At 52.9% G+C, this 115,343-nt stretch carries 113 protein-coding genes, 3 tRNA genes, 1 pseudogene and 1 other annotated feature (1 of these 118 running past the window's edge); of the genes and pseudogenes, 50 read left to right on the top strand and 67 right to left on the bottom strand.

All coding sequences use genetic code 11. The annotated features are described in order from the left end of the window. From thrB to yjjY, 5 genes are all read right to left on the bottom strand, one after another. Positions 1-416: the start of a homoserine kinase gene (thrB, locus tag OGY10_RS04830; protein WP_008786144.1), read on the bottom strand. It extends 514 nt beyond the left edge of the window; only the first 416 of its 930 coding nucleotides appear in the window; the start codon lies at positions 414-416; its stop codon lies off the left edge, out of view. Position 417: 1 nt separating this feature from the next. Then, positions 418-2,880, bottom strand: coding sequence for a bifunctional aspartate kinase/homoserine dehydrogenase I (gene thrA, locus OGY10_RS04825; protein WP_286576383.1), 2,463 nt, complete (start codon positions 2,878-2,880; stop codon positions 418-420). A gap of 23 nt (positions 2,881-2,903) precedes the next feature. Next, positions 2,904-3,030, bottom strand: a sequence feature (Thr leader region). After that, complete coding sequence (thrL, locus tag OGY10_RS04820; RefSeq protein WP_032337689.1) at positions 2,960-3,025, bottom strand: thr operon leader peptide; 66 nt, start codon at positions 3,023-3,025, stop codon at positions 2,960-2,962. Its footprint overlaps the feature before it by 66 nt. Positions 3,031-3,236: 206 nt before the next feature. After that, positions 3,237-3,923 carry a tRNA/rRNA methyltransferase gene (locus tag OGY10_RS04815; RefSeq protein ID WP_003829762.1) on the bottom strand — a complete coding sequence of 229 codons (687 nt, stop codon included), beginning with the start codon at positions 3,921-3,923 and terminating at the stop codon, positions 3,237-3,239. A gap of 399 nt (positions 3,924-4,322) precedes the next feature. After that, positions 4,323-4,463 carry a YjjY family protein gene (gene yjjY / locus OGY10_RS04810; RefSeq protein ID WP_042998021.1) on the bottom strand — a complete coding sequence of 47 codons (141 nt, stop codon included), beginning with the start codon at positions 4,461-4,463 and terminating at the stop codon, positions 4,323-4,325. 95 nt (positions 4,464-4,558) lie between these two features. On the opposite strand from yjjY, the gene arcA reads away from it, so the two are divergent. After that, positions 4,559-5,275, top strand: coding sequence for a two-component system response regulator ArcA (arcA, locus tag OGY10_RS04805; RefSeq protein ID WP_001194359.1), 717 nt, complete (start codon positions 4,559-4,561; stop codon positions 5,273-5,275). A gap of 60 nt (positions 5,276-5,335) precedes the next feature. Here arcA and creD read toward each other — a convergent pair whose 3' ends face one another. Genes creD through creA form a run of 4 tightly spaced genes read right to left on the bottom strand, consistent with a single transcriptional unit; the run spans position 5,336 to position 9,354 of the window. Next, positions 5,336-6,697 (bottom strand): cell envelope integrity protein CreD, encoded by a 1,362-nt coding sequence (creD, locus tag OGY10_RS04800; protein WP_213752492.1) that lies wholly within the window; start codon positions 6,695-6,697, stop codon positions 5,336-5,338. Positions 6,698-6,754: 57 nt separating this feature from the next. After that, on the bottom strand, positions 6,755-8,179 hold the full coding sequence (gene creC / locus OGY10_RS04795; protein ID WP_048214983.1) for a two-component system sensor histidine kinase CreC: 1,425 nt from the start codon (positions 8,177-8,179) through the stop codon (positions 6,755-6,757). After that, the gene (gene creB / locus OGY10_RS04790) at positions 8,179-8,868 is read right to left on the bottom strand and encodes a two-component system response regulator CreB (protein WP_286576380.1); all 690 of its coding nucleotides are present in this window, start codon (positions 8,866-8,868) and stop codon (positions 8,179-8,181) included. Before creB ends, creC begins: the two co-directional genes overlap by 1 nt. A 12-nt stretch (positions 8,869-8,880) precedes the next feature. Beyond that, the gene (gene creA / locus OGY10_RS04785) at positions 8,881-9,354 is read right to left on the bottom strand and encodes a protein CreA (RefSeq protein WP_137378063.1); all 474 of its coding nucleotides are present in this window, start codon (positions 9,352-9,354) and stop codon (positions 8,881-8,883) included. Between the two features lie 211 nt (positions 9,355-9,565). Between creA and robA the strand changes: the two genes are divergently transcribed. Continuing rightward, the gene (robA, locus tag OGY10_RS04780) at positions 9,566-10,435 is read left to right on the top strand and encodes an MDR efflux pump AcrAB transcriptional activator RobA (RefSeq protein ID WP_003829933.1); all 870 of its coding nucleotides are present in this window, start codon (positions 9,566-9,568) and stop codon (positions 10,433-10,435) included. Here the strand turns inward: robA and gpmB are convergent. After that, the gene (gene gpmB / locus OGY10_RS04775) at positions 10,432-11,079 is read right to left on the bottom strand and encodes a 2,3-diphosphoglycerate-dependent phosphoglycerate mutase GpmB (protein ID WP_003019006.1); all 648 of its coding nucleotides are present in this window, start codon (positions 11,077-11,079) and stop codon (positions 10,432-10,434) included. The genes robA and gpmB overlap by 4 nt on opposite strands. 71 nt (positions 11,080-11,150) lie before the next feature. Between gpmB and yjjX the strand changes: the two genes are divergently transcribed. After that, positions 11,151-11,666: an inosine/xanthosine triphosphatase gene (yjjX, locus tag OGY10_RS04770; protein WP_008786139.1), complete on the top strand. Its 516-nt coding sequence runs from the start codon at positions 11,151-11,153 to the stop codon at positions 11,664-11,666. A gap of 55 nt (positions 11,667-11,721) precedes the next feature. On the opposite strand, the gene trpR is transcribed toward yjjX, so the two are convergent. Then, complete coding sequence (gene trpR, locus OGY10_RS04765) at positions 11,722-12,048, bottom strand: trp operon repressor (RefSeq protein ID WP_008786138.1); 327 nt, start codon at positions 12,046-12,048, stop codon at positions 11,722-11,724. Positions 12,049-12,137: 89 nt separating this feature from the next. Continuing rightward, positions 12,138-14,075: a murein transglycosylase gene (gene sltY / locus OGY10_RS04760; protein ID WP_057067007.1), complete on the bottom strand. Its 1,938-nt coding sequence runs from the start codon at positions 14,073-14,075 to the stop codon at positions 12,138-12,140. Between the two features lie 207 nt (positions 14,076-14,282). Between sltY and ettA the strand changes: the two genes are divergently transcribed. Continuing rightward, positions 14,283-15,950 carry an energy-dependent translational throttle protein EttA gene (gene ettA / locus OGY10_RS04755; protein ID WP_032942320.1) on the top strand — a complete coding sequence of 556 codons (1,668 nt, stop codon included), beginning with the start codon at positions 14,283-14,285 and terminating at the stop codon, positions 15,948-15,950. A gap of 148 nt (positions 15,951-16,098) precedes the next feature. On the opposite strand, the gene nadR is transcribed toward ettA, so the two are convergent. The 3 genes from nadR to serB form a co-directional block, all read right to left on the bottom strand. Beyond that, positions 16,099-17,328 carry a multifunctional transcriptional regulator/nicotinamide-nucleotide adenylyltransferase/ribosylnicotinamide kinase NadR gene (gene nadR / locus OGY10_RS04750; RefSeq protein WP_003829942.1) on the bottom strand — a complete coding sequence of 410 codons (1,230 nt, stop codon included), beginning with the start codon at positions 17,326-17,328 and terminating at the stop codon, positions 16,099-16,101. Between the two features lie 88 nt (positions 17,329-17,416). After that, positions 17,417-18,799 carry a DNA repair protein RadA gene (gene radA / locus OGY10_RS04745; RefSeq protein ID WP_003829944.1) on the bottom strand — a complete coding sequence of 461 codons (1,383 nt, stop codon included), beginning with the start codon at positions 18,797-18,799 and terminating at the stop codon, positions 17,417-17,419. 83 nt (positions 18,800-18,882) lie between these two features. Next, positions 18,883-19,851 carry a phosphoserine phosphatase gene (gene serB / locus OGY10_RS04740; RefSeq protein WP_003829946.1) on the bottom strand — a complete coding sequence of 323 codons (969 nt, stop codon included), beginning with the start codon at positions 19,849-19,851 and terminating at the stop codon, positions 18,883-18,885. Between the two features lie 115 nt (positions 19,852-19,966). On the opposite strand from serB, the gene OGY10_RS04735 reads away from it, so the two are divergent. Together OGY10_RS04735 and lplA are read left to right on the top strand one after the other, a co-directional pair. Further along, the gene (locus OGY10_RS04735; RefSeq protein WP_003829948.1) at positions 19,967-20,608 is read left to right on the top strand and encodes a YtjB family periplasmic protein; all 642 of its coding nucleotides are present in this window, start codon (positions 19,967-19,969) and stop codon (positions 20,606-20,608) included. 37 nt (positions 20,609-20,645) lie between these two features. Then, entirely contained in the window at positions 20,646-21,662 is a 1,017-nt protein-coding gene (lplA, locus tag OGY10_RS04730; RefSeq protein ID WP_111466146.1) for a lipoate--protein ligase, read from the top strand. A gap of 150 nt (positions 21,663-21,812) precedes the next feature. Here lplA and deoD read toward each other — a convergent pair whose 3' ends face one another. The 4 genes from deoD to deoC all read right to left on the bottom strand — a co-directional run bounded on the left by deoD (position 21,813) and on the right by deoC (position 26,249). Further along, positions 21,813-22,532: a purine-nucleoside phosphorylase gene (gene deoD / locus OGY10_RS04725; protein WP_000224864.1), complete on the bottom strand. Its 720-nt coding sequence runs from the start codon at positions 22,530-22,532 to the stop codon at positions 21,813-21,815. A gap of 204 nt (positions 22,533-22,736) precedes the next feature. Next, a complete protein-coding gene (deoB, locus tag OGY10_RS04720) occupies positions 22,737-23,960 on the bottom strand; it encodes a phosphopentomutase (protein WP_003019037.1) in 1,224 nt (407 codons plus the stop codon). Between the two features lie 51 nt (positions 23,961-24,011). Next, positions 24,012-25,334 (bottom strand): thymidine phosphorylase, encoded by a 1,323-nt coding sequence (gene deoA, locus OGY10_RS04715; protein WP_016151609.1) that lies wholly within the window; start codon positions 25,332-25,334, stop codon positions 24,012-24,014. A 135-nt stretch (positions 25,335-25,469) separates the two neighbouring features. Continuing rightward, on the bottom strand, positions 25,470-26,249 hold the full coding sequence (gene deoC, locus OGY10_RS04710; protein WP_003019042.1) for a deoxyribose-phosphate aldolase: 780 nt from the start codon (positions 26,247-26,249) through the stop codon (positions 25,470-25,472). A gap of 261 nt (positions 26,250-26,510) precedes the next feature. Here deoC and OGY10_RS04705 point away from each other — a divergent pair, with 261 nt between their 5' ends. From OGY10_RS04705 to OGY10_RS04695, 3 genes are all read left to right on the top strand, one after another. Further along, a complete protein-coding gene (locus tag OGY10_RS04705) occupies positions 26,511-28,061 on the top strand; it encodes a YjjI family glycine radical enzyme (protein WP_213752489.1) in 1,551 nt (516 codons plus the stop codon). Beyond that, positions 28,033-28,896 (top strand): YjjW family glycine radical enzyme activase, encoded by an 864-nt coding sequence (locus tag OGY10_RS04700; RefSeq protein ID WP_100271541.1) that lies wholly within the window; start codon positions 28,033-28,035, stop codon positions 28,894-28,896. The genes OGY10_RS04705 and OGY10_RS04700 overlap by 29 nt, the downstream gene beginning before the upstream one ends. A gap of 69 nt (positions 28,897-28,965) precedes the next feature. Continuing rightward, positions 28,966-29,289: a hypothetical protein gene (locus OGY10_RS04695; protein WP_286576373.1), complete on the top strand. Its 324-nt coding sequence runs from the start codon at positions 28,966-28,968 to the stop codon at positions 29,287-29,289. Here OGY10_RS04695 and OGY10_RS04690 read toward each other — a convergent pair. The 8 genes from OGY10_RS04690 to holD form a co-directional block, all read right to left on the bottom strand. Continuing rightward, positions 29,279-30,055: a metal-dependent hydrolase gene (locus OGY10_RS04690; protein WP_286576371.1), complete on the bottom strand. Its 777-nt coding sequence runs from the start codon at positions 30,053-30,055 to the stop codon at positions 29,279-29,281. The two genes, OGY10_RS04695 and OGY10_RS04690, sit on opposite strands and share 11 nt — an antisense overlap. After that, positions 30,052-31,125 carry a patatin-like phospholipase family protein gene (locus OGY10_RS04685; RefSeq protein ID WP_286576369.1) on the bottom strand — a complete coding sequence of 358 codons (1,074 nt, stop codon included), beginning with the start codon at positions 31,123-31,125 and terminating at the stop codon, positions 30,052-30,054. The genes OGY10_RS04690 and OGY10_RS04685 overlap by 4 nt, the downstream gene beginning before the upstream one ends. 120 nt (positions 31,126-31,245) lie before the next feature. Continuing rightward, positions 31,246-31,407: a DUF1328 domain-containing protein gene (locus tag OGY10_RS04680; RefSeq protein WP_003019081.1), complete on the bottom strand. Its 162-nt coding sequence runs from the start codon at positions 31,405-31,407 to the stop codon at positions 31,246-31,248. Between the two features lie 127 nt (positions 31,408-31,534). Continuing rightward, positions 31,535-32,152, bottom strand: a complete 618-nt coding sequence (osmY, locus tag OGY10_RS04675) for a molecular chaperone OsmY (protein ID WP_032942312.1) — start codon at positions 32,150-32,152, stop codon at positions 31,535-31,537. 308 nt (positions 32,153-32,460) lie between these two features. Then, positions 32,461-34,050, bottom strand: coding sequence for a peptide chain release factor 3 (gene prfC / locus OGY10_RS04670; protein ID WP_003829982.1), 1,590 nt, complete (start codon positions 34,048-34,050; stop codon positions 32,461-32,463). Between the two features lie 92 nt (positions 34,051-34,142). Continuing rightward, a complete protein-coding gene (gene yjjG / locus OGY10_RS04665; protein WP_008786125.1) occupies positions 34,143-34,823 on the bottom strand; it encodes a pyrimidine 5'-nucleotidase in 681 nt (226 codons plus the stop codon). 14 nt (positions 34,824-34,837) lie between these two features. Further along, a complete protein-coding gene (rimI, locus tag OGY10_RS04660) occupies positions 34,838-35,284 on the bottom strand; it encodes a ribosomal protein S18-alanine N-acetyltransferase (RefSeq protein ID WP_003829985.1) in 447 nt (148 codons plus the stop codon). Continuing rightward, complete coding sequence (gene holD, locus OGY10_RS04655) at positions 35,253-35,666, bottom strand: DNA polymerase III subunit psi (RefSeq protein WP_003829988.1); 414 nt, start codon at positions 35,664-35,666, stop codon at positions 35,253-35,255. Before holD ends, rimI begins: the two co-directional genes overlap by 32 nt. Positions 35,667-35,769: 103 nt before the next feature. Between holD and rsmC the strand changes: the two genes are divergently transcribed. The 4 genes from rsmC (at position 35,770) to OGY10_RS04635 (ending at position 37,342) form a co-directional block, all read left to right on the top strand. Then, a complete protein-coding gene (gene rsmC, locus OGY10_RS04650; protein WP_286565865.1) occupies positions 35,770-36,801 on the top strand; it encodes a 16S rRNA (guanine(1207)-N(2))-methyltransferase RsmC in 1,032 nt (343 codons plus the stop codon). 222 nt (positions 36,802-37,023) lie between these two features. Further along, positions 37,024-37,110: transfer RNA gene (locus OGY10_RS04645), tRNA-Leu, on the top strand. A 28-nt stretch (positions 37,111-37,138) separates the two neighbouring features. Then, positions 37,139-37,224, top strand: a tRNA-Leu gene (locus OGY10_RS04640). A 32-nt stretch (positions 37,225-37,256) separates the two neighbouring features. Further along, positions 37,257-37,342, top strand: a tRNA-Leu gene (locus OGY10_RS04635). Between the two features lie 39 nt (positions 37,343-37,381). Here the strand turns inward: OGY10_RS04635 and OGY10_RS04630 are convergent. Beyond that, entirely contained in the window at positions 37,382-37,618 is a 237-nt protein-coding gene (locus tag OGY10_RS04630; protein WP_003019100.1) for a DUF1435 domain-containing protein, read from the bottom strand. A gap of 255 nt (positions 37,619-37,873) precedes the next feature. Between OGY10_RS04630 and OGY10_RS04625 the strand changes: the two genes are divergently transcribed. Both OGY10_RS04625 and fhuF read left to right on the top strand, forming a co-directional pair. After that, complete coding sequence (locus tag OGY10_RS04625; RefSeq protein ID WP_003829994.1) at positions 37,874-38,950, top strand: GGDEF domain-containing protein; 1,077 nt, start codon at positions 37,874-37,876, stop codon at positions 38,948-38,950. A gap of 108 nt (positions 38,951-39,058) precedes the next feature. Next, positions 39,059-39,847: a siderophore-iron reductase FhuF gene (gene fhuF / locus OGY10_RS04620; protein WP_128611303.1), complete on the top strand. Its 789-nt coding sequence runs from the start codon at positions 39,059-39,061 to the stop codon at positions 39,845-39,847. Positions 39,848-39,876: 29 nt separating this feature from the next. On the opposite strand, the gene OGY10_RS04615 is transcribed toward fhuF, so the two are convergent. Continuing rightward, on the bottom strand, positions 39,877-41,220 hold the full coding sequence (locus tag OGY10_RS04615) for a PTS cellobiose transporter subunit IIC (RefSeq protein ID WP_003829998.1): 1,344 nt from the start codon (positions 41,218-41,220) through the stop codon (positions 39,877-39,879). Beyond that, on the bottom strand, positions 41,210-41,353 hold the full coding sequence (locus tag OGY10_RS04610; RefSeq protein WP_020996240.1) for a hypothetical protein: 144 nt from the start codon (positions 41,351-41,353) through the stop codon (positions 41,210-41,212). Before OGY10_RS04610 ends, OGY10_RS04615 begins: the two co-directional genes overlap by 11 nt. Positions 41,354-41,588: 235 nt before the next feature. Between OGY10_RS04610 and OGY10_RS04605 the strand changes: the two genes are divergently transcribed. After that, a complete protein-coding gene (locus OGY10_RS04605; RefSeq protein WP_003830001.1) occupies positions 41,589-42,047 on the top strand; it encodes a YbaK/EbsC family protein in 459 nt (152 codons plus the stop codon). 57 nt (positions 42,048-42,104) lie between these two features. Here the strand turns inward: OGY10_RS04605 and bglJ are convergent, their stop codons facing one another. Together bglJ and OGY10_RS04595 are read right to left on the bottom strand one after the other, a co-directional pair. Beyond that, positions 42,105-42,782 (bottom strand): DNA-binding transcriptional activator BglJ, encoded by a 678-nt coding sequence (bglJ, locus tag OGY10_RS04600; protein WP_008786120.1) that lies wholly within the window; start codon positions 42,780-42,782, stop codon positions 42,105-42,107. Next, positions 42,743-43,468, bottom strand: coding sequence for a helix-turn-helix transcriptional regulator (locus tag OGY10_RS04595; protein WP_008786119.1), 726 nt, complete (start codon positions 43,466-43,468; stop codon positions 42,743-42,745). The genes bglJ and OGY10_RS04595 overlap by 40 nt, the downstream gene beginning before the upstream one ends. 458 nt (positions 43,469-43,926) lie before the next feature. Between OGY10_RS04595 and OGY10_RS04590 the strand changes: the two genes are divergently transcribed. The 6 genes from OGY10_RS04590 to opgB all read left to right on the top strand — a co-directional run bounded on the left by OGY10_RS04590 (position 43,927) and on the right by opgB (position 49,655). After that, positions 43,927-44,703, top strand: coding sequence for a threonine/serine exporter family protein (locus tag OGY10_RS04590; RefSeq protein WP_032942309.1), 777 nt, complete (start codon positions 43,927-43,929; stop codon positions 44,701-44,703). Further along, a complete protein-coding gene (locus tag OGY10_RS04585; RefSeq protein WP_057067025.1) occupies positions 44,694-45,167 on the top strand; it encodes a threonine/serine exporter in 474 nt (157 codons plus the stop codon). The genes OGY10_RS04590 and OGY10_RS04585 overlap by 10 nt, the downstream gene beginning before the upstream one ends. Positions 45,168-45,291: 124 nt before the next feature. Then, on the top strand, positions 45,292-45,831 hold the full coding sequence (dnaT, locus tag OGY10_RS04580; protein ID WP_008786116.1) for a primosomal protein DnaT: 540 nt from the start codon (positions 45,292-45,294) through the stop codon (positions 45,829-45,831). A gap of 2 nt (positions 45,832-45,833) precedes the next feature. Next, the gene (gene dnaC / locus OGY10_RS04575; RefSeq protein ID WP_003019133.1) at positions 45,834-46,571 is read left to right on the top strand and encodes a replicative helicase loader DnaC; all 738 of its coding nucleotides are present in this window, start codon (positions 45,834-45,836) and stop codon (positions 46,569-46,571) included. 70 nt (positions 46,572-46,641) lie between these two features. Beyond that, positions 46,642-47,133: a YjjA family protein gene (locus OGY10_RS04570; protein ID WP_008786115.1), complete on the top strand. Its 492-nt coding sequence runs from the start codon at positions 46,642-46,644 to the stop codon at positions 47,131-47,133. 230 nt (positions 47,134-47,363) lie between these two features. Continuing rightward, on the top strand, positions 47,364-49,655 hold the full coding sequence (gene opgB / locus OGY10_RS04565) for a phosphatidylglycerol--membrane-oligosaccharide glycerophosphotransferase (protein WP_008786114.1): 2,292 nt from the start codon (positions 47,364-47,366) through the stop codon (positions 49,653-49,655). Positions 49,656-49,763: 108 nt separating this feature from the next. Here the strand turns inward: opgB and OGY10_RS04560 are convergent, their stop codons facing one another. Both OGY10_RS04560 and OGY10_RS04555 read right to left on the bottom strand, forming a co-directional pair. Next, a complete protein-coding gene (locus OGY10_RS04560) occupies positions 49,764-51,206 on the bottom strand; it encodes a tagaturonate reductase (protein ID WP_286576365.1) in 1,443 nt (480 codons plus the stop codon). A 13-nt stretch (positions 51,207-51,219) separates the two neighbouring features. Further along, a complete protein-coding gene (locus tag OGY10_RS04555) occupies positions 51,220-52,242 on the bottom strand; it encodes a zinc-binding alcohol dehydrogenase family protein (protein ID WP_008786112.1) in 1,023 nt (340 codons plus the stop codon). Positions 52,243-52,379: 137 nt separating this feature from the next. On the opposite strand from OGY10_RS04555, the gene OGY10_RS04550 reads away from it, so the two are divergent. The 3 genes from OGY10_RS04550 to OGY10_RS04540 all read left to right on the top strand — a co-directional run bounded on the left by OGY10_RS04550 (position 52,380) and on the right by OGY10_RS04540 (position 55,437). Continuing rightward, entirely contained in the window at positions 52,380-53,294 is a 915-nt protein-coding gene (locus OGY10_RS04550; protein ID WP_003830023.1) for a GntR family transcriptional regulator, read from the top strand. 213 nt (positions 53,295-53,507) lie between these two features. Beyond that, positions 53,508-54,869, top strand: coding sequence for an MFS transporter (locus OGY10_RS04545; RefSeq protein ID WP_003830025.1), 1,362 nt, complete (start codon positions 53,508-53,510; stop codon positions 54,867-54,869). Between the two features lie 52 nt (positions 54,870-54,921). After that, on the top strand, positions 54,922-55,437 hold the full coding sequence (locus OGY10_RS04540) for a GNAT family N-acetyltransferase (RefSeq protein ID WP_286576363.1): 516 nt from the start codon (positions 54,922-54,924) through the stop codon (positions 55,435-55,437). Between the two features lie 30 nt (positions 55,438-55,467). Here OGY10_RS04540 and OGY10_RS04535 read toward each other — a convergent pair whose 3' ends face one another. Both OGY10_RS04535 and tsr read right to left on the bottom strand, forming a co-directional pair. Then, the gene (locus OGY10_RS04535) at positions 55,468-55,668 is read right to left on the bottom strand and encodes a hypothetical protein (protein ID WP_128316517.1); all 201 of its coding nucleotides are present in this window, start codon (positions 55,666-55,668) and stop codon (positions 55,468-55,470) included. Continuing rightward, the gene (gene tsr, locus OGY10_RS04530; RefSeq protein WP_286576360.1) at positions 55,640-57,301 is read right to left on the bottom strand and encodes a methyl-accepting chemotaxis protein; all 1,662 of its coding nucleotides are present in this window, start codon (positions 57,299-57,301) and stop codon (positions 55,640-55,642) included. The genes OGY10_RS04535 and tsr overlap by 29 nt, the downstream gene beginning before the upstream one ends. A gap of 191 nt (positions 57,302-57,492) precedes the next feature. Here tsr and OGY10_RS04525 point away from each other — a divergent pair, with 191 nt between their 5' ends. The 4 genes from OGY10_RS04525 to yjiA all read left to right on the top strand — a co-directional run bounded on the left by OGY10_RS04525 (position 57,493) and on the right by yjiA (position 61,689). After that, complete coding sequence (locus OGY10_RS04525) at positions 57,493-58,035, top strand: hypothetical protein (protein ID WP_003830032.1); 543 nt, start codon at positions 57,493-57,495, stop codon at positions 58,033-58,035. Between the two features lie 289 nt (positions 58,036-58,324). Beyond that, a complete protein-coding gene (btsT, locus tag OGY10_RS04520) occupies positions 58,325-60,475 on the top strand; it encodes a pyruvate/proton symporter BtsT (protein WP_003830033.1) in 2,151 nt (716 codons plus the stop codon). A gap of 50 nt (positions 60,476-60,525) precedes the next feature. Then, positions 60,526-60,720, top strand: a complete 195-nt coding sequence (locus OGY10_RS04515) for a YbdD/YjiX family protein (protein ID WP_003830038.1) — start codon at positions 60,526-60,528, stop codon at positions 60,718-60,720. Positions 60,721-60,732: 12 nt separating this feature from the next. Then, positions 60,733-61,689, top strand: a complete 957-nt coding sequence (gene yjiA / locus OGY10_RS04510; RefSeq protein WP_071692305.1) for a GTPase — start codon at positions 60,733-60,735, stop codon at positions 61,687-61,689. Between the two features lie 103 nt (positions 61,690-61,792). Here the strand turns inward: yjiA and OGY10_RS04505 are convergent, their stop codons facing one another. The 4 genes from OGY10_RS04505 to OGY10_RS04490 form a co-directional block, all read right to left on the bottom strand. Then, positions 61,793-62,857 carry a DUF2955 domain-containing protein gene (locus OGY10_RS04505; RefSeq protein ID WP_003830044.1) on the bottom strand — a complete coding sequence of 355 codons (1,065 nt, stop codon included), beginning with the start codon at positions 62,855-62,857 and terminating at the stop codon, positions 61,793-61,795. Further along, positions 62,847-63,914 carry an HlyD family secretion protein gene (locus OGY10_RS04500; protein ID WP_286576358.1) on the bottom strand — a complete coding sequence of 356 codons (1,068 nt, stop codon included), beginning with the start codon at positions 63,912-63,914 and terminating at the stop codon, positions 62,847-62,849. The genes OGY10_RS04505 and OGY10_RS04500 overlap by 11 nt, the downstream gene beginning before the upstream one ends. A 6-nt stretch (positions 63,915-63,920) precedes the next feature. Further along, positions 63,921-64,385, bottom strand: a complete 465-nt coding sequence (locus OGY10_RS04495; protein WP_111466167.1) for a MarR family winged helix-turn-helix transcriptional regulator — start codon at positions 64,383-64,385, stop codon at positions 63,921-63,923. Between the two features lie 147 nt (positions 64,386-64,532). Then, a complete protein-coding gene (locus tag OGY10_RS04490; protein WP_008786105.1) occupies positions 64,533-64,697 on the bottom strand; it encodes a DUF1127 domain-containing protein in 165 nt (54 codons plus the stop codon). Between the two features lie 177 nt (positions 64,698-64,874). On the opposite strand from OGY10_RS04490, the gene OGY10_RS04485 reads away from it, so the two are divergent. Further along, positions 64,875-66,287, top strand: coding sequence for an aminotransferase-like domain-containing protein (locus OGY10_RS04485; protein WP_191226448.1), 1,413 nt, complete (start codon positions 64,875-64,877; stop codon positions 66,285-66,287). A gap of 51 nt (positions 66,288-66,338) precedes the next feature. Here the strand turns inward: OGY10_RS04485 and OGY10_RS04480 are convergent, their stop codons facing one another. After that, positions 66,339-67,301 carry an Rpn family recombination-promoting nuclease/putative transposase gene (locus tag OGY10_RS04480; protein WP_191226449.1) on the bottom strand — a complete coding sequence of 321 codons (963 nt, stop codon included), beginning with the start codon at positions 67,299-67,301 and terminating at the stop codon, positions 66,339-66,341. A gap of 230 nt (positions 67,302-67,531) precedes the next feature. On the opposite strand from OGY10_RS04480, the gene OGY10_RS04475 reads away from it, so the two are divergent. From OGY10_RS04475 to mdtM, 3 genes are all read left to right on the top strand, one after another. Further along, on the top strand, positions 67,532-68,347 hold the full coding sequence (locus OGY10_RS04475; protein WP_191226450.1) for a helix-turn-helix transcriptional regulator: 816 nt from the start codon (positions 67,532-67,534) through the stop codon (positions 68,345-68,347). 48 nt (positions 68,348-68,395) lie between these two features. Then, complete coding sequence (locus OGY10_RS04470) at positions 68,396-69,046, top strand: LysE family translocator (RefSeq protein WP_191226451.1); 651 nt, start codon at positions 68,396-68,398, stop codon at positions 69,044-69,046. Between the two features lie 324 nt (positions 69,047-69,370). Further along, positions 69,371-70,612, top strand: coding sequence for a multidrug efflux MFS transporter MdtM (gene mdtM, locus OGY10_RS04465; protein WP_191226452.1), 1,242 nt, complete (start codon positions 69,371-69,373; stop codon positions 70,610-70,612). Positions 70,613-70,692: 80 nt separating this feature from the next. Here mdtM and metC read toward each other — a convergent pair whose 3' ends face one another. Together metC and OGY10_RS04455 are read right to left on the bottom strand one after the other, a co-directional pair. Then, positions 70,693-71,883, bottom strand: coding sequence for a cystathionine beta-lyase (gene metC / locus OGY10_RS04460; protein ID WP_008786099.1), 1,191 nt, complete (start codon positions 71,881-71,883; stop codon positions 70,693-70,695). Between the two features lie 30 nt (positions 71,884-71,913). Further along, a complete protein-coding gene (locus OGY10_RS04455) occupies positions 71,914-73,146 on the bottom strand; it encodes a dicarboxylate/amino acid:cation symporter (RefSeq protein WP_186413771.1) in 1,233 nt (410 codons plus the stop codon). 219 nt (positions 73,147-73,365) lie between these two features. On the opposite strand from OGY10_RS04455, the gene OGY10_RS04450 reads away from it, so the two are divergent. The 8 genes from OGY10_RS04450 (at position 73,366) to OGY10_RS04415 (ending at position 80,273) form a co-directional block, all read left to right on the top strand. Further along, positions 73,366-74,292: a LysR family transcriptional regulator gene (locus OGY10_RS04450; protein ID WP_003845596.1), complete on the top strand. Its 927-nt coding sequence runs from the start codon at positions 73,366-73,368 to the stop codon at positions 74,290-74,292. Between the two features lie 75 nt (positions 74,293-74,367). Beyond that, positions 74,368-75,648: a DUF445 domain-containing protein gene (locus OGY10_RS04445; protein WP_191226453.1), complete on the top strand. Its 1,281-nt coding sequence runs from the start codon at positions 74,368-74,370 to the stop codon at positions 75,646-75,648. Between the two features lie 13 nt (positions 75,649-75,661). Beyond that, complete coding sequence (locus tag OGY10_RS04440) at positions 75,662-76,126, top strand: GNAT family N-acetyltransferase (protein WP_191226454.1); 465 nt, start codon at positions 75,662-75,664, stop codon at positions 76,124-76,126. A gap of 95 nt (positions 76,127-76,221) precedes the next feature. Then, positions 76,222-77,373 (top strand): double-cubane-cluster-containing anaerobic reductase, encoded by a 1,152-nt coding sequence (locus OGY10_RS04435; protein WP_191226455.1) that lies wholly within the window; start codon positions 76,222-76,224, stop codon positions 77,371-77,373. Positions 77,374-77,382: 9 nt separating this feature from the next. Continuing rightward, positions 77,383-78,150 carry a putative 2-hydroxyacyl-CoA dehydratase activator YjiL gene (gene yjiL / locus OGY10_RS04430; RefSeq protein ID WP_008786095.1) on the top strand — a complete coding sequence of 256 codons (768 nt, stop codon included), beginning with the start codon at positions 77,383-77,385 and terminating at the stop codon, positions 78,148-78,150. Further along, entirely contained in the window at positions 78,147-78,398 is a 252-nt protein-coding gene (locus OGY10_RS04425; protein ID WP_057067059.1) for a putative Se/S carrier protein, read from the top strand. Before yjiL ends, OGY10_RS04425 begins: the two co-directional genes overlap by 4 nt. A 94-nt stretch (positions 78,399-78,492) precedes the next feature. Beyond that, positions 78,493-79,680 carry an MFS transporter gene (locus OGY10_RS04420; RefSeq protein ID WP_191226456.1) on the top strand — a complete coding sequence of 396 codons (1,188 nt, stop codon included), beginning with the start codon at positions 78,493-78,495 and terminating at the stop codon, positions 79,678-79,680. 191 nt (positions 79,681-79,871) lie between these two features. Next, a complete protein-coding gene (locus OGY10_RS04415; RefSeq protein WP_032942287.1) occupies positions 79,872-80,273 on the top strand; it encodes a hypothetical protein in 402 nt (133 codons plus the stop codon). 63 nt (positions 80,274-80,336) lie between these two features. Here OGY10_RS04415 and OGY10_RS04410 read toward each other — a convergent pair whose 3' ends face one another. The 5 genes from OGY10_RS04410 to uxuA form a co-directional block, all read right to left on the bottom strand. Beyond that, entirely contained in the window at positions 80,337-81,392 is a 1,056-nt protein-coding gene (locus OGY10_RS04410) for a porin (protein WP_191226457.1), read from the bottom strand. 193 nt (positions 81,393-81,585) lie between these two features. Continuing rightward, the gene (locus OGY10_RS04405) at positions 81,586-81,795 is read right to left on the bottom strand and encodes a hypothetical protein (RefSeq protein WP_003830087.1); all 210 of its coding nucleotides are present in this window, start codon (positions 81,793-81,795) and stop codon (positions 81,586-81,588) included. Between the two features lie 627 nt (positions 81,796-82,422). Continuing rightward, positions 82,423-83,196: a Uxu operon transcriptional regulator gene (gene uxuR / locus OGY10_RS04400; protein ID WP_008786090.1), complete on the bottom strand. Its 774-nt coding sequence runs from the start codon at positions 83,194-83,196 to the stop codon at positions 82,423-82,425. A 175-nt stretch (positions 83,197-83,371) separates the two neighbouring features. After that, positions 83,372-84,847, bottom strand: a complete 1,476-nt coding sequence (locus tag OGY10_RS04395; RefSeq protein ID WP_191226458.1) for a fructuronate reductase — start codon at positions 84,845-84,847, stop codon at positions 83,372-83,374. A gap of 80 nt (positions 84,848-84,927) precedes the next feature. Next, complete coding sequence (gene uxuA, locus OGY10_RS04390; RefSeq protein WP_103285819.1) at positions 84,928-86,112, bottom strand: mannonate dehydratase; 1,185 nt, start codon at positions 86,110-86,112, stop codon at positions 84,928-84,930. A 261-nt stretch (positions 86,113-86,373) separates the two neighbouring features. Here uxuA and gntP point away from each other — a divergent pair, with 261 nt between their 5' ends. Continuing rightward, positions 86,374-87,717, top strand: a complete 1,344-nt coding sequence (gene gntP, locus OGY10_RS04385) for a gluconate permease GntP (protein WP_003033260.1) — start codon at positions 86,374-86,376, stop codon at positions 87,715-87,717. Positions 87,718-87,766: 49 nt separating this feature from the next. Here gntP and OGY10_RS04380 read toward each other — a convergent pair whose 3' ends face one another. From OGY10_RS04380 to OGY10_RS04370, 3 genes are read right to left on the bottom strand one after another with little or no spacing between them, the layout of a single operon-like run. Then, positions 87,767-88,462 (bottom strand): LutC/YkgG family protein, encoded by a 696-nt coding sequence (locus OGY10_RS04380; RefSeq protein WP_057067064.1) that lies wholly within the window; start codon positions 88,460-88,462, stop codon positions 87,767-87,769. Beyond that, entirely contained in the window at positions 88,455-89,882 is a 1,428-nt protein-coding gene (locus OGY10_RS04375) for a LutB/LldF family L-lactate oxidation iron-sulfur protein (RefSeq protein ID WP_008786085.1), read from the bottom strand. Before OGY10_RS04375 ends, OGY10_RS04380 begins: the two co-directional genes overlap by 8 nt. A gap of 10 nt (positions 89,883-89,892) precedes the next feature. Then, on the bottom strand, positions 89,893-90,612 hold the full coding sequence (locus OGY10_RS04370; RefSeq protein WP_001102107.1) for a (Fe-S)-binding protein: 720 nt from the start codon (positions 90,610-90,612) through the stop codon (positions 89,893-89,895). A gap of 581 nt (positions 90,613-91,193) precedes the next feature. Between OGY10_RS04370 and OGY10_RS04365 the strand changes: the two genes are divergently transcribed. Beyond that, positions 91,194-92,747, top strand: a complete 1,554-nt coding sequence (locus OGY10_RS04365; protein WP_057068974.1) for an L-lactate permease — start codon at positions 91,194-91,196, stop codon at positions 92,745-92,747. A gap of 500 nt (positions 92,748-93,247) precedes the next feature. Here OGY10_RS04365 and pdxY read toward each other — a convergent pair whose 3' ends face one another. From pdxY to OGY10_RS04325, 8 genes are all read right to left on the bottom strand, one after another. After that, positions 93,248-94,105 (bottom strand): pyridoxal kinase PdxY, encoded by an 858-nt coding sequence (gene pdxY / locus OGY10_RS04360; protein WP_060682807.1) that lies wholly within the window; start codon positions 94,103-94,105, stop codon positions 93,248-93,250. Positions 94,106-94,116: 11 nt separating this feature from the next. After that, complete coding sequence (locus tag OGY10_RS04355) at positions 94,117-95,382, bottom strand: aromatic amino acid transporter (protein WP_003830097.1); 1,266 nt, start codon at positions 95,380-95,382, stop codon at positions 94,117-94,119. 189 nt (positions 95,383-95,571) lie between these two features. Then, the gene (locus OGY10_RS04350) at positions 95,572-96,942 is read right to left on the bottom strand and encodes a tyrosine phenol-lyase (RefSeq protein ID WP_016155590.1); all 1,371 of its coding nucleotides are present in this window, start codon (positions 96,940-96,942) and stop codon (positions 95,572-95,574) included. 810 nt (positions 96,943-97,752) lie between these two features. Beyond that, positions 97,753-98,763, bottom strand: coding sequence for an Ldh family oxidoreductase (locus OGY10_RS04345; protein ID WP_191226459.1), 1,011 nt, complete (start codon positions 98,761-98,763; stop codon positions 97,753-97,755). An 11-nt stretch (positions 98,764-98,774) separates the two neighbouring features. Then, positions 98,775-100,376, bottom strand: coding sequence for an APC family permease (locus OGY10_RS04340; protein ID WP_048227169.1), 1,602 nt, complete (start codon positions 100,374-100,376; stop codon positions 98,775-98,777). An 11-nt stretch (positions 100,377-100,387) separates the two neighbouring features. Continuing rightward, a complete protein-coding gene (locus OGY10_RS04335) occupies positions 100,388-101,995 on the bottom strand; it encodes an aldehyde dehydrogenase (NADP(+)) (protein WP_191227229.1) in 1,608 nt (535 codons plus the stop codon). Between the two features lie 14 nt (positions 101,996-102,009). Further along, the gene (locus OGY10_RS04330) at positions 102,010-102,930 is read right to left on the bottom strand and encodes a dihydrodipicolinate synthase family protein (RefSeq protein WP_191226460.1); all 921 of its coding nucleotides are present in this window, start codon (positions 102,928-102,930) and stop codon (positions 102,010-102,012) included. A 138-nt stretch (positions 102,931-103,068) separates the two neighbouring features. After that, positions 103,069-103,884 (bottom strand): AraC family transcriptional regulator, encoded by an 816-nt coding sequence (locus OGY10_RS04325; protein ID WP_008786078.1) that lies wholly within the window; start codon positions 103,882-103,884, stop codon positions 103,069-103,071. A 308-nt stretch (positions 103,885-104,192) separates the two neighbouring features. On the opposite strand from OGY10_RS04325, the gene OGY10_RS04320 reads away from it, so the two are divergent. The 6 genes from OGY10_RS04320 (at position 104,193) to OGY10_RS04295 (ending at position 110,528) form a co-directional block, all read left to right on the top strand. Continuing rightward, positions 104,193-105,134: a 4-hydroxyproline epimerase gene (locus tag OGY10_RS04320; protein ID WP_191226462.1), complete on the top strand. Its 942-nt coding sequence runs from the start codon at positions 104,193-104,195 to the stop codon at positions 105,132-105,134. Beyond that, entirely contained in the window at positions 105,131-106,234 is a 1,104-nt protein-coding gene (locus OGY10_RS04315; RefSeq protein ID WP_191226463.1) for an NAD(P)/FAD-dependent oxidoreductase, read from the top strand. Before OGY10_RS04320 ends, OGY10_RS04315 begins: the two co-directional genes overlap by 4 nt. Beyond that, positions 106,231-106,485 (top strand): (2Fe-2S)-binding protein, encoded by a 255-nt coding sequence (locus OGY10_RS04310; RefSeq protein WP_008786074.1) that lies wholly within the window; start codon positions 106,231-106,233, stop codon positions 106,483-106,485. The genes OGY10_RS04315 and OGY10_RS04310 overlap by 4 nt, the downstream gene beginning before the upstream one ends. After that, on the top strand, positions 106,472-107,728 hold the full coding sequence (locus OGY10_RS04305) for an NAD(P)/FAD-dependent oxidoreductase (protein WP_191226464.1): 1,257 nt from the start codon (positions 106,472-106,474) through the stop codon (positions 107,726-107,728). Before OGY10_RS04310 ends, OGY10_RS04305 begins: the two co-directional genes overlap by 14 nt. Before the next feature lie 496 nt (positions 107,729-108,224). After that, positions 108,225-109,097 (top strand): phosphorothioated DNA-binding restriction endonuclease, encoded by an 873-nt coding sequence (locus OGY10_RS04300; RefSeq protein ID WP_191226465.1) that lies wholly within the window; start codon positions 108,225-108,227, stop codon positions 109,095-109,097. A gap of 297 nt (positions 109,098-109,394) precedes the next feature. Then, positions 109,395-110,528 (top strand): hypothetical protein, encoded by a 1,134-nt coding sequence (locus OGY10_RS04295; RefSeq protein WP_286576345.1) that lies wholly within the window; start codon positions 109,395-109,397, stop codon positions 110,526-110,528. A 182-nt stretch (positions 110,529-110,710) separates the two neighbouring features. Here the strand turns inward: OGY10_RS04295 and OGY10_RS04290 are convergent. The 8 genes and pseudogenes from OGY10_RS04290 to OGY10_RS04255 all read right to left on the bottom strand — a co-directional run. After that, positions 110,711-110,953, bottom strand: a pseudogene (locus OGY10_RS04290) (TA system toxin CbtA family protein); the annotation flags it as partial. Positions 110,954-110,973: 20 nt separating this feature from the next. Next, complete coding sequence (locus OGY10_RS04285) at positions 110,974-111,315, bottom strand: type IV toxin-antitoxin system YeeU family antitoxin (RefSeq protein WP_047081510.1); 342 nt, start codon at positions 111,313-111,315, stop codon at positions 110,974-110,976. A gap of 10 nt (positions 111,316-111,325) precedes the next feature. Continuing rightward, the gene (gene radC, locus OGY10_RS04280) at positions 111,326-111,865 is read right to left on the bottom strand and encodes a RadC family protein (RefSeq protein ID WP_064360220.1); all 540 of its coding nucleotides are present in this window, start codon (positions 111,863-111,865) and stop codon (positions 111,326-111,328) included. A gap of 12 nt (positions 111,866-111,877) precedes the next feature. After that, complete coding sequence (locus tag OGY10_RS04275; protein ID WP_004104682.1) at positions 111,878-112,321, bottom strand: antirestriction protein; 444 nt, start codon at positions 112,319-112,321, stop codon at positions 111,878-111,880. Between the two features lie 30 nt (positions 112,322-112,351). After that, the gene (locus OGY10_RS04270; protein WP_286576342.1) at positions 112,352-113,173 is read right to left on the bottom strand and encodes a DUF932 domain-containing protein; all 822 of its coding nucleotides are present in this window, start codon (positions 113,171-113,173) and stop codon (positions 112,352-112,354) included. Positions 113,174-113,292: 119 nt separating this feature from the next. Continuing rightward, positions 113,293-113,766 carry a YfjT/YkfB family phage-associated protein gene (locus tag OGY10_RS04265; protein WP_096002207.1) on the bottom strand — a complete coding sequence of 158 codons (474 nt, stop codon included), beginning with the start codon at positions 113,764-113,766 and terminating at the stop codon, positions 113,293-113,295. Between the two features lie 71 nt (positions 113,767-113,837). Beyond that, positions 113,838-114,290 (bottom strand): hypothetical protein, encoded by a 453-nt coding sequence (locus OGY10_RS04260; RefSeq protein WP_072420579.1) that lies wholly within the window; start codon positions 114,288-114,290, stop codon positions 113,838-113,840. 35 nt (positions 114,291-114,325) lie between these two features. Next, a complete protein-coding gene (locus tag OGY10_RS04255; protein WP_072420580.1) occupies positions 114,326-115,042 on the bottom strand; it encodes a helix-turn-helix transcriptional regulator in 717 nt (238 codons plus the stop codon). 71 nt (positions 115,043-115,113) lie between these two features. On the opposite strand from OGY10_RS04255, the gene OGY10_RS04250 reads away from it, so the two are divergent. Further along, a partial coding sequence (locus OGY10_RS04250; RefSeq protein ID WP_286576339.1) for a hypothetical protein occupies positions 115,114-115,343 on the top strand: 230 nt, incomplete at its 3' end.

Raw genomic sequence — 115,343 nt, 5'->3', positions numbered from 1 at the left:
TGAATACTGCCGGAGATACGCCCTTCCAGCTCGCCCATTATCGCTAACAGGCGCGTATCGTTGAGCGGCTTGCCGCAGTGTTCGTTCATAGCGACCAGCGCCGCCACGACGGAACAGGCGCTGGAGCCTAACCCGGAGCCAATCGGCATATTTTTTTCCAGCGTCATCGCCACCGGAACGGTTTTACCCAGCTCCTGGCAGAATCGCTCCCAACACTGGTAGACAATATTTTCACGTGGCTCGGACGGCAGTTTGTTGGCAAAGCGCCCAAGGTTGTTCAGGCTGAACTGGTCAGCCGCCTCAACGGACACCACATCACCCAACAGCGAACCGTCCACCGGCGTTACCGCTGCACCGAGCACATCAAACCCGACGCTCATATTGGCACTGGAAGCCGGGGCATAAACTCTCACCATGTCAGACTCCTAACTTCCATGAAAGGGTGCGTAGCAGGTCGGCAAAGACGCCCGCTGCCGTCACATCGTTACCCGCGCCATATCCGCGCAGAACCAACGGTAACGGCTGATAGTAGTGGCTATAGAATGCCAGCGCGTTTTCACCGTTTTTCACTTTAAACAGCGGATCGTTGCCGTCTACTGCATCAATTTTCACGCGACAAACGCCGTCCTCTTCGATATTGCCAACATAGCGCAATACTTTTCCCTCATCACGGGCTTTCGCCACACGCGCGGCAAAGACGTCATCCAGCTGCGACAATTTCGCCATAAACGCGGAAACATCACCGGAGTCATCAAACTCTTTTGGCAGGACCGGCTCAACGACAATGTCAGAAAGCTCCAGCTCACGACCGGTTTCACGGGCCAGGATCAGCAGCTTACGCGCCACGTCCGTACCGGAAAGATCGTCACGCGGATCGGGTTCGGTATAGCCCATCTCACGCGCCAGGGTGGTGGCCTGCGAGAAGCTCATGCCTTCATCCAGCTTGCCGAAAATAAACGACAGTGAGCCAGAAAGGATGCCTGAAAAACGTTGCAGTTCATCACCTGCGCTGAGCAGATTTTGCAGGTTTTCAATAACCGGCAAGCCCGCGCCCACGTTGGTGTCGTACAGGAATTTACGACGAGACTTCGCGGCGGCAAAACGCAGCTGATGATAGTAATCCATCGACGACGTGTTGGCCTTTTTGTTCGGCGTAACCACGTGGAAGCCTTCACGCAAGAAGTCGGCATATTGATCCGCTACTGCCTGACTTGACGTACAGTCGACAATCACCGGATTGAGCAGATGGTATTCTTTCACCAGACGAATTAAGCGCCCAAGGTTGAAAGGCTCTTTCGCGCTCTCCAGCTCCGACTGCCAGTTTTCCAGATTCAGACCGTGGACGTTGGTCAGCAGGGCCTTCGAGTTCGCCACGCCGCACACGCGCAGATCGATATGCTTCTTTTTGAGCCAGGTTTGCTGACGTTTAAGCTGCTCCAGCAGCGCACCGCCCACGCCGCCTACGCCAATCACAAACACTTCAATCACCTGGTCGGTGTTGAACAGCATCTGATGGGTCACGCGTACGCCGGTGGTCGCGTCATCGTTATTCACCACCACCGAAATAGAACGCTCAGACGAGCCCTGGGCGATCGCTACAATATTGATGTTCGCCCGAGCCAGCGCGGCAAAGAACTTCGCCGAGATGCCGCGCAGGGTGCGCATACCATCGCCAACAACAGAGATGATGGCCAGACGCTCAGTCACCGCCAGCGGCTCCAGCAGGCCTTCTTTCAGCTCGAGGTAGAATTCATCCTGCATAGCGCGTTGTGCACGCGCGCAGTCGCCCTGCGGGACGCAGAAGCTGATGCTGTATTCAGAAGAGGATTGGGTGATCAGCACTACCGAGATGCCCGCACGCGACATTGCGGCAAAAACGCGCGCCGCCATGCCCACCATGCCTTTCATTCCAGGGCCGGAAACGCTAAACATCGCCATGTTATTGAGGTTAGAAATACCTTTTACCGGCAAATCATCGTCATCACTGCTGGCACCGATCAGCGTACCGGGCGCTTGCGGATTGCCGGTATTTTTAATCAGGCACGGGATCTGGAACTGGGCAATAGGGGTAATGGTGCGCGGGTGCAGCACTTTAGCCCCGAAGTAAGAAAGCTCCATCGCTTCCTGATAAGACATCGACTTAAGCAGTCGGGCGTCGGGTACCTGACGCGGATCGCAAGTATATACACCGTCGACATCGGTCCAGATTTCACAACAATCGGCACGCAAACAGGCGGCCAGTACGGCGGCAGAGTAGTCAGAGCCATTACGCCCCAACACCACTAACTCACCTTTTTCATTTCCAGCGGTAAACCCTGCCATCAGAATCATGTGGTCCGCAGGAATACGGCTGGCGGCGATGCGGCGCGTAGATTCGGCGATATCAACGGTAGATTCGAGGTAATGGCCGACAGCCAGCAATTTCTCCACCGGGTCGATGACCGTTACGTTATGCCCGCGTGCTTCCAGCAGGCCGGCCATGATAGCAATCGACATTTTTTCACCACGGCAGATAAGCGCGGCATTGATGCTGTCCGGGCACTGTCCCAGCAGGCTGATGCCGTGCAGGACGTGCTTAATCTGAGCAAATTCTTGTTCAACAAAGGCTTTGAGCTGCGCCAGCGGAAAACCTGGTTGCTCGGCGGCAAGACCCACCAGCAGCTCGGAGAAAATGCGTTCGGCGTCGCTGATATTAGCTAAAGCATCCTGACCACCGATGGTCTTCTCAATCATTGCCACCAGATGGTTGGTAATTTTTGCGGGGGCAGAGAGAACGGTTGCGACCTGCCCCTGTCTGGCATTGCTTTCCAAAATATCGGCAACCCGCAGAAAGCGTTCTGCATTTGCCACTGATGTACCGCCGAACTTCAACACTCGCATGGTTTACCTCATTGCCTTTGGTCGAAAAAAAAGCCCGCACTGTTTAGGTGCGGGCTTTTTCTTGTGTTTCCTGTACGCGTCAGCCCGCACCGTTACCTGTGGTAATGGTGATGGTTGTGGTAATAGTGATGCTGATGCGTTTCATGATGTTGTGTGCTCTGTAATTATTATCTGTCTGTGCTGTATTCTTTTAGGGTTAAAGTATCTGCTGACCTAAGTCAATAAATTTTTAAATTGATCACATTCCGAAACTTGTTCACGAGCGACTGCTTGCCCTTTTACTTTCAACCAATACAGCATGTTGAGCCCACTTGAACCAAGAACAAAACACTACACAACAAAAATTGTTCAACATTTTATTTTGTGATGTTTTTTTCAATATCATGTAAAAAACGGTGCAACATTGCCGTGTCTCGCTGCCCCAACAGACCCATTCGCTGTTGCAACCAGTCCGTCAGCTTGATGTCGTCAGAAACGTTCAGCGTGGCTAATAAACGCAAAACGCGTGCGCGCAATGCCTGCAGCTGAAGCTCATCCGTCACCTCAACGTTTTTGGCCGGTTGTTGTATTAAACCTGCTAATTGATAGCAATACACCATCACCGCCTGCCCCAAATTGAGTGAAGGATAGTCAGCGACCATCGGTACACCAGTGAGTACATCTGCCAGCGCTAATTCTTCATTGGTCAGCCCCGAATCTTCACGACCAAACACCAGCGCTGCATGTTCCATCCACGTGGATTTCTCCTGTAACAGGGGAACCAGTTCGACCGGGGTGGCGTAATAATGGAACTTCGCCCGGCTACGCGCGGTGGTCGCAACGGTAAAATCAACGTCGTGAAGCGCATCGGCTAACGTTGGAAAAACGTTAATATTATCAATAATGTCGCCAGATCCATGCGCGACCCATCGCGTGGCGGGTTCCAGGTGCGCCTCGCTGTCAACGATACGTAATTGAGTGAATCCCATGGTCTTCATCGCACGGGCAGCCGCACCAATATTTTCCGCTCTGGCAGGGGCAACCAGAATAATTGTTAAACGCATTTCGATACTCTTTTTGGTCAGTCTGCAAGTAATAATGTGACGCACGTCAACATATTACGCAGCGCAAATTTACATTTTTTTAACAGAAGTCACTGAAAAAGGATTTCGCATCCGGTAAAAAATGCTAAACTATTTCCAAACTGTACTATTGCTTTTTATGTTAACAAAAGTTGTATATCCCTCTGTTTATCCATGATAATTTATTTTAAAATGGATCGCATTGGTTGGATTCATTACATTTATTAATTAGCTCGTGCAACTAGTTGTAATATTGCAATTTTGTGATGAAAGCAAACATTTGGATACGTTGATTTCATCAAACTGTTAACGTGCTACAATTGAACTTGATATATGTCAACGAAGCGTAGTTTTATTGGGTGTCCGGCATGTCTTAGCCTGTTATGTTGCTGTTAAAATGGTTAGGATGACAGCCGTTTTTGACACTGTCGGGTCCAGAGGGAAACTACCCACGACCAAGCTAATGATGTTGTTGACGTTGATGGAAAGTGCATCAAGAACGCAATTACGTACTTTAGTCATGTTACGCCGATCATGTTAATTTACGGCATGCATCAGGCAGGTCAGGGACTTTTGTACTTCCTGTTTCGATTTAGTTGGCAATTTAGGTAGCAAACATGCAGACCCCGCACATTCTTATCGTTGAAGACGAGTTAGTAACACGCAACACGTTGAAAAGCATTTTCGAAGCAGAAGGCTATGATGTATTCGAAGCGACAGATGGCGCGGAAATGCATCAGATTCTCTCTGAATATGACATCAACCTTGTGATTATGGATATCAATCTGCCTGGGAAAAATGGCCTCCTGTTAGCGCGCGAACTTCGCGAACAAGCTAACGTTGCGCTGATGTTCCTGACGGGCCGTGATAACGAAGTCGATAAAATTCTCGGCCTCGAAATCGGCGCAGACGATTACATCACCAAGCCGTTTAACCCGCGCGAACTGACTATCCGTGCTCGTAACCTGCTGTCCCGTACCATGAACCTGGGTACTGTCAGCGAAGAACGCCGTAGCGTCGAAAGCTACAAGTTCAACGGCTGGGAGCTGGACATTAACAGCCGCTCTCTGATTGGTCCTGACGGCGAGCAGTATAAACTGCCACGCAGCGAATTCCGTGCAATGCTTCACTTCTGTGAGAATCCGGGCAAAATCCAGTCTCGCGCAGAACTGCTGAAAAAAATGACCGGTCGTGAACTGAAGCCGCATGACCGTACCGTTGACGTGACTATCCGCCGCATTCGTAAACATTTCGAATCTACGCCGGATACGCCAGAAATCATCGCCACCATTCACGGTGAAGGCTACCGTTTCTGCGGCGACCTGCAGGATTAATTCAATCCTCACAGGTAAAAAAACGGCGCGTTATGCGCCGTTTTTCATTTCCCCACCGCCCTATTTCCATAGGCGAAACTCGTCACTCTGCGCAGGCAGAGGCTCCGGAATTTCTGTCGGCTTTGGTTTTGGCTGTGCCAGCGAGTGCCAGTCAAGATGACGCGTCAGGAACATCACGCCACACAACGCGACCAACAGCACGCCGGTTCCCAGCAGTAAAGAGCTGTCCTGTGAACGTAGCAGCACCCACATCACCCCATCCAACCCCAGCAGCGCCACGGTGAATAAAATACTGTTCCGCCAACTCTGTAATATCGCCTGCAGATACACCCCGTTCATTAACGCGCCTACCAGGCTTGCCGTAATCCACGCCGCCGTAAACCCAATGTGCTCAGACAATGCCAGCAGCAGCAGATAAAACATCACCAGCGATAGCCCCATCAGCAGATACTGCATCGGGTGCAGACGCAGGCTGGTCATACTTTCAAGCACGAAGAAAGACATAAAGGTCAGTACAATCAGCAGGATGGCATACTTGGTAGCCCTGTCCGTTAACTGATACTGATCCGCTGGCGTGGCGACGGCAACGCTAAATGCAGGCATTCCCTTCCAGCCAATCTTTTCGCCATCAAAGCGTTCGCCGAGGTTATTCGCGAACCAGCTGCTCTGCCACTGGGCCTTAAATCCTGATTCGCTGATTTCGCGCTTCGCCGGGAGGAAATCCCCCAGAAAGTTGGGATGCGGCCAGTTGCTGGTTAAAGTCATTTCACTGTTACGGCCAACCGGAACAACGGAGAAATCTCCGGTTCCGCTCAAATTCAACGACAACACCATGCTCAGGTTTTGCTCCGCCCAGCTCGCGTCAGGTAGCGGTATGTGGATCCCTTGAGCTCCCCCATCCAGCCCCGTCCCTGGCTCAACGGCCAGCGATTCCCCATTGACCTGCGGCGCTTGCACCACGCCGATCCCGCGCGCATCCCCCACGCCAACCACGATAAACGGTTTGCCGACGCTGACGTTGGGATGGTTTAAATCACGCAAGCGTTCAGCGTTAAACTCGGCCTTCACCGAGAGATCATTGTGCCAGACCTGGCCTTCGTAAATACCGATTTTACGCGCTTCAACGTTCTGATTCCCCTCAACCACCAACGACTCCGGCAGCCAGAAATGGATATAGCTGCGCTTACGCTGGATCTGTTTGTCGCCTTCCAGCTCGATATACAGTTCCGTCACCGGGACGGCAATCAGCGGCCCGACCATCTTTTGCGGCCCGCTGGTGCTCTGACGAATAGCATCTTCGACTTCATCACGATAATCCGATCGCTCAACGATTATCTGCCTGACCATCGTCAGTGGTATTAACAGCAATAATATGGCGCCGCCTAAGGTGACGATTTTCCAAAACAGGGGTGATTTAAACATAGCGTTCTCCTTTGCAATATCAGTAAGGTAGAACAGCTATGTGCGGAGAATTTGAAGTTATGTGAAGTGACGGTGAAGCGTAAACGAGGCCTGGGCGCCGCCCTCTGGTCGGTTAGATAATGTTACCGTACCTTCATGCAGTCGTGCAACTTCACTGACAAACGCCAGCCCCAAACCGCTGCTCTTGTGCCCATTCTCGCGGGGCAGCGAGTAGAAGCGCTCAAAAATACGCGGCAACGCAAAATCAGGGATCCCGCTACCGCTGTCGGTAACCTGCAATGTGACCAGCTCCTCCTGCTGATGCGCGCTCAACGTAATCGTCCCGCCTTGTGGCGTGAAGTCGATAGCGTTGTCGAGCAAGTTCCCCAATGCCTGCTCCAGTAACGCGGGATCGGCAGCGACGCTAAGCGATGAAGGCAGAATGGTCAGCGTAATGTTTTTTGCCGCCAGCTGCACGCTACGCGCCTCTTTGAGCTGAGCAAAAAGCGTATCTACTTCCACTGCCGTCAACGTAATGTCCTGTCGATTCTCCAGTCGCGCCTGGCGCAGCAAAGTTTCGACCAGCGCCTGCATACGCGCATTTTGCGTCAGAATATTATCGGTAAAACGCGCTACCACGTTTGGCGGCGGGCCTTCGCGCAATATCTCTGCCGCGCCACGAATGGCCGCCAGCGGACTTTTCAGCTCATGCGTTAACGCGTAGACATATTGCTCAATGTAGTTCTTGCCTTCGAGCTTCAGACGCATACTTTCCAGCGCCTGCGCCAGTTTGCGTAACTCGCTGCTGCCTAAATCAGGCAGTGGGACGGGGCGATTCTCGGTAACGGAGTCGGCATAACGCGCCAGCCGGGCAATGGATCGGTTTATCCACCATACCATCCCGAAGCCAATCACCAGGGCAATGCCCAGCAATACGGCGCTGGCCCACAGCATTCGCCGTTCACTGCGTTTAATCACCGGTGCCATCGCCGCATTTGGTTTGCCGACACTGAGCACGCCGATAATACGCCCACCGTCTACGATCGGCGCGGCAACGTACATCACCGAGCTTTCCGGATCGTTCGGGTTTTGCGGCGTGCTGCGGGCGCCATACTGCCCACGCAGCGTTAACCACACATCGTTCCAGCGGGAGTAGTCCTGACCGACGGCCTGGTTAGCTGAATCAAACAACACCTTGCCCTGCGCGTCCGTCATGTAGACATGGTATTCATTACGCACTTTGTTAATGCCGCTGATGTTGGCGTTAAATGGGCGGTTATGCAGCTGCGCAAATGCCTGCGCCAGCTTGCCGTTAGCCGGTGAGTCAGAGAGCACGTCATCACGCGCCAGTGCAGCCAGCAGCGTGGCGGTATCAATTAGAGTACCTTCGGTCGCCCGACGAACGCCTGGCTTAATTTCCTGCACAAAGATCGACAGAACAAACCAGGCGGCGACCGCGACAATCAGAAAATAGCCGAGCAGCAAACGCATGCCAATGCGCATCAGCAATTCCTCAGGCTGTATCCCATACCGCGATGTGTATTGATGGGGGAAAGCTCCGGATTGATAGCCCGCAGCTTGGCGCGCAGCGTTTTGATGTGAGTATCAACCGTTCTGTCAAAGGTATCCTGTGCGTCTGCCCAGACTAAATCCATCAGTTGCTGGCGAGAGTAAATACGTCCCGGCGACATCAGCAATGTTTTCAGCAGCAGGAATTCATAACGCGTCAGGTTCAACGGTATGCTGAACCAGGTAATCTGCGCGGCCAGCTCATTAAGTTCAAAATCCCTACAGCGTGTCATCGATGAAGGCGTGGAGAATTTTTGCACCCGCCGCAGCAGCGTACGCACACGAGCGCACACCTCGCGCGGCGAGAAAGGCTTGGCAACATAGTCATCTGCGCCAATTTCCAGCCCCAACAGGCGATCCACTTCATCGCTGCGCGCGGTCAGAAAGAGGATCGGCAACGCCGGGTGGCGTTCCAGTAAACGTCGGCACAGTTCAAAACCGCTGATATCCGGTAGCCCGACATCCAGAATGATGGCATCAGGGCATTGCTGGCGAGATTTCTCCAGCACGGGAAATCCGCGCTCAAACGCCTCTACGCTAAACCCTTCTTGTTGCAGCATGTAGATAAGCGTATCAGCGATTCCCTGCTCATCCTCAACCAACCAGATCAACGGCTGTTGCATTGTGCTTCCTTGTTATTGCCGCCACGGCATGATGGGTACCGCGCTAATGGCATTTTTGGGCGATCCATCGACCACTTTATCTGAATAGGCCAGATAGGCCAGCGCATTACGTTTCGCATCGTAAAAACGCACGACCTGTAAAGATTTAAACACCAGCGAGGTACGTTTCTTAAATACCACTTCGCCCTGAGCTTTACCGTTCTTGATTCTGTCGCTCAGTTCTACCGGCCCAACCTGCTGGCAAGAGATGGCGGCATCGGAGGTATCTTCCGCCAGCCCCAGTCCACCTTTGATGCCGCCGGTCTTCGCACGACTCACGTAACAGGTCACATTGGTAACATCCGGATCGTCAAACGCTTCGACCACAATTTTATGATCCGGCCCAAACATTTTGAACACCGTATCGACAGATCCAATCTGCTCCGCATGGGCGACCTGCGACAACATCAGCAGAATTGAGGAAATGACTAAGCTCTTATATTTCATATTGTTACCATTCTTAAAAGTTGTTCTGCGTAATTATTAAACATTCTAAGATAAAATGTATACAGATCACAGGATTACAATAATCACGCTTTCGTATGTCCGAAAAAAGCACTTATGAGCAAAAAAAACACTGAATGCTAAAACAGCAAAAAATGCTATTATCCTCATACCTGACGTCAGGTACTCGTTGTTGAAAGGATGAGGATATTTTATGGATCAGGCTGGCATTATTCGCGACCTATTAATCTGGCTGGAAGGTCATCTGGATCAGCCTTTGTCGCTTGACAATGTGGCGGCAAAAGCGGGCTATTCCAAGTGGCACCTGCAGAGAATGTTTAAGGACGTGACGGGCCATGCTATTGGCGCCTATATCCGCGCCCGTCGTTTATCGAAATCCGCAGTGGCGCTGCGCCTGACTGCGCGTCCAATTTTGGATATTGCGCTGCAATATCGCTTCGACTCTCAACAAACCTTTACTCGCGCGTTCAAGAAACAATTTTCGCAGACACCAGCGCTGTATCGCCGCTCACCGGAATGGAGCGCATTCGGTATTCGCCCGCCAATGCGACTGGGTGAATTTACGATGCCTGCACACGAGTTTGTCACTCTGGAAGATACGCAACTGCTCGGCACCACGCAAAGCTATTCCTGCTCGCTGGAACAGATTTCAGATTTCCGTCATGAAATGCGTATTCAGTTCTGGCGCGACTTCCTTGCTCAGGCTCCGGCGATCCCGCCAGTGCTGTACGGGCTTAACGAAACGCGTCCGAGCATTGAAAAAGACGACGAACAGGAAGTGTTTTACACCACAGCACTGACGCCGGAACAGGCCAATGGCTATGTGCCGTCGGCGCAGCCTATCCTGTTACAGGGTGGCGAGTATGTGATGTTTACCTACGAAGGGCTGGGAACCGGCGTGCAAGAGTTTATCCTGACGGTTTACGGCACATGCATGCCGATGCTGAACCTGACGCGCCGTAAAGGACAGGATATCGAGCGATACTACCCGGCAGAAGATGCCAAAGCGGGAGATCGCCCGATCAACCTGCGCTGCGAATTCCTGATTCCGATTCGCCGCTAGCGCTGTAGTTCATCCAACGCAGGGGCGTCCAGATGTGAGATGTCCCCTGCCGTTTCAACGACCCATCCCGGCGCCAGCCATAAGCTTTCCTGGTAATCAACACGAGAAATTGAACAGTTGCGCAGACGCAAGCGACGTTCAGCCCATGCCGGTAATCCCAGAATTGTGCTCACCAGGCAACCCAGCGCGATACCGTGGCTGACCAGCAGTGGACGACTTCCCGGCGGCAGCTCCAGACAGGATGCCAGCGCCGCATTGACGCGATCGCTCAGCTCCTGCATCGATTCCCCTTCCGGAATACGACCATCCACCGTGCCGTTCACCAACTGGCGACGCCAGCCCTCTTCCTCTGGCGTCAGCGTATCGATGTGACGTTTTTCCAGCACCCCCATATTCAGCTCACGCAGACGAGAATCATAGGTGATATCACAGCCGCAGGCCTGGGCGATGATTTCTGCGGTGCGTCGTGTACGACCAAGATCGCTACTGATGACATGCGTAATACCAAACGAGCGGGCGCGTTCTCCCACCTGCATGGCTTGTTGTTCACCTTTAGCGGTTAGTGGGCTGTCTGACTGGCCTTGAATACGTCGCTCGGCGTTCCACTGCGTTTCGCCATGGCGAACAAGGTATACCTGTAACATGCTTTTTTTCCGTTATATACTCGTCATACTTTGAGTAGACTCTGCGATGAATTTTCAAACTGAGCTTAATTATGCACAAGGTTATCTCTGCGACCACCAATCCTGCCAAAATTCAGGCAATTCTGCGGGCATTTGAAGAGATTTTCGGGGAAGGATCCTGCCATATTGAACCCGTCGCCGTCGAGAGTGGCGTGCCGGAACAACCTTTCGGAAACCAGGAAACGCGCACTGGCGCACGAAATCGCGTTGATAACGCTCGCCGCCTGCACCCGCAGGCTGATTTCTGGGTCGCCATTGAAGCAGGAATTGACGATGACGCCACCTTCAGTTGGGTGGTGATTGATAACGGCATTCAGCGCGGTGAAGCCCGTTCAGCCACGCTGCCATTGCCTACTGTCATTCTCGACAGAGTCCGTAAAGGTGAAGCGCTCGGCCCGGTGATGTCGGACTATACGGGTATTGATGAAATTGGCCGTAAAGAAGGCGCAATCGGCGTTTTTACCGCGGGCAAGCTGACGCGCTCAAGCGTCTATCACCAGGCGGTGATTCTGGCGCTCAGCCCGTTTCATAACGCGGTGTATTTATAGCATTGTGCCGGATGTTCAATCGTAGGCCGGATAAGGCAAAGCCGCATCCGGCGGATCAATGTTTCCCGAGCAACACCTGCTCCAGCCACTGACGCAAATCCACCGGTGCGGATTTGAGGCTGTTCGACCCCCGCGTAATAGTGGCAATCCCCGCCCCGAGCTCGTTTTTAAGCTCACGCTGGCTCATCTCGCCGCGCAGCAGCTCTTCAATGATACGCACACGCGTGCCCAACGCTTCACGCTCATCCGGCGTTAACATCAAATTGAGCAGCGGCAGGTGTAAATCTTGTTCGTAGGCGTGTTTAAGCAGATCGACAAAACGTAACCACTCCTGGTGACGTTGTTCTGCCATCTCTGCTGAATAGGGTGATTGCTGAGTCATAAGATATCGCCATCGTTGCGGGGGAAGCGTGCTTGCTTCCCCCTTTTGTACTCTTTAACGAGTACGGTAGCATAACACAATCGACACGATCAGTAACGACGTTGCCATTCTGCGTCGCTCATCAACTCCGGTTTATCGCCGAGGAAATAGCGATAGTACGCATCATAAGCCAGCACATTCTTCACGTAACCACGCGTCTCTGAGAATGGAATACTTTCGACAAACGCCACAGCATCAATGCGGCCAGCGCTATTGCCAAGCCAGGTGCGAACGCGTCCCGGACCGGCGTTATAGGCTGCCGACGCAAAGATGCGGTTATTGCCGAATTGCTGATATACGTACTGCAAATAGCTGGTACCAATGTTGATGTTGGTATCAGGATCCAGTAGCTGGCTCGGACTGCTGTAACCTGGAATCGAGAACATTTTCACCGTATGCGTCGCCGTGCCCGGCATAATCTGCATCAGCCCGCTGGCGCCGACCGGTGATTTCACTTTCGGGTTCCAGGCGCTTTCCTGACGCGCTATCGCCATCGCATAACTTGGCTGAATATCCTTGCCGCTGGTGTAACGGGTAAACAGATCTTTATAGGCCAATGGGAAGCGCTCTTCCAGATGATCCCACAGCTTACCGGCGATCGTCGCCTGCACGCTCAGATCCCACCAGTGATTATTGAACGCGTAACGCGCCAGTTGAGCCTGCTCAGACTTGGTGCGGCTGGTGACCAGATTCGCCCATTCACTGCGTGCGGTATTGTCCATGTTCCAGTACATCAGCTCGCGTACGCGCGCCATTTCCGGGCCCTGAGTTAACGCAGAGTCAACGTTGGCTGGGGCTTTATCCACTTTCAACTCATACTCTTCGCCCAGGCGCTGTGCCGCCACCATCGGATAGAAACCACGCTGCTGCATAAGCTGGTGCAGGATCTCTTTGGCTTCCGCATCACGTCCGCGCTCCAGCAGCAGATCAGCCTGCCAGTAGCGCCACTCGTCTTTTTCTTTTGCTTCCATTGGCAGACGTGCCAGCCACGTATTCAGGCCACGACGATCGCCGGTTCCCAGCGCCATGCGCACGCGGCGCTCCACAAGCGAGGTGGAATTGGAGCGCATAATCGCATCATCACGCCATTTGGCCTGCTCGTCGGTGACGTCATTGCCCATCAGGCGCCAGGCAACAATGTCGCGCAGCTCCTGGGTTTGCTCGTCATTAAGCTGTTGCGCCTGCACCAGGGACGGGATCATCAGGCGGGCGTTTTCCACATCCTGACGCGCCACGCTGGCAAAGGCGACCGCCGCCATCTGTCGGGTGAAATCCGTGGCACCAGTGGTGCGAGCAAAAGTCATCACCGAATTCGGATCGTTGGCCAGCGAGATGATCGCAGAGGCAATGGTTTGGTATTGCGCGGGCATCTGCCCGGCCAGCGCCGTCACCAGACCGGTATTCCCGGCTTTCATCGCCAGACGAATACGCTCCAGATACGCCAGCGGATCCTGAGTGCCTGAGGCGCGCCATACGCCAAATAATTTGTCACAGGCATTCGGCTGACTTTTCCCGGTCAACCACAGCTCTTTCGCGCCCTGCCAGGCTTCTTCGGTTTGCCCGGTACTCCATTTCGCGAAGTAATAGTTACATTGCGCTTCCGTGGTACCCGGTTTTTCCGGGCTGAACGCCAGCAGTCCGCGCCAGTCTTCGCGGCGCGCCAGTTCATTCACGAAACGCGATTGCAGCGTACGCGCAGGGGGCAGTGTCGGATTGGCACGCACAAAATTGGTAACGGTAATGGTGGGCTGATTCATCAGATCGTCAGTGATCTGACGATATTCCAGATACGGGTACAGAGGATAGTTCTTCAGGCCGGGCATCATCTGCTCTACGACATCCATCTGTCGGTTGTCCCAGGCTTGCTTGATTTGCGCATAACGATTGCGCTGCTCATCCAGGGAGTCGGCTCGCGCCACCTGACTGACCGTCAGCAGACATACGCTGGCTGCCAGCAGGCGCCAGGTAAATTGATTGGCTTTGTCCACAAGCTCTTCCTCTTCTCATGTTACGTCTGTGCAGCATCATGCCGCTTAATTCATTCATGCTAACCAGACATTGCAGAATGCGCCACGTCACGGACACTTTTTTACTTTTGTTGCGAGTGAGATCTGCTGGCTGGGATTGAGCAATGAAAAAGGCTACACTTCGCCTTTGAAAACTCTATTCATCACTATAAAAGAGGCGAAGTCCACGTGGCTCAATTCGTTTATACCATGCATCGTGTCGGCAAAGTCGTTCCGCCGAAACGTCATATTCTTAAAAACATCTCACTGAGCTTCTTCCCTGGCGCCAAAATCGGTGTACTCGGTCTGAACGGCGCGGGTAAATCTACCCTGCTGCGCATCATGGCCGGCATTGATACCGATATCGAAGGTGAAGCTCGCCCACAGCCAGGCATTAAAATCGGTTACCTGCCGCAGGAACCAAAACTGAACCCGGAACATACCGTTCGTGAATCCGTTGAAGAAGCGGTTGCCGAAGTGGTTAGTGCACTGAAAGGTCTGGATGAAGTTTACGCCAAGTACGCCGAGCCGGACGCCGACTTCGATAAACTGGCCGCACAACAGGGCAAGTTTGAAGAAATTATCCAGGCGCACGACGGCCATAACCTGAACGTGCAGCTTGAGCGTGCCGCTGACGCCCTGCGTCTGCCGGACTGGGACGCTAAAATTGAGAATCTCTCCGGTGGTGAACGCCGCCGCGTTGCGCTGTGCCGCCTGTTGCTGGAAAAACCAGACATGCTGCTGCTCGACGAACCGACCAACCACCTGGATGCGGAATCCGTCGCGTGGCTGGAACGCTTCCTGCACGACTTCGAAGGCACCGTAGTGGCGATTACCCACGACCGTTACTTCCTCGACAACGTTGCGGGCTGGATCCTGGAGCTGGACCGTGGTGAAGGTATTCCGTGGGAAGGTAACTACTCTTCCTGGCTGGAGCAGAAAGATCAGCGTCTGGCCCAGGAAGCTTCTCAGGAAGCGGCTCGCCGTAAATCCATTGAGAAAGAGCTGGAGTGGGTGCGTCAGGGCGCTAAAGGTCGTCAGTCTAAGGGTAAAGCCCGTCTGGCACGCTTTGAAGAGCTGAACAACACCGAATACCAGAAACGTAACGAAACCAACGAACTGTTTATTCCACCTGGAGCACGTCTGGGCGATAAAGTCGTTGAAGTCACCAATCTGCGTAAATCCTACGGCGATCGCGTTCTGATCGACGATCTGACTTTCTCCGTACCGAAAGGCGCAATTGTCGGCATCATCGGTCCGAACGGCGCGGGTAAATCTACCCTGTTCCGTATGATGTCCGGTCAGGAACAGCCTGACAGCGGCACCATCACGCTGGGTGAAACCGTCAAACTGGCCTCCGTTGACCAGTTCCGTGACGCCATGGACAACAGCAAAACCGTGTGGGAAGAAGTTTCCGGCGGGCTGGATATCATGCGAATCGGCAACACCGAGATGCCAAGCCGTGCCTACGTGGGCCGCTTCAACTTCAAAGGTGTGGATCAGGGCAAACGCGTCGGCGAGCTGTCCGGTGGTGAGCGTGGCCGTCTGCACCTGGCGAAGCTGCTGCAGGTTGGCGGCAACATGCTGCTGCTCGATGAACCAACCAACGACCTGGATATCGAGACCCTGCGCGCGCTGGAAAACGCCCTGCTGGAATTCCCGGGCTGCGCGATGGTTATCTCGCACGACCGTTGGTTCCTCGACCGTATCGCCACCCACATTCTGGATTACCAGGATGAAGGTAAGGTTGAGTTCTTCGAAGGTAACTTTACCGAATACGAAGAGTACAAGAAACGTACGCTGGGCGCCGATGCGCTGGAGCCGAAACGTATTAAGTACAAGCGTATTTCTAAGTAATTAGCGTTAAGTGCCGGATGGCGGCGTTACGCCTTATCGGCCTACGAGGTTAGTGCGACTTGTAGGTCAGATAAGCGCAGCGCCATCCTGTCTATGAGGTTAGTGCGACTTGTAGGCCGGATAAGCGCAGCGCATCCGGCATTAAAACCTACCTCTGCTCGCCCATCAACTCTTTCACCAGTTCCACGCAGCGCAGGAAGCGGCCGTCGTAGTCAGGCTCCTGAACGTGCACAAAATTGATATTGTTTTCCTGCAGCATCTCGACCAGCAGCGTCTGAAACGCTTTTCTGTCAACTGAGCTTCCAAGGCTGCGTAAGCCATCCGCCACCCACGGGGTGTTGTTTTCCAACAGGATCACCAGGTCGAAGCGATACTCATCAATAAGCGCTTGCACAAACGGGTGTTCACGCCCTTCATACTTTTTACAGAAGGCCTGAGTGGTCACGAAATCGGTGTCGATGAACGCCACTTTATTGGCGTACTTAACAGCAAAATCAATGTATTGCGCTTGTCCTAAGGCGATTTTATCGTAGTCAGAATACTGCAACGCCATCTCATCGCCGCCCAAATGGGAGAAGACATAATCACGCCCGTATTCCCACGCACTGGTGGTATTAAAAATATTGGCGAGCTTGTTCACCAGCGTCGATTTACCGCTCGACTCCCCGCCGAGGATCGCCACGGTGCGCACGAAAAACGGCTTCACTTCGGTCGGAATATACTCCCAGTAGCGAAACGGGTTTTCACGGATTTGCCCGCCGCTGATGCTCATGAACGTCCGCTTAGGATCCACCAGCACGGTTTCGATCCCCAAATGTTCGAGATACTGCGGGGCATCTGATTCTTCAGAGGTGTAGATCCAGTTTGGCTGGATCCCTTTCTCCTGCATAAACGTTTTGATCCCGTTGCTCCACACGTCCCAGCCGTGCGGATACGGCTCCATGCCTTCTTCGTTGAAGGCATGAATACGGATATTTTTCTGATACTTAAAGGTTTGCAGCAGCCAGCGTAAACGATCGGGCACCGTAGGCTGTTGCGACATGGCACTGTCTTCAAACAGGCTGCGATCGCGCGTGTCGTCATAACCCATGATGATATGCAGTTCATCGACCTGACTACAGGCGCGCTGGATAAGATAGATATGGCCGGTGTGCAGCGGATAAAACTTGCCGAATACCACACCGATATTTTTCTGCTGGCGCGGAAACTCCAGACCGAGAAAGCGGTGCAACGCCTCCAGCTTCTGCGCGCTGGGGCTTTTGATTTTGGCATTCAGCAGTTGGCTTAGGTATCCCTTGGTCATGCCACTGGCATCCGCCACCTGTTGCAGGGTACAGCCCTTTTGCTTTATGGCGGTTTTCAGATATTCAAATGACACAAGAGCCTCCTGCTGGAAAAATCGCGTAACACTGCCTGATGGCGCTTCGCTTATCAGGCCTACAAAATCAGTATGTACGGGTATTTGATTATAGGTCGTCAAACACGCTTAACGCATCCGCAAGCTTCTTAACGCCAAAGACCTGCATGCCTTCCGGTACTTTTTTCGGTACGTTAGCGGCAGGGACAATCGCCCGGCGAAAGCCGTGCTTCGCCGCTTCCGAAATACGCTCCTGCCCGCTGGGTACCGGACGGATTTCGCCCGCCAACCCCACTTCGCCAAAGACCACTAAATCCTGTGGCAGCGGTCTGTCACGCAGGCTGGAGACCATTGCCAGCAGCAACGCCAGGTCGGCGCTGGTTTCGGTGACTTTTACGCCGCCGACTACGTTAACAAACACGTCCTGATCCGCCATCTGCAAGCCACCGTGACGATGCAGCACCGCCAGCAGAATCGCCAGACGGTTCTGTTCCAGACCGACCGCCACGCGACGCGGGTTCGCCATCATTGAGTGATCGACCAGCGCCTGAATCTCTACCAGCAGCGGGCGCGTGCCTTCCCAGACCACCATCACCGAACTGCCGGAGGTGACCTCATCGCCACGGCTTAAGAAGATAGCGGAAGGGTTGCTGACTTCACGCAGGCCCTGTTCGGTCATGGCAAAGACGCCCAGCTCATTCACCGCACCAAAGCGGTTTTTATGGCTACGCAGAGTACGGAAACGGGAATCGGCGTCACCGTCGAGCAGTACCGAACAGTCAATACAGTGCTCCAGCACCTTCGGCCCGGCCAGCGAGCCATCTTTGGTGACGTGGCCGACCATGACAATCGCCACGCCGCGCGTTTTGGCAAAGCGCGTCAGGTAAGCCGCCGTTTCGCGCACCTGCGCCACGCTGCCCGGTGAAGACTGAATATCCGCCATGTGCATTACCTGAATGGAGTCGATCACCATCAGTTTCGGCTGTTCTTCTTCGGCAATCAGGCAAATTTGTTCAATACTGGTTTCCGACAGCATGTTCAGATTCGCCGTCGGCAAGCCAAGCCGGTGCGCACGCATCGCCACCTGCTGCAGTGACTCTTCACCGGTGACGTACAGAGTTTTCATCTGCTCAGCAAGCTTGCACAGCGTTTGCAGCAGCAGCGTTGATTTCCCCGCGCCGGGGTTACCGCCAATCAGAATAGCGCTGCCGGGTACCACACCACCGCCCAGCACGCGGTCAAACTCTTTAAATCCAGTGGAAAAACGCGGCAGTTCTTCAAGGCTGATGTCAGACAGCTTCTGCACTTTTGCCACGCCCGCATTCCCGGCATAGCCACTGAGCCGCTCGTTACGCGCCACCGTTGGCGATGCGGCAAGGCGCACCTCGGTAATGGTATTCCAGGCCTGACAGGCGCTGCATTGCCCCTGCCAGCGCGGGTAATCGGCCCCGCATTCATTACAAACAAAGGCGCGTTTTGGAGCTTTGGCCACGTTTTACCTCTTTCGTTAACGCTTTTGCCGGATGGAGCAGGCGCTTATCCGGCCTACGGACACCCTGCCATCAGGCAATTTAATCATTTCTGGTTCATGCTGCCGGAGAGAATGCAGAACACGCCCATCAGGTCAGCGTGGCGGATAGTAATCTCCGTCTTTTCATTCACTTTCGGTTTAGCATGATACGCAATACCCAGCCCGGCCGTTTTGATCATCGGCAGATCGTTAGCACCGTCGCCGATCGCCACCGTCTGCGCCATCGGGATCTCATATTCTTGTGCCAGGCGGGTCAGGGTATTGGCTTTGTACTGGGCATCGACGATATCGCCGATCACGTTGCCGGTAAATTTACCGTCCATGATCTCCAGCTCGTTTGCCACAGCCGCCGTCAGACGCAGTTTATTACGCAGGTAATCGGCAAAGAAGGTAAAGCCGCCAGAGGCAATAGCCACTTTCCAGCCGAGCGTCTCCAGTTTTAACACCAGCTGTGTCAGGCCTGGCATCAGCGGTAGCGTTTCGCGCACCTGGTGCAGAATATTGGCATCAGCACCCTTCAGCGTCGCCACGCGACTACGCAGGCTGGCGGTAAAGTCCAGTTCGCCGCGCATTGCGCGTTCCGTGACTTCCGCAACCATCTCACCGGTTCCAGCCAGTTTAGCAATTTCATCAATGCATTCGATCTGGATTGCCGTTGAGTCCATGTCCATCACCAGTAAACCCGGTGTGCGCAGATGCGGAATTTTGCCTAACGGGGCAACATCCAGTTTGGCATCATGCGCCAGTTTTGCCGCGCGCGGCGTTAACGAACCCGCCAGGCGAATCACCTGATAATCCTCGACGCACCAGGCAGCAACAATCACCATCGCTGCACCCAGTTTGCTCTGGTATTGCGTTAAACGTTGTTTATCCAGCCCACGACCGTACAGCAGCCAGCCACTGCGGCCCGCGTGGTAGTCCAGCGGCATGACTTCATCGCCACTTAAAGAGAGAGGCAGACCTGGCCACAGAGAAACATCTTCAGGTAGATCGCACCAGGTTATGTTAGGCATTAAAGCTCCTGTAAAATCGTTCGGGTCGGAATCATCAGGGGAAAATAACGCATGAGGCTACCCTGTAACCAGCGCTTCTGGCAACATTAAGTCTCAAATTTTCAGCAGGTGGAATATGGCTCGCGCAAAACTGAAATTCCGACTTCATCGTGCAGTGATTGTATTGTTCTGTCTTGCTCTGCTCGTCGCCCTGATGCAGGGCGCATCCTGGTTTAGTCAAAGTCACCAGCAGCAGCGTAATCCGCAGCTCGAAGAGCTGGCCCGTACGCTGGCCCGCCAGGTGGCGCTAAATGTTGCTCCGCTAATGCGTACCGAAACGCCGGATGAAAAACGCATCAAAGCGGTACTCACACAGCTGACGGAAAGTAGCCGTATTCTGGACGCTGGCGTATACGATGAACAGGGAGACCTGATTACGCGCACCGGCGAGAGCGTCAACGTTCGTGACCGACTGGCGCTCGACGGCAAAAAAGCCGGGGGTTATTTTAACCAGCAGATTGTCGAACCCATTCAGGGGAAAAATGGTCCGCTGGGCTATTTGCGTCTGACGCTGGATACCCACACCCTCGCCACCGAGGCGAAGCAGGTAGATAACACCACCAATATCTTACGCCTGATGCTGCTGCTGGCGCTGGCGATTGGCGTCGTGCTCACCCGTACCTTATTGCAAGGCAAGCGTACCCGCTGGCAGCAATCCCCTTTCCTGTTGACCGCCAACAAACCGGTGCAGGAAGAAGACAACGAGAAAAAAGAGTAAAAGCAGTAAAAACTGTAAAACAGAAGGGAAATCAACCATGACTACACTACGCCTGCTTATCTCAGACTCTTATGATCCGTGGTTTAACCTCGCGGTCGAAGAGTGCATTTTTCGCCAGATGCCCGCCACGCAGCGCGTCCTGTTCTTGTGGCGTAACGCCGATACGGTGGTGATTGGCCGGGCGCAAAACCCGTGGAAAGAGTGTAATACCCGCCGTATGGAGGAAGACAACGTGCGGCTCGCCCGCCGTAGCAGCGGCGGCGGCGCGGTGTTCCATGACTTAGGTAATACCTGCTTTACCTTTATGGCCGGTAAACCGGAGTACGACAAAACCATTTCCACCGCGATTGTCCTCAACGCATTGAATTCTCTGGGTGTGACGGCGGACGCCTCCGGGCGTAACGATCTGGTTGTGAAAACGCCAGACGGCGATCGCAAGGTTTCAGGCTCTGCTTATCGGGAAACGAAAGATCGCGGCTTCCACCACGGCACGCTGCTGCTAAATGCCGATCTCAGCCGCCTGGCAAATTATCTCAATCCCGACAAAAAGAAACTCGCGGCAAAGGGGATCACCTCTGTCCGCTCACGGGTGGCGAATTTGACGGAGCTGTTACCGGGCATCACCCATGAACAGGTCTGTCAGGCCATCACGGAAGCCTTTTTTGCTCATTATGGCGAACGCGTTGAAGCGGAAGTGATCTCACCAGATAAAACGCCGGACCTGCCAAATTTTGCCGAAACCTTTGCCCGCCAGAGCAGTTGGGAATGGAATTTTGGTCAGGCACCTGCTTTCTCGCATCTGCTGGACGAGCGTTTCACCTGGGGTGGCGTTGAGCTGCATTTCGACGTCGAAAAAGGTCATATCACGCGCACACAGGTGTTTACCGACAGTCTCAATCCCGCGCCGTTAGAAGCGCTGGCGGAGCGGCTACAGGGCTGCCAGTATCGCGCCGATGTTTTACAGCAGACTTGCGAAGCGCTGGTTACGGAATATCCGGATCAGGAAAACGAGCTGCGTGAACTGGCGGCGTGGGTGGCGAAGGCCGTGCGTTAAGCGATTAGTGGCGAATTGCCGGATGGCGGCTGCGCCTTATCCGGCCTACAAGACCGCTCCTGTACGCCTGATAAGCGAAGCGCCATCAGGCATTAATAGCGGCATTTCCGTAGGCCCGGTAAGCGAAGCGCCACCGGGCCATAACAACCCTTACTCTTTATCGCCCAGCAGAACGGATTCCAGCGCGATTTTGATCATGTCGTTGAAGGTCGTCTGACGTTCAGCGGCAGTGGTCTGCTCGTGAGTACGGATATGGTCGGAAACGGTGCAGATGGTCAGCGCTTTTGCACCAAATTCCGCAGCAACACCGTAGATGCCCGCCGCTTCCATTTCCACGCCCAGCACGCCGTATTTTTCCATCACGTCGAACATTTCACCGTCCGGAGAGTAGAACAGGTCAGCAGAGAACAGGTTGCCCACGCGCGCGTCTACACCCAGTGCTTTTGCCGCATCAACCGCGTTACGCACCATGTCGAAGTCAGCAATAGCAGCGAAGTCATGATCTTTAAAACGGATACGGTTAACTTTGGAGTCGGTGCAGGCGCCCATACCGATAACCACGTCACGCAGTTTAACGTCCATACGCACAGCGCCGCAGGAGCCTACGCGAATGATTTTCTTCACGCCGAAATCGGTGATCAGCTCTTTGGTGTAGATGGAGCAGGACGGGATACCCATACCGTGACCCATAACGGAGATCTTACGGCCTTTGTAAGTACCGGTAAAACCTAACATGCCGCGAACGTTGTTCACTTCACGAACATCTTCGAGGAAAGTTTCAGCAATATGCTTTGCACGCAGCGGGTCGCCCGGCATCAATACGACGTCAGCGAAATCACCCATTTCTGCATTAATATGTGGAGTTGCCATTTTTTGTCCTTATTTCGTTGTTATTGCCTGATGGCGGCTACGCCTTATCAGGCCTACAAAACGTATGCAAAACAGTGAAATACCCTAAGGATTTCGCGTTGTAGGAAGGCGACGAATTCGTGAATCCCCGGGAGCATAGATTCACTATGTGACCGGGGTGAGCGAATGAAATCAACGCATCTACAGCGCGAAAGACAACGGGTATTACAGCATGTTTTTACCGTAGTCCATCGGTGACGTACCAAAGTAGCTCGCCAGCGTCTGACCGATATCCGCGAAGGTTTCACGGTGACCTAAAGAACCTGGTTTCACTTTCGGGCCGTAGACCAGTACCGGGATGTGTTCACGGGTGTGGTCAGTGCCGGTCCAGCTTGGGTCGCAGCCGTGGTCAGCGGTCAGGATCAGAATGTCATCTTCACCCACCAGCTCCATCAGCTCAGGCAGACGGCGGTCGAACAGTTCCAGGCCCGCAGCATAACCGGCGATATCGCGACGATGTCCCCAGGAAGAGTCGAAATCAACGAAGTTGGTGAAGACGATGGTCTTATCACCTGCTTCTTTCATCTCTTTGATGGTGGCGTCGAACAGCGCGTCCAGACCGGTGGCTTTCACTTTTTTGGTGATGCCGCAGTTAGCGTAGATATCCGCAATTTTACCGACGGAAACCACGTGACCGTCTTTTTCGTCGACCAGTTTCTGCAGCACGGTCGGTGCTGGCGGCTCAACGGCCAGGTCGTGACGGTTACCGGTACGCTGGAAGTTACCGGCTTTATCACCGATGAACGGACGTGCGATAACACGACCGATGTTGTAACCACCTTCGGTCAGCTCTTCACGTGCGATTTCGCACAGCTCGTAGAGTTTATCCAGGCCAAACGTCTCTTCGTGGCAGGCAATCTGGAACACGGAGTCAGCGGAGGTATAGAAAATCGGCTTGCCGGTTTTCATATGCTCTTCACCCAGTTGATCCAGGATCACGGTACCGGAAGAGTGGCAGTTGCCGAGGTAGCCTGGCAGGTTGGCACGTTTTACCAGTTTATCCAGCAGTTCCTGCGGGAAGCTGTTTTCATGATCGGAGAAATAACCCCAATCAAACAGAACCGGGACACCCGCGATTTCCCAGTGGCCAGACGGCGTGTCTTTCCCGGAAGAAAGTTCATGCGCCCATGCGTAGGCACCAATCACTTCCGCGTTACCGTCCATACCAGCAGCAATTTTACCGGTAGAACCTTCGTGAGCTTTCACCAGGCCCAGACGGGTCAGGTTAGGCAGATTCAGTGGACCTTTGCGACCATTGTCAGCCTCACCTTTCGCACAGGCTTCTGCAATGTGTCCCATAGTGTCTGAACCTACGTCGCCAAAGCGATCCGCATCTTCAGTCGCACCAATACCAAAGGAGTCCAGCACCATAATAAATGCACGTTTCATCTTGTTCTCCATACATCTGCGCCGCAAAAAAGCGATCAGATCAGTATACAGTTATTCGGTAATACGACGATAGACTGTCGGTGTAATTTCTGGCGCTTTATCGTCAAGGCTAATTGCCGCTTTGACCGCTTTCGCCGCTTCCTGCCAGCTGGCTTCGTCTTTCGCGTGGATCACCGCCAGCGGGCGTTGTCCGTCTACGCTGTCGCCCAGACGCGCCATATCGCTAAAGCCAACGCTGTAATCAATGGTGTCCGAAGCCTGACGACGACCGCCGCCCATGGAAACGACCGCCATCCCCAGCGCACGGGTATCCATCGCGCTGACAAAACCTTCGGTATCAGCATATACCGCTTTGCTGAGCATTGCCGTCGGCAGATACTTCGCATAATTTTCGACGAAATCGGTCGGGCCTTTTTGCGCCGCAACCATGCGACCAAAAATCTCTGCCGCTTTACCGTTGTCCAGCACCGCCTGCAATTTCGCACGGGCTTCGGCGTCATCTTTCGCCAGATTGCCGGAGATCAGCATTTCCACGCACAGCGCCATGGTGACGTCTAACAGACGTGGATTGCGGTATTCACCGGTCAGGAACTGCACCGCTTCGCGAACTTCGACCGCGTTACCTGCGCTGGAGGCCAGCACCTGATTCATATCGGTTAACAGCGCGGTGGTACGTACACCCGCACCGTTTGCCACACCGACAATCGCTTCAGCAAGAGCTTCAGAAAGCTCGTAGGTCGGCATAAAGGCGCCGCTGCCCACTTTCACATCCATCACTAGCGCATCCAGCCCTTCCGCCAGTTTTTTCGCCAGAATGGAACCGGTAATCAGCGGGATGGAATCCACCGTCGCGGTAATATCGCGGGTGGCATAAAAACGTTTATCCGCCGGTGCGAGCGAGCTGGTTTGCCCAATAATCGCCACACCCACGTCTTTAATAATTTCACGGAAGCGCGCATCGTCCGGGAAGATGTCAAATCCAGGAATCGCTTCCAGTTTATCGAGCGTACCGCCGGTATGCCCCAGGCCACGCCCGGAGATCATCGGAATATAGCCGCCGCACGCTGCGACCATCGGGCCTAACATCAGTGACGTTACGTCACCTACACCGCCGGTAGAGTGTTTATCCACAATTGGGCCGTTCAGCTGCAGGCTTTTCCAGTCCAGCACGGTTCCTGAATCACGCATTGCCATGGTCAGCGAAACTCGCTCAGGCATTGTCATATCGTGGAAGAAAATGGTCATCGCCAGGGCGGCGATTTGCCCTTCAGAGATGGTGTTGTCGCGAATACCATTGATAAAGAAACGAATTTCTTCATCGCTCAGCGCATGACCATCACGTTTTTTACGAATAATTTCTTGTGCGAGAAACACGGTAACCCCCAGGGGAAAAGAGTAGAAGGCCGTTGTAGGCCGGGTAAGCAACGCGCCACCCGGCAGTCGTCTTAATGCCGGATGGCGGCTACGCCTTATCCGGCCTACGTCGCTACAGCTCCGGCAATATAAGGCTTAGTAGCTGCTTGCGCTCTTGCCGTCGCCGTGACCCAGCGCTTTCAGCAGGCTCGCCAGCAGGCTGGATGCGCCAAAACGGTAGTGACGAGAATCAGCCCAGTCAGCGCCAAACAGTTCATCGGCAATCGCCAGGAACTGCTGTGCATCTTCTGCAGTGCGCACGCCACCAGCCGGTTTGAAACCTACAGTTTTAGAAACACCCATGTCGCGGATCACTTCCATCATGATGCGTGCGCTTTCCGGCGTCGCATTGACCGGCACTTTACCGGTAGAGGTTTTGATGAAATCAGCACCGGCTTTAATGGAGATTTCAGACGCTTTGCGAATCAGTGCTTCTTCTTTCAGCTCACCGGTTTCGATGATGACTTTCAGCAGCACGTTTGCCGCCGCACACGCGTCTTTGCAGGCTTTAACCAGATCGAAACCAATCTGCTCGTTACCGGCGATCAGCGCACGGTACGGGAACACCACGTCAACTTCATCTGCGCCGTAAGCAATCGCCGCGCGGGTTTCAGCCAGCGCAATCTCGATGTCGTCGTTGCCATGCGGGAAGTTGGTTACGGTTGCAATGCGGATGTCCGGCGTGCCCTGCTCTTTCAGGGTCTTACGCGCAATAGGGATGAAACGCGGATAGATACAGATTGCGGCAGTGTTGCCAACCGGGGTCTTCGCCTGATGACACAGCGCGATCACTTTTTCATTGGTGTCGTCGTCATTCAGGGTGGTCAGGTCCATCAGTTTCAGTGCACGCAGGCTGCTTGCTGTTAAATCGGTCATAACATTCTCCAACGGCATCGCCGTATAAAATTTCACCTTGCGAGTTTGTTAGTATTCTAACATCCGCTCGCTATTACACTTCGATATACATCACAGTTAATGAAAACCACATACAGATTTGCATTACTCTAATGAGATCTACTTCAAATAAATCACCTTTTCTAAAGGGATGCGGTGGCATCAGGCGCATCCGGATCAAAGGTTGCGGCGGCGTTGCTTTCTACAATGGCGTTACACCTTCGGGATAAAAAGGAATCAACGATGCCCACTTCAAGCGAACTCGCGCTGCAACAGCGTTGCCAACAAATCGTGACCAGCCCAGTGCTCAGCCCTGAGCAGAAACGCCACTTTCTGGCGCTGGAAGCTGAAAACGCGCAGCCTTACCCGCAACTGTCTGCACAGGCACGTCAGGCGCTGGATGATGGGGTAATCTGCGATATGTACGAAGGTCATGCCCCGTTCAAACCGCGCTATGTTTTACCCGATTACGCGCGTTTTCTGGCCAATGGCTCATCGTGGCTGGAGCTGGAAGGCGCCAGGGATCTTGATGACGCGTTATCCTTACTCACTATTCTTTACCACCATGTTCCGTCAGTGACGTCGATGCCGGTTTATCTCGGTCAGCTCGATGCCCTGCTGCAACCGTATGTTAGAATTCTAACACAAGACGAGATCGATATTCGAATAAAACGTTTCTGGCGTTATCTCGACAGAACCCTGCCAGACGCGTTTATGCATGCCAATATCGGCCCCGCCGATACACCAGTCACCCGTGCAATTTTACGCGCAGATGCAGAGTTAAAGCAGGTTTCGCCTAATCTGACATTCATTTATGACCCGCAAATCACACCTGACGATCTGCTGCTCAACGTGGCGCAAAATATCTGCGAGTGCAGTAAGCCGCATATTTCCAACGGCCCTGAAAATGATAAAATTTTCACAAAAGGTCAGTATGGCGTCGTCAGTTGTTACAACTCTTTGCCGCTCGCCGGGGGTGGAAGCACACTGGTCAGGCTTAATCTGAAAGCCATCGCAGAGCGCAGCACCTCTGTCGATGACTTCTTTACGCGCACCCTACCGCACTACTGCCAGCAGCAAATCGCCATCATTGATTCACGATGTGAATTTCTCTATGAGAAATCACATTTCTTTGAGAATAGCTTCCTCGTGCAGGAAGGGTTGATTGATCCCGAACGTTTTGTGCCTATGTTCGGGATGTATGGTCTGGCGGAGGCGGTGAACCTGCTGTGCGATAAGGCGGGACAGAATGCGCGCTATGGGAAAGATGAGTTCGCCAATCAACTCGGCTATCGTATTAGCGCCTACCTGGCGGAGTTTGTCGAAAATACCCCGGTGAAATATGGCTGGAAGCAGCGCGCGATGCTGCATGCACAGTCGGGGATCAGTTCTGACATCGGCACCACGCCAGGTGCACGCCTGCCTTACGGCGATGAGCCGGACCCGATCACCCATCTGCAAACCGTCGCGCCACATCACGCGTTTTATCACGCCGGGATCAGCGACATTCTCACGCTGGATGAAACCATCAAGCGTAATCCTCAGGCGCTGGTGCAGTTGTGCCTCGGGGCGTTTAAAGCCGGAATGCGCGAGTTTACCGCCAACGTGAGCGGCAACGATCTGGTCCGTGTCACCGGGTATATGGTGCGCCTGTCGGATCTGGAAAAGTATCGCGCCGAAGGGTCACGAACCAACACCACCTGGCTTGGCGAAGAAGCCGCGCGCAATACGCGCATTCTGGAACGACAACCTCGCGTGATTAGCCATGAACAGCAGATGCGCTTTAGTCAGTAGGCTGATTCCTTTCTCCTGCGTCGACGGGCCGGGCAGTCGCCTGGCTCTGTTTCTGCAAGGATGTAATCTGCGCTGTAAAAATTGCCACAATCCGTGGACGATGGGACGCTGCAACGACTGCGGGGAGTGTGTGCTGCATTGCCCGCATGAGGCGCTGAGCCTGAGCGCAGGGAAAGTGTGGTGGCAGTCCGATGTGTGTCAGCAGTGTGACACCTGCCTGCATATGTGCCCCCAGCAGGCCACGCCGATGGCGCAGAGTATGAGCGTTGATGAAGTGCTGCAACATATTCGTAAAGCGTCACTGTTTATCGAAGGAATAACCGTTAGTGGCGGTGAAGCGACTACCCAGCTCCCCTTTATTGTGGCGCTATTTACCGCGATAAAAACCGATCCGCAGTTGCAACACCTGACCTGCATGGTCGACAGCAACGGCATGCTGAGCGAAACCGGCTGGCAGAAGCTGCTGCCAGTGTGCGACGGCGTAATGCTGGATTTAAAAGCCTGGGACAGCACGTGTCATCGGCAGCTTACCGGCCGCGATAACACGCTGATTAAACAAAGCATTACCTTTTTGTCCGGGCAGAGCAAACTGGCGGAACTCCGCCTGCTGGTTATTCCTGGTCAGGAAGATTATCTACAGCATATCGATGCGCTGGCGGCGTTTATCAAACGCACCGGCGACGTACCGGTACGGTTGAATGCCTTTCATGCGCACGGGGTGTATGGCGAAGCGAAGGACTGGCCGAGCGCCACGCCGAAGGATGTGGAACACCTGGCGCAAAGATTGCGCGAGCGCGGGGTGGATAATTTGATCTTCCCGGCGCTGTACCTGTGATTGCCGGATGCAGCTACATCATTTGCAGGCCGGAAAAAACACAGCCGCCATCCGGCAAAGATATGCCTGATGCGCTTCGCTTATCAGGCCTACGGAGCGCATACTTTTGTAGGCCGGATAAGACGCAGCCGCGATCCGGCGAAGTTATGCCTGATGCGCTTTGCTTATCAGGCCTACGAAGCGCACACTTTTGTAGGCCGGATTAGGCGCAGCTGCCATCCGACGAAGTTATGCCTGATGCGCTTTGCTTATCAGGCCTACGAAGCGCACACTTTTGTAGGCCGGATTAGGCGCAGCCGCCATCCGGCAAAAATATGCCTGATGCGCTTCGCTTATCAGGCCTACGAAGCGGACACTTTTGTCGGCTGGCTACGCCACCCAATCACACGTTAAACAGCGCCGTGGTATTACGATACAGCGTGTCAGCGATCACGTCCGCAGGTTCCGGGCGCAGTTCGCATAAGACGTCGAAGACTCTGACTACCTGCTCCGGGCGGTTAGGCTGCCCCTGAAAGCCGTTGAGCGGCATATCCGGCGCGTCGGTTTCCAGCAACAGCGATTCCAGCGGCAGTTGCGCTATTACCTCGCGGGTTTTACTGGCGCGCGGATAGGTAATGGTGCCTCCCACGCCAATTTTGTATCCCAGTTGCACAAAGCGCTCTGCCTGCTGCACGCTCCCGGAAAAACCATGCACCACGCCAGTTCGCGGCAAAGCATGACGTTTCAGGTGCATCGCCAGCTTGTCATGGGTGCGCCGCGAATGCAGGATCACCGGCAATTCATACCGCTTCGCCAGCTTTAGCTGCGCTTCCAGCACCCGCTCTTGCTTATCGAATTGCGGATCGTCCCGATACAGATCCAATCCAATCTCGCCTACCGCCACCAGCTTTTGTGGGCGCTTATCCAGCTCCTGTTGCAACTGGTCCAGGCAGTCATCGCTATGTTGTTCAATAACAATGGGATGCAGACCAAGCGCGGCAAACAATGGAGGATAATTTTCCGCTAACGCCAGTACGCGGGGAAAATTCGCCGCCTGGGTGGCCGGAACGATAATGCTCTGTACACCAACCTCCGCCGCGCGCTGAATGCTGGCAGATTCATCGCCGGTAAACGGCGGGAAATCAAAGTGACAATGCGTATCGATAAAACGATAACTCACGCCAAATCCTCATTATCAAACGTCGTGTCGTTCGCCTGAGGCGCATCGGTCACCACTGGCACATGGGCATCGTTGGCCACCGGTGCGGGAGGAACTACCACCGGTCCCGGCACCACAATCTTCGGCGTCTGACGAGGCAGCGGCGCATTTTTCGCCAGCAGTTTGCCAACTGTCGCCAGAAAGTAACGACCGCACAGGCGTCCGGTTTTGTAATCTTCCCGCAGTGCCGGAATACGGCTGCCCAACGCCATGCTATGGAGTGGTTTTGGCGGATAGATCTCAAAAATACGCAGCTTGCCCGGCGGCTTCTCAATAAAACTCTGGATAGCACGATAGCTGGTCTCATGATGCTGCACCAGATTCATAAACGGTTGCAGGCTACTTTCACCCAACCAGCGCTCCATACGTTTGAACCACTGCGGGGTGTAGTACATTTGCGAAGGCACAGTGCGAATCACTACCAACGTTTTTGCCCCCTGCTTCGCTGCCTCCTGCACAGGTATGGCATCACTAACTCCTCCATCCAGATAGTTCACGCCGTCCAATACAACCCCTGTGCGGTAGAACCCGGGAATCGCGCTGGAGGCTCGAATGAGGTCGAGCCAGTTTTGCCGGTTCGGCGAAAAATAGCCGGGCGTGTAATCATCGCCCCGACAGGCGCACATATAAAACGCTTTCCCTGCGGCAAACAGGCGCTCGGCGTTATCCATTGCCAGCGGCATCTGGGACGCGGTCGAATCCACGAGCCAGTCGAGATCGATTAAGTTTCCCCCGCGCACAAAGCGTACCGGGTCAAAAAATTCGCGTCGGGTGGTGTAACGCATGATGACTTTACGACCGTAACCGGGCTGGTTACAGAGATAGGCTGATAGGTTTTGTGCACCAGCAGACGTCCCATAGTAGAGATCAAAGGGATTGAACTGCGCACGCATGAATTCATCCAGTACGCCAGCGGTGAAAATGCCTCTTTGTCCCCCGCCCTCACACACCAGCGCCACACTGCCTGGTTGAAATGGACGTAACGATAACGGCGCAATATTACCGAGCGTGACGGGTATTCTCTGCCCCACCTCTGCCTTCCTGTTGTTTTGTAATAGAACAACAAAGTAACGCAAATTGCCTGACGCTAAAACCGTAAAAGCCAGTCCACTGGACTGGCTTGGTAGCAAGTTATCTTTACGGTTTACTTACTAGGGTCGTTTACGCCCTGTAAACAGGCTGACCAGAAACAGAATGATCCCCACCACGAAAACAATTTTCGCTGCGCCTGCAGCGGTACCAGCCAGTCCACCAAAACCCAGTGCGGCGGCAATTAACGCGATAACCAGAAATATGATGCCCCATCGAAACATGCGCTTCTCCTTTACCATAGTTAATGTCACCGCTTGTTATGAGCGCTCAGGCTGCTCATCGGCGATATTTTTAGTGTGGTGCACAACACGCCTCCCGACAAACGTCAGGAGGACGAATTAAGTCTAATTACTGAGTTTTGAGATCGTTTTTGACGCTTTTCACGCCATCAATCGCTTTGGCGATGCTCTCAGCACGATCGCTTTGAGCCTGTGAATCGACGGTGCCTGAAAGTTGCACTACGCCCTCGGTGGTCTCAACTTTCACCTTGCGGGAAGGGACGATATCATCGGCCAGCAGCTTGGCTTTTACCTCACTGGTGATTGCCGTATCGCCCGCATAGCCTTTAACGGAGGTGTCTTTACTATCACGCACATGCAGTTTGTCGCTAACGGAGGTCACGCCCTCAACGCCTTTCGCCACTTTCACCGCTTCTTCGGCCTGTGCCTGGCTTTCAACAAACCCGCTTAGTGTCACCACCTTTTGATCTGTTTTGACGGAAATATCGGTGCTCTTAATGCTTTCGTGGTCCACCAGCGCGGCTTTTACTTTCGCGGTGATGGTGCTGTCATCCATGAAATTACCGACTTTGTTCATAGAGCTATCGACTTTCTGCCCCGCACTTTCGACGCCGGATTGCGCTTTATCCATCGTGGCGTTTTCTGCATAAGCAGAACCCGTTGCAACAGCGGAGGTCAGCATCACGGCCAGCAGCGTTTTAGAAATCTTAAGTCCTGTCATTGTCATCGATGTATTCCTGTATGTTTTGCTAAAAGCTATGCTCTGCCGTTACACGGCCTGAACCAGCAACTAATCTTGTAAGTGGAATAAATATCAGCAATAGACGCTGCAACAGGCAGCCTAAAAAGCATTTAACGCCGATATTTATGTCATCACATTGTTAAATATAGTTCACGATTTCGTGATCGCAGTCAGAATTGATTAAAAAACAGGCAAACAAAAGAAAAACGCGAGGTTTTAAGAACATTCCGCAAGGGATTTAAAAGACAGGAAAAGTTGCAGGGCACGGCGGATACCGTGCCCTGGAAGGTCGATTAGTGTTCGCGTGTTTTACGGAACTGAACGTCCGGGTAACGTTCCTGGGTGAGATTCAGGTTAACCATGGTTGGTGCGATATAGGTGAGGTTATCGCCGCCATCCAGCGCCAGCTGAATTTCGTTCTTACGCTTAAATTCTTCGAATTTCTTCACGTCAGAACATTCTACCCAGCGCGCAGTCGCCACGTTGACAGATTCATAAATCGCTTCAACGTTGTACTCGCTCTTCAGACGTGAAACCACCACGTCAAACTGCAGCACACCCACCGCGCCCACGATCAAATCGTTATTGGCGATCGGACGGAATACCTGCACAGCGCCCTCTTCTGACAGTTGAACCAGTCCTTTCAGCAGCTGTTTCTGCTTCAATGGATCCTTCAGGCGAATACGACGGAACAGCTCCGGTGCGAAGTTCGGAATACCGGTGAACTTCATCATTTCGCCCTGGGTAAAGGTATCACCGATCTGGATAGTGCCGTGGTTATGCAGACCGAGAATATCGCCCGGATACGCTTCTTCCACATGAGAACGGTCACCGGCCATAAAGGTGAGTGCGTCGGAGATCACCACGTCTTTACCAATGCGCACCTGGCGCATTTTCATGCCTTTCTCATACTTGCCGGATACCACACGCATGAACGCCACGCGGTCACGGTGTTTCGGGTCCATGTTGGCCTGAATTTTAAACACGAAACCGGTGAACTTCTCTTCTGAGGCTTCGACGACGCGGGTGTCGGTTTTACGCGGCATCGGCGCAGGCGCCCACTCCACTAAGCCGTCCAGCATATGGTCAACGCCGAAGTTACCCAGCGCGGTACCGAAGAAGACCGGGGTGATTTCGCCCGCGAGGAACAGCTCATGGTCGAACTCATTGGACGCGCCCTGCACCAGCTCCAGCTCGTCACGCAGCTGCTGCGCCAGGTCTTCACCCACGGCAGCATCAAGTTCCGGGTTGTTCAGACCTTTAACAACACGCACTTCCTGAATGGTGTGTCCTTTACCGGTCTGATACAGGTAAGTTTCATCTTTATAAAGGTGATAGACACCTTTGAACAACTTACCGCAGCCAATCGGCCAGGTGATTGGCGCACAGCCGATTTTCAGTTCGTTCTCGACTTCATCCAGCAGCTCCATCGGATCGCGGATGTCACGGTCGAGTTTGTTCATAAAGGTCAGGATCGGCGTATCGCGCAGACGGGTAACTTCCATCAGCTTACGGGTACGATCCTCGACGCCTTTTGCGGCATCGATAACCATCAGGCAGCAGTCCACCGCCGTCAGAGTACGATAGGTATCTTCGGAGAAGTCTTCGTGCCCCGGGGTGTCCAGCAGGTTCACCAGGCAGTCATGATACGGAAACTGCATCACAGAGGTGGTAATGGAGATACCACGCTGCTTTTCCATTTCCATCCAGTCAGATTTTGCATGCTGGCTGGAACCACGGCCTTTTACCGTACCGGCGGTCTGAATGGCCTGTCCGAATAACAGTACCTTTTCAGTAATTGTCGTTTTACCGGCATCCGGGTGAGAAATAATGGCAAAAGTGCGGCGTTTGGCCACCTCTTGCAAATAAGGAGACAACGTCATAGTCAAATCTTCTTAGGTAAGCACGGCAACGGGCCGGGCAAGTTGAATACGAAAAATTGCGGCTATTTTACCCATCAACGGGGGGGAGGCAATCAGTGTTTACACAGGAGCTGCTCCAGTTCGCTTAATGACGCTACGGTCCAGGTCGGCTGAATGCCCGCTGGCTGCTCGCGGTGGTGCGTATTTAGCCAGCAGGTGGATAGCCCGGCGTTAATGCCGCCAAGAATATCGGACTCTGCGGTGTCACCCACCATCAGCACGCGAGAACGGTCAGGATTACCCGCCTGCTCCAGCGCATGGTCAAAAATACGGGGGTCGGGTTTTGCCACCCCAACCTGCTCAGAAATCACCAGCAGGTCGAAATAGTCGCGCAGCCCCGTCCGCTCAAGGCGGATTTGCTGCAACGCGGTAAAGCCGTTAGTAATGATGCCTATTTTCGTTTTATCACGAATCGCATTGAGCAGAGAAACCGCCCCCGGCAACGGTGAGCAGATCTCCGCCATCGCATTGATGAATGCGTCATTAAGCTGGCCCGGTTCAACCTTCAGGCGTTCGGCCCAGCTCTGAAAACGGGCATGCTGCAGTTGTAATGAGGTAATCGCGCCGTTTTGGTAATCCACCCACAGCGGTTTATTCACGGCCTGGTAGTCCTGAAAATCTTCAGCGGTAAAGGTAATGCTATAGTCGAGAAACATCCGCTGTAAGCCGGTAAACGAGTCAAACGTAAACAGCGTTTCGTCGGCATCAAAGAAAATCCAGTCCCACTTCTTCATCATTACACCTTATCTTACATGCTGATTGGCAACGCCATAATGATGGCGTCTTCGTGACCATCGGCCGTTGGATAGTAGTTGCGACGAATCGTCGCCTCGTTAAAGCCTAAGCTTTCGTACAGCGCGATAGCGGCCGCATTCGAGGCGCGCACTTCAAGCCACAGGGTCAAAATGCCACGCTTTTCCAGCTCATCGATCAGATGCTCCAGCAGCTCACGCCCCAGGCCCCGGCGCTGAAAGTCAGGATCGACGGCGATATTGAACAACGTCGCTTCATCCAGTACGACCTGCGTAATTGCAAAGGCGGCCATCACGTCGTCAACCCTCAACTGAAAATTGAGGTAGCGATCGCCCTGGTTGCTGGCAAATGTTTTTTCACTCCACGGAAAAGCGTGGGCGCGTTTTTCAATCTGAAATGCTGCGGGTAAATCAGTCGGCTCGAGGGAAGAAATCGTGTTCATATGCGCAGATTTGTTGCCATAACGCGGCGCGTGCCGCTGGGTTTTCCCGTAATTCATTAAACGCAGGACTCTCGACCTGAGCGCCCTCCAGCAGCAGCGGCTCTTCGGTTCCCAGCCGCCAGCTATTACAGCGACTGCCTTGCGGCAGCATGGCGACACGGTCAGGCGTCAGTTGTAAAACCTGATCCGGGCTAACGGTTAATGCGCGTAAAATATCGCTGATCAACGGTTCGGTTAGCGCGGGTAACTGTGCAGCAACCATCACCAAACGGACATGCGCAGGAATGGAAATCGCGATCTCGCCCTGCAGTGCGCCAGGACGACGCAACGACCACTGCGTAATGCCCAGTTGCTGTAACTGCCAGTCTCGTCGGGATGTCATAGCGAAACACTCCTGTCTATCAGGGGCGCAAATATAGCAAATTTGTCGAATCCGTGCCATCAAACAACTATAATCCTCCGCTGTACAATTTAAGGAGCATTCCATGTCTGCTTTTACCCCGGCAAGTGAAGTCTTGCTGCGCCACAGTGATGATTTCGAACAAAGCCGTATTCTGTTTGCCGGTGATTTGCAGGATGACCTGCCTGCCCATTTTGAAAGCGCCGCAAGCCGTGCGCACACCCAGCAACTTCACCACTGGCAGGTGCTTAACCGCCAGATGGGCGACAACGTCCGTTTCAGCCTCGTCGCGCAGGCCGATGACGTTGCCGATAGCGATACGCTGATCTACTACTGGCCGAAGAATAAGCCAGAAGCCCAGTTCCAGTTGATGAACATTCTGTCGCTGTTACCGGTGGGCACCGATATTTTTGTTGTCGGCGAGAATCGCAGCGGCGTACGTAGCGCAGAGCAGATGCTGGCCGAATACGCACCGTTAAACAAAGTCGACAGCGCACGTCGCTGTGGCCTGTACCACGGTCGTCTGGAAAAACAGCCGGTCTTTGATGCAGAAAAATACTGGGATGAATACCAGACAGAAAATCTGACCATCAAAACGCTGCCGGGCGTCTTCAGCCGTGACGGTCTGGATGTTGGCAGCCAACTGCTACTCTCCACGCTGACGCCGCACACCAAAGGCAAAGTGCTGGATGTCGGCTGTGGCGCAGGCGTTCTCTCCGTCGCCTTAGCCAGCCACTCGCCGAAAGTGCGCTTAACCCTGTGCGATGTTAGCGCCGCCGCCGTTGAAGCCAGCCGCGCAACGCTTGCAGCCAACGGCATTGAAGGTGACGTCATCGCCAGTAACGTCTTTTCTGACGTAACGGGTCGTTTTGATATGATCATCTCCAACCCGCCGTTCCACGACGGTATGCAGACCAGCCTTGATGCCGCACAAACGCTGATTCGTGGCGCAGTGCGTCATCTCAACAGCGGTGGTGAACTGCGAATTGTGGCGAACGCCTTCCTGCCTTATCCGAAGGTACTGGATGATGTGTTTGGCTTCCATGAAGTTATCGCGCAGACCGGACGTTTCAAGGTCTATCGCACAGTGATGACGCGCCAGGCGAAAAAAGCCTAACGGCTGTAGGCCAGATAAGGCGTTTACGCCGCCATTCGGCGTGACACCGAGCAACGCCGGATGGCGCTATCGCTTATCCGGCCTGCATAAAACGCCAAAAACCGAAGAAACGCCTTTTTTTTCGGCAATCACGTTAAGTTCGAAAATTAACTGTTGACGCCCTGCATAAAATCTCTAGAATTCGCCCCCGTGGTAACGATACTTTTTGAGTGTCGATGGTATGCGAAGGTGGCGGAATTGGTAGACGCGCTAGCTTCAGGTGTTAGTGTCCTTTCGGACGTGGGGGTTCAAGTCCCCCCCCTCGCACCATAATCCACGTTGATATTGCTCGCACTGGGCGAAGGTGGCGGAATTGGTAGACGCGCTAGCTTCAGGTGTTAGTGTCCTTAGGATGTGGGGGTTCGAGTCCCCCCCCTCGCACCAACGAGGCGATATCAAAAAAATAAGATGACTGTGCGAAGGTGGCGGAATTGGTAGACGCGCTAGCTTCAGGTGTTAGTGTCCTTAGGATGTGGGGGTTCGAGTCCCCCCCCTCGCACCAATTATCTTATTTCCCTCTCGATTTCCTTCTCTGTTTTGTTCATCCCTGATTCCAGTTCATCATTACCAAAACAATGCCGCCAATCAGTGCCGCGCATGAAGGTAACAAAACAAAGTGCCGTAAACGTTTGTGGTACAGCATGAGCGAAGTCAGCAGTAATCCTAATACAATCATCACCTTCCATACGTAGACCGACAGGTCGCTATATGCCATCCCGGCAATCAGCATTCCCGGCAGCAGAACACCCCATCCACTGCCCAGCGTACGTTGCAACATGATTTCACCTATGACATTGATAATGATAACCAATATCATATGATAAAATTTCTCATTTGTCAGCCGTGAAGCACTATCAATTATATGAGTTTTACTTAACGATTGATGACATGAATAATCCAAGGTGATAAATTGCTCAGCGGTTTGCTCTTCAACTAAAAACAATAAAAACCTCTGCGAATGATACCCCGTTCGTTATTTGTTTTATTTACCAACACACCTTCGTACATTGCAGATAACTAACAATATTTACCTATGACAGTACAATCCTGGCGAACTCTGCGCACAAAAAAATACCAACTCTCTTTACGACTGTTTCTGCTGCTCAACGCAGTCTCCGCGCTGTTTACGCTTTTTTTCCCACTGTTTGCGGTCAAAGCCTTATCAGTACCGGCGTTGCTGATGCTGGTGATGAGTACACTGCTGCTGGTATGGCATGGGAAATACGCGGATAAAAGAATTAATCTCCCTTTTATTTCAATCGTTTTTGGCTTGTTATGGGCGTTACATATATTCTTGAAATATAACGCTCTAGGTCAGAATGATTATTATTTCCTGTTAATAGCGCTGCTCAGCGTACTGTTTATTGGCTCTATCGCTTTTGCCAATAATATCATCGCGTTTACGCTCCACTCACTCCCCTCCGTCGCCGTTTGTTTATGGCTTAACGGCAGCGAACATGGTTTGCGGATTTTCTATTTTATGGCGCTGCCTATGGCCGGTATCGCCATCCAGCATGTGATACAAAAGCGCTACGATGGATTCGCTCAGCAACTGATGTACAAACTGCTGGAGGAAAGGGAAACCCTGAACGGGCTCAGCATGCTCGACCCGCTAACCGGTTTGTATAATCGCCGGGGGCTGCAACACCGGCTCGATACGCTGTTGGCTCTGAGTAATTCGAGGCACTTCGTTCTGCTGCTGGATATCGACCATTTCAAATCCTATAACGATCATTACGGACATATGATGGGCGACCAGGCGTTGATCCGTGTTTCTGCCGCCATCCGAGACTCCGTACGCTCCCGGGATGTGGTGGCGCGTTTTGGCGGTGAAGAATTTATGATTTTGCTGACTGCGGTCGATCCACAGCAGGCTCAGGCTGCCGCCGAACGTATCCGCCAGAAAGTGTACGATCTTAAAATCCCTCACATGTTTAATGAGAGCGTGGCAACCAACGTAACCGTCAGTATCGGCATTGCACCTCTGGTAGAACAGGATATTGATGCTGCTATCGCCAAAGCGGATAAAGCCCTTTACGAGGCCAAGAATCTTGGACGTAACAATACGCTGGTCAGCGATGAGCTGCGGGTAAACTGCCCCTCTACCTGAGCTTTCTGTGCGCTGCCGCTCGGGATGGCGACAAAGATCTTGCCATCGCTCAATGTCAATTATAGGATTAGCAATCATTATCATTAAGATTAACATCCTTATATCGACATGGCTTATCGTTCCGCACCGATCGTTGAAGATGTCATCTGGCGTAGCCATCTCCCCTCAGAGATGCCCTCGCTGGCTGCTGCCGTACGCGCAACGATAGCCAAAACTCGCGAGCACCTGCTGGACTTCATTCGTCTTGACGAAACGCCTGTGCCAGGTGCAATGACGCTGCATGAATGGACGCAACCGGCGACGCTTAGCTCGCTGCTGGCCGTTTATTCAGACCATATCTATCGCAACCAACCCACGCTACCCCGCGAAAATAAGCCCCTGATTTCTCTTTGGGCGCAATGGTATATCGGCCTGATGATGCCTCCGTTAATGGTGGCCCTACTGACGCAAAAAGAGGCTATCGACGTCTCTCCTGAACATATGCGCATAGAGTTTCACGAAACGGGCCGTGCGGCCTGCTTCTGGATCGACGTCCATCAGGATCACCAGGCAACAGCTCTGTCCCCTCAACAACGCATGGAAACGCTGATTCTCTCAGCGCTGACGCCGGTTGTGCAGGCGCTGGAAGCGACGGGCGAGATCAACGCGAAGCTTATCTGGAGCAACACCGGATATTTAATTCACTGGTATTTAACGGAAATGAAGCCGTTGCTAGGTGAGGAACTGCTGACCACGCTGCGCCAGACCTGCTTTTTTGAGAAACAACTCTCCTGCGGTCAGGATAACCCTCTGTGGCGAACCGTTGTTCCGCGCGAGGGGCTGTTAGTACGCAGAACCTGCTGCCAACGCTATCGCCTGCCTGACGTTCAGCAATGCGGAGACTGCACGCTGAAGTAAGCGAGGAGCCGTAGCCCCTCGCCAGATATTTATGCAACCTGCTGGTTTTCCTCTTCCATACGCTGCGCTTCTTCTTTTTCCTGCGCCAATAGCTGCTTTTCGTAGACCTTAAAGAATGGGAAGTAGATAACGGCCGACACCAGCGCCAACAGCACCACCAGAATAGCCGCACGATAATCCCAGCCTAATGCCCATGCCGCGCCAACCGGTGCCGGTGCTGTCCAGGGAACCACTGAAATGACCCGCCCAATTAAATCCAGTTTCATCGCCGCCCAGGCCAGTACCGCATTCACCATTGGGGCCAGCAGGAAGGGGATAAAAAACACCGGGTTCATGACAATCGGCGTACCAAAAATCACCGGTTCGTTAATATTAAAAATGCTGGGGACTACGCTCAGACGCCCAATCGAGCGTAGATGAGCCGAACGACTACGCAGATAGCAAATCACCAACCCCATCGTTGCACCTGACCCTCCGACCACAATAAAGAACGTCCAGAACGCTTCCATAAAGATATGCGGTAACGGCGCGCCCTGCGCCAGCGCCGACTGGTTCATCCCAAGATTAGTTAGCCAGAACATTTGCAGCATTCCCGACACAATTGCCGCGCCGTGAATACCCGCAAACCACAATAGATGTCCAATCAATACCGCCAGAAGTATCGCCGGGAGAGAATCTGCAGCCGACACCAGTGGTTTAAAGATGGCCATAATGGCCTGAGGGATCAGCATGTCAAACTGCGACTGTATCACCAGACTCAGCGGGTACAGCGTCAGTACTACCACCAGCACCGGGATCAGCAGATCGAAAGAGTTTTTGATCATCGGCGGCACCTGATCGGGTAAACGGATGCCGATGTTGTGCGCCTTCAGGAAGCGCATCATTTCAACACAGTAAATGGCCACCAGGATGGCGGTGAAAATCCCCGTTCCTCCCAGGCTATCAACCGGCATTGTGCCTTTGGTTTTTGGCGCGGCAATCAGCAAAAAAGCCATGATTGATAGCATCGCACACATAAACGGATCTAACTGATGGGACTTCACATAGTGCTTGCCCAGGTTATAAGCAATAGCCGCACATATGTAGACCGACATAATCCCCATCGTCATATCAAACGGTGTGAGGATTTGGCCTTCAAACTGTTTTGCCAGATCCAGCCACGCGCGAGCAAATCCCCAGGTGGTATCCGGAGAAAAAGGCGGGTAGGCAAAAACCAGCAGAAAAGAGCCTACAATCATAAAAGGCATCGCCGAAATAAAACCGTCGCGAATGGCCATTACATGTCGTTGCGAAGAGATGCGCCCGGCAACAGGGCTGACGTAATTTTCAACAAAGCGGAAAATCACGTTAAACACAGCATGGTTAGTAGACATAGCCGTTCTCCCGTTGTGCAAAACCCTGCAACCGCGCTGGCATCAACACCGCCACCACGTAAAGCCCATTACCACTTTTCGCAACCGTGCCGGGAGGAACACCAGCGCTACCGCTTTTCGAGTTAAGTTTCATAGATGGCTCTTATTATGTGATACAGAGGAAGTGACAACTTCAGTATTAATCGTCATTTCAGCATTCTGCAACCGGTTACTGTAACCGGTTTCTTTGATTGTGAAGACGATCGAAAAACTGTTAATGTTGCTATGTTGTTACAATAAAATATTTACAGTGTGGTTGCCCCTATGACAAATTACATCCTGCAGTTTTCTGCTGTGCAGGGCTATCTGTAAGCGATAGGGAGAGAAGAATGAGTTTGCAATCAGTACGCCAATTCCTGGCGCAACATGCACCAGATATCGAGATCATCGAATTAAACCAGAGCACAGCAACCGTTGATCTGGCAGCAAAAGCCCATAACGTTGAACCTGGCCAAATAGCTAAAACACTTTCACTAAAGGTGAAGAACGATATCATCCTGGTCGTGGCAAAAGGCGATGCCCGACTGGATAATAAAAAGCTAAAGAGTACGTTCGGCGCCAAAGCCCGAATGTTAAGTAGTGATGAGGTCGTGAACGCGACGGGGCACCCCGTTGGCGGCGTTTGCCCCTTCGGATTAGAAACACCGATATCAGTGTACTGTGATGTTTCTCTGAAGCACTACGCTGAAGTGCTGCCTGCCGCTGGTGCCATCCACAGCGCGGTTCGCATCACGCCTGAAAGGATGGCTGAACTGACTTCTGCCACCTGGGTTGACGTGTGTCAGTAATGTTCCACGCGCTAAACCGGCTGCCAAGCCCGGCAAGAAACACGTCAACGTTGCCCGTCACGAAACCGCCTGCATAAAAGGCGCTGGCTCGCCGGCACGCAGATACAACAGGATGTCGGCGGCATCCAATAACCCGGCATCCGAGCTGACCCCCAGTTTGGACATCACATTAAATTTGTGTGCCCGAATGGTTTTGATGTTCCGTTCAAGCTGAACAGCAATCTGTGGCATCGAATAACCATTCGACATAAAGCGCAGTATTTCTCGTTCTGTCGGGCTGAGCATACGGCTTTGATTAATATACCAATGGTTTTTCGTACCTTCGGTTCCCCGGCCAGGGCTGCTTAACGCCGTAAATAACGCGTCCTGCAACACCGTTAACGAAGAAGCTTTACTCACAACGCCATCTAACGGCAAGGGGGACAGGGAACCAATTAAACGCGCTTCAGCGTCATCATCGGCAATCACCACACGGCGAATCCGCGGATAATTTATCGCCAGCTCCGTTAAATAGGTCAACCCTGCTCTTCGATCGGTTCTGATTGCAGAGAGGGAAAAAATAACTGCCGAAAACGACATCTTTAACATTGCCTGGCTAAAAGCGGGCTGGTTTGAAAAGAGATGAAGTTTATATTGGTCATCCGGCATGGTATTAAATAAACTCTTAATACCCACGCTGCTCATCGTGCACTTTTCTACCAGTGCAACGTTTCTTTTGATGATTCTGCTTTCCATTCCGTGGTTTCTCCATAAACTGAAGGTAAATTAAGTTCTCGCGATCCTTGAGAACTATTTATCCAGGCATACATTTCTGCATTGCTATTTATCGACAAGCGACGCATAGCGCTATTCTTTTGGGCACTGATTGTTTTATTGCTTTTTTTCAGCAACGCCGCAATCTGGTTAATCCCCCATCCTTTCCCAAGGAGGCGCAATACTTTTCTTTCAGAGAGAGTGAGAACGATAGATCGTGCGCTATGGTCTAACAATTGCGGCATAGCAGGCGGAGAGAGCAGCGCCTTGCTTATTCTCTCTGCTCGTGTATTTCCCGCGTGAATGACATTCACTAAACTTTCAATCGGCTCGGCGTCAGAGAGCAGCGAGCTGACAGGACACATCAGTAGTTCAACCGCCAGAGGATAAAAGATACGAGATACGAGAAATACCCAGTGAATATCACGGTATTGAGATAATAAAGAATAATATTGTTCGCAAACTGCACGTGGATGATTGCAGTCTCCGGTTAAATCAGCAATTACCAAATCAGCACACCGTAGCTGTAATAACGTCAGTTCTTCAACAGAACGACAGTAGGTAAGTTCGTAATCGGAGAACTTTCCCTGCATTATACCTTTAAGCCCAGTTTGTATAATCGGTGATTTACTAATAATAATTGCGTTTTTGCAGCGTCCTGGCAACATATCCCCTCCACACTCACCAGTCCGCAATCGTACTTAATTAAATTCTCCCGGGTGGATTAATAATCTTAACTCACAGGAAAATACTCCGAACAATAAGCGGGGTGAATTGTTATCCTTGGTATTTATTTCAAAAAGTATTGACGGCACCATCCAAATAGCGCCAAATTCTAAGCTATTATTGCACAATTACGTATAAATACATTATCTGTACAATTATAATAACTACAATAGATCGTTAGCATGGCTTACGTATTTGCCATTCGGGAAAATAACGCTACATTTCAATCATGTCTCCCCCTCGTAACTTAGCGAACGGGAACGTTAAGATGCCACAACCGTATCACCTGTGTCTTTTTTCGACACAAAGATTGATCTTAGCCAGAGCCAGCGGGCTCATGCTTCATGATAAAAAGAAGACATTCGTCACTCAAAGAGATCCTTTTCAGTCAGAGCGAGCCATGCAAACAGAGCAGTCGTCACAGCGAACGGTTACACGGTTATGTATTCAATGCGGACTTTTTTTACTTCAGCATGGGGCAGAAAGCGCTCTGGTTGACGAGTTATCCACCCGCCTCGGGCTGGCACTTGGCATGGATAGCGTAGAAAGCGCCATCTCCTCTAACGCTATCGTCCTGACCACCATTAAAGACGGGCAATGCCTGACATCAACGCGAAAAAATCAGGATCGCGGCATTAATATGCACGTCGTGACGGAAGTGCAGCACATTGTCATTTTGGCGGAACATAAACTGCTGGATATTAAAGGGGTAGAGAAACGCTTTAGCCAGATTAAGCCGCTACGCTATCCAAGATGGCTGGTCGCCTTCATGGTCGGTTTGTCCTGCGCCTGCTTTTGTAAACTCAATAACGGCGGATGGGATGGTGCGGTGATCACCTTTTTCGCCAGCATGGTGGCAATGTATATCCGTCAGATTCTGGCATCCCGGCATTTGCACCCACAAATTAACTTTTGCATCACCGCGTTTGTGGCGACAACGATTTCTGGTCTGCTGCTGACGCTACCGACGTTTAGCCACACCCCGACCATCGCCATGGCCGCCAGCGTGCTGCTACTGGTTCCGGGCTTTCCGCTGATCAACTCCGTCGCGGATATGTTTAAGGGACACATTAATACCGGGCTCGCCCGCTGGGCAATTGCCAGTTTGCTTACACTGGCGACCTGCATTGGCGTAGTCATGTCGATGACCTTATGGGGGCTACGCGGATGGGCGTGATCGATTTCATGTTGGCGTTAATGCAGGACATGATCCTGTCGGCGATCCCGGCGGTAGGCTTTGCCATGGTATTTAATGTCCCTCATCGGGCGCTCCCCTGGTGTGCGTTACTCGGCGCGCTCGGCCACGGTTCGCGAATGGTGATGATGAGCGCAGGGTTTAATATCGAATGGTCGACTTTTATGGCATCGCTGCTGGTCGGCTGCATTGGGATCCAGTGGTCGCGTTGGTATCTGGCGCATCCGAAAGTCTTTACCGTTGCGGCAGTGATCCCGATGTTCCCTGGGATCTCCGCCTACACCGCCATGATCTCGGCGGTAAAAATCGGTCATTTTGGCTACAGCGAAGCGCTGATGATCACCCTGCTGACCAATTTTCTGAAAGCCTCATCGATTGTCGGCGCGCTCTCCATCGGGCTATCCGTGCCAGGATTATGGCTGTATCGCAAACGCCCACGCGTTTGACGGTGCACTTTCTTTAATACCCTGCAGAGAGGGGAATCTCCCCCTCATCTGCTGCTCTCCTTCTTCTCTGTGTTACTATAAAAGCAGTCTCCTTCTCGGTTGTTGTTCAGTATTGAGAAACATTATGCCCTGCAAAATTTTGACGCCAGACGTCACTAGCATTGACGCCTTACTACACGATCACCACGCCGTGCTGGCCAAGTCTGCGGGTGGCGCCGTAGCCGTATTCGCTAACAATGCGCCAGCGTTTTACGCGGTGACGCCTGCGAGACTGGCTGAGCTGTTGGCGCTTGAGGAGAAACTGTCACGCCCGGGAAGCGATGTGACATTGGATGATCAATTTTATGAAGAGCCGCAAGCCGCTCCCGTTGCCGTACCAATGGGGAAATTTGCGATGTACGCTGCCTGGCAGCCTGATGCCGACTTTCAGCGTCAGGCCGCTTTATGGGGCGTAGCGTTGAGAGAGCCGGTTACTGCTGAAGAGCTGGCCTCATTTGTTGCCTACTGGCAGGCTGAAGGAAAAGTCTTTCACCATATTCAGTGGCAGCAAAAACTGGCGCGCAGCATTCAGATTGGACGGGCCAGCAATGGCGGAATGCCAAAGCGCGATGTGAACAGCGTCAGTGAACCTGACAGCCACATTCCACCGGGTTTTAGAGGATAACGATGAAAAACGTTGGCGACCTGATGAAACGTCTGCAAAAAATGATGCCACCTAATGTCGAGCCCGCCTTTAAAACGGGCGAAGAACTGCTGGCATGGCAAAAAGAGCAAGGTGAAATTCGTGCCGCAGCGCTGGCCCGCGAAAACCGGGCTATGAAAATGCAGCGCACATTCAACCGTTCCGGTATCCGTCCGCTGCATCAGAACTGTTCGTTCGAAAACTATCGGGTAGAGTGCGAAGGTCAGATGAACGCCCTGAGCAAAGCCCGCCAGTATGTTGAAGAGTTTGACGGCAACATCGCCAGCTTTATCTTCTCCGGCAAACCCGGCACCGGCAAAAACCATTTAGCCGCCGCCATCTGCAACGAACTGTTGCTGCGTGGTAAGTCAGTGTTGATCATTACCGTGGCCGATATCATGTCGGCGATGAAAGAAACGTTCAGTAATCGTGAAACCAGCGAAGAACAGCTGCTCAACGATCTGAGCAATGTGGATCTGCTGGTGATCGACGAGATCGGCATGCAGACCGAATCCCGCTATGAAAAAGTGATCATTAATCAGATTGTCGATCGCCGTTCGTCCTCAAAACGTCCGACCGGTATGTTAACTAACAGCAATATGGATGAAATGAACAAGCTGCTGGGTGAGCGCGTGATGGATCGTATGCGCCTTGGCAACAGTCTGTGGGTCATTTTTAACTGGGAAAGCTACCGTAGTCGGGTAACCGGTAAAGAGTATTAACGTATTAGGACCACTCCTAAGACTGCCAGCGCTATACTGCGCTGAAAAGGCATAACACGAGTTGCATATAATGATGAAAACTACCAAACGTCTGCTGTGCTGTGCGCTTGCCGCCAGCACGCTCATATCTACCAGCGTTTTCGCCGCCTCCTGGCAGGATTCGCTCTCCAGCGCGGCCAGTGAGCTGAGCAAACAAAGCTCCGGCTCGCAAAGCAGCTCGTCGCTCTCTTCCCTGACCAGCCTGCTGAACGGCAGCAATCAGTCTTTGACCTCCAGCAGCATGAATAACGCCGCCGGGATCCTGGAATATTGCGCGAAACAGAAGCTGGCCTCGGTCACCGACGCGCAAAACGTCAAAAACCAGGTACTGGATAAACTGGGACTCAGCGCGCCTGAGCAGAAGCAAGACACCAACTATATGGACGGGATTCAGGGGCTGCTCAACGCCAAAGATGGTCAACAGCTGGACCTGAACACAATTGGCAACAGCTCGCTGGCGAAGCAGGTAAAAACCAAGGCCTGCGATCTGGTGTTAAAACAGGGCATGAACTTCATTTCCTGACGCACGACATGCCGCGTATAACCTGCGCGGCATCTATTTATTTTCGACAATACATTCACATTCCAAATAAACAGTATTTCTCCACAAAAACGCGCATATCTAAACCAATTCTGAATAACAACGTAATTTAATGTCACTACAATTGCAGCAATGTAACAACGCTATTACATTGTTCTCTCACCAAATGATTAGCCTGCCAGGCAATTGCCCGGTTTACTGAGGATCGACCGTTGTCAGAATTAATCTCCATCACTCTGTTTCTCGCTTCAGTGCTGATTTATGCCTGGAAAGCGGGTCGCAACACCTGGTGGTTTGCCGCCACGTTAACGGTGCTGGGGATTTTTATTGTCTTGAATATCACGCTTTATGCCAGTGACTATTTCACCGGCGACGGGATCAATGACGCGGTTCTCTATACGCTGACCAACAGCCTGACCGGCGCGGGTATCGGCAAATATATTCTGCCGGGCGTTGGGATCGCGCTGGCGCTGACGACCGTTTTTGTCGCTCTCGGCTGGATCCTACGCCGCCGTCGCCATCATCCACATCATGTGGGTTACAGTCTGCTGGCCCTGCTGCTGGCGCTGGCCTCCGTTGACGCTAGCCCGGCATTTCACCAGATAACCGAACTGGTGAAGTCGCAGTCACGCGATGGCGACCCGGATTTCCCGACGTATTATAAAGAGCCATCGAAAACCATTCCCAATCCGAAGCTGAACCTGGTGTATATCTACGGTGAGAGCCTCGAACGCACCTATTTTAATAACGACGCATTCCCGGATCTGACCCCGGAACTCGGCGCGTTGAAAAACGAAGGTCTGGATTTCAGCAACACCATGCAGCTGCCGGGTACGGATTACACCATCGCGGGCATGGTCGCCTCCCAGTGCGGTATTCCGCTGTTTGCGCCGTTTGAAGGCAACGCCTCTGCGTCGGTTTCAAGTTTCTTCCCTAACAATATTTGTCTGGGCGATATCCTAAAAAACTCCGGCTATCAGAACTACTTTGTGCAGGGTGCCAACCTGCGCTTTGCTGGCAAAGACGTGTTCCTGAAATCTCACGGCTTTGACCATCTGTATGGTGCGGAAGAGTTAAAAAGCGTGGTGGCGGACCCGACCTATCGTAACGACTGGGGCTTCTACGACGATACCGTGCTGGACGAAGCGTGGAAAAAATTCGAAGAGCTTTCGCGCTCGGGCCAGCGTTTTTCACTGTTTACCCTGACCGTGGATACCCATCATCCGGATGGATTTATCTCCCGTAGCTGCAACCGTAAACGTTATGACATCGACGGGAAGGCCAACCAATCGTTCAGCGCGGTCAGCTGCAGCCAGGAAAACATTGCCGAATTTATCAATAAAATCAAAGCATCGCCGTGGTTTAAAGATACCGTTATCGTGGTGTCTTCCGATCATCTGGCGATGAACAACACCGCATGGAAGTATCTGAACAAGCAGGACCGCAACAACCTGTTCTTCGTGCTGCGCGGCGATCAACCGCAACAGGACACGCTGGCGGTAAAGCGTAACACGATGGATAACGGCGCAACGGTACTGGATATTCTCGGCGGCGATAACTTTATCGGCCTTGGCCGCAGCAGCTTGTCGAGCGAATCCGTCTCGGAAGTGTTCCTGAACATCAAAGAAAAAATGCTGGCGTGGAAGCCCGATATCATTCGCCTGTGGAATTTCCCGAAAGAGATGAAAGAGTTCACCGTCGACCAGGACAAAAATATGATCTCTTTCTCCGGCAGTCATTTCCGCCTGCCGCTGCTGCTGCGCGTATCGGACAAACGCGTCGAGCCGCTGCCGGAAAGCGAATACTCGGCCCCGCTGCGCTTCCAGCTGGCAGATTTCGCCCCACGCGATAACTTCGTCTGGGTCGATCGCTGCTACAAAATGGCGCAACTGTGGGCGCCGGAGCTGGCACTCTCTACCGATTGGTGCGTATCACAGGGGCAGCTGGGCGGACAGCAAATCGTACAGCACGTCGATAAAGCCAAGTGGAAAAGTAAAACCGTATTTAAAGACACGGTGATCGACATGGAGCGCTATAAAGGTAACGTCGATACGCTGAAAATTGTCGATAACGACATTCGCTACAAAGCAGATAGCTTCGTTTTCAACGTGGCGGGCGCGCCGGAAGAAGTCAAACAGTTTAGCGGCATTTCACGCCCCGAATCCTGGGGACGCTGGTCCAATGCGCAGCTCAGCGAAGAAGTAACGATTGAGTACAAAGCCCCGCTACCGAAGAAATTCGATCTGGTTATTACCGCGAAAGCCTTCGGTGACAATGCCAATCGTCCGATCCCCGTGCGCGTTGGCAACGAGGAGCAGACGCTGGTGTTAGGCCATGACGTCAGCACCACCACCTTACATTTTGATAACCCGGCGGATGCCGATACGCTGGTAATTGTTCCACCCGATCCGGTCGCCACCAACGAGGGCAATATTCTCGGTCACTCTCCGCGTAAGCTGGGGATCGGGATGGTTGAAATCAAAGTCGTGGCTCAGGGTTCGTAACATGAAAGGCCTGATAGCGCTTTGCCTATCAGGCCTATCGTAAACCGAATGTATTGTCTGAAAAAAAACAGCGCCCAACACCACACCGGGCGCTGCATGGCAACCTTATTACAGACCGTTCACCGCCTGGCGCATACCCTGCACCAGAATCATCTCCAGATTGGCCGTCACCTGCCCGGCAAACCCAGGTAACAACGTCAAATCCTCTCCCCAGTGTGCCGCATCGCCAAGCACGGCATCCACCAGTTCACGCAACGTTAAATCGTTGCCAACTCGCGGCCACAGGCTGGCATACAGGCTTACCCACTGCTCATCATCCTGTATCGGATAGCGTTCCCCATCGCGCTCTGCACGATAAAACGCCAGCAGCGCAGCGAGGGCAAACGTTAACCGCACGGGCCAGCGCCCATTGTGCTTACCCGCCAGCAGCTGCGGCAAAATTCGGGTGCGGAATTTGGTCATCCCGTTAAGCGCAATGGAAAGCAACTGGTGGCGAATGTAGGGGTTCTGAAAACGCCCGCTCACCGCATCGGCAAATTCACGCAATTCGTCCGCTGGGAGATCCAACACCGGAATAATCTCCTCACTAATCGCCCGCTCGACAAAGCGGCGGACATCAGCATCCTGCATCGCCTCGCCAACGGTCTCCAGCCCGCACAGCCACGCGACCGGCACCAGAGCCGTATGCGCACCATTGAGGATAGCGACCTTGCGCTCTTTGTACGGTTTGATATCGCTCACCACACGGATATTCAGCGGACACTGCGCCAGCTTCAGCTCCTCTGCCAGCCACTGCGGCCCCTGGATCACAAACAGGTAAAAATGCTCCGCGGTATCGAGAAACGCATCGTGATAGCCAAGCGTAGCCTCCAGCGTAGCGGCTTCTTCGCGCGGGTAGCCGGTGACAATGCGGTCGACCAGCGTGGAACAGAACGTGTTTGCCGTCTCCACCCAGTCGGCAAATGCCGGAGGAAGCTGCCACTCCTGCGCATACCGCAACACCAGCGTTTTGAGCGCCTCACCGTTATAGTCGATAAGCTCGCACGGGATAATTACCCAGCCCTTATCCACCGCGCCCGCAAAGTGGTTAAAACGCTCCAGCAGCAGGCGTGTCAGCTTGGCCGGAAAACTCACCGGCGGCTCATCATCCACACGGTCAGCTGCGTGATAGCTAATTCCGGCTTCGGTGGTATTCGAAAACACAAAACGGATGTCCGCATTGTGCGCCAGCGCCAGATACGCCGCGAAATCCTGATACGGATTGATTTCGTTATTCACCGAACGGATAAGCCGTGCCTCACTCACGGCCTCACCCTGCTCGTTTAGCCCGCGAATAAGCGTGGTATAAAGCCCGTCCTGGGTATTCAGCGACGGCGGAAAATCGGTATTGATCGGGCGAACGATGGTCACACCAGCGTTCAGATCGGTTTGCTCGTTGAGGATATCCAGTTGCCAGTCAACAAACGCCCGCAGGAAGTTACCTTCACCAAACTGGATCACGCGCGTTGGGTAGCAGGCCCCCGGAAAATCACGTCGATTCAATGTCTTCATCGCATTTCTCCTCTCAGAACGTGATCACGCCTTTAATCAGTTCACGGTTGTTAATCACATCCCGTTCGTAGATTTCTGCCAGTGTGGCAAACGCGTAACGGTGCGTGAGCATCATGTCGGCGGTAAGTTTGCCTTCCGACATCAGACGGCCCACTTTGGCGAAATCTTCCGGCGTGGCGTTGCGACTGCCCATCATGGTGGTCTCTTTCTTGTGGAACTCAGGGTCAGAGAACTGCAAATCGCCTTTGAACAGCCCAACGAAAACGATGCTGCCGCCATGACGAATCAAATTCACCGTGTTATTCATCGCATGCTGATTCCCCGTGGCATCAATAACCTTTTGCGCCAACGAACCGCCAAACTGAGCGCGCAGCTGCGCATCAAAATCTTCAGCGGATGGGTCGATAACCGGGAGTCCCAACCGGGAAGACACGTGCTCCCGGCGTGCTGGACTGGTATCGGCGACCACCACCTGTGCGCCATCGGCTTTGGCAATCGCTGCCGCCCCCAGACCAATCGGACCCGCGCCGACCACCAGCACCTGCTCACTCGGAGCCACCGCCGCCCGGCGTACCGCATGAGCGCTGATAGCGTAAGGCTCAATCAGCGCCGCCGCCTGCGGGTCAATCCCCTGCGCATCCAGCAGGTTGGTCACCGGAACGGACAGATATTCACTGAAACCGCCATCCTGGTGCACGCCAATCACTGAAATCTTCTCGCAGCAGTTGGTGCGCCCGCTCAGGCATGCCGGACACTGCTGGCAGGCCACGTAAGGAATAACCGCCACCTGCTGACCATTTTTCAAATTCTGTATATTCTTACCCAGACCGACAATTTCCCCACATATTTCATGCCCTAATACACGCGGGTAGCTGAAAAAAGGTTGATTGCCACCCCAGGCATGAATATCGGTACCACAAATTCCTACCGACTTAATTTTAATTAATGCTTCACCCTCACCCGGAATAGGTATTTCGCGCTCTTTCCAGACTAATTTTTTAGGTTCCTGGCAAATCAACGTATTCATCGTAGACATGATTCTGCTCTCCTGTTTTTTTGTTGCCTCAGATATCAACGAAAATAAAAAAGACGGAGAAAGCAGAAACACAATCTGTGAATTCCAGCGCATAAAAATGTTTTAAATCGGGTTTTAATAGATAAAAAGGAGAAGCCATGAGCCGTTCGCAGAACTTACGCCACAATGTGATTAACCAGATAATCGATGATATGGCGCGTGGTCATATCCCTTCCCCACTCCCCTCACAAAGCGCACTGGCGGAGATGTACAACATCAGCCGCACCACCGTGCGCCATATGCTGAGCCACTTAGGCGAGTGCGGCGTGCTGACCCAGGTCGGCAGCCACTATGTCATCGTGCGAAAACCCGACCATGACGACGGTTTTGCCTGCACCACCGCCTCCATGACCGAGCAAAACCGGATTTTTGAGCAGGCGTTTTTCACCATGATCAACCAGCGACAGCTGCGTGCAGGCGAGAGCTTCTCCGAACTGCAGCTTGCCAGAGCCGCAGGCGTCAGCCCGGTGGTAGTGCGGGAATATCTTTTAAAATTCGAGCGTTACAACCTGATTAAAAACGAAAAACGCGGTCAGTGGAGCATGAAGCAATTCGATCAGGCCTATGCTGAACAGCTGTTTGAACTCAGAGAGATGCTGGAAACGCATTCTCTGCAGCATTTCCTCAATCTGCCCGATGATGACCCGCGTTGGTTGCAGGCTAAAACGCTGCTGGAGCGCCATCGGATCCTGCGCGACAGCATTGGCAGCAGCTTTCGCATGTTCTCGCAGTTAGATCGTGAGTTCCATGCTTTGCTACTCTCTGCTGCCGATAATGTATTTTTTAATCAATCACTTGAAATCATCTCCGTGATTTTCCACTTCCACTATCAGTGGGATGAGAGCGATCTCAAGCAGCGTAACATCATTGCCATTGATGAGCATATGACCATCCTCAGCGCGCTGATATGTCGCAGCGACCTGGATGCCACCCTGGCGCTCTGTAACCATTTGAATTCAGCCAAACAATCGATGATTCGCTCCATCAACCAGGGTTGTAACGTCGCTCATTAAGTACCGATAAAAAACAGCAAATCATTACCGGGAGCACGATTTTATAAAAATAAAAACGCCTGAAAAATACCTCTTGCCTATGCTCACGCTAAGTCGACTGCATTAAAAACTTTTGTGAGCGGTGATGAGCAAATTGATTCATCACTGGTATTTTTTCAATACTGCACAGTCCTGCTGTGTGAAAAATAAATTATTGAGGTTCAGGAGTCCGGCGTGGAAAAAAATAATATTACCCTCGACCCAAGTTCTTCGTTTGGCACGTCGTCATCTGCGGATATTAATGTTCCGCCTGAGGGCATGGTGCAACGCAGTAGCCGAATTAAACGTATCCAGACCACAGCAATGATTTTATTATTTTTTGCTGCGGTGATTAATTACCTCGACCGCAGCTCACTGTCTGTCGCCAACTTAACGATTCGTGAAGAACTGGGGCTGAGCGCCACGCAAATCGGCGTGCTGCTGTCGGTATTCTCTCTCGCTTACGGTATTGCGCAACTGCCCTGCGGCCCGCTGCTGGATCGCAAAGGTCCGCGCATTATGCTGGGATTGGGGATGTTCTTCTGGTCGCTGTTTCAGGCGCTGTCCGGCATGGTGCACAGCTTCACCCAGTTTGTGTTGGTGCGTATCGGGATGGGGATTGGCGAAGCGCCAATGAACCCGTGCGGCGTAAAGGTCATCAACGACTGGTTTAACATCAAAGAGCGCGGCCGCCCGATGGGATTATTCAACGCCGCCTCCACCATCGGGGTTGCCATTAGCCCGCCGATTCTAGCTGCCATGATGCTGGTAATGGGCTGGCGCTGGATGTTCATCACCATTGGCGTGCTGGGTATTTTCCTCGCCATCGGCTGGTACATGCTGTACCGCAACCGCGAGCAAATTGAACTGAGCGCCACGGAACAAGCGTACCTGAACGCCGGTAGCGTCAATGCCCGCCGCGATCCGCTGAGCTTTGCCGAATGGCGCAGCCTGTTCCGCAACCGTACCATGTGGGGCATGATGCTGGGCTTTAGCGGCATCAACTACACTGCATGGTTATACCTGGCCTGGCTGCCGGGCTACCTGCAAACCTCCTACAACCTGGATTTAAAAAGCACCGGATTAATGGCGGCGATCCCATTCCTGTTTGGCGCAGCCGGCATGCTGATTAACGGTTTTGTCACCGACTGGCTGGTGAAAGGCGGTATGGCGCCGATTAAGAGCCGTAAGATTTGTATTATCGCCGGGATGTTCTGCTCCGCGGCCTTCACCTTCGTCGTGCCACAGGCCACAACGTCAATGGCCGCCGTGTTACTGATCGGTATGGCGCTGTTCTGTATCCACTTCGCAGGTACCTCGTGCTGGGGTCTGATCCACGTCGCCGTCGCCTCACGTATGACAGCTTCCGTGGGCAGTATCCAGAACTTTGCCAGCTTTATCTGCGCGTCGTTCGCACCGATCGTCACCGGTTTTATTGTTGATACCACCAACTCTTTCCGCCTGGCGTTGATCATCTGCGGCTGCGTCACCATGGTGGGTGCCCTCGCCTACATCTTCCTGGTTCGCCAACCCATCAGCGATCCGCGTAAAGATTAATCCTCCAGATGCCCGATAACACCGCGTTTATCGGGCATGTTATGCTCCTCGTATGAACATCACCTTGCGCGCTACTACTCTGGCAGACACTGCCGCTCTTCCCGCCATCGAACGATCTGCGGGGCAACGTTTTTTACGCATCCCCGAACTGGCGTGGATTGCTGAAGACCAGATTTTATCGGCTGCTCAGCATCAGGCTTTTGCCGCCGCAGGCATAAGCTGGCTGGCGCAGGTCAATACGCTTCCGGTCGGTTTTTTGGTTGCCGAAACGCTGGGGTCATCGCTGTTTATTGCTGAACTGTCGCTGCATCTGGAGTGGCAGGGAAAAGGAATTGGCCGCAGATTGATTGAGTATGTTGCCGAACAGGCGCGCGCGAAAGGTTACACGTCGCTCACGCTGACCACCTTCCGCAATGTGCCGTGGAATGCGCCATGGTACGCGCGACTGGGATTTGAAATGCTGGCTGACGAGACTCTGCCTGCAAAGTTGCGCCAGAAAAGAGAAGAGGAAGCGGCGCATGGACTGGCATTTGAATCGCGCTGCGCCATGCGCCTGATGTTGCGCTAATTGCCCGATGGCGGCTACGCCTTATCGGGCCTAAGTAACATTTCCGGCAACCACGTAACTTTCCCGTAGCCCAGATAAGCGATAGCGCCATCCGGCAACCACGTATCTTTCCCCGTAGGCCGGATAAGCGATAGCGCCATCCGGCAACCACGTAACTTTCCCGTAGGCCGGATAAGCGATAGCGCCATCCGGCATCACAGGCTTAGAACGTTTCCCAGTTATCCCCGGCATCCGTTACCGCGGCTTTGCGCGGCTGGACCGTTGAAACCGGTTTAGCGGCCGCAACGTCACGCGCGCGCTGTTGGTCATGCTGAATACGGAACACGGCAACGGCCTGAGTAAGGCGGCTAGCCTGCTCTTCCAGCGCCGCAGCGGCGGCGGCGGATTCTTCCACCAGCGAGGCGTTCTGCTGCGTCACGCGATCCATCTCGGCAACGGCCAGACCCACCTGGTCAATACCGCGGCTCTGTTCATCAGAAGCAGAGGCGATTTCACCCATGATATCGGTCACGCGGGTTACCGCATTGACGATCTCATCCATGGTTTCACCGGCGCTTTCTACCAGGGTTGAACCGACATCCACGCGGCTGACCGAGTCTTCAATCAGGCTCTTAATCTCGCGCGCGGCCTGCGCACTACGCTGGGCCAGGTTACGCACTTCACCCGCAACCACCGCAAATCCACGGCCCTGCTCACCTGCACGTGCTGCTTCTACCGCGGCGTTGAGTGCCAGAATGTTAGTCTGGAAGGCAATGCCGTCGATGACGCTGATAATGTCGGCGATTTTCTGCGAACTGGACGCGATGTCACGCATGGTTTGCACCACGTTATCCACCACTTTGCCGCCTTTCTGCGCGGTTTCAGAAGCACTCAGCGCCAAATGGCTGGCCTGACGCGCGTTTTCGGCGTTCTGCTTCACGGTCGCCGTCAGCTGTTCCATGCTGGCTGCGGTTTCTTCCAGAGATGCAGCCTGCTGCTCGGTACGCGAGGAGAGATCGTTATTGCCCATCGCAATCTCGCTGGCCCCGCTGTAAATCGCGTTGGCACCGTTACGCACGTCACCCACGGTATTCATCAGCTCACCCTGCATATGGCGCAGGCTTTCCGCCAGCTGTCCAATCTCGTTGGAACCTTCCACCTCAATACGCTTCACCAAGTCACCGCTGGCGATATGACGAATGCTGTCGATCAGACGGTTCATAGGAGAGATAAGGGTCAGCTTGATACCAAACCAGACCGCAATAATCGCCGCCAGTACGGTAATCAGCACACAAACCAACACCCACATCGCCTGGCTGTAAGAGCTGTTGTTATCTGCCACCGCGATGTCATACAGGCGATCGTTCTGCTGCATGTAGTTGATATATTGCTTCTCAAAACCATCCTGATAGCGCTGTGTCGGTTGATCAAAGAACGCGTTGATCTTCCCGTCACCCAGTAACTGGATCAGCTCCGCCAGCGCACCGTGATAGATGTCATAGGTGCGATTGATCTCCTGGAAAGCGGCTTCGCTTTGGCGTGGATCGCGCGGGAGCGACTCGTAAATCGCCCAGTTTTTTTCCGTCAGCTTCAGCGCCGTACTCGCCACCTGCATCAGTTCGGCAACGGTCGCGCCGCTGCCGATATTGCTCTGATCCATCATGTAGCGAATGCCTGCCCGGTTCAGGGTGTTACGCGTTTGCAGCAGCTCAACCCAGGTGGCGTTCAGCGCAGACTGTTGCTGGCGAATGGTTTGCAGAACAGTAAAGTTCTCTTTGTCATTCTTAAGTGAGTTAAAAAACAAGCCGCCAGAGGCGAGCTGTAAAAGGCCAAATAGCGCCAATACCAGCAGTAAGCTGGTAACAATCTTCATTCGTTTTAACATGTTTTCTCTTTCCGCTAGACAGATACTCTGGTTTTCGGCCTGGAAAGAGAAAACTTTATGGTGCCAGCAATTGCCACAGAATTATCGTTTTCACATTAAATACCGTTCCCTATGACAAATTACGCAAAAAATTAGTCGTTCCATTACGTCTTAGGTGTAGGATTCCGTTTTTTGAAGGAAAGGATGCTTCTATGTTAAATCGCGATTTTGATCACCTATCCACCCTCGCACACCACTTTTTTGAACGTGAAGATATTCGCCAAAAGCTCAATATCATCGATCAGTACAACATCTCCGGTTGGGAAGTCTGGATGCAGATAGAATTTGCCAATCTGCTAGCTTCGACGGGTCATGAATGGTGGCGTGAGCAAACTCTTGCTTGCGATCTCCGGAAAAATCCACAGCGTTTGTCTGTACGTGCAGATTTCTTGTTGCGGAAAAAAGGCTGGACGCAGGATAGCTACATTGCGCTTGAACTCAAACAGAACCAGGATCCGACAAGCTGCGTCAGAAATATGATTGCTGATTTGGTTAAAAGCGCAAAAATCAAACGTTCGGAATTAGAGCTGCGTAGCTTCTGGACGCTGGGGGTAACGCCCCGCATAGATAAAGAGCGCCTCGATGAACTCATTGACTACTATCTGGATGAAAAATATTACCTGACTAAATCACGTAAGAAACATGTGTTGCTCAGAGACATCGAACATACGCCTTATTGTTATATCGTAATCTGAGTCTCTCAGTGAGGTGCTTTGTCAGTGGGAAAACACGGCATGTAGACAGGCAAACGCTATAATGCCGTGACCTCAATCACATAAATATCCCCGTTAACCCCTACTGCTTACCGCTCACTGACACTTGGGACCGCTTAAGCTGACATACAACCGCTCACTTATTTACCTTACTTTACGCGCGTAATTCTCTGGCAAGATCCCCCCAACATAGCAGTCAATTTACCTCCTCAAACACAAGATCAAACCCACGCGGCTTCGGCCAATTATTAATTAGATACCAGGTTTTACTATGGATACGAAAAAGATATTCAAGCACATACCCTGGGTGATTCTCGGAATCATCGGTGCATTCTGCCTCTCGGTAGTGGCATTACGTCGGGGTGAGCACATTAGTGCCCTGTGGATCGTTGTCGCCTCAGTTTCTGTTTATCTGGTGGCCTATCGTTACTACAGCCTGTACATCGCCCAAAAGGTGATGAAACTTGACCCAACGCGTGCCACGCCGGCGGTCATCAACAATGACGGTCTGAACTACGTTCCAACCAACCGTAACGTCTTGTTTGGTCACCACTTTGCCGCTATCGCAGGTGCTGGTCCGCTGGTTGGGCCGGTACTGGCTGCGCAGATGGGCTACCTGCCTGGTACGCTGTGGCTGCTGGCAGGCGTCGTGCTGGCCGGTGCGGTGCAGGACTTCATGGTACTGTTTATCTCTTCCCGCCGTAACGGTGCATCTCTGGGTGAGATGATCAAAGAAGAGATGGGCCCAATACCGGGAACCATTGCGCTGTTCGGCTGCTTCTTAATCATGATCATCATCCTCGCAGTACTGGCGTTGATCGTGGTGAAAGCGCTGGCAGAAAGCCCGTGGGGTGTGTTCACCGTCTGCTCAACCGTACCTATCGCGTTGTTCATGGGGATCTATATGCGATTCCTGCGACCGGGACGCGTGGGCGAAGTGTCGGTGATTGGTATTGTGCTGCTGGTTGCCTCTATCTACTTCGGCGGCGTGATTGCGCACGACCCGTACTGGGGCCCGGCGCTGACCTTTAAAGACACCACCATTACCTTTACCCTGATCGGCTACGCATTTATCTCTGCGCTGCTGCCGGTATGGCTGATCCTCGCCCCGCGCGACTATCTGGCTACCTTCCTGAAAATCGGCGTTATCGTCGGTCTGGCGGTGGGGATTGTTATCCTCAACCCGGAACTGAAAATGCCGGCAATGACGCAGTACGTTGATGGTACTGGCCCGCTGTGGAAAGGCGCTCTGTTCCCGTTCCTGTTCATCACCATCGCGTGTGGTGCGGTATCTGGCTTCCACGCGCTGATTGCTTCCGGTACCACACCGAAGCTGCTGGCCTGTGAAACCGACGCGCGCTTTATCGGTTACGGCGCAATGCTGATGGAATCCTTCGTCGCAATTATGGCGCTGGTTGCCGCGTCTATCATCGAACCAGGTCTGTACTTCGCGATGAACACCCCGCCTGCGGGCCTTGGCATCACCATGCCGAACCTGCATGAAATGAGCGGCGAAAACGCACCGCTGATTATGGCGCAGTTGAAAGACGTCACCGCACATGCGGCAGCGACTGTCAGCTCCTGGGGCTTCGTCATTTCGCCTGAGCAGATCCTGCAAACCGCGAAAGACATCGGTGAACCGTCCGTTCTGAACCGCGCAGGTGGCGCACCGACGCTGGCTGTTGGTATCGCTCACGTGTTCCACAAAGTGCTGCCGATGGCTGATATGGGCTTCTGGTACCACTTCGGTATTCTGTTCGAAGCGCTGTTCATCCTGACCGCACTGGATGCCGGTACCCGTTCTGGCCGCTTTATGCTGCAGGATTTGCTGGGTAACTTCGTGCCGTTCCTGAAGAAAACCGACTCCCTGGTTGCGGGTATCATCGGTACTGCGGGCTGCGTAGGTCTGTGGGGTTACCTGCTGTATCAAGGCGTTGTTGACCCGCTGGGCGGCGTTAAGAGCCTGTGGCCGCTGTTCGGTATCTCTAACCAGATGCTGGCTGCCGTGGCACTGGTTCTCGGCACCGTGGTACTGGTTAAAATGCAGCGCACCAAATACATCTGGGTTACCGTTGTTCCGGCAGTATGGCTGCTTATCTGCACCACCTGGGCGCTGGGTCTGAAACTGTTCAGCACCAACCCGCAGATGGAAGGCTTCTTCTTCATGGCGAATCAGTACAAAGAGAAGATTGCTAATGGCGGCGAACTGACCGCTCAGCAGATTGCCAACATGAACCACATCGTCGTCAACAACTACACCAACGCAGGTCTGAGTATTCTGTTCCTGGTGGTGGTGTACAGCATCATTTTCTACGGGTTCCGTACCTGGCAGAAAGCCCGCGCCATCAACGGTCGCTCTGATAAAGAGACACCGTATGTACCGGTGCCGGAAGGCGGCGTGAAGACATCTTCACACCACTAAGATGTATTCAGCCCCGCTCCGGCGGGGCTTTTCGCTTATCAGGATTGTTTATGTTTGGTACTTTAGGGCAAGCTAAAAAATATCTCGGTCAGGCGGCGAAGATGCTGATTGGCATTCCGGACTACGACAACTATGTCGAGCACATGAAGACCAACCATCCCGATAAGCCGTACATGACCTACGAAGAATTCTTCCGCGAGCGCCAGGAAGCCCGCTACGGTAGCGGCGGAAGCAGTTGCTGTTAGAAGGAGAAGTGAATGACCCCGATTGCAGTTACCCTACTCACCGGTTTTCTTGGCGCGGGTAAAACCACCCTGCTGCGCCATATTCTCAACGAGCAGCACGGTTACAAGATTGCCGTTATCGAAAACGAATTCGGCGAAGTCTCGGTGGACGATCAGCTGATTGGCGATCGCGCCACGCAGATCAAAACCCTGACCAACGGCTGTATTTGCTGTACCCGCTCCAGTGAACTGGAAGACGCATTGTTAGATCTGCTCGACAACCTCGACAAAGGCGCCATCAATTTCGACCGTCTGGTGATCGAGTGCACCGGCATGGCCGACCCCGGCCCGATCATTCAGACCTTTTTCTCCCATGAAGTGATTTGCGAACGCTACCTGCTGGACGGCGTAATTGCGCTGGTTGACGCGGTACATGCCGACGAGCAGATGAACCAGTTCACCATCGCCCAGTCGCAGGTAGGCTACGCAGACCGGATCCTGCTGACCAAAACCGACGTCGCAGGTGAAAGCGAAAAACTGCGTGAGCGCCTGGCGCGCATCAACGCCCGTGCGCCGATTTACACCGTGACACATGGTGATATCGACCTCTCCCTGCTGTTCGATACCAACGGTTTTATGCTGGAAGAGAACGTAGTCAGCGCCAAACCGCGCTTCCACTTTATCGCCGACAAGCAAAACGATATCTCCTCGATCGTCGTCGAGCTGGATTACCCGGTCAACATTAGCGACGTGTCGCGAGTGATGGAAAACCTGCTGCTGGAATCCGCCGAGAAGCTGCTGCGCTACAAAGGTATGCTATGGATTGAAGGCGAGCCAAACCGCCTGCTGTTCCAGGGCGTCCAGCGCCTGTACAGCGCCGACTGGGACCGCCCGTGGGGCGACGAGCAACCGCACAGCCAACTGGTGTTTATCGGCATTAATTTGCCGGAAGACGAGATCAGAGCTGCGTTTGCGGGATTGAAGAAGTAATCCCCTGCTGAATTGCCCGGTGGCGCTACGCTTACCGGGCATGGAAATAGCACTTTCCCGTAGGCTGGATAAGGCGCAGCCGCCATCCGGCACTTGCCCCCACTCACTCGGTAATTACAAACCGCGTCGCGGCAAAGCAGTTCAAAACCCGGTGCACCAGAAATACCATGGTGAGCGTTGCCACCAGCGCGACGGTGACGGAGGTGATGCGGTACAGATCGCTGAACACCAGGTCCTGATCCGGGTGCAGGTTCTGACCAAACATAATGCCGATAGTAGTGATACTGGCAAAACCCACGCCCGCCCCGACTTTTTCCATTACGTGCAGGCGGGCGCTGAACGCCAGCCCGAGGCCAATCAGCGGCATCATCAGCAGCATATGGTTGCTGAAATCATAGATAAGCAGCTGCACCAGCAGAATATACAGGCAGGCCAGCACCACGCCGACCACGCGCCAAATCGAGCTGATCACCGCACCGCGGTAGTGCATCGGAAACAGGATCAAAATGCCGGCCATCAGCGCCGACAGCGAATCACTCAAATCGCAGATCTGGAAGACCACAAAAATCATCGTCGCCACCGTGCCGGAAAGCAGCGATTCATGGCGCACCCGGGCGGCATCTTTCTCAATGCGCGGCGGTGGCTGGCGGGGTTCCACGTCCGGGATCAGATAATGCAGCAACGCGCTCAGCGCCACCGCCATGACGCAGGCTTCCATATTGGAGAACATCAGCGTATGCCAGTTGGTGGTGGGATAGCTCATAAAGTTGAGCATCGTGCTCTGGCATACCACGCCCATCGAACCGAGCAGAAACAGTGGCCCTTTGCTCATAAAACGAAAACGCATCACGTACAGGCCGAACACCACCAGTGTCATAACCAGCGGCCACTGCGACAGATAGCCGACGATCAGCACCATTTCGACACAGTTCACCGCCGCGCTGAACACAAACTGTGTTGCCACATGGCGGTTGAATACCGGTACCAGCGACAGCAGCATCAGCGGATAAACCACAAAAAATACGCCGTACTGCACGTTGTAGAAGGTCGAGATACTCAGCGCGATTGTCCCGGCAACGGAGATACGCAGGGTCTGGCGAAAATCATTGGCGGTGTAGACAATATTCCCGTGCGGCGTAAAGACGTGGGCCAGCGTGTTAATAGACATAATGTAGCCAGCTGACGAGGTGGATCTGCGCCCCGGCAAAGGTGCGGGCGAATACGCCCTGGCTGTTATACAGCTGTACCGTAGCGCGCGCCCCGGTCGGTAACGGCGTGTCGAGCGGTTCGTTCAGCGCGACGTGAATGCGCATACGCTGGGCATCGCGCACCCAGCGGGTGGACTGTTCCGGCTGCGACAGCTGGCCGTTAACCTGCTCCTGACCCGCCAGAATACCGGCATCGCTGCTGGTGACGCGGGCAGAGAAAACCTTGCCCGGCAAGGCATCGAACACCACGGCGGCATCGGTATTCACGCGAGTGTGGCGCAGACTTTTCTCGCGAAAGTCGGCCACGATATCGGTCTGATGGCTGACCAGCGCCAGCAGCGGCGTGGCCGCGGTGGCGTAAAGCCCTGGGCTAAGCTGGAGATTACTCACCGTACCGTCGGTCTGGGCATATACTTTGCTCCAGCCGAGGTTCAGTTGCGCCTCTTCCAGCGTGTTACGGTATTTTTGCAGCGTTACGTTACGTTTGTCATTGCGCTCGCCGCGCTGGATCAACAGGTTCTGAATACTGGCATTCAGCGCCGCCACCGACTGCTCGCTGGTTTGCCAGGCGGTACGCACCTTGTCGAGATCGGATTGCGACACATTCTGCATGGCGCTCAGGCGCTGATAGCGGTCTAAGGTGGTCTTATCGTTGCGGGCGTTGAATTGCGCGGTGCGCAGGTTGGCGCGGGCAGAGACAATCTGCGCATCCAGCTGTTGGTTACTCAGCTTCGCCTGCTCAAGGGCAATTTGCGCAGCCTCGACCTTATTGATAAATGGCGTCGGATCCAGTTCGTACAGCAAATCGCCCTTCTTCACCTGGCTATTATTGTGTACATGCACCTGCGAGACGTAGCCGGAAACGCGTGAGGAAACAGGCGTTACCACGCGCATCACCGTGGAGTCCGGCGTCAGCGGGATCCAGATATCGGCAACGATAAACCAGGCGAATATTACCAGGAAAGCGGCAATACTCACCCTTACCCAACGGGCAAATTTTTGTTCTGGGGTCATCATAGTTTTTTAGTGTTGATTGTCTTCTTCGCGGATTGTCCGCAGATTGCAGGCGATTTGATTGAGCGTGGCGCTGAAGGAAGCGAGTTCCGCCTCAGGGATGGTGCAGGTGACGCGATGTTGGTATGTCTCTATCACCCGGTTGAGTTCGTCCAGCCTTGCGCGGCCTTGCGCGGTCAGCGCCAGCAGGCGGATGCGTTTGTCATAGGGCGATGTGGAACGCAGCAGATAGCCCTGCTTTTCCAGCTGCGAGAGGGTGCGCATCAGCGGCGGCAGTTCGATGCCCTGCATTTGTGCCAGTTCACTGACTGAGACGTTGTCTCCCAGTTGATACAGTTGCATCAGTACCGTCCAGCTGGACTGCGTCAGGCCAGTATCGGTGATGGCAGCATCAATAATGGCCCGCCACTGGCGCACCACCATTGCCATGCGCATCCCCATCGGGCGGCGGGCAAACAGTTCATCTTCAGTCATCTTACTTTCCTCTCATCGCTGAAGAGAAAATAATACTTATCAGGATAAGTATCAAGAAACGGACTAACCAGAAGCATGAATTGATAAATATTGTGAATGTAAAAGAGGCTGGGGCGATAACCCCCAGCCTCTGTCGATGAAAGAAAATCACTCCACCTGATCGCGTCGCAGCCCGACGTCCCGCAACCGCTCATCACTCATCTGTTGCAATACGCGCCGCGTTTGCGCTCGCAGCCGCCACGCCTTGTATGCCCGCCAGATCAGTACAAACCCAATAAACGGCTGTTTTGCTTTATTCTCGTGAAATTCCATACCTTGCCTCCCCGCCTTGCCAGAGGCTTTATCTTCACGGATCTGGCCTAAAACAATACAGACTCACAAAGTACTTTTATTTAACATACAGATTGGTTAAAAAGAGTTCTGCATCGCTTTTTTCACACCAATCTGTACTGATTTTTTAATCTGTATGGTACCCATGAGGGATACAGCATGACGCGTTACCAACATCTGGCCAATCTGCTGGCCGAACGCATTGAGCAAGGGCTGTATCGCCATGGCGAAAAACTGCCCTCGGTTCGCAGCCTGAGCCAGGAGCATGGGGTCAGCATCAGCACCGTCCAGCAGGCGTATCAGACGCTGGAACAGCGCCAGCTGATCACGCCCCAACCACGTTCCGGTTATTTTGTCGCGCCACAAAAAGCGCAGCCACCCGTGCCACCAATGTCGCGCCCGGTACAGCGTCCGGTCGAAATAACCCAGTGGGATCAGGTGCTGGATATGCTGGCTGGTCATGCGGACAAATCGATAATCCCGTTTAGCAGCGGCGTGCCCGATATTAATCAACCCAGCCTGAAGCCGCTGTGGCGCGAGCTCAGCCGCGTGGCACAGCACAACCTGCGCGCGATACTGGGCTACGATGAAATCTCCGGATGCCGTGAACTGCGTCAGCAGATTGCGCGGCTGATGCTGGACGGCGGTTCGGTGGTCAATGCAGATGATATTGTGATCACCAGCGGCAGTCAGAGCGGAATGTCGCTGGCGCTGCTGACGGTCTGCCAGCCCGGAGATATTGTCGCCGTTGAATCACCGGCCTACTACGGCACGATGCAGCTACTGCGCGGCTTAGGGATCAAGGTGATTGAGATCCCAACCGATCCGGATACCGGGATCAGCATTGAAGCGCTGGAGCTGGCGCTGGATCAGTGGCCGGTCAAAGGTGTACTGCTGGTTCCCAACTGCAACAACCCGCTCGGATTCATTATGCCGGATGCGCGTAAACGGGCGGTGCTCGCCCTCGCCCAGCGTCACGACATCGTCATTTTTGAAGACGATGTGTATGGCGAGCTGGCCACAGAGTACCCGCGCCCGCGCACGATCCACTCCTGGGACAGCGACGGCCGCGTAATACTCTGCAGTTCGTTTACCAAATCCGTCGCCCCCGGTCTGCGCGTGGGTTGGGTGGTGCCCGGTCGTTATTACAACAAACTGCTGCACATGAAGTACGCCGTCATTGGAACTAACGTTCCCGCTACGCAACTGGCAGCGGCTTCCTTTGTGCGCGAAGGACATTATCATCGACATATTCGTCGTATGCGCCAGATTTATCAGCGCAATATGGAGATCTACACCTGCTGGGTACGGGAATACTTCCCCTGCGGGATCTGCGTCACCCGACCAAAAGGTGGCTTTATGCTGTGGGTCGAGCTGCCGCTCCAGGTCGATATGGTCTGTGTCGCTAAGCAGCTCTGTCGCCTCAAAATCCAGGTTGCACCGGGTTCTCTGTTCTCCGCATCCGGGAAGTATCGCAACTGTGTGCGCATCAACTGCGCATTGCCGCCAAACGATAAGCATCGGGAAGTAATGCAGAAGCTCGGAGAGGCGGTAAAAACGGCAATAGAGTAGATCGAGCTGCCCGGCGCTTCCGGGTAGGCAATTAGGCAGTTTAAGCTATATCTAATGGCTTAAACCCTGAATATCTTCAGCGGAAAGTCGGGTGATTTTTTGTACCGTGCTGATATCGATGCCATCTGCCAGCATGGTGCGGGCAATACGCAGTGCCTCATCACGTCGCCCCTTTATCAGTCCTTCCTGTTTGCCTTCTTTTTTGCCTTCTTGTTTACCTTCCAGCTTGCCTTCAAGCCATCCTTTTTGAAATCCTGCCTCATGTAATCTGTCCGCGATCGTCATCAAATGCTCCTTGTGCTGCGGTGAACGTTCGGCAACCCCGCGAATAAACTCACTGAATCGAGGTGCATCGCCAGTTCGTAAAATATAATTAAACAGCGTCTTTATCTGAGTGTCATTAGTCAGTCCGGTAAGTAGCAGGGAAACAATTTGCTCGACCAACCCCATAAGATCGCGTTGACGGATATGTTTTTGGATTAACTCCAGCAGCGCCATACGTCGATGCTGCACAATTTCGTCATCCGGAATAACCGTAATATCCACCAGCGGAAACGCCGCAGCATACAGCTGACGAGCCAGCTTCGGGTTGGCAAACTCATCCAGCCAGCACAGCGAATAAGGGTACGGGCTTTTAGCGCCGTGATAAAACAGCATCGGCACCACCAGCGGCAACTGCTGATGCCCGGCATCTAAATGTTTCTGCATGGCCGCTACCGCATAGCGCATCAGTCTGAATGCCATATGCGCATCCGGTGTGCTTTGGTGTTCAATCACTACATAAATATATCCATCCCCATCCGTCGTTTTCACCGACCACAGCACATCGGAATAGTACGCACGTAAATTCTCTTCGATAAAACTGTCTGACTCGAGTTTAAGCGTCTGAAGATCGCAAAGCTCGCGCAGCGAAGCGGGAAGATGTATTTGTAGGAAATCCCGTGCAGTCTCAGGGTGACGTAAAAATGTTTTAAAAACCGCATCATGCGGTGTTGAAGTGGAAGCTTTGTTCATGGCGATCCTTCACCTGAAAATAAGATGCCATGACTGTAGCGCCGGAAAACCACATCCTCACCTGCAACTTTCTCTCTTTGCGAGGCGATTTCCGGGATAACAACATCCTTATGTAACGTCTGCATTTGTCTGGAACACGTCACGCAGAATCGCCATCTCAATGCGCATTCCCACTTTTTCACCACTCGGCCTGTGCTATAACAAATCATCACTTTCAGGGAGGACGCGATGTGACGCATACCCGGAATATTCCACAATCGTTCTGGCGTGATGAGCAGTTGCCGTGGCTGGAACTGCGCAGCACCTGGCAAAGCCAGCAGGCCTATAAGCGGCATCACCACTCTCAGCTCTCGATTGGGGCAATTCTCGAGGGGGAAACGTGCTGTCTGTGCGATGGCGAGGTATACCATCTGCAGGTGGGCGATCTGATTGTGATACCGCCTCTGGCACCTCACAGCTGTAATCCTGTTAACGGACAGTTTCGCAGCTATCATATGCTTTATCTTGATGCCCAGTGGTGTCTTGCTAATCTGCCTGCACAGAACACCCATCAGCGGCTTTGCACGCCTGCTCCCGTTATCCGCGATGCGCAATTATTCCAGCGTTATATGCACCTTGTGACGCTCATGCCGCAACGCCAAACCGCGCAAATAACGGATGCCGCACAAGCATTGCTGCACACGCTGCCGTTGCAGTCGGTCACACAAGACAACCTAAGCGCCACCAGCCAGTATCTGCGCGAACGGTTGCAGTCCAGCCTGCTCGCGCCGCCCTCGCTCGATGAGCTGGCACATGAGTGTCATATGCGTAAAGAGACGCTGATCCGTACCTTTAAGCAGGACACCGGGCTGACGCCAGGAAGTTATCTGAACATCATACGTATTGACTATGCTCGCCAGCGGCTTCGGGCCGGGGACGAAATTGCCGATGTCGGCTACCAGAGCGGATTTGCCGACCAGAGCCATTTCCATCGCACCTTTGTTCGCTACACCGCCGCCACACCGCGCCAGTACGCGTTGGGACGATCAATATCAGACAATAATTAGCGCTGTGTCAGGCGTACGGTGATCTCAGATTCATTCTCTGAGGTCGCTATGTCGCTGCTTTCTGTACTTTTTCCTTCTGCTTTTCCCGCGCTGGCACTGGCGCATTTCGTCGCATTGCTTAGCCCCGGGCCGGACTTCTTTTTACTGGTCGGTTACGCCGCACGATACCGGATGCGCGGCAGCGCCGGGTTGTGCGTGGGGATCGCTTTCGGCAACGGGCTGTATATTCTGCTGGCAATTATCGGTTGGGGGATCCTGCGCCAGCTTCCCCTGTTGTTTACGGTTATTGAGCTGCTGGGCGCGCTCTATTTATTGTGGATTGGCAGCCTGCTGGTACGCAGCCGCCCGCAAACGCTGACCGGAACAGACGCCCAGTCTACCTGTCCAGGATTTGGCAAACAGATACTACTGGGATTGGGTTCGTCACTGCTCAACCCAAAAAATGCGCTGTTCTATCTGGCGCTAATGACCGCCCTGCTCGGCCCGTCGGTGACGCTGCTGCAACAAACCATGAGCGGGATCTGGATAACCAGCATAGTGCTGTGCTGGGATCTGCTGATCGTGATGTTCATCAGTTTACCGCAGATCCAGAGACGGTTATCCAGAGGGATATTATGGGTAGAACGTATCGCTGGCGGTGTATTGATTATCTTCGGTTGTGCCATCGCTCTGCGGTTTTTGCAGAGCATCGTAGTCTGATTTGCAGGGCGATTTTCTGCACATAAACCGGATAAACTCGTTTAATTAATATCCAATCCGCATTAAACTGCGGATGGTTATTACCCGTTCAACTTACTCTTCCTGAGGTGCGATGTGCTGATTGTTACCTGTAATCGTTACGTTTTCTGACCCCGCGTCAGTGAGCGTATCTTCTGTTTGCGCTTCGCGCAGACAGCGTTTTTGATTACATGAAATTCAGTACATTTGCAGTCTGCTTTTTTCTGTCATCGGTCTGACGTCTCAAAGACGGTATTGAATTTCGCTATTCCCGTTGAGGGTTTTCTCCCGACAAGGAGCTGTTTTATGCAACGGATTCTCGCGTTTTTCTCCCAACGCGCCACAACGCTATTTTTTCCTGTCGCGTTAATTTTATATGACTTCGCCGCCTATCTGTCGACGGACCTGATCCAGCCTGGCATCATCAATGTGGTACGTGATTTCAACGCCGATGTTAGCCTGGCACCCGCTGCGGTGAGCCTCTATCTGGCGGGCGGCATGGCGTTGCAATGGCTGCTGGGGCCGCTTTCCGACCGAATTGGCCGTCGACCCGTGCTGATTGCGGGGGCGTTAATCTTTACCCTCGCCTGTGCTGCCACGCTGTTCACTACCTCAATGACGCAGTTTCTGGTAGCCCGATTTGTGCAGGGTACCAGCATCTGTTTTATCGCGACCGTTGGCTATGTCACGGTGCAGGAGGCGTTTGGGCAAACGAAGGCCATTAAGTTAATGGCGATAATCACTTCCATTGTGTTGGTTGCACCGGTTATCGGCCCACTCTCCGGAGCGGCGCTAATGCACTTTGTACACTGGAAGATCCTGTTTGCCATCATTGCCGTCATGGGGTTTATCGCTCTGATTGGGTTAATGTTAGCCATGCCGGAAACCGTCCAGCGCGGCGCGGTGCCGTTCAGTGCCCGCGGCGTAGTGCGTGATTTCCGCGACGTTTTCCGCAACCGGGTGTTCCTGTTTGGCGCAGCCACGCTGTCGTTAAGCTATATCCCGATGATGAGCTGGGTGGCGGTCTCACCGGTTATTCTGATCGATGCTGGCGGCATGACCACATCGGAGTTTGCCTGGGCACAGGCCCCGGTATTTGGCGCGGTGATCGTCGCCAATATGGTGGTCGTCCGCTTCGTGAAGGATCCGACCCGGCCACGCTTTATCTGGCGAGCGGTTCCCATTCAGTTGAGCGGGCTGGCGGTATTGATTGCTGGCAATTTACTGTGGCCGCACGTGTGGTTGTGGTCAGTGCTGGGGACCAGCCTGTATGCGTTTGGCATTGGAATGATCTTCCCGACGCTGTTCCGCTTTACGCTGTTTTCCAACAACTTACCGAAGGGTACGGTTTCCGCATCGTTGAATATGGTGATCCTGACGGTGATGGCGGTTTCTGTCGAAATTGGGCGTTGGTTATGGTTCAACGGCGGCAGGATTTCGTTTCATCTGCTGGCGGTTGCGGCAGGGATAGCTGTCGTGTTCACGCTGGCAGGTTTACTCAAACGGGTACGCCAGCATGAGGCAACGACGTTAGCCACTGAAAACTAACCTGCCCGCTTATCCGGCCTACGACAACTATGTAGGCCGGATAAGGCGCTTGCGCCGCATCCGGCTACGCTCACCTCACCTTACGCAATGCGTGCAAATCCCGCTTCCAGATCGGCAATCAGGTCGTCGATATCCTCAAGGCCAATATGCACCCTGACCAGCGTGCCGCTGAAATCTACCTCTCCAGCCGGGCGAATGCTGTTCAGCTCTTCCGGCTGGTTCGCCAGAATGAGCGACTCAAATCCGCCCCACGAATAGGCCATATGGAACAGCGAGAAGTTATCGAGGAAATTCGCCATCTGTTCGTCGGTCAGTCTCTTTTTCAGCACAAACGAGAACAGGCCTGAGCTTCCGATAAAATCACGCTGAAAATACTCATGGCCCGGACATTCCGGTAATGCCGGATGATTCACCCGTGCCACTTCCGGCCTTGCCGACAGCCAGCGGGCAATATGGATGCTGCTCTCCTGATGCTGCTTAAGGCGTACCGCCAGGGTGCGCAATCCGCGGCTGCCGTTGTAGGCCGTATCGGCATCCAGCGTTTGCCCCATCAGATAGGAGTTCTCACGTAAACGATCCCAACAACGGGCGTTCGACACCGCCGTGCCCAGCATGGCGTCCGAATGGCCGATGGTGTACTTCGTTCCCGCCTGAATGGAAATATCCACGCCATAATCCAGCGCTTTGAACAGCACGCCTGCCGCCCAGGTGTTGTCGATCATAATGACAATCTCCGGATTCACCGCGCGGATAGCCTTCACCATCCCCGGCACGTCCTGGACTTCCATGGTGATAGAACTTGGTGACTCAAGGAATACAACCTTTGTTTCCGGACGCAGAAGATCGACGATACCTGCACCAATCAGCGGATCGTAATACGTTGTTTCCACGTTGAATTTACTCAGGATCTTATTGCAAAAATCCTGGGTTGGTTCATAGGCCGCACCCGTCATCAGAATATGATCGCCACCCTGAACAAACGCCAGAATCGCATTGGTCACCGCCGCAGCACCACATGGGTACAGCGCGCAGCCAACGCCGCCCTCCAGTTCGCTCATTGCCTTCTGGAAGGCAAAGTGGGTATAGGTTCCGCGACGACCATAAAACAGCTCGCCGTTCGCGCGATTGGCGGTGGCAAATTTCTTGTCCTTCACGGTATCAAATACCAGTGAAGAGGCGCGTTGGATAACCGGATTCACCGCTCCCTGGGTATAGCGTTTGTCGCGACCAGCAACAACCAGGTGCGTTTCAAGCTTCATTGCGTCTTTCATAACATCTCCTGTTCTTAATCCGTGTGAGACCTATACCACCGCAGCAGTAGAGTTTATTTCAGTGTTGGTCTGCTTTTTTCCAGCGAACCGTTCAACAATCTGCGCCGCATTCAAATCATGGATAACGTTAATCAGTGTGGCCGGCGCATCAGTAATGGTGCCCAGCACCACCAGCATCGGGATTGCTTCCATCGGCAGGCCCAGCGTGGTGACGATAAAGATTTCCCCGAGGAACGCCCCGCCCGGCACGCCACCAACGATAATGGCGGAGAGCACCGCAATCAGCATCGTCAGGAAGAAGGTTTCGGTGGTGAATTCCATGCCCATCACGGAATAGATAAAGACAATTTTTAGCGCGGCAATCATCGCCACGCCGCCCTTGTTGAGGTTAACCAGCAGCGGAATGGAGACATCAACGATTTCCGGGTTAATCCCCATCGCCTTACCGGCACGCAGCGTCACCGGGAGCGTCCCCAGTGAAGAGCAGGTACCCAGCGCGGTCGCAGACGGTTCAATCGCGTTACACCAGAAGGCTTTGACCGCCGGAATACCGCCGCCAATATACGAATAGAGAATCGAGCCAAAGACAAAGTAGACCAGCGTGGCAACCATAAACAGGCCGATGGCGCGGGCAAAGGTTAACAGTAGTGCAGAGTCCTGACTGGCCATGGTGGCGGCGAAGTAGCAGCCCAGACCAATCGGCGCGACCTTCATAATGATCGAAACGATCTTCATGATCACGGTATTGGCGTCTTCCAGCAGCGACGCAATACGTTTACCGGCCTGATCCGACTGGCCAATTGCGACACCGGCGATGATCGCCATTACGATCAGCGCCAGAATATTGGACTTAGAAAACAGTCCGATAAAGTCGCTGGTGGTGATCATACTGACAAAATCCATCTTACCGCTGCCCGCCTGCACCGACTGCGAGAGATCGATAGTGACGCCCTGCGCCGGGTTATACCAGAGCGCCAGCGCGACGATCCCGGCGGCTGGAATAAAGGCCATGGCGATCGAAACAATAAAGATAATCGCCATAATGCGTCCCAGCCTTTTCAGGTCGGTCATACTGGCGATCGAAGACATAACGCTGATCCCCACCAGTGGCACAATAATCATAAATAACAGGTTTAAGAATATCTGGCCTATTGGCTGGAGTTTACTTGCAAACGATGGGGCATAAATACCTAATAAGCCGCCAATCACCAGAGCAACTAATAAAATAATCGACGATTTGTAGGGTTCGAGTCGTGACCACATAATCGGTACCTTTAGAATAATAATTAATGAGATTAAATTCACAATGTGATGAGTTTCCGTTTCGCCTCCTTTTATTTTGTGACGTAACTCACCTAAGTTGTTATTTTTTCATTTTGCCAGCAAGTTGTTTCCTGTGATTCAATAGTTGCATGTTTAAAACGCGAATGTAACGGCCTATTCGTACCGTTTTTGCAAATCACTTGTGAATTAAAGGAAACTATGAGTACGCCGATTTCACTCAAGCATCTGGAGTTTTTTACTAAAATCGTCGACTGTGGAGGATTGTCAGAAGCCGCGGCGCAGCTCAACGTATCGCCGTCTGCGGTCAGCAAAAGTCTGGCCGCGATGGAAGACACGCTGGGCACGACATTAATTAAACGCACCACCCGCAGTATTACCCTGACCGACGCCGGGCAATATCTCTTCAACCGCGCTAATAAGCTTTTGAAAGAATTCGATGAAACGCTGAATACCACTTCCGGTTATTACCACAGCCCGCAGGGTGAATTACGCATAACCTGCTCAATTGCGTTTGGTTATTCCCGGCTGGTGAACCTGGTGGATAAATATCGCTCCCAGTTCCCGGATGTGAACCTATATATCGATCTCAACGATAACTTTGTGAATCTGAACGAAACAGATTTCGACATCGCCCTGCGCATCTCCACCGCACCGCCGCAAAACTATGCGATGCGCAAGCTGGTGCCTGTTCGCTGGGCGTACTGTGCCTCACCCGGCTACCTCGCCAAAAAAGGCATGCCCCAGCGTCGAAGCGATCTGGTGGATCATGATTGTCTGGTTTATCCCGGCCTCACACCGGTGCTGAAGGTGGCGGATGAACAGGATCGTCTGCATCAGTTGAAACTGCATATGCCGATCCAGGCCAACAGCAGTCTGGTATTGCTGAAGTCAGTGTTAGAAGATCAGGGAGTGGCGTATTTGCCCACCTATCTGATTGGCGATCATATTCAAAAAGAAGAGATAACGCCGCTGATGCTCGACGGCACTATCACCTGTGAAACTCACGCCCTGTATGCGCTGTACTTTCCCAGCAAGTACAGCAATCCGAAGGTGCGATCGTTTATCGATTTTCTGGTGGCGGAACTCGGCCCCTTGCCCGCCTGGGACAACTGGATCCCTGAGTAAGCCCAGCCCACCTGAAAATGGGAGGCGCTCCACATTTTTTGCGCGATCCCCCCGTCTGGCTCTATCCTTAAGCCTATGAATAAAATTGCTGAACTCAAACGCGCCAAGCGACTGGCACTCTCATTGCTGCTGATTGCCGCTGCCACCTTCGTCATCACGCTGTTTCTACCGCCTAACTTTTGGGTACTGGGGATCAAAGCGATCGCCGAAGCGGCGATGGTCGGCGCACTGGCGGACTGGTTTGCCGTGGTGGCGCTTTTTCGCCGGGTGCCGATCCCGTTTATCTCGCAGCACACGGCGATTATCCCGCGCAATAAGGATCGGATCGGCGAAAATCTCGGGCAATTTGTCCAGGAAAAATTTCTCGATACCCAGTCGCTGGTCGCGCTGATCCGCCGCCATGAACCGGCGCTGTTGATCGGCAACTGGTTCAGCCAGCCGGAAAACGCCCAGCGTATTGGCCAGCATCTGCTGCAGATCATGAGCGGTTTTCTCGAACTGACCGACGACTCGCGCATTCAGCGGCTGATCAAGCGGGCGGTGCACAAGGCCATCGACAAGGTCGATCTCTCAGGTACCAGTGCGCTGATGCTGGAAAGCATGACCAAAAACAATCGCCATCAGGTGCTACTCGACACGCTGATCGCCCAACTGATCGCCCTGCTCCAGCGCGACAGCTCGCGAGCGTTTATCGCCAGACAGGTCGTGCACTGGCTGGAAACCGAACATCCGCTGAAAGCGAAGATCCTGCCAACCGAATGGCTGGGCGAGCACAGCGCCGAGCTGGTGTCTGATGCCGTTAACTCCTTGCTGGATGACATCAGCCACGATCGCGCACATCAGATCCGCCATGCCTTCGATCGCGCCACGTTTAAGCTCATCGATAAGCTCAAACACGATCCGGAGATGGCCGTGCGGGCCGAAAGCCTGAAAAGCTATCTGAAGGAAGATGAAGCCTTCAACCGTTATCTTGGCGAGCTGTGGGCAGATCTGCGTCAGTGGGTGAAAACCGACATTAACGCCGATGATTCCCGCGTGAAGCAGCGCATCGCCAGCGCCGGGCAGTGGTTCGGCGAAACGCTGGTAGCCGACAGCGCCCTGCGCGCCTCACTGAATGAGCATCTTGAGCAGGCAGCACATAAAGTAGCGCCAGAGTTCGCCACCTTCCTGACGCGCCACATTAGCGACACGGTGAAAAGCTGGGATGCACGCGATATGTCGCAGCAAATCGAGCTGAACATCGGTAAAGATTTGCAGTTCATCCGCGTCAACGGCACGTTGGTTGGCGGTTCTATTGGGCTGGTGTTATATCTGTTGTCGCAAATTCCTTCCCTGCTGACGCTGGCGAATTTTTAAGGAGAAAAATTCAATGACGATGAACATCCGCATTTTTTCTCTGCGCGAAACACCGGCAAAACTGCACGAGGTCACCGCTTACTTTCAGCAACAATGGGCCTCAGAAGACTCCATGAGAGTTTACGAGGATGCACTGCATCGTTGTATTGGCGCAAAGAACCCGCTACCGCAGTGGTACTGGATGCAGGACGGCGACAGCATTGTTGGCTGCGCCGGATTGATCACCAATGATTTTATCAGTCGCGGCGAACTGTGGCCGTGGCTATGCGCGCTCTATATCGATCCTCGCTATCGTGGTCACGGTCTGGCGTTTCGCCTGATTGAACATATTGCGCAGCAGGCCAGACAGTTAGGCTTTATGCGGCTTCATTTGTGTACTGACCTGGAAGGTTTATACGAGAAAGCGGGATTTTACTTTGACGGGCCGGGCTATCATCCGTGGGGGGAAGTCTCACGGGTCTACAGCCGTAATCTGTAAGCGCACAATTGTTGTACATCAATAAAGCCAGATAAATTGCATGGTTATAATGCGACGTCTTTTTACTGTCTCCCGTGTTACGGGGAAGGAAAATCATGTCGCTAATCACCGATTTACCCGCCATTTTTAATCAATTCTCCGACGCCCGTCAGAAAGGTTTTCTCACCGTAATGGATCTTAAAGAGCAGGGTATCCCGCTCGTTGGGACCTATTGCACCTTTATGCCGCAGGAGATAGCGATGGCGGCAGGCGCGGTCGTCGTTTCACTATGCTCAACCTCTGATGAAACCATAGAAGAAGCCGAAAAAGATCTGCCACGTAACCTGTGTCCGCTGATCAAAAGCAGCTACGGATTTGGTAAAACGGATAAATGTCCGTATTTCTACTTCTCTGACCTGGTGGTGGGCGAAACGACCTGCGATGGTAAAAAGAAGATGTACGAGTACATGGCTGAATTTAAAGCGGTACATGTGATGCAACTGCCCAACAGCGCCAGTGATGCGGCTTCGCGAGCGCTGTGGAAAGCCGAGATCCTGCGTCTGCAGCAGGTAATCGAAGCCCGTTTTGGCACCCCGATTACCGAAGCCGCGCTACGTGAAGCCGTCATTCTAAAAAACCAGGAACGTCGTGCACTGGCAAACTTCTACCGCGTTGGTCAGCTCAACCCACCCGCACTCAGCGGCAGTGACATTCTGAAAGTCGTCTACGGTGCAACCTTTCGCTTTGATAAAGCAGCACTGATCGACGAGCTTAATAGCATGGCCGAGCGGGTACATCAGGAATGGCAGGCCGGGAAACGTCTGGCATCGCGTCCACGCATACTGATAACCGGCTGCCCCATCGGCGGCGCGGCAGAAAAAGTGGTTCGTGCCATTGAAGAAAACGGCGGTTGGGTGGTGGGTTATGAAAACTGCACCGGCGCGAAAGCCACTGAACAGTGCGTGGCGGAAACTGGCGACGTCTACGACGCGCTGACCGATAAATACCTCGCCATCGGCTGCTCATGTATTTCCCCTAACGATCAACGTCTGAAAATGCTCAGCCAAATGGTTGAAGAGTACCAGGCTGACGGCGTCGTCGATGTCATTTTACAGGCTTGCCACACTTACGCCGTTGAATCACTCGCCATCAAACGCCACGTCCGCCAACAGCACAACATTCCCTACATCGCCATTGAAACTGACTACTCCAGCGCGGATATCGGCCAGCTTAGCACTCGTGTCGCCGCGTTCATTGAAATGTTGTGAGGAACAGGGATGACATACTCAATAGGGATAGATTCCGGCTCCACAGCGACTAAAGGTATTTTGCTGGAAAGTAACGTCATCAGACGTCGCTTTCTCTGCCCAACACCTTTTCGCCCTGCCGAAGCAATCGCGCAGGCATGGGAAACGCTGCAGGCCGGGCTGGACGTTAGACCATTTTTAACCCTCACTGGCTACGGACGGCAGCTCGTGGATTATGCTGACAAACAGGTCACTGAAATTTCCTGCCACGGACTGGGGGCACGCTTGCTGGCTCCCGGTACCCGCACAGTGATTGATATCGGCGGTCAGGACAGTAAAGTCATCCAGCTAGATGATGATGGTAACCTCAGCGATTTCTTGATGAACGACAAATGTGCGGCTGGGACCGGACGATTTCTGGAAGTCATCTCACGCACGCTCGGCGCCAGCGTAGAGCAGTTAGATGCGATTACCGCTGGCGTCGAACCACATGCCATCACCAGCATGTGCACGGTTTTTGCCGAGTCAGAGGTTATCAGCCTGCGCTCTGCGGGTGTCGCGCCGGAGACCATTTTAGCGGGTGTGATCAACGCGATGGCCCGACGCAGCGCGAATTTCATCGGACGGCTTTCAGGGCAGGCTCCACTGTTATTTACCGGGGGAGTAAGCCACTGTCATGCCTTTGCTCGTATGCTTGAAGGCCACATTGGCATTCCCGTACACACGCATCCCGACGCGCAGTTTGCTGGGGCGATTGGGGCCGCGTTAATTGGTCAGCGTCAGGGGAAACGTGAGTGAAGGAAACACTGTTCTTGTTTCATACTACCCTCGGCGTCATCAAAACGCGTAAAGCGCTACAGGCTGCGGGTATGTGCTTTCGGGTGGCAGATATTCCCCGCGAGCTACGCGGTGGCTGCGGGCTGTGCATTTACATCGACTGTGTTGCTGGCAAGGAGGATGAGTGGATAATTGCGGGTCATACCGAATCTATCTACCGTCTTGAAAACGGAGACTGGCGCTGCCTTGCCACTTTTCCTCCTTCCTGAACGTGCCAGGGGACTTATTTTTATTTTACTTTTCATTATCATTTACACATGTAATATAACAATTATCAGCTAACAGCGCGAAATGAGAGTCCGTATGTCCCAGGGAAGCCCAGATTCAAATCGTCATGCCATCAGCGTCGCGCTTTTTGGCATGCTGGTCTTAACACTGGGTATGGGAATTGGGCGCTTTCTGTATACACCAATGCTGCCGGTGCTGCTGTCGGAAGGTCAATTTACATTTGACCAACTCTCCTGGATTGCCAGCGCCAACTACGCCGGGTATCTGGCAGGAAGCCTGCTCTTCTCCTTCGGGCTCTTTCATCTTCCCTCTCGCTTACGCCCGATGTTGCTAACGTCCGCGCTCGCTACCGCAGGGCTGATTCTGGCGATGACCAGCTTTACGCAGCCCGCGCTGGTGATGCTGATCCGCTTTCTGGCGGGCGTCGCCAGTGCCGGTATGATGATCTTTGGCTCAATGATCGTTCTGCATCATACCCGGCATCCCTTCGTGATCGCGGCGTTGTTCTCCGGCGTTGGTGCAGGTATTTTGCTGGGTAATGAATATGTCATTAGCGGTCTGCATTTTGCGCTTTCATCGCACACGCTCTGGCTGGGCGCAGCGGCAGCCTCGGCTCTGTTCTTCGTGCTACTGGTTATACTCCTGCCATCTCGCGATCACGTGCTCCCCGCTGCGGCCCCGGTAAAAACAGAGCATCAGCCTATGTCCTGGTGGCTGCTGGCTCTACTGTACGGGCTGGCCGGATTTGGCTACATCATTGTCGCCACCTACCTGCCGCTAATGGCGAAAAGTGCCGGTTCGCCGCTGTTGACTGCCCATCTCTGGTCGCTGGTCGGCATATCGATAATTCCGGGGTGTTTCGCCTGGCTGTGGGCCGCCCGACGCTGGGGAGTATTGCAATGCCTGACGGCGAATTTGCTGATTCAAAGCGCCTGCGTGGTCATGACGCTCGCCAGCGGCTCCTTGCCGCTGCTGGTGATAAGCAGCATGGGGTTTGGCGCAACGTTTATGGGAACCACTTCACTGGTGATGCCGCTTGCCCGTCAACTAAGCGTACCGCGCAATATTAATCTGCTGGGCCTGGTCACTCTGACTTACGGCATTGGACAAATACTTGGTCCGCTATTAACCAGCCTTCTGGGAAGCGGCGCACATGCGATCGTTAACGCCACGGTGTGCGGCGCGGTCGCGTTGTTTATTGCGGCACTTATCAGCCTCACGCAATTATACAAACAGCGTTTCGCCTCGCCCAAAAGGGTATAACCGGCTAACGTCTAAAGAAGATATATTCGGATTAGTCCGTAATTAAATGTCAGCATTTAATAAACCGCAAATAATCGGCAATTACCCGTCAGACAATTTATAATTCCCGGCTGTTCATTTATAAACTCAATTTAAAATGCGTAAAAATGGACATATTAATTCAACATCAACACCATCTTCGGGAAAATTTTATGTCGTGGTTTAAAAAAATACTACTGGGGTTAATTATTTTGGCGGGTTTAATTGGTACGCTAAAGGATTATAAAGACTTTGGCCTGTTTGGCGCACTGGGATTGTTTATTATCTTCCTGTTATCAACAACATTCTTATGGCAATGGGCCTCTGGCAAGTTACCAGAGATAACAAAGTTACATGCCATACTTATTTTACTGGCCAGCGCGGTAGCCTCTATTTTTGTTATCAATATGGCAATTGCCGGAAATTTGCATGTGGATTTAATGGAAGTCATGCGCGTTACCATTACCCATAATCCGCTTTTTTATCTGATCCTCTGCGTGGTCGCATGGGTAAAAGTGGGCATCTGGCAATGGCTGTTTAGCGGTGTACAGATGAAAGAAAGTCAGCCGGTTTAAACTCCAACAGATGTAAAAAAGGCGTCTTAACCAAGACGCCTTTTTCATACCAGAACAAAAAACTTAGAACTGATAGGTCAGACCCGCAACAACCTTGTTGTCGCCGTCTTTGCCATCGAGCAGGTTAATTTTGTAACCCACATCAGCAACCATGTTTTTGTTGAAGTAGTAGTCTGTGCCCAGCGCAACGTATTCGGTCAGATCGTTATTGTTGTTGTCACGCGTATGGACGTAGCCCACGTTCGGACGCAGACCAAAATCAAACACATAGGCCGCCATCGCTTCAAAGTGTTGCGCTTTGTCCGCATCCTGAGGGACATCCTGAGGATTTTTTTTGTGCGTATTCAGGAGCAGGTTGTGGGATTCGCCGTACATGGTCGCAACGTAGATAGCGTTTGCATCATATTTCAGGCCAGCACCCCAGAATTCTGCGTTTTCGCCATCCCATTTACCGTCTGTATTGCCTTTCTTTTGGGCCGCGGTAATTGAGCTATTTGTATAGGCCGCAATGGCAGAAACACCAGAATCCGCGATATTGTCATAACCCAGGGAGAAGCCGTAGCCGTTACCGTGCTGTTTGGTCGGATCCGTATTGGTATCATCCTGACCCTGATATTGCGCACCAACGTTCAGGCCATCAACGGCACCAAACAGATTTTTGGTACGGAGTGTTGCAACGCCAGAAGTGCGTGAAGTAAGGAAGCGGTCAGCATCTTCAAAGGAGTCACCGCCGAACTCTGAGAGAGTGTCAGTGTAAGCTCCCACGTCGTAAGCGATACCGTAGTTACGACCGTAGTCAAAGCTAACGTCATGGCCATAATCCAGACCAGCAAACGCCAGACGTGTATTAACACCATTCTGAGAACCTTCTGCTTTAGCGGCATCAAACTGACTTTCAAACTGACCATAGCCAGTCAGTTGATCGTTGATTTGAGTCTCACCGCGAAAACCCAGACGTGCGTAGGTGCCGTCAGCATCGGTGCCGTCAGTCCAGGAGTGGACCGCTTTCACTTTGCCGTACAGATCCAGTTTGTTGCCATCTTTATTATAAATTTCCGCTGCCTGAGCGGAGGTTACCCCTAATGCTATTACAGCTAATGCCACTACTGACTTTTTCATGTTATTACTCACTTTTAATTGTGAATTTTGCTATCAACTTTGTTATGAAGGCGGAATGCCCACATAAAAAAGTCCCCTCCAGATAAGGGGAAACACCAATAACACACCGAAAAAATATACCAATAAAGGCAATAATGAAGTGGCAAGACCTATTTCAATTTTGGGTTTTAAATAAAACCCGAACAGAGAGTAATTACTTAGATTCTTCGCTTGTGCTCTCATTAATAGAGCGATGCAACATTAATGCCTCGGCAATAATGTCTTGTTTACTTTTACGGGTTTCAAATGCCAGCGTCCGAACATATTCCCATAGAGAAGTATCGACACGGGCACTTAATAGAACCATATCTTTTGATCGGGTTCCCCTGGCTTTTCGGATATCAGGGTAATCTCGAGAGGGCATAGTCATCTCCTGAACGCAAACACGCTTATGGCGATGAAATATGCAGTCAGTGTAAAAACATGTCAACGGCAAAATACAGTCACAATAGTAATGAAACTGTTAATAAACAAAGAAAAACTGGAACACTATTTCAAATGAAAGATAACTTGATTATAGAATAATGTGTAATGTTAGCTTTACACATATTCGTTTTTATTCATTTGATTAAAAAGGCATGAATCATTCACATGTAAAATGACATGCATTCAAAACATCATTGCTGCCAATAAGTTACATATCGTTATTAATGTCTACTTTTACGCAAACCACGTGTTTTTATGCGCTGCTATGCCAGGCGGCCCTGCCCTAACCGCAGCGGAAATCACTTTGATTCTCACTTAATACAGACCAGTTTTGTCTAAAAATACGCACGAAAAGGTAAAAATAAGGTAAATAGCGCATTTTTTCGCAAGCAAAAATAAGTTGTTTTTAATTGATGAAAATCAATTTACATCACACAGAGGCGGCGAAAAAAATGATCATTGAAGACTATGGAAACCATTTTTTACATGAGCTTTAAGACGTAAAAAGAAAGGTTGCCATGCAATGCCGAGCGGGCCGGAACAGCCCGCATGAGAGGTGGTAAAATCAGGCGTTAACTTTATCCAGCGGCCAGGAGTCAAACAGATAGCCATCGAAGTCGATGTCATCAACATTTGAAAACTCCAGCAGGCGCTGTTTGACGTTTTCCAGATGCTGCCACATCGCCAGCTTGGCCGCGCGGGCATCCTTTTTGATTAACGCTGCCAGGATCTGTTTGTGGTCACCCATCCACTCTTTACGATAGTGGGTATCATCGAGATGGCTATGAAGCTGGATCCACATCGGGTTGTTCTCGCGCCACTGCCATGACTGGCGGAACAGCTCCACCAGCATGCTGTTATGCGTGGCCTCGGCGATAGCGAGATGGAACTGCATGTCACCGCTTTCAGAACCGTTCGGTTCGCTGGAGGCCAGCTCCCGCTCTTCCAGTTGCAACGCCTGGCGCATTTTGACGATATCTTCGCGGGTGGCCTGCAGCGCGGCAAATTCGGCGATGTTGCTTTCCAGCAGCTGTCGCGCCTGGAGCAGCTCAAACGGGCCTGCATCATTGCAATGATTCACATCCGAACTGTCGATGGTCTGAGCTTCTGCATTGTCGAGTACGTAGATCCCGGCGCCACGACGCACGTCCACCAGACCTTTAATTTCCAGCATGATTAACGCTTCGCGCACCACCGTGCGAGTGACATTGAGTCTCTCGGCGATTTCACGCTCCGGCGGCAAGCGCTCACCAGGCTGGTACGGCGTCTGGACAATCAGATCGCGGATCATTGCACCCACTTCCTGGTAGGGTCTTTGCTGAGAAGTGTTTGATTTCATCGTGTTATGTCCGTCAGATGCGTCAATTCAGAATCCGGAGGCTGGATGACTGCGCACACCTTATCCGGCCTACCAATAACGTTTTTTCGCCTGAACTATAGCATTTGCGGGAAGCCAAAAACAGAAAACGGGTCAACCAAATTAGTATTTTGATTGACCCGTCATACCAGGGAGGTTATGCGTCAGCGCTTAACGCTGCAACGCACTCGCGTGCGCCGTGTTCACACAGCTGTTGATACGCCGCGGTAACCGTCGCAACAAAGTCGGCGTTTTCAGCCAGATCGTGACCAAAAATGCCGCTCAACCCCAGCAGCGCCGTCACGCGTTCGGCTCCCTGGAATTGTTGGTTAATGCGCTGGAATTCGGCCTGCATTGGGTCGACAACATCAATGACCTGCCCCTGTTCATCCACACCTTGGGTGTAGCGCATCCAGCCCGCGATGCCCAGTGCCAGATGACGCCAGCCGCTGCCGTTTTGCAGATGCAGACGCACCGGATCCAGCAGGCGCTGTGGCAGTTTCTGGCTGCCGTCCATCGCAATCTGCCAGGTACGGTGGCGCAGAGATGGGTTGCTGAAACGCTCGATCAGCAGCGTCGCGTAGGCGTTGAGATCGGTACCTTCCGGCATCGACAGCGTCGGCGCTTGCTCCTGCATCATCAGCGCAAACGCCGCTTTGCTGTACGCTGGATTGGTCATGGTGTCAGCGATGGTTTCATAACCGCCAAGATAGCCCAGATAAGCGAGGAAAGAGTGGCTGCCGTTGAGCATGCGCAGTTTCATCATTTCAAACGGTACTACGTCGGCAACAAACTGTGCGCCGACTTTGTCCCAGTCAGGGCGACCGTTAACAAAGTTGTCTTCAATCACCCACTGGCGGAACGGTTCGCAGGCGATAGCGCACGGATCGTAAACGCCCAACTGGTCGGCAATCTCCTGCAACGTTTCTGGCGTTGCCGCCGGAACAATGCGGTCTACCATGGTGCACGGGAAAGTGGCGTTTGCTTCAATCCACTGCGCCAGCTGCGGGTCACGCGCCTGCGCCAGGCCCAGCACCGCGACTTTCGCCACATGCCCATTTTCACGCACGTTATCGCAGGACATCACGGTAAAGGCCGCCAGCCCCTGCTCACGACGCAGATGCAGCGCCTGTACGATGTAACCAATCGCCGATTTCGGCGCGGCTGGATTTGCCAGATCGTGTTTAATCAGCGGGTTATTGAGATCTAACTGGCCGCTGGCAGCATCGGTGCAGTAGCCTTTTTCCGTGACCGTCAGCGAGACAATTGCCGTCTGCGGGCGTGCCATGGCCTGTAAAATACCATCACAACCATCAAGCTCCGGGTGCAGGGCTTCTTTCATTGAGCCAATCACTTTCAGCACGGTATTGTCCGCGCCTTTTTCCGCCACGGTATACAGCAATTGTTGCTTGCGCAGGTTTTCAATCAGTATGCAGTCATTACCCGGCATCAGGTTAACTTCACAGATACCCCAGTCGCTGTCGGTGGTTTCCAGCAGATGGTGGGTGTACAGCGCCTGATGCGCGCGGTGAAAAGCGCCGCATCCCAGGTGAACAATGCGGGATTGCAGACGAGAGCTGTCCCATGCGGGGCGCGCAACCGGCAGGTTGCTATTGGCAATTGTCGTTGTCATCGTGAACTCCAGATCCCGTCGGAAAGACCAACGGTGAGAAAAGAAAAAAGCCGGCCAGACAGGCGACCGGCAACACTGCTTTAGCGGCTAAAGAATGCGCGCTGGATAGCCATCTCAACGCCACGCACTTCCGCCAGGCCTTTCAGGCGACCAATCGCGGAGTAACCTGGGTTGGTTTTCTTTTTCAGGTCGTCAAGCATCTGGTGACCGTGGTCCGGGCGCATAGGGATCAGATCCTCTTTGCCCTCGGCTTTACGGCGCTGTTCTTCCTCAACGATCGCTTTCACCACTTCGTACATGTCAACGTCGCCATTTAGATGCGCCGCTTCATGGAAGGTTTTCGGGTTATCTTCACGCAGCGTGGAGCGCAAATGGGTGAAGTAAATGCGCGGGCCAAACTGTTTGATCATGTCGACCAGGTCGTTATCCGCACGAACGCCGTAGGAGCCGGTACACATGGTGAAACCGTTCGCCATGCTGTTGACCGTATCGACCATCCACTGCATATCTTCCACGGTGGAAACAATGCGTGGCAGGCCAAGGATTGGGCGCGGCGGATCGTCCGGGTGTACCGCCATGCGCACACCGACCTCTTCTGCTACCGGAATAATCGCCTTCAGGAAGACGGCAAAATTCTCACGCAGCGCAGCTTTATCGATATCCTTATAGCGTTCAAGATGCTGGCGGAACTGGTCGAGCGTGTAGCCCTCTTCCGCGCCCGGCAAACCGGCGATGATATTGCGGGTCAGACGTGCTTTGTCTTCTTCGCTCATGGTGGTGAAGCGTTCATGCGCCTGCGCAATCTCTTCGGCGGAGTAGTCCGCTTCCGCGCCCGGGCGTTTAAGGATATGCAGCTCAAAGGCGGCAAATTCAATTTGATCGAAACGCAGCGCTTTGGAGCCGTCCGGCAGGACGTATTCCAGGTCGGTACGGGTCCAGTCGAGAACCGGCATAAAGTTGTAGCACACGGTACGAATGCCGCACTCGGCCAGGTTACGCAGGCTTTGCTGGTAGTTGGCAATCCACTGCTGATAGTTGCCGGAACGGGTTTTAATGTCTTCGTGGATCGGTACGCTTTCGACGACCGACCATACCAGGCCCGCCTGCTCAATAATGGCTTTGCGTTTTAGGATCTCATCAACCGTCCACACTTCCCCGTTCGGGATATGGTGCAAGGCAGTGACAACGCCCGTTGCACCCGCCTGACGCACATCCGCTAAGGTGACCGGATCGTTAGGACCATACCAGCGCCATGTCTGTTCCATGTTTTATTCCTCGTTTACGTTATGGACTCGACGATATGGCACATAAATTCCTCCTTTTGGTATTACATGTCAACCTGAAGCGATAAATTGGTTAACCAAATCACGATATCTGCTGACCATACCGCTAATTAACGGCCATACAACCCAGTATTAATGTAAACATGTAACGCAATGTGACATTCATCGCATCATAGGTTGACCAATATATGTAACATCTCAACCAAAATCATAATAGTTCAACCAAAGTAAGGTAGACGTTATATGCACGTTCTCAATATTCTGTGGGTTGTATTCGGCATCGGCCTGATGCTGGTGCTCAATTTAAGATTCAAGATAAACTCGATGGTCGCTCTGCTGTTGGCGGCACTCTCGGTCGGTATGCTGGCGGGAATGGATTTAATGGAACTGCTGCATACCATGAAATCCGGTTTTGGCAGCACGCTGGGGGAGCTGGCGATTATCGTGGTATTCGGGGCAGTCATCGGTAAGCTGATGGTTGACTCCGGCGCGGCGCATCAGATTGCCCATACGCTACTGGCGCGACTCGGTCTACGTTACGTGCAGCTGTCGGTGATCATTATTGGTCTGATCTTCGGCCTGGCGATGTTCTATGAAGTGGCGTTTATTATGCTGGCACCGCTGGTGATCGTCATTGCCGCGGAAGCGAAGATCCCGTTCCTTAAGTTGGCGATTCCTGCGGTTGCCGCCGCCACCACCGCTCACTCACTGTTCCCACCGCAGCCGGGTCCGGTCGCGCTGGTTAACGCCTACGGCGCTGACATGGGCATGGTTTACATCTACGGTATCCTGGTGACCATTCCGAGCGTGATCTGCGCCGGACTTATCCTGCCGAAATTCCTCGGCAACCTCGATCGTCCAACGCCGTCATTCATGAAGGCCGACGTACCGGTTGACCAGAACAACCTGCCGTCCTTCGGCGTGTCTATTCTGGTGCCGCTGATCCCGGCGATCATCATGATCTCCACCACCATCGCCAACATCTGGCTGGTGAAAGGGACGCAGGCGTGGGAAGTGGTCAACTTCTTAGGCTCCTCGCCGATTGCGATGTTTATCGCCATGGTTGTCGCCTTCGTGCTGTTTGGTACCGCGCGCGGTCACGATATGCAGTGGGTGATGAACGCCTTTGAAAACGCGGTGAAAAGCATCGCCATGGTGATCCTGATCATCGGCGCGGGCGGCGTACTGAAGCAAACCATTATCGATACCGGCATCGGCGATACCATCGGCATGCTGATGTCGCACGGCAATATTTCTCCCTACATCATGGCGTGGTTGATAACCGTGCTGATTCGTCTGGCAACGGGTCAGGGCGTGGTCTCAGCCATGACGGCGGCGGGGATTATTAGCGCAGCGATCCTCGACCCGGCAACCGGTCAACTGGTGGGCGTCGACCCGGCGTTGCTGGTGCTGGCAACAGCGGCCGGCTCCAACACCCTGACCCATATCAACGATGCTTCGTTCTGGCTGTTCAAAGGCTACTTTGACCTGTCGGTGAAGGATACGCTGAAAACCTGGGGTCTGCTGGAGCTGGTAAACTCCGTGGTTGGCCTGATTATCGTGTTGATCATCAGCATGATTGCATAACGTCGATACCGCTCTGGCCTATAGCGCCAGAGCGGTTTTCCATCCTGCCTCAACAATCCTCAATAATCAGATACACCGCCTTCACCGGGCCATGCACCCCGACCACCTTGATAAGCTCAATATCCGCCGTCGAGCTGGGTCCACTGATGATATTAATGCATGATGGCATACGCTCACCGGCCTGTGCTTTCTGATGCAGTTTTTCTGCCAGCTGCGCCACGCGCGGCAGAATGGTGCTTTTACGCAGCACGAAAATCGAGGACTCCGGCAACAGGCTCAGGGAGCGCCCGCGCTCTGGTGCGGAAAACAGTACCACGCCGCCGGACTCGGTCAGGCCATACTCGGCATACACCACGCCCACTTTCGCCTGCTCGGCCTGAGTAATATTTTCGCTACCACGCGCTGGGTCCCAGACCACAGCGTGGCATTCCTGCTGTAAGCGTTCGGTGATACCCAGATCCACCAGCCGACTGTCGCCGCTCAGCACCACAGGCTGCTGACCCAATTCTTTACACAGGCGCAGCGCCGCGTCTGCGGCCTGGTCCTCGCTGGTCAGTTCGCAGCGGGCCAGCATCACTTCGCTGGCAAACTGGATAAACGCAGAGCAGCGCTGCTCGGGGCTAAGCTCGGTCAGGCGCTCGTTGGCATAGTTGTTAACCGGCGCGGCATCTGCTTGCGGCTCGAAGCGCAGCGGGCGACCCAGCGCCTGGGCGATGGTGTTTAAAAACGCGGTACGGTTATCCATTCTTTTTCTCCTGCGCCTGATGTTTCTTAAACCAGCTACGGAAGCTCTCGCCGTCAGCATCAGGCAGATCGCGCGCCTCCATCCAGTCACCAATCGCGCCAACCTTGAGCGGGGTTTTGCCGCCATTGATAAACCAGCTCGCCGCATGCGCGCCCGCCATCATCCCGACTTTCCACAGCCCTGGATGGCTATTGGCATAGGCGAACATTTTGATCGCCCGTCGCTCGGCTTTCGGCGTAATGCCCTCCTCGGCCATCACCCGGCGATGACGCAGGATCAGTTTTGAAAGCGGAATACGCACCGGGCAGACGCTGTCACAGGCCGTGCATAAAGAACAGGCGTACGGCAGGTCTTTAAAATCTTTATAGCCGCCGAGCAGCGGAGAAATCACCGCGCCGATAGGTCCAGGATAGATAGAGCCATAGCCATGTCCGCCGATGTGGCGGTACGCCGGACAGGTGTTCATACAGGCTCCGCAGCGGATGCAGCGCAGCACATCGCGAAACTCTGAGCCCAGCACTTGCGAGCGACCGTTATCGACAATCACCAGATGGAACTCTTCCGGTCCGTCAACGTTATCCGCCTCACGCGGGCCGGTCAGCCAGGTGTTGTAGCCCGTCAGACGTGCGCCCACGGCGCTGCGCGCCAGCATGGTGATCAGCACATCCACCTCGGCAAAGGTCGGCGCGATACGCTCCATGCCCATCACCGCAATGTGCGTTTTCGGCAGCGTGGTGCACATGCGCGCGTTGCCTTCGTTGGTCACCAGACACACCGAGCCGGTTTCCGCCACGGCAAAGTTACAGCCAGTAATACCGATTTCGGCACTGAGGAAATCCTCGCGGATCTTCTGACGAATGAACAAGGTCATAGCTTCCGGGGTTTCCGGGCCGTCGTACCCCAGACGTTCGTTCAGCACGCGGCGGATCTGGTAGCGATCTTTATGAATCGCCGGGACCACGACGTGCGAAGGCGGATCCTGATCCAACTGCAGAATATATTCCCCGAGATCGGTTTCGATCACCTGGATTCCGGCATCCTGCAGCACGTGGTTGACGCCGATTTCTTCGGTCACCATCGACTTGGACTTCACCACCTTCTTCGCATTTTTACTCTGCGCGACCTGCAAAATGTAGCGAGTGGCGTCTTCTTTGGTTTTGGCGAAATAGACGTGTCCGCCGTTTTCCGTCACTTTCTCGGAGAGTTGGTACAGGTAAGCGTCGAGGTTGCTCAGAACGTGATCGCGGATCTGGCTGGCACGATCGCGCCAGTCTTCCCAGTGGCCTAACTCATCGACCATTTTTTGCCGATTCGCGCCGATACGCTCCTGCGCATTAGCCACGGCTTTGCGCATGATCGGATCTTCTATCTGCTGACGAATACGCAGTTTAAATTCTACATCGCTGGTTTTTATCGACATCTCTTTCCCCTCAGCGGCTCATCAGCACTTCAGCAATATGCATCACTTTGACCGGCTGGCCTTCCCGTTGCAGTCGGCCGCCAATGTTCAGCAGGCAGCTAACGTCTGCGCCAATCAAATATTCCGGCTTTGCATCCATCAGATGTAAGACTTTCTCTTTCACCATCTCACCGGATATCTCGGCCATCTTGACCGAGAACGTCCCGCCAAAGCCGCAACAGGTATCCTGATCGGCAAACGTCAACAGCTCCAGTCCACGCACGTTTTTCAGCAGCGTGAGCGGCTCTTCCTTCACCCCCAGTTTGCGGGTCAAGCTACAGGAAGGATGATACACAGCGCGGCCCTGGAGGCTGGCACCAACGTCCACCACGCCCAGTTTGTTGACGATAAAGGAGGTGAGATCCTGCATACGCGCGGAAACTTTCTCAGCACGCAGCGCCCATTCCGGTTCATCGGCCAGATACGTCGGGTAGCTTTTTACCGCGTAGGTGCAGGAGCCTGCCGGGGAGATAATCGGATCGTCGTTGTCTTCCAGCGCGGCGATCAGGTTTTTCATCCCGGGGATCGCCTCTTTGATGTATCCGCTGTTGATGGCTGGCTGACCGCAACACCCTTGCTTCTCGGGGAAATTCACGCGACAACCCAGTTTTTCCAGCAGCAATACGGAGTCTCGTGCCATCCGTGATTTCAGTGCGTCACCAATGCAGGTAACAAAGAAATTTACATTCACAATAACTACTCCATTGCTTCATTTCTGTTTATTGCGCTTGATATCGCGATATCAAGCAAAGATTCAGCTGTATTTCACGCCCAGTTTTTGTATTTGCTTGTTTTACTAATGTCTGGGTTCATTATGATGCACGGATCGTTTTCCTTTGATAGCGACTCTCCTCTTCTTATATCAGGACAATCGCAAATGTCTGTATTTTCATTTGTATGACAAAATCAAATAATCCCCTAATCAACATGCATATGCAATACCCATGTTTATTTATTTCGGACTTGCTCACATTTTTATATTGAAAACAACAGTGTTATTAACACCTTATAAAATAGTTTCGAATGATTACTACCTTCGTCACTACCATTATTAAAAATGTTATTAAATAACCACTTATGGGTATTTATCTTGCTCTTAAGTATATTTATCTGGCATTGAATTTTAATTAAAAGATTACAATAGTTACAAAACCATAAATCATAATTACTTTATTCACTGAAGCGATTCAGTTTACATATTTTATTTACACAGCAATGTAGCCTTCCCGCCATAAATATAAATCAGGTTTAATGAACCAATCAGGAATAGCAATGAACGAATATTTTATGTTTGCCCTGGCACTATCTCCTTTACTACTTATGGTATTTTTAATACTGAAATTAAAAATGCCCATCCATTATTCCGTACTGATTTCTTTGGTATTCACCGCTGCACTATCGGCAATATTCTGGGAAATGCCCGTACAAAATCTGAAAGCCGCGATAGGCTATGGCGCACTGAAGGGACTATGGCCGATCGTGATTGTGATCCTCGGCGCTATTTTCAGTTATAACGTCATGCAAGCGACCAAAGCACTGGATATTTTGCGCGATATTCTCGCCAGCATTAGCGAAGATAAGCGTATTCAGGTGCTGCTGATTTCATGGTGTTTTGGTGGATTTCTTGAAGCCGCAGCGGGCTATGGCACGGCGGTCGCTATTCCGATCGGCATTCTCATTGCGCTGGGATTCAACCCGCTGAAAGCAGCGATTGCTTCTCTCGTGGCGAATACCGTTCCCACCGCATTCGGCGCGGTCGGGATCCCGGTTTCTATTCTGGCTGAACAGGTTAATCTGCCGGTTTATACCTTAGGCGGAACCATTATTTTGCAGCTCGCGCTGTTTAATATCCTGCTGCCGTTTGTGATTGTCTGCATTATTGGCGGCGGCCTGAAAGCCATTCGTGGCGTATTTCTGATCACGTTGATTTGCGGCATTTCCACGCTGATTCCGCAATATTTTGTCGCCATTCATCTTGGCGCGGAATTACCCGCTTTTGCCGGTAGCCTGGTCAGCCTGTTTGCCGTGGCGATGGTCAGTCGCCTGCGCAAAGGGAAAACCGATCCCGAGTGGCGCATTGAGGTCAGCCATACCCGCGAAACCACGCCGCGCTCGGCAAAAGTGCTGTTCCGCGTGGGCTCTATCTATCTGTTTATTTTTGTGTTTATCCTGCTGTGTTCGCCGCTGTTCCCGACAATAAAAGGCGCGGCGTCCCAACTGGCTTCGGTGCTGCATTTCACGTTGGCTGACGGTAAAACGATGGCACTGAAAGTTGAATGGGTGACCACACCAGGGATGCTGATCATCTTTGCGACCATTATCGGCGGTTTTATTCAGGGGGCGTCCGCACGCGGGATGCTGGAAGTATTTATCAAAACCATTTTCCAGCTTAAAAACTCTATCGTCGCAATTATGGCGATCGTCGCGCTGGCCACGGTGATGGACCTCAGCGGGATTATCTCCACGCTGGCGCAGTCGATTGTCGATCTGACCGGCAGCTCGTACGTCTTCCTCGCCCCGGTGATTGGCGCGCTGGGCACGTTCGTTACCGGCAGCGATACCAACTCGAACATTCTGTTCGGCAAGCTGCAAACCATTGCTGCCAGCAAGTTGCATATCGATCCTAACTGGCTGGCGGCGGCCAATACCTCTGGCGCTACGGGGGGGAAAATGATTTCGCCACAAAGCATCGCCATCGCGGTTTCTGCCACCAAAATGGACGGTCAGGCCAACCAGATTATGTCTGGCACCATGAAATACTGTTGCGCCTACATTGTGATCCTCGGCTTAAAGGTTGGTCTCTTTTATTACTGGTTTATGGCGTAAGCCATTGTCAACCCCGTCAAATTCGCGGCAATCGTATTTGACGACACAGTGACCAAAAAGGTTTACACCGCCCCAGGAACGGAACAAGGTGACAGGCTTTACGATTTGTCGGCGCTGACTAAAATAGCGCCGATGTTTCAAATCGAGGATTGTTGTTATGTTGTTCTGGAAAAAGATGGTGAAGAAGTTCGACGCCTTTTCCGCGTTGATTCCACCACGCTACTTCCGCGTGTAATACCTGGCGCTTATGCCTGATGGCGCTTCGCTTATCAGGCCTACATTTCACACTCATTTGTAGGCCTGCGTTTCACGCTCATTTGTAGGCCGGATAAGGCGCGAGCCATATCCGGCAGCGACAGCAGCGAAAAATACTCACCCCTTCCTCTTACGCAGACCGCATGCTCTTAACACCGCCACCCACAGACGAAGCCATGCGAAACGGTAGACCAGAGGATGCTGAAGCCGCAGCAATGTCAGAAACATAGAGCCTCCTCGTGGCGCTACAGTACCGCTGCCCGATAGCGAATTTGCGGATCCATTATCTGGTGACGCGCATCTATCAGCCGCAGTTCATACGAATCATGCTCTTTCGTCAGTCGCATCACCGCATCGACGACACTGGTGGTCCGCTCCAGCGCCTGCTTGTCCTCATAACCATTGAGCAGTGAAGCCAGCATCACGCTGCAAATCAGATCCCCAACGCCCACCGGCATTTTGGCAAAGGTATACAGCGGCCGGGCAATGTGTAACGTCTGTTCCGGCGTCACCAGCAGCATTTCAAACGCCTGTTTGTCCCGCGAACAGTCGCCGAGATGCTTCACCAGCACCTTCTTCACACCCCACGACACCAGCTGCTGCGCAGCTTCCACCACCTCGTCAAAACCACGCAGTTGTCTGCCCGTCAGCACGCCCAGCTCATAGAGATTCGGCCCCATGATGTCGGCCAGTTGAATGGCATCATCGACAAAAAAGGACTCTACGCCCTGCGCGACAATGCAGCCTTTTTGCGGATCGCCCATCACCGGATCGCAAAAATAGAGCGCCTGCGGATTACGCTGACGAATGGTGGTGACCGCGTGCTTCACCTCTTCACAATGGCGTTTATCCCCGAGATACCCGGACAGCACGGCGTCGCATTGCGCCAGCTTTTGCAGGTCATCCAGCCCGCTGATGATGGCGCTCAGCTCGCCGTGCGGCATCGCCATGCCCTGCCACATCCCGTACTGGGTGTGGTTGGAGAACTGTACGGTGTAAAACGGCCAGACATCGATCCCCGAAAGCTGCATCGGCAGCACAGCGGCTTTATTTCCGGCATAGCCATAAACGACTGACGACTGAACAGACAACACGTTTTTCATTTTGACTCCGTCTAACGAAACGTTGGCAGCAGACCAAATACGTCCAGAACAACCGTCAGATAGACAACCGCTCCACAGACAATCACCAGGTTAAGCACGGTGTTATTACAGGGCGCGGTATAGCTGGCGGTCGGAAAACGTTTCCGCGCGGCTTTCACCAGGAACGGCGGCAGGATCACGCTCCAGATGGTAAAGGCCAGACCGGCGTAGCCAATCGCGTGCACAAAACCGTTCGGGAAGAAGAAGCACACGGCGGCTGGCGGGAAGTAGGTCACCAGCGCGGTTTTCAGGCGGCCCATGCCGTCATCCGGGAAGTGAAACAGGTCGGCGATATAATCGAACAAGCCAAGCGTCGCCGCCAGCAGTGAACTGGCTACTGCGAAGTTGCCGAAGAAGGTCAGGATCAGATCCATATACCGGCTGGTGAACAGCTCGCTGATGGCCTCAACAAACACGTCGATATTGCCGCCTTTGGCGATAATTGGCGGGAACGCGGAACGGCTGATGTTACCCATCGTGACGCCCAGCCAGAAGATATACAGCAGCAGGGCAAACAGCGTACCGATGATAATCGAACGCGTGATATTCGGGACCCCACTCTTGCCATACAGCTTGACCAGGCTCGGCACGTTACCGTGAAAACCAAACGAGATAATACAGAACGGCAGCGTCATCAGAATGTAAGGCAGGTACTGTGAGTTGGGCAGCGCCACCGCCACGCTGTCGACAAGTTTCGCCACTTCAATATGACCAACCAGCCCGGAGAAAGTAGCAAAGAACGCGATAAACTTACCGATAATCAACACGGTAGTGATGCGTCCGACCAGCAAGGAGCTGTACCAGGCAATCGCGCCGACCAGCATACTGACGATCACCACCGAGATATTCGCCGGAAAACGCACGCCGCTGTATTTGAACACGGTTTGCGCCATCACCGCTGACGATCCGGAAATATAGGCATAGGTCAGAATATACAGCACAAAGCCGAAAGCGATACCGACAACGATATTCCACTTACGGCCTAATAAATCCTGAGTAAAGGTATTAAAACTGGCACCGGCGCCATAATGCAGGTTGACTTCAACCAGCATCAGACCGGTTAATAACATCATGATGGCGATAAACAGAAGAATAACAGACGCACCGGGGAACCATACGCCGGCCATCGCAATCGGCAGGGAGAACATCCCGCCACCCACTACGGTCGCGATAACCAACATGGTTCCGCTAATCAGTCCGGGGGTACTACTCTGTCGCTCAATGGCATTAATATCCATGATAAATGTTCCTGTAGACTATTCGTTATAATTACAGCTGTCATTTGTACATCATGCGGATAATAAAAATGTCGGAGTCAGGGTTTACTTTTTTTAGTTATGTCACGGTAACGGGCACCGCAAAGGCTTCCTGTTCATGGAAAAGGAATACAAAAAAGCCCCATCACGTGATGGGGCCATAACTATTTTTTAGATGTAATCAAAGCGTGCAGTAAAGAAACGCAACTGCTTCGGCTCGTAAATAAACTTCAGCCCGCGAATATCTTCTTTGTGCTGGTAAAGTTTAATAATACCGTCAGCCACGACATCCATATGCGCGTAGGTATAAACACGGCGTGGAATAGTCAGACGCACGGTTTCCAGTTTCGGTCTGTGGTGTTCACCGGTCACGTTATTACGGCCCGCAGAGATAATTCCGCGCTCCATACTGCGCACGCCGGTTTCCACATAGATGCTGGCGGCCAGACTTTGTGCCGGGAACTCGTCCTGCGTCAGATGCTCGCAGAAGCGACGCGCATCGAGGAATACCGCGTGACCACCCACCGGTTCAACAATCGGTACGCCAGCGGCTTTCAGCTTATCGCCCAGGTAGCGAACTTGCTTCACGCGGTGCTCGATGTACTCGTACTGCATGGCTTCGCGCAGGCCAATCGCCATCGCTTCCATGTCGCGTCCGGCCAGGCCGCCGTAGGATGGCATACCTTCGTAAACCACGACTAACTCTTTGGCAGAAGAGAACATTTCGTCATCGTTCATGCACAGGAAGCCGCCGATGTTCACCAGACAGTCTTTTTTACCACTCATGGTACAACCGTCGGCGTAGCTGAACATCTCATGCACGATCTCGGCGATGCTCTTGTTCTCAAAGCCCTGCTCTTGCTCTTTGATAAAGTAGGCGTTTTCTACGCAGCGGGTAGCGTCGTAGAACACTTTAATGCCGTGCGCTGCCGTCAGTTCACGCACCGCACGCATGTTCGCCATCGAGACCGGCTGCCCGCCCGCGAGGTTAACCGTCACCGCCAGGCAGATATACGCAATATTCTCTGCGCCTTTTTCATCAATCAGTTTTTGTAATTTTTTAAGATCGATATCACCTTTAAACGCAATATTCAGACCGGCATCGTGCGCTTCGTCACGAACGATATCGACAAACACCGCACCATTTTTTTCCTGGTGATAACGAGTGGTAGTGAAATACATATTCCCGGCAACATATTGCCCTGGTTTAATAGCCAGTTGCGATAACAGGTTTTCTGCGCCACGCCCCTGGTGAGTCGGAACAATATGTTTAAAGCCGAACAGTTCCTGCACGGTTCTTTCCAGATGATAGAAGTTCTCGCTGCCCGCGTAAGCTTCATCACCCATCATCATTCCGGCCCACTGCTTGTCGCTCATTGCGTTGGTGCCACTGTCGGTCAGCAGGTCAATATAAATATCTTTCGAATTTAACAGGAAAGTATTGTAACCCGCTTCCTGCATTTTCTTAAGGCGCTCATCACGCGGGATCATAGATACAGTTTCAACGCTTTTAATACGGAAGGGTTCTGCCGGATAATTCATTTTGTTTCTCCAGTAACAGTGGTCATGTACGTATTAATGTGAAGTAAATCATACCTGGTTCATCAATAATGTCTGATGAAATATAACTATTCGCCTCCTGAGTCAGGGGGAGAAATAATGTGGAGGCACTATGCAAGATTTGATTGATTATGGAAATAGCCCGGTCAACATTAATCACTGGCAATAATTTAAAAAGCTGTAAATGTGAGTGATGCAAATCACACGTCATTTTTTTACCCGTTCATATTCAACGAGTTTTTTTTGCGTGTTGAATTGCCCTTCACCGTTGCATGTCACTGGAGAGGGAAAATACTGAAAACTTAACTTTCCAGGCTGTTCTCATAATGTATTGCTCAATGAGTACACCCCAATTTGTGAGAGTCGGATCACTTCGCGGGTTTAAATTTGTGATTCACATCACTAAAAGTGTAAAGCAAAGTGTACAATTAAGCGTTGTTTCAGAGTTTGCTATTTGCTTCAGTGAGTTAGATCGCATTTTTGGTCTGATGCCGACAGGCGTTGTTTTCTGGAGCGTGGGGATATTCAGGCGCGTGAAAGATAATGAATAAATACGATTAATAATACCGGATTTATTGGGATGAAGGCGTTTTCTATTTATTCCAAAAGCATGCTATTCGCGCTTATTTCATCTTATTTACATCTGGGCTTACCGAAGATCACTGGGGGAATTTACAGGGGTTTTATTAGCTAGATACGAAGGTGTGCTAACACCTGCGCATCGCTAATCACAGTAACTATTTATATAAACGTATAACAGGAGGGACATCATCCCTCCTGTTCTCGCGATAATTATTTCACTAACGCGGATATATCCTTGAACAGCGAATGGGTTATTTCTACACCGTCACGAGTTGTACGCATACGGGAATGATAGCGACGCTCGCCCGGCAAACGCGCTCCTTGCCGCTGCATATCGGCAAAGAGTCTCTCGGCACGTGCCAGATGCTGCGGAGCCTCCCGTCCCAGAAAGCGGGCCGTGTCCAGAGCCAGAATCAGCTCGCCACCATAGGGCAACCCGCCCGCCCCTTTATCCCACGCCAGCGATTCCGCGCTGGTCATATCGCCGATGAGCGGTCCGGCAAGCAGTTCCACCATTGCCGCCAGTGCCGACCCTTTATGCCCGCCAAACGTCAACATCGCACCGTCGAGGATCGCCTGCGCGTCGGTGGTGGCCTGACCGTCACCGTCAATCCCCCACCCTTCCGGCACCGCTTTTCCCGCCCGTTGATGGAGTTGGATCTCTCCCCGTGCCGCCGCACTGGTGGCCATGTCGAAGATAAACGGGGATTTTTCTTCACGCGGCCAGCCAAATGCTATTGGGTTAGTGCCAAAAAGCGGCTGCGTCCCGCCTGCGGGAGCAACCCACGCATGGCTGGGCGTCGTCGCCAGCGCCACCAGCCCTGCCTCGGTGAGCGGCTCAACGTCGGCAAACAGCGCCGAAAAGTGCACACAGCGGTTAATCGCCAGGGCTGCAATACCGCTGTGGCGCGCCTTTTCTATCAGCAGTGGAAGCGCGCGCTCGAATGCCAGCAGGGAAAATGCTCCACCGGCGTCCACCTTCACAATGGCCGGCGCGGTATCGGTGATAACCGGCTCAGCGTCAGGTGACACCTTTCCTTTACGTCGCGTCTCCACAATCCCCAGCAACCGCCACAAACCATGCGAGGCACAGCCATCACGCTCACCGTGGGTCACGTTGGTCGCGATCGCCACGGCATGCGCTTCACTGAATCCGTTCCCGCGCAGCACCTTATATGCCAGCGCATAAGCCTCTGTTAACGAGAGGTTTACCATCTCCATGACCGACTCCTTTACTCTTCTTCATCACCGGTAAAGTTAGCCCGCGGCAGACAGGTTCGCTCACCCCAGTAGTAAATTCCCAGCGACATCACCGCCACCACCACCGTATCCCACGGATGGCCAATCACCCCTGTGCCCCCAAAACTACCCAGCCAGGAGAAGAGCATAATCAGCGCGTAGAAGGCGATAAGCCACAGAGACGATTTCACCTGCTGCGCCAGACTTACGGTGTGTACCGGCACTTTTGATTTGCAAAGCACATAGACGACAAACATCACAATCTGCAGTCCCAGTAGCCATGACAGCGTGCCCCAGCCAGACCAGAATACAATCAGCGCCGAAATCACAAACGACACCGGACCGATAATCCCGAAGGCACGCACGCGGAATGGGCGCGGCAAATCCGGTGCATTACGACGCAGCCCCGCCGCCGTGACAGGGGCAATGGCGTAGCTCAGTACCAGCGCCGCCGACACCACGCTTATCAGCTGTTCCCATGACGGGAACGGCAATGTCCAGAAGATAGACAATGCAAAGGTCAGCCACAGCGCCGGACGCGGAATGCCAGACTCTTTATCGATGTGGGTAAACGTCTTAAAGAAGGTGCCAGCTTTCGCCCAACCATAAATCACGCGCGGCGTGGCGTTCATGTAGATATTGCCGGTACCACTTGGGGAGACAATCGCGTCGCACACCACCATAAACGCCAGCCAGCCCATACCGAGCGTAATGGCGATATCCCGGTACGGCAGCGAGAATTGCTTGCTGATCTCCGCCCAGCCGCCACCCAGCATATCGGTAGGAATACTGCCAAGAAATGCCAACTGCAACAGCACGTAAATAATCGTCGACAGCACCACGGATAAAATCAGCGCCACCGGAATGGTACGCTGCGGATTCTTTACTTCACTCGCCACAGAAATAATTGGCGTCAACCCCAGGTAGGCGAAGATGATCCCACCGGCGCTAATCGCAGCCTCAACGCCCGACATACCAAAGGGTGCAATTCCCTGAACGTGCAGGTTCTCAGGTTTGAAAAAGGTAAAGAGCGTCACAACGACCGCCAACGGCACCAAAAATTTCAGAATACTGATGATGTTATTGGAACGGGCAAACGTTTTTACACTGTAGTAATTCAGCCCGAAGAACAAACACAGCAGCAAAAACTGCACTACCCATCCCAGCAACGTTGGGTCGCTTGAACCAGTTTGAGTCAGCATCGGGAACCATGCTGCCGCATACTGCCGCGCAGCAACAATCTCTATGGAGATGAGGCTTGAAAACGCAATCAACGTAATAAATCCAAGCAGATACCCCATCAACTCACCGTGGGAAAAGACCGGATAACGGATAATCCCCCCGGCACGAGGCAGTGCCGCGCCCAGCTCACAATAGACAATCCCTAACAGCAGAACGGCAATCCCACCGATGACCCACGAGGCAATGCCCGCAGGTCCGGCAATCGATGCCACATGGCTTGCGGCAAACAGCCAGCCGGAACCGAAGATAGCCCCAAGCCCAATAAACGTCAGGTCGGTTAGCGTTAGCTGCTTTTTAAATTTACCCACCTCAGCAACGCGGGCCTGTGTTTGGTGCGTAGAGTGAATCGTCATGGTCATGCCCTTCAGTCAACAGAGGGGGAAATGGCTTCCCGGGTCCACTGCCCGTTAATCAGGCGCAGCAGGTTCAGAGGGTTGTCATCCTGGACAGCAGGCGGAAGCAGCGCGGCAGGCACATTTTGCAGGCATACCGGGCGTAAAAAACGGTCGATGGATTGCGTCCCTACCGAGGTACCGCGAGCATCGGTGGTGGCAGGCCACGGACCGCCGTGCACCATGGCATCACAGACCTCGACCCCGGTCGGATAACCGTTAAACAAAACGCGTCCCGCTTTTTCAGTGAGGGCTGGCAGCAGGCGCTGTGCCAGCGGCCCATCATCAGATTCGGCGTGCACAGTAGCCGTCAGTTGGCCCGGAATCACGCGCAAAATGGACTGCAACTCCGCCTCATCGGCCACCTCGACCAACACTGCCAGCGGGCCAAACACCTCCTGCTGTAGCAGTGGATCCTGTTCCAGCAGCAGCGAAGCCGGAGCCTGATACAACCGGGCCTGCGCGCGGCCGATAACCGATTCATCAGACCCTGCCAAACGCTGAATATGAGGATGTGCCTCAAGCGCGCTGACACCCTCTTCATAATGGGCAAGCGTCGGGGCATTCAGCATGATCTGTGCCGGTGCCTGGTCAACCGCGACCTTCAGCGCCTGCGTGAAGCGGGACATACCCTCGCCGCGTAAGACAAGGATCAGCCCCGGCTTGGTACAAAACTGCCCACATCCCAAAGTGAAAGAGGACACCAGCTCATTGGCCAGCGTTTCTGCCCGCGTGGCGACGGCCTGCGGCAGAATAATCAGCGGGTTAATGGCCGACATTTCCGCAAAGACGGGGATCGGCTGCGGACGCTGCTGCGCCAGCTGCCAGAGCGCCTTACCGCCGCGCAGCGAACCGGTAAAACCCACCGCCTGAATCGCCGGATGGCGAACCAGATCCGCGCCAATATCGGTGCCGAAAATCATGTTAAAAACGCCCGCAGGCAGGCCAGATGCCGCGACCGCACGCACAATCGCCTGGGCAGTCAATTCCGCCGTCGCCATATGTCCGGGATGGGCTTTCACCACCACCGGACAACCCGCCGCCAGCGCGGATGCGGTATCGCCTCCTGCCGTAGAAAAGGCCAGCGGAAAATTGCTGGCCCCGAACACCGCCACCGGGCCAAGCGCGGTCAGATACTGACGCAGATCCGGACGCGGCAGGGGCTGGCGGTCAGGGAGTGCGGTATCAATACGTACGCCAAAGGCATCGCCCCGACGTAGCACCCCGGCAAACATGCGCAGCTGATTACTGGTACGGGTGCGCTCTCCCTGTAACCGCGCCAGTGGCAGCGCCGTTTCCTGGTGGGCTATGGCGAAAAAATCCTCGCCGAGCAAATCCAGCTCGTCGGCAAGGGTGTCGAGAAAGCGGGCACGCACGTCTGGCGCTGTCTGTGAATAGACAGGAAACGCCTGGTCAGCCGCCTCCGCCGCGGCGGCGGCCTCCTCATGAGAGGCCGGGTAAAAATGGTATCCGGTCAGCTTGCCGTCAGCGGCACGCAGGCTTGGCAGCGTCGCCTCACCGCTTGCCACGCGGCGTCCGGCGATAAACTGCTGACCCGAAACAGAGAGAGGTAGCGTCATCATCACTCCTTTACTTAAAGGCCAACATCCGGCAGCTGTGGACGGGTCGCCAGCGCCTTCTCAACAATCGCCACCACTTGCGCACGGGTATCCCCTTCCAGCGCCAGACGCGGTGGACGGGTAATGGCGCTGCCACGCCCCAGCAATTCTTCACAGAGCTTGATGCACTGCACCAGATCCGGGCGCGCATCCAGATGCAGCAACGGCATAAACCAGCGGTAAAGCGCCATCGCTTCCTCATAACGCTGTTGTTTCGCCAGGCGGAACAACGTCTCCCCTTCACGCGGGAAGGCGTTCGACATTCCGGAGATCCAGCCTTCCGCCCCAACGGCAATGCTCTCGACCACCACATCATCCAGCCCAGCGAACAGCACAAAGCGGTCGCCAACAGAATTACGCAGGTCGATAAAACGGCGGGTATCGCCGGAGGAGTCTTTGAAACAGACGATGTTGTCGCAGTCGGCAAGCGTCGCCAGGATGTCCGGCGTCACGTCGTTTTTGTAAATCGGCGGGTTGTTGTACACCATGATAGGCAGGTCGGTAGCCGTAGCCACACTGCGGAAGTGGGCCGCTGTTTCATGCGGTTTTGAGGAATACACCAGCGCAGGCATCACCATAATACCGTCGACGCCCACGCGCTCTGCCTCTTTCGCCATCTTCTGTGCAAACGCGGTGGTGAATTCGGCCACCCCCGCAATGACTGGGATCTTACCGCCCGCTGCATCTTTCGCTACTTCGATGATCTGCAGCTTTTCCTGCGTGGTCAGAGAGGTGTTCTCCCCCACGCTGCCGCACACCACCAGGCCAGAAACACCATCCTTGACCAGGTTTTTCATCACCGTATGGGTGGCATCCAGATCCAGGGAATAATCGCTACGAAACTGGGTGCTGACTGCCGGGAATACACCGCTCCAGTGAATGGCTTTCTTGCTCATGTTCGGTTCCTTGTCGTCAATTTGTTAATTTAAAGTGAATGAATGGTGAATATTCACTGACAGATTGACGTTTCAGGCGACCGACTGCTTGGTGGTTTTCTTCCTCTTTGATGACGAAATTAGCACAGTGAGTGTGTCTTACCCGGCAAGCGTAATGCGAAAATCACGCGGCGTAGAGCCCGTCATCGCCTTAAACTGGCGGCTAAACGCGCTGTGATCGGTATAACCGCACTGCAACGCAATATCGGTAATCGGCGTATCGCCCGCCAGCAGTTCGGTGGCTTTTTCCAGCCGAACTTTGTGGATCATCTGGCGCGGAGTGAGATGAAAAATACGCTTACAGTAGCGCTCAATTTGCGCCACCGACATGCCGCTCAGGGCGGTTAGTTCTTCCATCGCGATGGGACGGTGATAATGGTTGCGGATATGATCGTCGACGATCGCCAGCCGCTGCCACGCCGGGTGACGCGCCTGCGCTTCCTGCAGATCGTGTGAAATCCCTGCCATACCGATGACCTGGCCCTGCGCATCCCGCAGCGCCAGCTTCTGGGTCAAACACCAGCCGCGTTCACGACCGTTGTAGAGATGCATTTCCAGCTGATCGCGCAGCGTTACCCCTTCGCGCAGCACCCGCATATCCTGCTCGGTATAGCCCAGCCCAAGCGCTGAAGGGAAAACATCAGCAGAGGTTTTACCCAACAGAGAAACCACCGTCTTAAACCCGCAGCGTCGTGCCAGGGTCATATTGACCATTAAATAGCGGGCCTGCACATCTTTGATAAAAAAAACCACATTCGGAATGGCATTGAGCAGCGGCGCAATCAATGCCATCGCATGGAGCAACGTCTGGATATTGTCCGGACGCTGACGCGCCAACCCCTCACATATCTGGCTAAGTTCAGCCACTTCAGGCACCGGCGACGGGGCCCGCACATCATTAATCACACAGGACATCACGCTTCCTCCCGATTAGTGATCTGAATATTTATTAACTTTTTGTTAACCTAGCAAGCATCCTTACTGTGTTTTGCGATCCTGCCGTAGATTTATAATTTCCCCTTTTCCAGCCACTGGCGCAGTTGCCTATTTTGGTTTACCACGTCACTAACAAAATGATTAATAACAAATAAATATGATAATGCCTTAACGATGACAGCGGTCATTATGCTGATTTCGTCATTTGCGGTGACGAAAGCGATCAAGCCGGGACGCAAGGCTTGCGTCAGCATTTAGCAACAAAACATTAACTTCCCGGAGATCCTATGACAGCACAGTACAGTGAACTGAGAGTGATTGATTCTCACACCGGCGGTGAACCCACTCGCCTGGTCATCGACGGCTTTCCGGATCTGGGAACGGGGAACATGAGCGAGCGTCGGGAGCGTTTTTCCCGCGACTACGACGACTGGCGTAAAGCCATTATTCTTGAGCCGCGCGGTAACGACGTTCTGGTCGGTGCATTGCTCTGTGAGCCAGTTTCGCCACAGGCCACGGCGGGAGTCATCTTCTTTAACAACTGCGGCTTTCTGAACATGTGCGGTCACGGCACCATCGGGCTGATTGCCTCGCTGGCATGGCTTGGGCGCATTCAACCCGGTAAACATCTGATTGAAACGCCGGTGGGCAATGTGACCGCCACGCTGCACGAAGACGGCAGCGTCTCGGTCGAAAACGTACCGGCCTACCGCTGGCGTAAGCAGGTACAGGTTGAAACCGTCCACGGTACGGTAACGGGTGATATCGCCTGGGGCGGCAACTGGTTCTTCCTCGTCAACGATCATCCGTTCGCGGTCTCGCCGGAAAAGATCCCTGAATTGACGGAGTACGCATGGGCAATCCGTGAAGGGTTAGATCGTGCAGGCATTCGTGGCGAACATGACGGCATTATCGATCACATCGAACTGTTTGCAGAAGATGATCGCGCGGACAGCCGCAGCTTTGTACTCTGCCCCGGTAAAGCCTGGGATCGATCGCCCTGCGGCACCGGCACCAGCGCCAAACTGGCCTGTCTGGCAGAGGACGGAAAACTCAAATCCGGAGAATCCTGGCGGCAGGCGAGCATCATCGGCAGCGAATTTACGGCGCATTTCGTGCCGCATGGCGACAAGATCGTCCCGACGATCCGCGGAGAGGCATGGGTCTGTGGTGATAATAAGCTGATCCTCAATCCTGAAGATCCGTTCCGCTGGGGGATCTCGCTGTGATCGAAAGTGACGTCATCGTTATCGGTGCCGGGATTATCGGGGCCGCCTGCGCCTGGCAACTGGCCGCTCGCGGACAGCAAGTCACGCTGGTCGATGACGGCAATGCGGGCGCGACGGCGGCGGGTATGGGTCACCTGGTGTGCATGGATGACGATCCTGCGGAGCTCGCACTCTCCGCCTGGTCTCTGGAGAGCTGGCGCAAACTGACGCCCCGGATGCCGGAAAGCTGTGCCTGGCGCGGATGCGGCACGCTGTGGCTGGCGGAAACGCCGCAAGAGCTTGCGCTGGCAGAAGAAAAAAAACAACGAATGGCACAATACCAGGTTGTCAGTGAAATGCAGACCCGCGATCGGCTTGCCGCACGCGAACCGCTGCTCACCGCCGGACTCGCTGGCGGGCTGTGGGTCCCCGGCGACGGGATAGTTTACGCCCCAAACGTCGCCCGCTGGTTTATTAACGATGTCGATTTAACGCACCTTCGGGATAGCGCCCTCTCTGTTGATGCCCCTTACGTCACCCTACACAGCGGCAAACGACTGCGCGCGCGCGCCATCGTCATCGCCAGCGGTCTGGGTGCCAACACGCTGCTGGGTGAAAACTGGCTCAGACCCAAAAAAGGTCAGTTGGCGATCACCGACCGCTACGGCCCCTTGCTCAGCCACCAGCTGGTAGAGTTGGGATACGGTGCCAGCGCCCATGCAGGCGGCACCTCAGTGGCATTTAACATTCAGCCACGCCCCACCGGACAGTTGCTGATTGGCTCCTCCCGCCAGTTTGATAACACCGACCGCGAGGTTGACCTCCCTCTGCTGGCACAGATGCTGGCGCGAGCGCGCCATTTTTTACCCTCTCTGGAGACACTAAATATCATCCGTTGCTGGAGCGGTTTTCGGGCGGCATCGGCTGACGGCAACCCGCTGATTGGCCCACATCCTGCGCGTCCGGGTATCTGGCTGGCGCTGGGACATGAAGGACTCGGCGTCACAACCGCGCCAGCAACCGCCGAGTTACTTTGCGCCCAGATCCTTGGCGAGCGCCCGGCGGTGTCCCCGGATGCCTGGCTTCCCGCTCGCCTGCACAAGCAGGAGGCCATCGCATGACAACCCTGAACGTAATTATCGACGGCCAGAGCTGTGAGGTTCCCGTCGGAATGAGTATTGCAGCAGCACTGGCCCTGGTGGGCAACGGCGTGACCCGTCGTTCGGTGAGTGGTCAACTGCGCGCGCCCTTCTGCGGAATGGGGGTGTGCCAGGAGTGCCGCGTCACGGTGAACGGACACCGGGTGCTGGCCTGCCAGACGGAATGCCAGCCCGAAATGGTGATTGAAAGGAGCCATCATGCAAAGCGTTGACTGTGAGATCCTGATCCTTGGCGCAGGGCCAGCCGGGTTGTCGGCGGCACTAGCTGCCGCACGCTGTGGAAAATTGGTGATAATCCTTGATGACAACCCGCGGCCCGGCGGGCAAATCTGGCGCGACGGGCCGCAGGTCTCGCTCCCCCGGCACGCCAGACGGCTTCGTCAGGCGGTAGCTGAACATCCCAACATCACACTGCTGAGCGGTGCCCGGCTAATTGCCCGCCCCACCCCACATTCCGTAGTCTTCGAAACCGCAGACGACTGCGGCGAAATCCGCTGGCAGCGGCTGATTTTATGCTGCGGCGCCAGAGAACTCTCGCTGCCTTTTCCCGGCTGGACACTCCCCAATGTGACGGGGGCCGGAGGCCTGCAGGCGCAGATAAAACATGGCCTGCAACTCAAGGGGGAACGCGTGGTCATTGCAGGCAGCGGTCCTCTTCTGCTGGCGGTCGCCAGTACGGTGAAACGCGCTGGCGGGAATATTGTCGCCATTATCGAACAGACCCCGATGACCGCACTGGCCCGTTTCGCAACCGGGCTATGGCGCTGGCCTGAAAAATTGCGTCAGTTCGGCGAGCTCTTTCCAGCCCGCTATCATCCGGCAAGCCAGGTCATCCAAGCGCAGGGTGATACCTGTCTGCAGTCAGTGACCGTGCGCCACCAAGGGCAAACCCGGGAGATCGCCTGCGACAGGCTGGCCATTGGCTATGGGCTGGTACCGAATATAGAACCTGGCGCAATCTTTGGCTGCAAAACAGAAAATCAGGCTATTTGGGTCGATGCGGATCAACGCACCAGTGTGCAGGACATCTATGCGGCAGGAGAATGCACCGGCTTTGGCGGCAGCGAGCTGGCGTTAGCCGAGGGAGAAATTGCCGGCTATGCCGCCGCAAATTGTCCGCAAAAGGCCCAAAGCGCCATCTCCGCGCGCGCCCGCTGGCAGCGTTTTGCCCAGGCGTTGCATACGACGTTTGCGCTGCCGGAGTCGCTAAAAGCCGCGACCACCGCGGATACGCTGCTCTGCCGTTGTGAGGATATTCGTTGTGGCGACGTGCAAAACGCCGAAAGCTGGCAGGCGGCAAAGCTCGCCTCACGCTGTGGAATGGGGGCCTGTCAGGGGAAAGTCTGCGCCACCAGCGCCCGCTGGCTGTACGGCTGGCCGCTGCCGCAGCCGCGCGAACCGCTTTCCCCCGCGCGTGTCGACACGCTTATCCATCTCGCAAAACCAGAGGGGTGATGGTCAGGTATAAAGGCGCCCACTGGCGCCTTTTTTGATGTGGTGTATCCGTAGACCGTTTCGTCAAAGGGAATAATTTTTATCTTCACCCATATCTATTTCGCTCTGTGTATTGGGAACCGAGCGTCCTATTTATGCCAAACATTCAAAAATATAAAGGAAATGTAATTCATGGTTAAAATATGATAAACCCAACACTTCAAATTACCGATATTGCTTTTATTAACAAGCAGAAACAAGCATAACACCCCAGGAAATAACCTTTTCTTTTCGTATAGTTAGAAAAATAACACTTACTAAAGCAAGGTTTTTTATACCCCCCCCTATGAATGAGCATGAATAACTTAAAAATAATATGGCGAAAAAAGTGTTTTATTTAATCTGCGAATTCGATAATGAATATTGTTTTTAGTGTTGGCCGAAATAGACACAGCAACGCTTGATTAAGTGATATTTTGCGAGCATCATCGCAATTATTTACCCGAAAATGAAATCAATGACTTCCAGTAAATCCCTGCAACAGGCAATTGCCGACATCACCATCTGGCGTAAAGGCGAGCAGCGTGCGCCGCACAAGCCTCTGCTGCTGCTTCATGTGCTGGCGGGGTATCAGCAGGGTCACGGTCGCCTGTTTGACTACGGGTCGGAAGTTCGCGACCCGTTGCATAGCCTGCTGGAGCGATTTGGGCCACAGCGCGCGCAGTACCGCCCCGATATGCCCTTCTGGCGCTTACAGGGAGATGGGTTCTGGGAGCTACAAAACTCCGAGCATTGCTCAACATCCGGCAGCAGCAAACAGCCCCCCGCCGGAGAACTGGTGACGCATAACGTTGCCGGAGGCTTTGATGAACAACATTTTGCCCTGCTGAAAAAGAGCAACAGTCTCATTAACACCCTGGCGCAGCAAATTCTCGAGGCTCACTTCACCGAAAGCATCCAGGAAGAGATCGCGGATGAACTGGGGTTTGATATCCTGCAAATCCGCAAACAGCGGGACCCATTGTTCCGCCAGCAGGTTCTGCGTGCCTATAACTATGAATGCGCCATTTGTGGCTTCAATATGCGCCACGACAGCACTTCGGTTGCCCTGGAAGCCGCCCATATCAAATGGAAACAGCACGGCGGCCCGTGCGAGATTTCAAACGGCCTAGCGCTGTGTGCAATTCATCATAAAGCCTTTGATAAAGGTTCGATTGGGCTGGATGAGAGTATGCGAGTTCAAGTGTCGCCCGCAGTGAATGGCAGCGGTATGGTGGGCAGACTATTCTGGGATTTCGACGGTAAATCGATAGCGCTGCCGATGATGCGCGAGAATTATCCAAAAGAAGGATTTTTGGAATGGCACAGAAAGGAGGTGTTTAGGGGGTGAGTGCGAAGGCCGGACTCGAATTTCAACGTTAATCTACTGAATTATAATAAATTAAAAATCTATACATTATTGATGTATACTCAGTTGTATACTCAATTATTATCCACTTCAAAAACCAGACAGTAATGAATCTACAAAATCACGCGAAGTACTGCAACCTAACGCGGTTGTACCCCCCAGACAAAGAAAGCTAAGTAAAGTTGAACTTCTTTTCTAATAGCTTGTTATAAATGTTTTTTCTCTCCGTATATTATTGTATATCTGAACTCCTCATTCAAGGGACTCTAAGGAATAAGAATGTCAGACTCAACAAACAATAGCTATGGTGGAATACTTCGCCTTGGAGCAGGATTCAGCATCGTTCTAATGACGCTCACTGCCATTTTTATCTGGTTTTATCTAACGTGGATTGGCCGTCTAGATATATTCCTTCAAGCTGTCACTTTTAACGAGCTGTTCTCCTTCTCTGGAATAATATTCTTAAGTAGCATTATATTGTTCTGTGGCGTACTGTTTCTACCCTTTTTGTTAGGATGCCTCGTTATACATGGCAATCAAAATAATGCCAAGTCAAAGCGAAAGAAAGTACTTCAAGCATTTATTTATGCTGGAAGCTCTTTTCTCTGCATAACATTTGTTGCTTTAATATCTTTGTTTGATATAGACCCAGGAGAATTTACTTTCATAGCCTTGATGTTATTGACTGGCATTATTAGTGTTTTTATTACATTTATTCTTCAGAGAAAAAGCATACACACTCATCTGAAGTCACTAAACACGATAACAAAAATAAAAATTCTACTATTAGATTACTCAATGAAACCCTTTCTACTGGGGATCAATTGCTGGCTAGTAGTCTTCCCTATAACACTATTGAGCAAATTCTTACACGTCGAAAATGGAATGGATGACTACCAGCAGACCTCGTTATTCCTTGTGTATGGTACATTAGTAATAGTAATCAATATATTTCCATGCATCTTTTTTTTACGACAAGATTTCTCTAGAGGATGGTTTAAACCTCTGAGAAATACTACAGGTGTTGTTTTCGCTTTATTACTACTGTCATCAGCCTTCATGCACGTCATTCCGTTACTGATTGTCAACATGGCATTTCGGATGACTGGGATGACGATCATGGAACCAGTTACAATTTCTATCAAAACGGATGAAATTCCTTCTGAAATGCTTCATAGCAGAGGATGGAAGTATCAGCTCTCAGAGGATAAAAAATTTAGCTTAGTATCAGGAGTTATCTTTTTTTCATATGGCGGAGTTTATCTTGTCTGTCCTAAAGAAACGACAAAAAAATTCCGTGAAAGCATAATCTTCGACATACTGTCTGAAGAAATAGAAAAAAAGGCTAGAGAAGAAATAAAAAAATCAGCCCAGCAATGTATTGCAGTGGATAAAAGTGTTTTAAACTTTTGAACCCATGTTTTGTAAACTCTCAAACCTTATGCATACACCATAACAGGCAGAGTAATCTGCCTGTTATGGTGAGCATATTAAATTCTATGAAATTGGTTAATCAAGGTTACTTGCTTGAGCTGCCAAGCTTGTCGTGCCCGCAGGATATCTACAACTTGAAGATAATGTGATTACTCCTGTCAACTAAACCCTCTGCGATCAATACGAACCAGCTCATACTTTTCCACCAGAAAATTCACGGCATCGGCCAAAGATATACCGGCATCGATATGTTCCTGAATTACCGTTTCATCACTGAATGGTGTATCGTTGAGTGTCAGGCCATAATGTTGTTCCAGCAGGCGTGCAAGCAGCATTTGCCAGACTGCCACGGGCGACAGACATAGCGTCGCCGCCTGCGGATTTGTTGCAGGTAGAGTTTTCATATTTGCTCTCGTGAAAGTAATTAGCGCTGAGTGGGGTAAATGGCGATGTATACGTAGCCGCAACTGCCAAGGGTGTCGGCTTCGCAAGTAAAACCGTTGTGGTACAGGGTGACACAGTGGGCATGGCGAGGATTCATTTCACCAGTGGTCAACATCGATTCCATCTGGCTGATAAAACGTGGGAATACTTCATCCAACTTCAAAGATTCTGCGTTACTGAATTCACCGCTAATGCTGGCCCGGTCAGCCAGATAGTGCAGTCGGTTTCCCTCCTGTACCAGACGAGCGCCAAAGAAAGGTGTCACATTACGATTCAGCCCCCACTTGAGAAATGAATCGTTCTCTGAGTCAGTAGATTTCATTGCAGTACCCTCATATCCAGCCTCGCTCTGCAAAAGACACAATTCCATCTGATCCGATAACCAGATGATCGAGAGTGTTCACATCAACCAGTGCCAGCGCTTCTTTAAGCCTGCCCGTAATGTTGCGGTCACATTGGCTGGGCTCCGGGTCACCGGATGGATGGTTATGCGCCAGCACGACAGCTGCAGCATTGAAGCGAAGCGCTGACTTCACTACCTCTCGAGGATGGACCTGGACATGGTTAATCGAACCGGCAAATAGTGTTTCACTCTCCAGTAAACGGTGCTGGTTATCGAGATAGAGCACCATAAACACTTCCCGCTCCTGTCCGGCCAGCTGTAGCCGAAGCCAGTCACGAGCAGCAGTACTGGAGGTAAAGGATTTGCCGGGCTGACGCAGATATTTATCCAGTAGATTGATAGCGCGGCGAATGGTGCGTTGGGCATAGGGGGTTAATCCGGCGGTCGCAGGGAGCAAATAACCATGCGGGGCCATAATCAGTGGAAAGAGTTCAGGCTGCGTTGACACCGGGGATAATGCGGTATTCATGTCAGGTATTCCTCAGTCGATGAGATGCATAATGGCGCTGCATTCCGGATGGATTAGCGCGTAGTCGCGTAAGAGATAATAGTGTTCAGTCATCGCGTCACACTCGGTGCGACAGGCGTGGTGGTTGTAAGCCATCAGACAGGCGACCATCCCTGCAGCTTCACTGGTAAGCTCTGCGCCATTGCCATTCATGCTGTTGAACAATGTCCACTTCTCATCGTGCTCTGACTCGGGAGCCATAAAAGCGCCGCCGTTGCTGAGCGTCGAAAAGCGCCAGATACCACCGTGGTAATCGGCACACAGCCGCTCCATCCAGGCGAAAATGCGAGGTTCAAGGGTTATCCATTGTGGGATGGAACCAAAGTGCTGCGGCCAGAAGCCGATGCGTAACTCGTCCGGGACCACTGAGGCAGTAATTGCGGTAAGCTCCGCGAACTGATGATTTTGTGTATTCATTAAACTATCTCCTTATGCCGGAAGGGTTGTTTAACGCCCGAAAAAATCGAGCATGTTTTCTGCCATAACCCACAGGGCGCGATTGAGCTTCACATCGCCATCAATACCGGTAACAGCACGGGTGCGGCTGCTTTTCCCCTGAGCGGTTCGCCCTGGCAATCCACCTTTCATCAGGTTCTCCTGCACGCGCTGGTATACGGTCCACAGGTCATCGCTGTAGTCCTCCCGGCGACGTGGGGTCAGCAACTGCGATACCGTGACCGGCTGGTGGTTTTCACCAAAGCGATACTTCAGCGCGGCATTCGCCAGGGCGTTACGGGCTGGTTCTGGCAGTGCCAGTGACTGCATTGCATCGCGCTTCTCCTCCACCCGGTCAAACACACCGAGCACTTCGTAAGCCCCTTCAATCACCTTCTCAACAACATTCCCTTTATGTGGTACCCGCACTTCGCCGAATGACTGTCCGCAGACCAGTCCGTTGGTACAGACGCCACGAAACAGTCCCGGAAGCATCTGATAGCTCGAGGTGCCGTCATGACTGTTGAGCAAAATGATTTCCGGTACCTGATGCCCGGTCAGTTGACTGGCACGACGCAGGCGAAGCATGTGTTTGGTGTGCTCCCGCTTGCTCTGGTCGCGGACCTTCGTCTGGCAGGCAAAGAACGGCTCAAAGCCTTCACGCTGCAGGCTTTCGAGAATGGTGATGGTCGGGATGTAGGTATAACGGTCTGAACGAGATTCATGCTTGTCACTCCCGAACACGCTGGGTACATGACTCATCAGCTCTTCATGGGTCAGAGGCCGGTCACGGCGTATCTGGTTTATACGACCAAAGCGGCTGGCTAATCGCATAGCTAACTCCTTATCTGATAATGAATTAAAAACAAAAAGGCCATGTTCCCGAAGGAGCATGGCCTGTTGCTATCTGGTGTTGGTATGTTGTGGGGTGGAGAGGTCTGAAATGTAAGTAACTAATCGCTGTAGTGTGTGGTCCGGCATTCACTGAGGTCAGACAGCTCTTTTTGCGTATTCTTCAGCCCCGGACTGAAGGAGCCAACTTTATTATTGTTGACGTAAACATCGAAATTGGACGACTGACCCAGCGCGTCAATAAATGACACCCAGGCATTATCACCATTTCGCCAGCCGAGGGATGAAGGTAACGGATACTGGCTGCTATCCATGACTACCGTTATTTCTGTCCCGTCGTCATGAGAGCTTATTGATGTCCCATCAGGCAGGGTGAGATCAACACCGTGTTGCAGAATATTCTGCGCATCCGGATTGCCAGTACAGTTCAGATTAAACACCACCTTATCCGGGCTGGTAATGATATATTCGGTCACGCCCATCCCAAAACCACTCGTCCACATATTGGGAATAGCCTGTGCTGTTGATACAGAAGCCAGCATAGCTAATGTAACTATTACGTAAGGCAGTCGCATAATGTTGTCCTAAAATCATGTAATAAAGCTTTTGTTGTGCAAAACAATAAAGAAATGAATAAATAGTTGGGTTATTTTATTTGTTTGTAGCGAAACGCTTCTTTCCCGGCATAAATCCCGACGAGATCGTCATAACGAGGGTCCTTTTTATTCGGGCGGAACGTTACGTTCATATCGGGACTGCACATATCCTTCATGGTCAGATTGAATTCTTTACCTGGCGTAATGGTATACCCTGTTGCCACATCATCTTTACTGGGAGTGATCCACCCCCATATGCCACCCGGACAATCTCTGGAAGGTTTCGAGCGAACAACAATAAACCATCCCATTGAATCCACTTCCGTCGCTGTACACAGTTTTCTGACCTGTCGGTGGGCATCACACCAGAATATATTCCCACTCTTATTATTCACTGCCGCAGGCAGGAACCCGCTATAAGGACGTGCTGCGTGAGAATTACCTGCGATAAGCAGGGGGAACAACATGACTGGCAGTAAAGAAAATAATTTCAATTTTTTCATTAGATTAACCTTACATTCAATTATGGAGACTATCTCTAATCAGTGTGTCCGGATTGCCCCCGACTTTCTGATGGAGAAAATGAATTCAGCGACTGCTGAATAAAATGGAAATGAGGTAAGGCAGAGATAAAATGTTTATCTTCCGACAGCTGATAGAGAAGCTCACTGCGAATAAATGTTTCCCGGGATGGCCTTACCAGATGAATCTCATCCAGCCGGAAGACACGTAATTGCCTGTTATGTTCAGCGACCAGATACCAGTAACCATCCAGGGCGATTAGCCGGTAAGGTGCAACGGCCTCATGACGCTCCCCTTCAGTCAGAATGGTGATGCGCTGACATCCCGAAATAGCTCTGACCAGCCTGTAGAAGCAGAGTTTTCCTGCCGGGGGATGAGGTCTGTCCTGATGCCATACCAGACAGGGTCGATCATCACAGTCCAGCAGGCTGCTGACCAGTCGCCGGTCAAAGCCCGGGAAAACCCCGGCCAGCCCCGTGCGGTGAGCAAAGGTCAGAATATCTATTTCCTGCCGCGTACTGTGAATATCTGAGCGCAGACTGCACTGCCCCTGGTAATAATCCAGGTCGAGATACATCAGACGTTCCCGAAAGTCACGACGTAACGTGCGCTCTGACACCCCGAATTCAGTTGCCAGCTTGCGAATAAACAGAGTTTCACCGGACACCAGGCGGCTGATAATCAACGACAACCTGACGGCAAGCCGGTCATGTCGCCGCTCCTGAAGCGTCATGAAAGATTTCTCCTGAGAAGTTAACTCTATGAATTAATAATGATTACTTTAAAGGAAGGAGTGGACAGGGTATGGACAACATCGGAACTATTTTTTATGAGCAGTCCAGCCTTGTAGGCGCTCGTCTGACAGATAATGATGCTTCGCCTGATTTAATTGATGATAAAACGCAGTGGAAAGGACGTGTCCACAATCAACACATCATTAACAACCAGTTCATCATTCGCAGAGAAAATTGCGATATCAGAAGAATATCCAGTCCCAGACGGCCCGTGCGACCGACACCACCGCATCACGCACG

This window comes from Citrobacter sp. Cpo148 (assembly GCF_030332375.1).
Lineage (GTDB): Bacteria > Pseudomonadota > Gammaproteobacteria > Enterobacterales > Enterobacteriaceae > Citrobacter > Citrobacter portucalensis.
The sequence above is the reverse complement of the archived record's forward strand: the minus strand, read 5'-3'. Positions and strand labels throughout refer to the sequence as shown.

Bases quoted from the DNA above. Each gene is read 5' to 3' on its own strand.
- bglJ (WP_008786120.1), bottom strand. From the start codon at position 42,782: ATGGAAAGCAGAATCATCAAAAGAAACGTTGCACTGGTAGAAAAGTGC.
- OGY10_RS04680 (WP_003019081.1), bottom strand. From the start codon at position 31,407: ATGTTTCGATGGGGCATCATATTTCTGGTTATCGCGTTAATTGCCGCC.
- fhuF (WP_128611303.1), top strand. From the start codon at position 39,059: ATGGCTTATCGTTCCGCACCGATCGTTGAAGATGTCATCTGGCGTAGC.
- OGY10_RS04705 (WP_213752489.1), top strand. From the start codon at position 26,511: ATGCCCACTTCAAGCGAACTCGCGCTGCAACAGCGTTGCCAACAAATC.
- gntP (WP_003033260.1), top strand. From the start codon at position 86,374: ATGCACGTTCTCAATATTCTGTGGGTTGTATTCGGCATCGGCCTGATG.
- OGY10_RS04515 (WP_003830038.1), top strand. From the start codon at position 60,526: ATGTTTGGTACTTTAGGGCAAGCTAAAAAATATCTCGGTCAGGCGGCG.
- yjjY (WP_042998021.1), bottom strand. From the start codon at position 4,463: ATGACTAAAGTACGTAATTGCGTTCTTGATGCACTTTCCATCAACGTC.
- OGY10_RS04345 (WP_191226459.1), bottom strand. From the start codon at position 98,763: ATGGAGATGGTAAACCTCTCGTTAACAGAGGCTTATGCGCTGGCATAT.
- OGY10_RS04285 (WP_047081510.1), bottom strand. From the start codon at position 111,315: ATGAAATCTACTGACTCAGAGAACGATTCATTTCTCAAGTGGGGGCTG.
- OGY10_RS04405 (WP_003830087.1), bottom strand. From the start codon at position 81,795: ATGCCCTCTCGAGATTACCCTGATATCCGAAAAGCCAGGGGAACCCGA.
- OGY10_RS04420 (WP_191226456.1), top strand. From the start codon at position 78,493: ATGTCCCAGGGAAGCCCAGATTCAAATCGTCATGCCATCAGCGTCGCG.
- OGY10_RS04560 (WP_286576365.1), bottom strand. From the start codon at position 51,206: ATGAAGACATTGAATCGACGTGATTTTCCGGGGGCCTGCTACCCAACG.
- OGY10_RS04350 (WP_016155590.1), bottom strand. From the start codon at position 96,942: ATGAATTATCCGGCAGAACCCTTCCGTATTAAAAGCGTTGAAACTGTA.
- radC (WP_064360220.1), bottom strand. From the start codon at position 111,865: ATGAATACCGCATTATCCCCGGTGTCAACGCAGCCTGAACTCTTTCCA.
- deoB (WP_003019037.1), bottom strand. From the start codon at position 23,960: ATGAAACGTGCATTTATTATGGTGCTGGACTCCTTTGGTATTGGTGCG.
- holD (WP_003829988.1), bottom strand. From the start codon at position 35,666: ATGACATCCCGACGAGACTGGCAGTTACAGCAACTGGGCATTACGCAG.
- OGY10_RS04270 (WP_286576342.1), bottom strand. From the start codon at position 113,173: ATGCGATTAGCCAGCCGCTTTGGTCGTATAAACCAGATACGCCGTGAC.
- deoD (WP_000224864.1), bottom strand. From the start codon at position 22,532: ATGGCAACTCCACATATTAATGCAGAAATGGGTGATTTCGCTGACGTC.
- OGY10_RS04445 (WP_191226453.1), top strand. From the start codon at position 74,368: ATGAATAAAATTGCTGAACTCAAACGCGCCAAGCGACTGGCACTCTCA.
- OGY10_RS04695 (WP_286576373.1), top strand. From the start codon at position 28,966: ATGCGCTTCGCTTATCAGGCCTACGGAGCGCATACTTTTGTAGGCCGG.
- OGY10_RS04335 (WP_191227229.1), bottom strand. From the start codon at position 101,995: ATGACGCTACCTCTCTCTGTTTCGGGTCAGCAGTTTATCGCCGGACGC.
- OGY10_RS04480 (WP_191226449.1), bottom strand. From the start codon at position 67,301: ATGAACAAAGCTTCCACTTCAACACCGCATGATGCGGTTTTTAAAACA.
- OGY10_RS04540 (WP_286576363.1), top strand. From the start codon at position 54,922: ATGAACATCACCTTGCGCGCTACTACTCTGGCAGACACTGCCGCTCTT.
- OGY10_RS04440 (WP_191226454.1), top strand. From the start codon at position 75,662: ATGACGATGAACATCCGCATTTTTTCTCTGCGCGAAACACCGGCAAAA.
- OGY10_RS04450 (WP_003845596.1), top strand. From the start codon at position 73,366: ATGAGTACGCCGATTTCACTCAAGCATCTGGAGTTTTTTACTAAAATC.
- OGY10_RS04375 (WP_008786085.1), bottom strand. From the start codon at position 89,882: ATGTCGATAAAAACCAGCGATGTAGAATTTAAACTGCGTATTCGTCAG.
- OGY10_RS04255 (WP_072420580.1), bottom strand. From the start codon at position 115,042: ATGACGCTTCAGGAGCGGCGACATGACCGGCTTGCCGTCAGGTTGTCG.
- dnaT (WP_008786116.1), top strand. From the start codon at position 45,292: ATGCCCTGCAAAATTTTGACGCCAGACGTCACTAGCATTGACGCCTTA.
- OGY10_RS04610 (WP_020996240.1), bottom strand. From the start codon at position 41,353: ATGAAACTTAACTCGAAAAGCGGTAGCGCTGGTGTTCCTCCCGGCACG.
- OGY10_RS04485 (WP_191226448.1), top strand. From the start codon at position 64,875: ATGACGCGTTACCAACATCTGGCCAATCTGCTGGCCGAACGCATTGAG.
- OGY10_RS04260 (WP_072420579.1), bottom strand. From the start codon at position 114,290: ATGAAAAAATTGAAATTATTTTCTTTACTGCCAGTCATGTTGTTCCCC.
- OGY10_RS04735 (WP_003829948.1), top strand. From the start codon at position 19,967: ATGGCTCGCGCAAAACTGAAATTCCGACTTCATCGTGCAGTGATTGTA.
- OGY10_RS04455 (WP_186413771.1), bottom strand. From the start codon at position 73,146: ATGTGGTCACGACTCGAACCCTACAAATCGTCGATTATTTTATTAGTT.
- OGY10_RS04300 (WP_191226465.1), top strand. From the start codon at position 108,225: ATGACTTCCAGTAAATCCCTGCAACAGGCAATTGCCGACATCACCATC.
- yjiL (WP_008786095.1), top strand. From the start codon at position 77,383: ATGACATACTCAATAGGGATAGATTCCGGCTCCACAGCGACTAAAGGT.
- OGY10_RS04355 (WP_003830097.1), bottom strand. From the start codon at position 95,382: ATGGATATTAATGCCATTGAGCGACAGAGTAGTACCCCCGGACTGATT.
- OGY10_RS04325 (WP_008786078.1), bottom strand. From the start codon at position 103,884: ATGTCCTGTGTGATTAATGATGTGCGGGCCCCGTCGCCGGTGCCTGAA.
- OGY10_RS04365 (WP_057068974.1), top strand. From the start codon at position 91,194: ATGAACGAATATTTTATGTTTGCCCTGGCACTATCTCCTTTACTACTT.
- OGY10_RS04605 (WP_003830001.1), top strand. From the start codon at position 41,589: ATGAGTTTGCAATCAGTACGCCAATTCCTGGCGCAACATGCACCAGAT.
- OGY10_RS04590 (WP_032942309.1), top strand. From the start codon at position 43,927: ATGCAAACAGAGCAGTCGTCACAGCGAACGGTTACACGGTTATGTATT.
- OGY10_RS04275 (WP_004104682.1), bottom strand. From the start codon at position 112,321: ATGAATACACAAAATCATCAGTTCGCGGAGCTTACCGCAATTACTGCC.
- OGY10_RS04435 (WP_191226455.1), top strand. From the start codon at position 76,222: ATGTCGCTAATCACCGATTTACCCGCCATTTTTAATCAATTCTCCGAC.
- thrA (WP_286576383.1), bottom strand. From the start codon at position 2,880: ATGCGAGTGTTGAAGTTCGGCGGTACATCAGTGGCAAATGCAGAACGC.
- OGY10_RS04630 (WP_003019100.1), bottom strand. From the start codon at position 37,618: ATGTTGCAACGTACGCTGGGCAGTGGATGGGGTGTTCTGCTGCCGGGA.
- gpmB (WP_003019006.1), bottom strand. From the start codon at position 11,079: ATGTTACAGGTATACCTTGTTCGCCATGGCGAAACGCAGTGGAACGCC.
- OGY10_RS04815 (WP_003829762.1), bottom strand. From the start codon at position 3,923: ATGCGTTTAACAATTATTCTGGTTGCCCCTGCCAGAGCGGAAAATATT.
- dnaC (WP_003019133.1), top strand. From the start codon at position 45,834: ATGAAAAACGTTGGCGACCTGATGAAACGTCTGCAAAAAATGATGCCA.
- OGY10_RS04555 (WP_008786112.1), bottom strand. From the start codon at position 52,242: ATGTCTACGATGAATACGTTGATTTGCCAGGAACCTAAAAAATTAGTC.
- OGY10_RS04615 (WP_003829998.1), bottom strand. From the start codon at position 41,220: ATGTCTACTAACCATGCTGTGTTTAACGTGATTTTCCGCTTTGTTGAA.
- trpR (WP_008786138.1), bottom strand. From the start codon at position 12,048: ATGACTCAGCAATCACCCTATTCAGCAGAGATGGCAGAACAACGTCAC.
- yjiA (WP_071692305.1), top strand. From the start codon at position 60,733: ATGACCCCGATTGCAGTTACCCTACTCACCGGTTTTCTTGGCGCGGGT.
- OGY10_RS04700 (WP_100271541.1), top strand. From the start codon at position 28,033: ATGAACAGCAGATGCGCTTTAGTCAGTAGGCTGATTCCTTTCTCCTGC.
- OGY10_RS04500 (WP_286576358.1), bottom strand. From the start codon at position 63,914: ATGATGACCCCAGAACAAAAATTTGCCCGTTGGGTAAGGGTGAGTATT.
- creD (WP_213752492.1), bottom strand. From the start codon at position 6,697: ATGTTTAAATCACCCCTGTTTTGGAAAATCGTCACCTTAGGCGGCGCC.
- OGY10_RS04550 (WP_003830023.1), top strand. From the start codon at position 52,380: ATGAGCCGTTCGCAGAACTTACGCCACAATGTGATTAACCAGATAATC.
- lplA (WP_111466146.1), top strand. From the start codon at position 20,646: ATGACTACACTACGCCTGCTTATCTCAGACTCTTATGATCCGTGGTTT.
- metC (WP_008786099.1), bottom strand. From the start codon at position 71,883: ATGAAAGACGCAATGAAGCTTGAAACGCACCTGGTTGTTGCTGGTCGC.
- OGY10_RS04495 (WP_111466167.1), bottom strand. From the start codon at position 64,385: ATGACTGAAGATGAACTGTTTGCCCGCCGCCCGATGGGGATGCGCATG.
- OGY10_RS04380 (WP_057067064.1), bottom strand. From the start codon at position 88,462: ATGGATAACCGTACCGCGTTTTTAAACACCATCGCCCAGGCGCTGGGT.
- OGY10_RS04570 (WP_008786115.1), top strand. From the start codon at position 46,642: ATGATGAAAACTACCAAACGTCTGCTGTGCTGTGCGCTTGCCGCCAGC.
- prfC (WP_003829982.1), bottom strand. From the start codon at position 34,050: ATGACGTTGTCTCCTTATTTGCAAGAGGTGGCCAAACGCCGCACTTTT.
- OGY10_RS04470 (WP_191226451.1), top strand. From the start codon at position 68,396: ATGTCGCTGCTTTCTGTACTTTTTCCTTCTGCTTTTCCCGCGCTGGCA.
- OGY10_RS04490 (WP_008786105.1), bottom strand. From the start codon at position 64,697: ATGGAATTTCACGAGAATAAAGCAAAACAGCCGTTTATTGGGTTTGTA.
- creA (WP_137378063.1), bottom strand. From the start codon at position 9,354: ATGAAATATAAGAGCTTAGTCATTTCCTCAATTCTGCTGATGTTGTCG.
- arcA (WP_001194359.1), top strand. From the start codon at position 4,559: ATGCAGACCCCGCACATTCTTATCGTTGAAGACGAGTTAGTAACACGC.
- tsr (WP_286576360.1), bottom strand. From the start codon at position 57,301: ATGTTAAAACGAATGAAGATTGTTACCAGCTTACTGCTGGTATTGGCG.
- osmY (WP_032942312.1), bottom strand. From the start codon at position 32,152: ATGACAATGACAGGACTTAAGATTTCTAAAACGCTGCTGGCCGTGATG.
- uxuR (WP_008786090.1), bottom strand. From the start codon at position 83,196: ATGAAATCAAACACTTCTCAGCAAAGACCCTACCAGGAAGTGGGTGCA.
- OGY10_RS04395 (WP_191226458.1), bottom strand. From the start codon at position 84,847: ATGACAACGACAATTGCCAATAGCAACCTGCCGGTTGCGCGCCCCGCA.
- pdxY (WP_060682807.1), bottom strand. From the start codon at position 94,105: ATGAAAAACGTGTTGTCTGTTCAGTCGTCAGTCGTTTATGGCTATGCC.
- OGY10_RS04595 (WP_008786119.1), bottom strand. From the start codon at position 43,468: ATGTTGCCAGGACGCTGCAAAAACGCAATTATTATTAGTAAATCACCG.
- OGY10_RS04585 (WP_057067025.1), top strand. From the start codon at position 44,694: ATGGGCGTGATCGATTTCATGTTGGCGTTAATGCAGGACATGATCCTG.
- yjjX (WP_008786139.1), top strand. From the start codon at position 11,151: ATGCACAAGGTTATCTCTGCGACCACCAATCCTGCCAAAATTCAGGCA.
- OGY10_RS04535 (WP_128316517.1), bottom strand. From the start codon at position 55,668: ATGCCGGGGATAACTGGGAAACGTTCTAAGCCTGTGATGCCGGATGGC.
- OGY10_RS04320 (WP_191226462.1), top strand. From the start codon at position 104,193: ATGACAGCACAGTACAGTGAACTGAGAGTGATTGATTCTCACACCGGC.
- OGY10_RS04410 (WP_191226457.1), bottom strand. From the start codon at position 81,392: ATGAAAAAGTCAGTAGTGGCATTAGCTGTAATAGCATTAGGGGTAACC.
- OGY10_RS04505 (WP_003830044.1), bottom strand. From the start codon at position 62,857: ATGTCTATTAACACGCTGGCCCACGTCTTTACGCCGCACGGGAATATT.
- OGY10_RS04295 (WP_286576345.1), top strand. From the start codon at position 109,395: ATGTCAGACTCAACAAACAATAGCTATGGTGGAATACTTCGCCTTGGA.
- OGY10_RS04415 (WP_032942287.1), top strand. From the start codon at position 79,872: ATGTCGTGGTTTAAAAAAATACTACTGGGGTTAATTATTTTGGCGGGT.
- mdtM (WP_191226452.1), top strand. From the start codon at position 69,371: ATGCAACGGATTCTCGCGTTTTTCTCCCAACGCGCCACAACGCTATTT.
- uxuA (WP_103285819.1), bottom strand. From the start codon at position 86,112: ATGGAACAGACATGGCGCTGGTATGGTCCTAACGATCCGGTCACCTTA.
- creC (WP_048214983.1), bottom strand. From the start codon at position 8,179: ATGCGCATTGGCATGCGTTTGCTGCTCGGCTATTTTCTGATTGTCGCG.
- btsT (WP_003830033.1), top strand. From the start codon at position 58,325: ATGGATACGAAAAAGATATTCAAGCACATACCCTGGGTGATTCTCGGA.
- rimI (WP_003829985.1), bottom strand. From the start codon at position 35,284: ATGAACACGATTTCTTCCCTCGAGCCGACTGATTTACCCGCAGCATTT.
- OGY10_RS04305 (WP_191226464.1), top strand. From the start codon at position 106,472: ATGCAAAGCGTTGACTGTGAGATCCTGATCCTTGGCGCAGGGCCAGCC.
- OGY10_RS04625 (WP_003829994.1), top strand. From the start codon at position 37,874: ATGACAGTACAATCCTGGCGAACTCTGCGCACAAAAAAATACCAACTC.
- OGY10_RS04330 (WP_191226460.1), bottom strand. From the start codon at position 102,930: ATGAGCAAGAAAGCCATTCACTGGAGCGGTGTATTCCCGGCAGTCAGC.
- rsmC (WP_286565865.1), top strand. From the start codon at position 35,770: ATGTCTGCTTTTACCCCGGCAAGTGAAGTCTTGCTGCGCCACAGTGAT.
- robA (WP_003829933.1), top strand. From the start codon at position 9,566: ATGGATCAGGCTGGCATTATTCGCGACCTATTAATCTGGCTGGAAGGT.
- creB (WP_286576380.1), bottom strand. From the start codon at position 8,868: ATGCAACAGCCGTTGATCTGGTTGGTTGAGGATGAGCAGGGAATCGCT.
- OGY10_RS04265 (WP_096002207.1), bottom strand. From the start codon at position 113,766: ATGCGACTGCCTTACGTAATAGTTACATTAGCTATGCTGGCTTCTGTA.
- OGY10_RS04310 (WP_008786074.1), top strand. From the start codon at position 106,231: ATGACAACCCTGAACGTAATTATCGACGGCCAGAGCTGTGAGGTTCCC.
- deoC (WP_003019042.1), bottom strand. From the start codon at position 26,249: ATGACCGATTTAACAGCAAGCAGCCTGCGTGCACTGAAACTGATGGAC.
- OGY10_RS04525 (WP_003830032.1), top strand. From the start codon at position 57,493: ATGTTAAATCGCGATTTTGATCACCTATCCACCCTCGCACACCACTTT.
- OGY10_RS04340 (WP_048227169.1), bottom strand. From the start codon at position 100,376: ATGACGATTCACTCTACGCACCAAACACAGGCCCGCGTTGCTGAGGTG.
- yjjG (WP_008786125.1), bottom strand. From the start codon at position 34,823: ATGAAGAAGTGGGACTGGATTTTCTTTGATGCCGACGAAACGCTGTTT.
- serB (WP_003829946.1), bottom strand. From the start codon at position 19,851: ATGCCTAACATAACCTGGTGCGATCTACCTGAAGATGTTTCTCTGTGG.